The 107,199-nt window shown below is 69.6% G+C and carries 105 protein-coding genes, 5 pseudogenes and 1 riboswitch; of the genes and pseudogenes, 65 read left to right on the top strand and 45 right to left on the bottom strand.

Annotated features, from left to right (window positions below):
• Positions 1-50 precede the first annotated feature (50 nt).
• The 4 genes and pseudogenes from MCHUDSM44219_RS31640 to MCHUDSM44219_RS18705 form a co-directional block, all read right to left on the bottom strand.
• A pseudogene (locus MCHUDSM44219_RS31640) lies at positions 51-866 on the bottom strand (transglycosylase family protein); the annotation flags it as partial.
• 9 nt (positions 867-875) lie between these two features.
• Positions 876-1,053, bottom strand: a riboswitch (cyclic di-AMP (ydaO/yuaA leader).
• A 278-nt stretch (positions 1,054-1,331) separates the two neighbouring features.
• Entirely contained in the window at positions 1,332-1,580 is a 249-nt protein-coding gene (locus MCHUDSM44219_RS18715) for a MoaD/ThiS family protein (RefSeq protein ID WP_048419735.1), read from the bottom strand.
• 3 nt (positions 1,581-1,583) lie between these two features.
• A complete protein-coding gene (gene moaA / locus MCHUDSM44219_RS18710) occupies positions 1,584-2,657 on the bottom strand; it encodes a GTP 3',8-cyclase MoaA (RefSeq protein ID WP_048419734.1) in 1,074 nt (357 codons plus the stop codon).
• Positions 2,654-3,070 (bottom strand): YccF domain-containing protein, encoded by a 417-nt coding sequence (locus MCHUDSM44219_RS18705; protein WP_048419733.1) that lies wholly within the window; start codon positions 3,068-3,070, stop codon positions 2,654-2,656. The genes moaA and MCHUDSM44219_RS18705 overlap by 4 nt, the downstream gene beginning before the upstream one ends.
• A gap of 179 nt (positions 3,071-3,249) precedes the next feature.
• Between MCHUDSM44219_RS18705 and MCHUDSM44219_RS18700 the strand changes: the two genes are divergently transcribed.
• Together MCHUDSM44219_RS18700 and MCHUDSM44219_RS18695 are read left to right on the top strand one after the other, a co-directional pair.
• Positions 3,250-3,660: a cold-shock protein gene (locus MCHUDSM44219_RS18700; protein ID WP_048419732.1), complete on the top strand. Its 411-nt coding sequence runs from the start codon at positions 3,250-3,252 to the stop codon at positions 3,658-3,660.
• 28 nt (positions 3,661-3,688) lie between these two features.
• Entirely contained in the window at positions 3,689-4,705 is a 1,017-nt protein-coding gene (locus MCHUDSM44219_RS18695) for a glutathione S-transferase family protein (RefSeq protein ID WP_048419731.1), read from the top strand.
• On the opposite strand, the gene MCHUDSM44219_RS18690 is transcribed toward MCHUDSM44219_RS18695, so the two are convergent.
• Entirely contained in the window at positions 4,706-5,188 is a 483-nt protein-coding gene (locus MCHUDSM44219_RS18690; protein WP_048419730.1) for a DUF2771 domain-containing protein, read from the bottom strand.
• Entirely contained in the window at positions 5,185-6,861 is a 1,677-nt protein-coding gene (locus tag MCHUDSM44219_RS18685) for an MFS transporter (protein ID WP_413783623.1), read from the bottom strand. Before MCHUDSM44219_RS18685 ends, MCHUDSM44219_RS18690 begins: the two co-directional genes overlap by 4 nt.
• Before the next feature lie 316 nt (positions 6,862-7,177).
• Here MCHUDSM44219_RS18685 and MCHUDSM44219_RS18680 point away from each other — a divergent pair, with 316 nt between their 5' ends.
• Positions 7,178-7,921, top strand: a complete 744-nt coding sequence (locus MCHUDSM44219_RS18680) for a DUF3027 domain-containing protein (RefSeq protein WP_048419762.1) — start codon at positions 7,178-7,180, stop codon at positions 7,919-7,921.
• Here MCHUDSM44219_RS18680 and MCHUDSM44219_RS18675 read toward each other — a convergent pair.
• Together MCHUDSM44219_RS18675 and MCHUDSM44219_RS18670 are read right to left on the bottom strand one after the other, a co-directional pair.
• Entirely contained in the window at positions 7,918-8,370 is a 453-nt protein-coding gene (locus MCHUDSM44219_RS18675) for an SRPBCC family protein (protein ID WP_048419728.1), read from the bottom strand. The genes MCHUDSM44219_RS18680 and MCHUDSM44219_RS18675 overlap by 4 nt on opposite strands.
• A 29-nt stretch (positions 8,371-8,399) precedes the next feature.
• Complete coding sequence (locus MCHUDSM44219_RS18670; RefSeq protein ID WP_048419727.1) at positions 8,400-8,645, bottom strand: DUF2530 domain-containing protein; 246 nt, start codon at positions 8,643-8,645, stop codon at positions 8,400-8,402.
• Between the two features lie 50 nt (positions 8,646-8,695).
• On the opposite strand from MCHUDSM44219_RS18670, the gene MCHUDSM44219_RS18665 reads away from it, so the two are divergent.
• Positions 8,696-9,523: a TrmH family RNA methyltransferase gene (locus MCHUDSM44219_RS18665; protein ID WP_236695511.1), complete on the top strand. Its 828-nt coding sequence runs from the start codon at positions 8,696-8,698 to the stop codon at positions 9,521-9,523.
• A gap of 14 nt (positions 9,524-9,537) precedes the next feature.
• Positions 9,538-9,804 carry a DUF2537 domain-containing protein gene (locus tag MCHUDSM44219_RS18660; protein WP_048419761.1) on the top strand — a complete coding sequence of 89 codons (267 nt, stop codon included), beginning with the start codon at positions 9,538-9,540 and terminating at the stop codon, positions 9,802-9,804.
• Here the strand turns inward: MCHUDSM44219_RS18660 and sepH are convergent.
• Both sepH and serC read right to left on the bottom strand, forming a co-directional pair.
• Positions 9,772-10,578: a septation protein SepH gene (sepH, locus tag MCHUDSM44219_RS18655; protein WP_048419760.1), complete on the bottom strand. Its 807-nt coding sequence runs from the start codon at positions 10,576-10,578 to the stop codon at positions 9,772-9,774. The genes MCHUDSM44219_RS18660 and sepH overlap by 33 nt on opposite strands.
• 87 nt (positions 10,579-10,665) lie before the next feature.
• Entirely contained in the window at positions 10,666-11,781 is a 1,116-nt protein-coding gene (serC, locus tag MCHUDSM44219_RS18650) for a phosphoserine transaminase (RefSeq protein ID WP_048419725.1), read from the bottom strand.
• A gap of 205 nt (positions 11,782-11,986) precedes the next feature.
• Between serC and MCHUDSM44219_RS18645 the strand changes: the two genes are divergently transcribed.
• Together MCHUDSM44219_RS18645 and MCHUDSM44219_RS18640 are read left to right on the top strand one after the other, a co-directional pair.
• The gene (locus MCHUDSM44219_RS18645; protein WP_048419724.1) at positions 11,987-13,015 is read left to right on the top strand and encodes an AurF N-oxygenase family protein; all 1,029 of its coding nucleotides are present in this window, start codon (positions 11,987-11,989) and stop codon (positions 13,013-13,015) included.
• A 4-nt stretch (positions 13,016-13,019) separates the two neighbouring features.
• Positions 13,020-14,693: an FAD-dependent oxidoreductase gene (locus MCHUDSM44219_RS18640; RefSeq protein ID WP_048419723.1), complete on the top strand. Its 1,674-nt coding sequence runs from the start codon at positions 13,020-13,022 to the stop codon at positions 14,691-14,693.
• 6 nt (positions 14,694-14,699) lie between these two features.
• On the opposite strand, the gene MCHUDSM44219_RS18635 is transcribed toward MCHUDSM44219_RS18640, so the two are convergent.
• The 4 genes from MCHUDSM44219_RS18635 to MCHUDSM44219_RS18620 form a co-directional block, all read right to left on the bottom strand.
• Positions 14,700-15,476, bottom strand: coding sequence for a bestrophin-like domain (locus MCHUDSM44219_RS18635; protein ID WP_048419722.1), 777 nt, complete (start codon positions 15,474-15,476; stop codon positions 14,700-14,702).
• 55 nt (positions 15,477-15,531) lie between these two features.
• Positions 15,532-15,984 (bottom strand): VOC family protein, encoded by a 453-nt coding sequence (locus tag MCHUDSM44219_RS18630; protein WP_048419721.1) that lies wholly within the window; start codon positions 15,982-15,984, stop codon positions 15,532-15,534.
• Between the two features lie 75 nt (positions 15,985-16,059).
• Positions 16,060-16,674 carry a maleylpyruvate isomerase family mycothiol-dependent enzyme gene (locus tag MCHUDSM44219_RS18625; protein WP_048419720.1) on the bottom strand — a complete coding sequence of 205 codons (615 nt, stop codon included), beginning with the start codon at positions 16,672-16,674 and terminating at the stop codon, positions 16,060-16,062.
• A complete protein-coding gene (locus MCHUDSM44219_RS18620; RefSeq protein ID WP_048419719.1) occupies positions 16,671-17,789 on the bottom strand; it encodes a citrate synthase 2 in 1,119 nt (372 codons plus the stop codon). Before MCHUDSM44219_RS18620 ends, MCHUDSM44219_RS18625 begins: the two co-directional genes overlap by 4 nt.
• Positions 17,790-17,882: 93 nt before the next feature.
• Here MCHUDSM44219_RS18620 and pdxH point away from each other — a divergent pair, with 93 nt between their 5' ends.
• The 6 genes from pdxH to MCHUDSM44219_RS18590 all read left to right on the top strand — a co-directional run bounded on the left by pdxH (position 17,883) and on the right by MCHUDSM44219_RS18590 (position 23,856).
• Positions 17,883-18,539 carry a pyridoxamine 5'-phosphate oxidase gene (gene pdxH, locus MCHUDSM44219_RS18615; protein WP_269084089.1) on the top strand — a complete coding sequence of 219 codons (657 nt, stop codon included), beginning with the start codon at positions 17,883-17,885 and terminating at the stop codon, positions 18,537-18,539.
• Entirely contained in the window at positions 18,539-19,810 is a 1,272-nt protein-coding gene (locus MCHUDSM44219_RS18610) for an MFS transporter (protein ID WP_048419717.1), read from the top strand. The genes pdxH and MCHUDSM44219_RS18610 overlap by 1 nt, the downstream gene beginning before the upstream one ends.
• A gap of 42 nt (positions 19,811-19,852) precedes the next feature.
• Positions 19,853-20,503 (top strand): TetR family transcriptional regulator, encoded by a 651-nt coding sequence (locus tag MCHUDSM44219_RS18605; RefSeq protein ID WP_048419716.1) that lies wholly within the window; start codon positions 19,853-19,855, stop codon positions 20,501-20,503.
• 102 nt (positions 20,504-20,605) lie between these two features.
• Positions 20,606-21,910 carry a citrate synthase gene (locus MCHUDSM44219_RS18600; RefSeq protein ID WP_082162274.1) on the top strand — a complete coding sequence of 435 codons (1,305 nt, stop codon included), beginning with the start codon at positions 20,606-20,608 and terminating at the stop codon, positions 21,908-21,910.
• A gap of 79 nt (positions 21,911-21,989) precedes the next feature.
• Entirely contained in the window at positions 21,990-23,444 is a 1,455-nt protein-coding gene (locus MCHUDSM44219_RS18595) for an MFS transporter (protein ID WP_109777836.1), read from the top strand.
• Positions 23,434-23,856: a MarR family winged helix-turn-helix transcriptional regulator gene (locus MCHUDSM44219_RS18590; protein WP_048419715.1), complete on the top strand. Its 423-nt coding sequence runs from the start codon at positions 23,434-23,436 to the stop codon at positions 23,854-23,856. Before MCHUDSM44219_RS18595 ends, MCHUDSM44219_RS18590 begins: the two co-directional genes overlap by 11 nt.
• Here MCHUDSM44219_RS18590 and MCHUDSM44219_RS18585 read toward each other — a convergent pair.
• Both MCHUDSM44219_RS18585 and MCHUDSM44219_RS18580 read right to left on the bottom strand, forming a co-directional pair.
• Positions 23,853-25,421 (bottom strand): phytoene desaturase family protein, encoded by a 1,569-nt coding sequence (locus tag MCHUDSM44219_RS18585; protein WP_082162275.1) that lies wholly within the window; start codon positions 25,419-25,421, stop codon positions 23,853-23,855. The genes MCHUDSM44219_RS18590 and MCHUDSM44219_RS18585 overlap by 4 nt on opposite strands.
• Positions 25,418-25,666 carry a DUF2630 family protein gene (locus MCHUDSM44219_RS18580; protein WP_048419714.1) on the bottom strand — a complete coding sequence of 83 codons (249 nt, stop codon included), beginning with the start codon at positions 25,664-25,666 and terminating at the stop codon, positions 25,418-25,420. Before MCHUDSM44219_RS18580 ends, MCHUDSM44219_RS18585 begins: the two co-directional genes overlap by 4 nt.
• Positions 25,667-25,703: 37 nt before the next feature.
• Here MCHUDSM44219_RS18580 and MCHUDSM44219_RS18575 point away from each other — a divergent pair, with 37 nt between their 5' ends.
• Positions 25,704-26,456 (top strand): SDR family oxidoreductase, encoded by a 753-nt coding sequence (locus tag MCHUDSM44219_RS18575; RefSeq protein ID WP_048419713.1) that lies wholly within the window; start codon positions 25,704-25,706, stop codon positions 26,454-26,456.
• 10 nt (positions 26,457-26,466) lie between these two features.
• Positions 26,467-26,829, top strand: coding sequence for an FKBP-type peptidyl-prolyl cis-trans isomerase (locus MCHUDSM44219_RS18570; RefSeq protein ID WP_048419756.1), 363 nt, complete (start codon positions 26,467-26,469; stop codon positions 26,827-26,829).
• Between the two features lie 72 nt (positions 26,830-26,901).
• Here the strand turns inward: MCHUDSM44219_RS18570 and MCHUDSM44219_RS18565 are convergent, their stop codons facing one another.
• The 3 genes from MCHUDSM44219_RS18565 to MCHUDSM44219_RS18555 all read right to left on the bottom strand — a co-directional run bounded on the left by MCHUDSM44219_RS18565 (position 26,902) and on the right by MCHUDSM44219_RS18555 (position 29,861).
• On the bottom strand, positions 26,902-28,245 hold the full coding sequence (locus MCHUDSM44219_RS18565) for a sensor histidine kinase (RefSeq protein WP_048419712.1): 1,344 nt from the start codon (positions 28,243-28,245) through the stop codon (positions 26,902-26,904).
• Positions 28,246-28,342: 97 nt separating this feature from the next.
• Complete coding sequence (gene prrA, locus MCHUDSM44219_RS18560) at positions 28,343-29,053, bottom strand: two-component system response regulator PrrA (RefSeq protein ID WP_197044655.1); 711 nt, start codon at positions 29,051-29,053, stop codon at positions 28,343-28,345.
• Between the two features lie 40 nt (positions 29,054-29,093).
• Positions 29,094-29,861: a potassium channel family protein gene (locus tag MCHUDSM44219_RS18555; protein ID WP_048419755.1), complete on the bottom strand. Its 768-nt coding sequence runs from the start codon at positions 29,859-29,861 to the stop codon at positions 29,094-29,096.
• Positions 29,862-29,951: 90 nt separating this feature from the next.
• Here MCHUDSM44219_RS18555 and MCHUDSM44219_RS18550 point away from each other — a divergent pair, with 90 nt between their 5' ends.
• From MCHUDSM44219_RS18550 to MCHUDSM44219_RS18520, 7 genes are read left to right on the top strand one after another with little or no spacing between them, the layout of a single operon-like run.
• Positions 29,952-31,925: an ABC transporter ATP-binding protein gene (locus MCHUDSM44219_RS18550; protein WP_048419710.1), complete on the top strand. Its 1,974-nt coding sequence runs from the start codon at positions 29,952-29,954 to the stop codon at positions 31,923-31,925.
• Positions 31,918-33,813, top strand: a complete 1,896-nt coding sequence (locus MCHUDSM44219_RS18545) for an ABC transporter ATP-binding protein (RefSeq protein ID WP_048419709.1) — start codon at positions 31,918-31,920, stop codon at positions 33,811-33,813. The genes MCHUDSM44219_RS18550 and MCHUDSM44219_RS18545 overlap by 8 nt, the downstream gene beginning before the upstream one ends.
• Positions 33,810-35,630: an ABC transporter ATP-binding protein gene (locus tag MCHUDSM44219_RS18540; protein ID WP_048419708.1), complete on the top strand. Its 1,821-nt coding sequence runs from the start codon at positions 33,810-33,812 to the stop codon at positions 35,628-35,630. The genes MCHUDSM44219_RS18545 and MCHUDSM44219_RS18540 overlap by 4 nt, the downstream gene beginning before the upstream one ends.
• A gap of 34 nt (positions 35,631-35,664) precedes the next feature.
• Positions 35,665-36,630, top strand: coding sequence for a LysR family transcriptional regulator (locus MCHUDSM44219_RS18535; protein ID WP_048419707.1), 966 nt, complete (start codon positions 35,665-35,667; stop codon positions 36,628-36,630).
• 58 nt (positions 36,631-36,688) lie between these two features.
• Entirely contained in the window at positions 36,689-38,047 is a 1,359-nt protein-coding gene (hisD, locus tag MCHUDSM44219_RS18530; protein WP_048419706.1) for a histidinol dehydrogenase, read from the top strand.
• A gap of 8 nt (positions 38,048-38,055) precedes the next feature.
• Positions 38,056-38,925, top strand: coding sequence for a nitrilase-related carbon-nitrogen hydrolase (locus MCHUDSM44219_RS18525; RefSeq protein WP_048419705.1), 870 nt, complete (start codon positions 38,056-38,058; stop codon positions 38,923-38,925).
• The gene (locus MCHUDSM44219_RS18520) at positions 38,915-40,372 is read left to right on the top strand and encodes a purine-cytosine permease family protein (protein WP_048419704.1); all 1,458 of its coding nucleotides are present in this window, start codon (positions 38,915-38,917) and stop codon (positions 40,370-40,372) included. The genes MCHUDSM44219_RS18525 and MCHUDSM44219_RS18520 overlap by 11 nt, the downstream gene beginning before the upstream one ends.
• Here the strand turns inward: MCHUDSM44219_RS18520 and MCHUDSM44219_RS18515 are convergent.
• Positions 40,369-41,211 carry a LuxR C-terminal-related transcriptional regulator gene (locus tag MCHUDSM44219_RS18515; protein ID WP_048419703.1) on the bottom strand — a complete coding sequence of 281 codons (843 nt, stop codon included), beginning with the start codon at positions 41,209-41,211 and terminating at the stop codon, positions 40,369-40,371. The genes MCHUDSM44219_RS18520 and MCHUDSM44219_RS18515 overlap by 4 nt on opposite strands.
• A 60-nt stretch (positions 41,212-41,271) precedes the next feature.
• On the opposite strand from MCHUDSM44219_RS18515, the gene MCHUDSM44219_RS18510 reads away from it, so the two are divergent.
• The gene (locus MCHUDSM44219_RS18510; RefSeq protein WP_048419702.1) at positions 41,272-42,966 is read left to right on the top strand and encodes an AMP-binding protein; all 1,695 of its coding nucleotides are present in this window, start codon (positions 41,272-41,274) and stop codon (positions 42,964-42,966) included.
• A 5-nt stretch (positions 42,967-42,971) separates the two neighbouring features.
• Positions 42,972-44,591: an AMP-binding protein gene (locus MCHUDSM44219_RS18505; RefSeq protein WP_236695510.1), complete on the top strand. Its 1,620-nt coding sequence runs from the start codon at positions 42,972-42,974 to the stop codon at positions 44,589-44,591.
• A gap of 1 nt (position 44,592) precedes the next feature.
• Here the strand turns inward: MCHUDSM44219_RS18505 and MCHUDSM44219_RS18500 are convergent, their stop codons facing one another.
• Positions 44,593-45,696, bottom strand: a complete 1,104-nt coding sequence (locus tag MCHUDSM44219_RS18500) for an epoxide hydrolase family protein (RefSeq protein WP_048419701.1) — start codon at positions 45,694-45,696, stop codon at positions 44,593-44,595.
• A gap of 33 nt (positions 45,697-45,729) precedes the next feature.
• Between MCHUDSM44219_RS18500 and MCHUDSM44219_RS18495 the strand changes: the two genes are divergently transcribed.
• A complete protein-coding gene (locus MCHUDSM44219_RS18495) occupies positions 45,730-46,176 on the top strand; it encodes a hypothetical protein (RefSeq protein ID WP_048419700.1) in 447 nt (148 codons plus the stop codon).
• A gap of 4 nt (positions 46,177-46,180) precedes the next feature.
• On the opposite strand, the gene MCHUDSM44219_RS18490 is transcribed toward MCHUDSM44219_RS18495, so the two are convergent.
• Both MCHUDSM44219_RS18490 and MCHUDSM44219_RS18485 read right to left on the bottom strand, forming a co-directional pair.
• Entirely contained in the window at positions 46,181-47,059 is an 879-nt protein-coding gene (locus MCHUDSM44219_RS18490; RefSeq protein WP_048419753.1) for a crotonase/enoyl-CoA hydratase family protein, read from the bottom strand.
• Between the two features lie 40 nt (positions 47,060-47,099).
• Positions 47,100-47,792 carry a hypothetical protein gene (locus MCHUDSM44219_RS18485; RefSeq protein ID WP_048419699.1) on the bottom strand — a complete coding sequence of 231 codons (693 nt, stop codon included), beginning with the start codon at positions 47,790-47,792 and terminating at the stop codon, positions 47,100-47,102.
• 91 nt (positions 47,793-47,883) lie between these two features.
• Between MCHUDSM44219_RS18485 and MCHUDSM44219_RS18480 the strand changes: the two genes are divergently transcribed.
• From MCHUDSM44219_RS18480 to MCHUDSM44219_RS18470, 3 genes are all read left to right on the top strand, one after another.
• Entirely contained in the window at positions 47,884-48,534 is a 651-nt protein-coding gene (locus MCHUDSM44219_RS18480) for an ATP-binding cassette domain-containing protein (protein WP_109777838.1), read from the top strand.
• 14 nt (positions 48,535-48,548) lie between these two features.
• Positions 48,549-50,543, top strand: a complete 1,995-nt coding sequence (locus MCHUDSM44219_RS18475; protein ID WP_172506338.1) for a YhgE/Pip domain-containing protein — start codon at positions 48,549-48,551, stop codon at positions 50,541-50,543.
• Between the two features lie 72 nt (positions 50,544-50,615).
• A complete protein-coding gene (locus MCHUDSM44219_RS18470; RefSeq protein ID WP_048419696.1) occupies positions 50,616-50,876 on the top strand; it encodes a hypothetical protein in 261 nt (86 codons plus the stop codon).
• 67 nt (positions 50,877-50,943) lie between these two features.
• On the opposite strand, the pseudogene MCHUDSM44219_RS31190 reads toward MCHUDSM44219_RS18470, so the two are convergent.
• Positions 50,944-51,524: pseudogene (locus tag MCHUDSM44219_RS31190) on the bottom strand (carboxyl transferase domain-containing protein); the annotation flags it as partial.
• A 1-nt stretch (position 51,525) separates the two neighbouring features.
• Positions 51,526-52,513: carboxyl transferase domain-containing protein (locus MCHUDSM44219_RS31185; protein WP_048419751.1), on the bottom strand; the 988-nt coding region annotated here is incomplete at its 3' end.
• Between the two features lie 25 nt (positions 52,514-52,538).
• Here MCHUDSM44219_RS31185 and MCHUDSM44219_RS18455 point away from each other — a divergent pair.
• The 6 genes from MCHUDSM44219_RS18455 to MCHUDSM44219_RS18430 are packed head-to-tail and all read left to right on the top strand — an operon-like array spanning position 52,539 to position 59,126.
• Positions 52,539-53,273, top strand: a complete 735-nt coding sequence (locus MCHUDSM44219_RS18455; protein WP_048419695.1) for an enoyl-CoA hydratase — start codon at positions 52,539-52,541, stop codon at positions 53,271-53,273.
• The gene (locus MCHUDSM44219_RS18450; protein WP_048419694.1) at positions 53,273-54,385 is read left to right on the top strand and encodes an MBL fold metallo-hydrolase; all 1,113 of its coding nucleotides are present in this window, start codon (positions 53,273-53,275) and stop codon (positions 54,383-54,385) included. The genes MCHUDSM44219_RS18455 and MCHUDSM44219_RS18450 overlap by 1 nt, the downstream gene beginning before the upstream one ends.
• Before the next feature lie 27 nt (positions 54,386-54,412).
• Positions 54,413-56,008 carry a serine hydrolase gene (locus MCHUDSM44219_RS18445; protein ID WP_048419693.1) on the top strand — a complete coding sequence of 532 codons (1,596 nt, stop codon included), beginning with the start codon at positions 54,413-54,415 and terminating at the stop codon, positions 56,006-56,008.
• Complete coding sequence (locus tag MCHUDSM44219_RS18440; RefSeq protein ID WP_048419692.1) at positions 56,005-58,392, top strand: cation-translocating P-type ATPase; 2,388 nt, start codon at positions 56,005-56,007, stop codon at positions 58,390-58,392. The genes MCHUDSM44219_RS18445 and MCHUDSM44219_RS18440 overlap by 4 nt, the downstream gene beginning before the upstream one ends.
• A gap of 10 nt (positions 58,393-58,402) precedes the next feature.
• The gene (locus MCHUDSM44219_RS18435; protein ID WP_048419691.1) at positions 58,403-58,675 is read left to right on the top strand and encodes an antitoxin; all 273 of its coding nucleotides are present in this window, start codon (positions 58,403-58,405) and stop codon (positions 58,673-58,675) included.
• 13 nt (positions 58,676-58,688) lie between these two features.
• Positions 58,689-59,126, top strand: coding sequence for a type II toxin-antitoxin system Rv0910 family toxin (locus MCHUDSM44219_RS18430; protein WP_048419690.1), 438 nt, complete (start codon positions 58,689-58,691; stop codon positions 59,124-59,126).
• A 12-nt stretch (positions 59,127-59,138) separates the two neighbouring features.
• Here the strand turns inward: MCHUDSM44219_RS18430 and MCHUDSM44219_RS18425 are convergent, their stop codons facing one another.
• Positions 59,139-59,792 carry an NAD(P)H-binding protein gene (locus MCHUDSM44219_RS18425; RefSeq protein ID WP_048419750.1) on the bottom strand — a complete coding sequence of 218 codons (654 nt, stop codon included), beginning with the start codon at positions 59,790-59,792 and terminating at the stop codon, positions 59,139-59,141.
• Between the two features lie 159 nt (positions 59,793-59,951).
• Here MCHUDSM44219_RS18425 and MCHUDSM44219_RS18420 point away from each other — a divergent pair, with 159 nt between their 5' ends.
• The gene (locus MCHUDSM44219_RS18420) at positions 59,952-60,791 is read left to right on the top strand and encodes a CE1 family esterase (RefSeq protein ID WP_413783624.1); all 840 of its coding nucleotides are present in this window, start codon (positions 59,952-59,954) and stop codon (positions 60,789-60,791) included.
• A gap of 2 nt (positions 60,792-60,793) precedes the next feature.
• On the opposite strand, the gene MCHUDSM44219_RS18415 is transcribed toward MCHUDSM44219_RS18420, so the two are convergent.
• Positions 60,794-61,426 (bottom strand): TetR/AcrR family transcriptional regulator, encoded by a 633-nt coding sequence (locus tag MCHUDSM44219_RS18415; protein WP_082162272.1) that lies wholly within the window; start codon positions 61,424-61,426, stop codon positions 60,794-60,796.
• Between the two features lie 126 nt (positions 61,427-61,552).
• Here MCHUDSM44219_RS18415 and MCHUDSM44219_RS18410 point away from each other — a divergent pair, with 126 nt between their 5' ends.
• From MCHUDSM44219_RS18410 to MCHUDSM44219_RS18370, 10 genes and pseudogenes are all read left to right on the top strand, one after another.
• On the top strand, positions 61,553-61,999 hold the full coding sequence (locus MCHUDSM44219_RS18410) for an MmpS family transport accessory protein (protein WP_048419688.1): 447 nt from the start codon (positions 61,553-61,555) through the stop codon (positions 61,997-61,999).
• The gene (locus tag MCHUDSM44219_RS18405; RefSeq protein WP_048419687.1) at positions 61,996-64,863 is read left to right on the top strand and encodes an MMPL/RND family transporter; all 2,868 of its coding nucleotides are present in this window, start codon (positions 61,996-61,998) and stop codon (positions 64,861-64,863) included. Before MCHUDSM44219_RS18410 ends, MCHUDSM44219_RS18405 begins: the two co-directional genes overlap by 4 nt.
• Positions 64,864-64,971: 108 nt before the next feature.
• Positions 64,972-66,013 (top strand): annotated as a pseudogene (locus MCHUDSM44219_RS18400) (ammonium transporter); the annotation flags it as partial.
• Position 66,014: 1 nt separating this feature from the next.
• A pseudogene (locus MCHUDSM44219_RS31180) lies at positions 66,015-66,278 on the top strand (ammonium transporter); the annotation flags it as partial.
• A gap of 197 nt (positions 66,279-66,475) precedes the next feature.
• Positions 66,476-67,366 carry a thiamine pyrophosphate-dependent dehydrogenase E1 component subunit alpha gene (locus tag MCHUDSM44219_RS18395; protein WP_201778154.1) on the top strand — a complete coding sequence of 297 codons (891 nt, stop codon included), beginning with the start codon at positions 66,476-66,478 and terminating at the stop codon, positions 67,364-67,366.
• On the top strand, positions 67,363-68,340 hold the full coding sequence (locus tag MCHUDSM44219_RS18390; RefSeq protein ID WP_048419686.1) for an alpha-ketoacid dehydrogenase subunit beta: 978 nt from the start codon (positions 67,363-67,365) through the stop codon (positions 68,338-68,340). Before MCHUDSM44219_RS18395 ends, MCHUDSM44219_RS18390 begins: the two co-directional genes overlap by 4 nt.
• Entirely contained in the window at positions 68,337-68,594 is a 258-nt protein-coding gene (locus MCHUDSM44219_RS18385) for a biotin/lipoyl-containing protein (protein WP_048419747.1), read from the top strand. Before MCHUDSM44219_RS18390 ends, MCHUDSM44219_RS18385 begins: the two co-directional genes overlap by 4 nt.
• A gap of 13 nt (positions 68,595-68,607) precedes the next feature.
• On the top strand, positions 68,608-68,856 hold the full coding sequence (locus tag MCHUDSM44219_RS18380) for an acyl carrier protein (RefSeq protein WP_048419685.1): 249 nt from the start codon (positions 68,608-68,610) through the stop codon (positions 68,854-68,856).
• Complete coding sequence (locus MCHUDSM44219_RS18375) at positions 68,853-69,788, top strand: ketoacyl-ACP synthase III (RefSeq protein WP_048419684.1); 936 nt, start codon at positions 68,853-68,855, stop codon at positions 69,786-69,788. Before MCHUDSM44219_RS18380 ends, MCHUDSM44219_RS18375 begins: the two co-directional genes overlap by 4 nt.
• A complete protein-coding gene (locus MCHUDSM44219_RS18370) occupies positions 69,781-70,509 on the top strand; it encodes an SDR family oxidoreductase (RefSeq protein WP_048419683.1) in 729 nt (242 codons plus the stop codon). Before MCHUDSM44219_RS18375 ends, MCHUDSM44219_RS18370 begins: the two co-directional genes overlap by 8 nt.
• Here MCHUDSM44219_RS18370 and MCHUDSM44219_RS18365 read toward each other — a convergent pair.
• The 7 genes from MCHUDSM44219_RS18365 to MCHUDSM44219_RS18340 all read right to left on the bottom strand — a co-directional run bounded on the left by MCHUDSM44219_RS18365 (position 70,497) and on the right by MCHUDSM44219_RS18340 (position 77,297).
• A complete protein-coding gene (locus tag MCHUDSM44219_RS18365; RefSeq protein WP_048419682.1) occupies positions 70,497-70,913 on the bottom strand; it encodes a hypothetical protein in 417 nt (138 codons plus the stop codon). The two genes, MCHUDSM44219_RS18370 and MCHUDSM44219_RS18365, sit on opposite strands and share 13 nt — an antisense overlap.
• A gap of 60 nt (positions 70,914-70,973) precedes the next feature.
• Positions 70,974-71,129 (bottom strand): hypothetical protein, encoded by a 156-nt coding sequence (locus MCHUDSM44219_RS30365; protein ID WP_006241027.1) that lies wholly within the window; start codon positions 71,127-71,129, stop codon positions 70,974-70,976.
• 98 nt (positions 71,130-71,227) lie between these two features.
• Complete coding sequence (locus tag MCHUDSM44219_RS18360; RefSeq protein ID WP_048419746.1) at positions 71,228-72,709, bottom strand: AMP-binding protein; 1,482 nt, start codon at positions 72,707-72,709, stop codon at positions 71,228-71,230.
• Positions 72,706-73,476: an SDR family NAD(P)-dependent oxidoreductase gene (locus MCHUDSM44219_RS18355; RefSeq protein ID WP_048419681.1), complete on the bottom strand. Its 771-nt coding sequence runs from the start codon at positions 73,474-73,476 to the stop codon at positions 72,706-72,708. Before MCHUDSM44219_RS18355 ends, MCHUDSM44219_RS18360 begins: the two co-directional genes overlap by 4 nt.
• Before the next feature lies 1 nt (position 73,477).
• Positions 73,478-74,980, bottom strand: a complete 1,503-nt coding sequence (locus MCHUDSM44219_RS18350) for an AMP-binding protein (protein WP_048419680.1) — start codon at positions 74,978-74,980, stop codon at positions 73,478-73,480.
• Positions 74,977-75,720, bottom strand: a complete 744-nt coding sequence (locus MCHUDSM44219_RS18345) for a GntR family transcriptional regulator (RefSeq protein WP_048419679.1) — start codon at positions 75,718-75,720, stop codon at positions 74,977-74,979. Before MCHUDSM44219_RS18345 ends, MCHUDSM44219_RS18350 begins: the two co-directional genes overlap by 4 nt.
• Positions 75,717-77,297: an SMP-30/gluconolactonase/LRE family protein gene (locus MCHUDSM44219_RS18340; protein WP_048419678.1), complete on the bottom strand. Its 1,581-nt coding sequence runs from the start codon at positions 77,295-77,297 to the stop codon at positions 75,717-75,719. The genes MCHUDSM44219_RS18345 and MCHUDSM44219_RS18340 overlap by 4 nt, the downstream gene beginning before the upstream one ends.
• A 131-nt stretch (positions 77,298-77,428) precedes the next feature.
• Here MCHUDSM44219_RS18340 and MCHUDSM44219_RS18335 point away from each other — a divergent pair, with 131 nt between their 5' ends.
• From MCHUDSM44219_RS18335 to MCHUDSM44219_RS18280, 13 genes and pseudogenes are all read left to right on the top strand, one after another.
• Positions 77,429-78,277: an SDR family NAD(P)-dependent oxidoreductase gene (locus MCHUDSM44219_RS18335; RefSeq protein WP_048419677.1), complete on the top strand. Its 849-nt coding sequence runs from the start codon at positions 77,429-77,431 to the stop codon at positions 78,275-78,277.
• Positions 78,277-79,079, top strand: a pseudogene (locus MCHUDSM44219_RS31175) (aromatic ring-hydroxylating oxygenase subunit alpha); the annotation flags it as partial. The gene MCHUDSM44219_RS18335 and the pseudogene MCHUDSM44219_RS31175, both read left to right, overlap by 1 nt.
• A gap of 1 nt (position 79,080) precedes the next feature.
• Positions 79,081-79,616: SRPBCC family protein (locus tag MCHUDSM44219_RS31170; RefSeq protein WP_330218630.1), on the top strand; the 536-nt coding region annotated here is incomplete at its 5' end.
• Between the two features lie 63 nt (positions 79,617-79,679).
• On the top strand, positions 79,680-81,518 hold the full coding sequence (locus MCHUDSM44219_RS18325) for a flavin-containing monooxygenase (RefSeq protein ID WP_048419676.1): 1,839 nt from the start codon (positions 79,680-79,682) through the stop codon (positions 81,516-81,518).
• Positions 81,511-82,434 carry an SDR family NAD(P)-dependent oxidoreductase gene (locus tag MCHUDSM44219_RS18320; RefSeq protein ID WP_048419745.1) on the top strand — a complete coding sequence of 308 codons (924 nt, stop codon included), beginning with the start codon at positions 81,511-81,513 and terminating at the stop codon, positions 82,432-82,434. The genes MCHUDSM44219_RS18325 and MCHUDSM44219_RS18320 overlap by 8 nt, the downstream gene beginning before the upstream one ends.
• Positions 82,435-82,444: 10 nt before the next feature.
• Positions 82,445-83,584 carry a CaiB/BaiF CoA transferase family protein gene (locus tag MCHUDSM44219_RS18315; protein WP_048419744.1) on the top strand — a complete coding sequence of 380 codons (1,140 nt, stop codon included), beginning with the start codon at positions 82,445-82,447 and terminating at the stop codon, positions 83,582-83,584.
• Positions 83,584-84,762, top strand: coding sequence for an acyl-CoA dehydrogenase family protein (locus MCHUDSM44219_RS18310; protein ID WP_048419675.1), 1,179 nt, complete (start codon positions 83,584-83,586; stop codon positions 84,760-84,762). Before MCHUDSM44219_RS18315 ends, MCHUDSM44219_RS18310 begins: the two co-directional genes overlap by 1 nt.
• Positions 84,759-85,676, top strand: coding sequence for an acyl-CoA dehydrogenase family protein (locus tag MCHUDSM44219_RS18305; protein WP_048419674.1), 918 nt, complete (start codon positions 84,759-84,761; stop codon positions 85,674-85,676). Before MCHUDSM44219_RS18310 ends, MCHUDSM44219_RS18305 begins: the two co-directional genes overlap by 4 nt.
• Positions 85,673-86,827: an acyl-CoA dehydrogenase family protein gene (locus MCHUDSM44219_RS18300; RefSeq protein ID WP_048419673.1), complete on the top strand. Its 1,155-nt coding sequence runs from the start codon at positions 85,673-85,675 to the stop codon at positions 86,825-86,827. Before MCHUDSM44219_RS18305 ends, MCHUDSM44219_RS18300 begins: the two co-directional genes overlap by 4 nt.
• Complete coding sequence (locus MCHUDSM44219_RS18295) at positions 86,824-87,813, top strand: acyl-CoA dehydrogenase family protein (RefSeq protein WP_048419672.1); 990 nt, start codon at positions 86,824-86,826, stop codon at positions 87,811-87,813. Before MCHUDSM44219_RS18300 ends, MCHUDSM44219_RS18295 begins: the two co-directional genes overlap by 4 nt.
• Before the next feature lie 2 nt (positions 87,814-87,815).
• A complete protein-coding gene (locus MCHUDSM44219_RS18290) occupies positions 87,816-89,522 on the top strand; it encodes a thiamine pyrophosphate-binding protein (protein ID WP_048419743.1) in 1,707 nt (568 codons plus the stop codon).
• A 28-nt stretch (positions 89,523-89,550) separates the two neighbouring features.
• The gene (locus MCHUDSM44219_RS18285) at positions 89,551-90,975 is read left to right on the top strand and encodes an aldehyde dehydrogenase family protein (protein WP_048419742.1); all 1,425 of its coding nucleotides are present in this window, start codon (positions 89,551-89,553) and stop codon (positions 90,973-90,975) included.
• 64 nt (positions 90,976-91,039) lie between these two features.
• Positions 91,040-91,936, top strand: coding sequence for an amidohydrolase family protein (locus MCHUDSM44219_RS18280; protein WP_048419671.1), 897 nt, complete (start codon positions 91,040-91,042; stop codon positions 91,934-91,936).
• Between the two features lie 10 nt (positions 91,937-91,946).
• Here MCHUDSM44219_RS18280 and MCHUDSM44219_RS18275 read toward each other — a convergent pair whose 3' ends face one another.
• The 4 genes from MCHUDSM44219_RS18275 to MCHUDSM44219_RS18260 are packed head-to-tail and all read right to left on the bottom strand — an operon-like array spanning position 91,947 to position 94,444.
• Positions 91,947-92,291, bottom strand: a complete 345-nt coding sequence (locus tag MCHUDSM44219_RS18275; RefSeq protein ID WP_048419670.1) for a DUF3140 domain-containing protein — start codon at positions 92,289-92,291, stop codon at positions 91,947-91,949.
• Positions 92,288-92,500, bottom strand: a complete 213-nt coding sequence (locus MCHUDSM44219_RS18270) for a hypervirulence associated TUDOR domain-containing protein (protein WP_048419669.1) — start codon at positions 92,498-92,500, stop codon at positions 92,288-92,290. Before MCHUDSM44219_RS18270 ends, MCHUDSM44219_RS18275 begins: the two co-directional genes overlap by 4 nt.
• Before the next feature lie 52 nt (positions 92,501-92,552).
• Positions 92,553-93,449: a cyclopropane mycolic acid synthase family methyltransferase gene (locus MCHUDSM44219_RS18265; RefSeq protein WP_048419668.1), complete on the bottom strand. Its 897-nt coding sequence runs from the start codon at positions 93,447-93,449 to the stop codon at positions 92,553-92,555.
• A gap of 47 nt (positions 93,450-93,496) precedes the next feature.
• Positions 93,497-94,444, bottom strand: coding sequence for a cyclopropane mycolic acid synthase family methyltransferase (locus tag MCHUDSM44219_RS18260; protein WP_048419667.1), 948 nt, complete (start codon positions 94,442-94,444; stop codon positions 93,497-93,499).
• Positions 94,445-94,655: 211 nt separating this feature from the next.
• Here MCHUDSM44219_RS18260 and MCHUDSM44219_RS18255 point away from each other — a divergent pair, with 211 nt between their 5' ends.
• Positions 94,656-95,381, top strand: a complete 726-nt coding sequence (locus tag MCHUDSM44219_RS18255) for a 3-keto-5-aminohexanoate cleavage protein (protein WP_048419741.1) — start codon at positions 94,656-94,658, stop codon at positions 95,379-95,381.
• On the opposite strand, the gene MCHUDSM44219_RS18250 is transcribed toward MCHUDSM44219_RS18255, so the two are convergent.
• Positions 95,371-95,817: a cupin domain-containing protein gene (locus MCHUDSM44219_RS18250; RefSeq protein ID WP_048419666.1), complete on the bottom strand. Its 447-nt coding sequence runs from the start codon at positions 95,815-95,817 to the stop codon at positions 95,371-95,373. The two genes, MCHUDSM44219_RS18255 and MCHUDSM44219_RS18250, sit on opposite strands and share 11 nt — an antisense overlap.
• Positions 95,818-95,842: 25 nt before the next feature.
• Here MCHUDSM44219_RS18250 and MCHUDSM44219_RS18245 point away from each other — a divergent pair, with 25 nt between their 5' ends.
• Both MCHUDSM44219_RS18245 and MCHUDSM44219_RS18240 read left to right on the top strand, forming a co-directional pair.
• On the top strand, positions 95,843-96,289 hold the full coding sequence (locus MCHUDSM44219_RS18245) for a hypothetical protein (protein ID WP_048419665.1): 447 nt from the start codon (positions 95,843-95,845) through the stop codon (positions 96,287-96,289).
• Complete coding sequence (locus MCHUDSM44219_RS18240) at positions 96,286-96,879, top strand: GNAT family N-acetyltransferase (protein ID WP_048419740.1); 594 nt, start codon at positions 96,286-96,288, stop codon at positions 96,877-96,879. The genes MCHUDSM44219_RS18245 and MCHUDSM44219_RS18240 overlap by 4 nt, the downstream gene beginning before the upstream one ends.
• A 51-nt stretch (positions 96,880-96,930) precedes the next feature.
• On the opposite strand, the gene MCHUDSM44219_RS30505 is transcribed toward MCHUDSM44219_RS18240, so the two are convergent.
• A complete protein-coding gene (locus tag MCHUDSM44219_RS30505; RefSeq protein ID WP_053081296.1) occupies positions 96,931-97,644 on the bottom strand; it encodes a hypothetical protein in 714 nt (237 codons plus the stop codon).
• Between the two features lie 130 nt (positions 97,645-97,774).
• On the opposite strand from MCHUDSM44219_RS30505, the gene MCHUDSM44219_RS18230 reads away from it, so the two are divergent.
• Together MCHUDSM44219_RS18230 and MCHUDSM44219_RS18225 are read left to right on the top strand one after the other, a co-directional pair.
• Positions 97,775-98,473, top strand: coding sequence for a response regulator transcription factor (locus MCHUDSM44219_RS18230; RefSeq protein ID WP_048419664.1), 699 nt, complete (start codon positions 97,775-97,777; stop codon positions 98,471-98,473).
• Entirely contained in the window at positions 98,470-99,930 is a 1,461-nt protein-coding gene (locus MCHUDSM44219_RS18225; RefSeq protein WP_048419663.1) for a sensor histidine kinase, read from the top strand. Before MCHUDSM44219_RS18230 ends, MCHUDSM44219_RS18225 begins: the two co-directional genes overlap by 4 nt.
• A gap of 84 nt (positions 99,931-100,014) precedes the next feature.
• Here MCHUDSM44219_RS18225 and MCHUDSM44219_RS18220 read toward each other — a convergent pair whose 3' ends face one another.
• The gene (locus MCHUDSM44219_RS18220) at positions 100,015-100,464 is read right to left on the bottom strand and encodes an Hsp20/alpha crystallin family protein (RefSeq protein WP_048419662.1); all 450 of its coding nucleotides are present in this window, start codon (positions 100,462-100,464) and stop codon (positions 100,015-100,017) included.
• A 197-nt stretch (positions 100,465-100,661) separates the two neighbouring features.
• Between MCHUDSM44219_RS18220 and MCHUDSM44219_RS18215 the strand changes: the two genes are divergently transcribed.
• Entirely contained in the window at positions 100,662-101,933 is a 1,272-nt protein-coding gene (locus MCHUDSM44219_RS18215) for a diguanylate cyclase domain-containing protein (RefSeq protein ID WP_131722329.1), read from the top strand.
• A 4-nt stretch (positions 101,934-101,937) separates the two neighbouring features.
• On the opposite strand, the gene MCHUDSM44219_RS18210 is transcribed toward MCHUDSM44219_RS18215, so the two are convergent.
• The 4 genes from MCHUDSM44219_RS18210 to MCHUDSM44219_RS18195 are packed head-to-tail and all read right to left on the bottom strand — an operon-like array spanning position 101,938 to position 106,131.
• Positions 101,938-102,498, bottom strand: coding sequence for an isochorismatase family protein (locus MCHUDSM44219_RS18210; protein ID WP_048419660.1), 561 nt, complete (start codon positions 102,496-102,498; stop codon positions 101,938-101,940).
• Positions 102,495-103,349, bottom strand: a complete 855-nt coding sequence (locus MCHUDSM44219_RS18205; RefSeq protein ID WP_048419738.1) for a winged helix-turn-helix transcriptional regulator — start codon at positions 103,347-103,349, stop codon at positions 102,495-102,497. Before MCHUDSM44219_RS18205 ends, MCHUDSM44219_RS18210 begins: the two co-directional genes overlap by 4 nt.
• A gap of 26 nt (positions 103,350-103,375) precedes the next feature.
• The gene (locus MCHUDSM44219_RS18200; RefSeq protein WP_048419659.1) at positions 103,376-104,917 is read right to left on the bottom strand and encodes a carotenoid oxygenase family protein; all 1,542 of its coding nucleotides are present in this window, start codon (positions 104,915-104,917) and stop codon (positions 103,376-103,378) included.
• On the bottom strand, positions 104,914-106,131 hold the full coding sequence (locus MCHUDSM44219_RS18195) for an acetyl-CoA acetyltransferase (protein ID WP_048419737.1): 1,218 nt from the start codon (positions 106,129-106,131) through the stop codon (positions 104,914-104,916). The genes MCHUDSM44219_RS18200 and MCHUDSM44219_RS18195 overlap by 4 nt, the downstream gene beginning before the upstream one ends.
• Positions 106,132-106,325: 194 nt before the next feature.
• Here MCHUDSM44219_RS18195 and MCHUDSM44219_RS18190 point away from each other — a divergent pair, with 194 nt between their 5' ends.
• Positions 106,326-107,012 (top strand): GAF and ANTAR domain-containing protein, encoded by a 687-nt coding sequence (locus tag MCHUDSM44219_RS18190; protein WP_048419736.1) that lies wholly within the window; start codon positions 106,326-106,328, stop codon positions 107,010-107,012.
• Positions 107,013-107,199 lie beyond the last annotated feature (187 nt).

Raw genomic sequence — 107,199 nt, 5'->3', positions numbered from 1 at the left:
TGAGTCCCGCCCGCCGCGGAGACCCATTTTGATCAGGAGTTTGGTGGCGTCGCCGGACCCTGAGCGGGGTCCCAGTCAGCGGCCGCCACGACGGGCTCGGCCGGCGGGGGCGCATCGACGGGCGGCGGCGCATCGGCCGGCGCGATGTTCGCGACGTCGACGACCGGGGGTGCGGCGTCAGGCAGCGGAGCCGGTGCGGGAAGCGGTGCATCCAGCGGCGCGGCGTCGACCGGCGCGGGGGCCGGCGGCAAGGGATCGCCCGGCGGCGGCGGAAGCGGAGCGTCCATCGGCGCAGGAGCCGGGGGAAGCGCCTCCGGAGCCGGCGGCGCGGCGAGCGGGTCGACGGGCGGCGGAGGAAGCGGCGCCTGAGCGGACATCGCATCGAACGGAGCGGGCGGCGGCGGCGCGAGCGGATCGGCCGGCGGGGGAGGAGGCAGCAGACCGTTGAGGCCGAGCGGATCGACCGGGGCCGGCGGAGCCTCGTTCACGACGTTGCGGGGCGTTGCGGCGGAGAGCGGCCCGCCGCACGAGGGCCAGGCGCCCTTGCCCTGAGACGCCAGCACGCGCTCGGCGACGGCGATCTGCTCTTCCTTGGTGGCCAGATGGGCGGCCGGCGCGAACTCTCCACCGCCGTGCCCGGACCAGGTGCTCGGCGAGAACTGCAGGCCACCCTGGTAGCCGTTGCCGGTGTTGATCGCCCAGTTGCCACCGGACTCGCAGCTGGCGACCCTGTCCCATTCGTTGTCGGTCGCGGCGCCGGCGGTACCGGCCAGCGCCAGGCTGCCGCCGCCGATGACCGCGCCGGTGACGGCGATCTTGGCGACGCTTACTGCTGAATTGGTGGGCTTGCGATGCCGTCCACTCATAAGTGCGCGAGGTCCTCTCGTATGCGCCCGCGAGGTCAGCTGTCGGGTTCGGGCTGGAGAGGTCGCCCGGCCGGCGGCGTCGAAACGACGTCGGCTTCACCCCAAGGAACCGAATCGGCTCCTGGTCCTTCTGTTTCGGTGGACCGGTGGGTCCCCCGCCTCCATCCAGGTTGGGTCTCGTTGTCCCCGCGGACCAACGGATGGAGTTCGGCGCAGTTGGCACGCGGCGGGCCGGTCAAAGTGGGGGCGATCGGCCTGGTTCAAGACCGTAACGGCTCGCCAAGGTCCCGTCACCTCGTGTCCACCGTCGTGTCGTTGGCCACGGCAAATACTAAAAAATCTCTAAAATCCCTGCAGGGAGCGTTGTTCCTGCAGGTGCGGCGCGTCTCTACCTCGCCGTAGCCATCTCGTGACCATTCCGTGATGTGACGTAAATCACGGAATACTCCTGGCGCGAACGGTCGTCTACCCCCCGGCGAACGGTGGTAAGACGTCCACCGTCTGCCCGTCGCCGAGCGGAGTGCGCGTGTCGCGCACCGCGACTCCGTCACGGAGATAGGAACACCGGGCGAGCACCGCCGACAGCGCCGAACCGCGCGAACGGAGGGTGTCGACCAGGTCGGCGACCGTCGCGCCCGGGTGCAACTCGACGGTCTCGTGCTCGACGCCCGCAGCGGCGCGCGCCGCGGCGAAGTACCGCACAGTCACGCCCACCCCTCAGCCGCCGATCGCGCTCATCGGACGGTCCGGCTGGACGAAACCGGGATCGTTGATGCCGTGCCCGGCCGCCTTGGCCCACATCGCGGCCCGCCAGGCCGCCTCGAGCGCGTCGTCATCGGCGCCGCTGCGCAGCAGAGCCCGCAGGTCCGTCTCGTCGCGGGCGAACAGGCAGTTGCGGACCTGGCCGTCGGCGGTGAGCCGGGACCGGTCACAGCTGGCGCAGAACGCGTGCGAGACCGACGCGATGATCCCGACATCGCCGAGCACGGCCGCGTCGGCGCCGGTGCCCGACCGCACCTGCCACAACTCGGCGGGGGCGGAGCCGCGCGGTCCCGGATGCGGGGTCAGCGTGAAGTCCCGTCGCAGCGCGGCAAGGATGTCGTCCGCGCTCAGGGTGCGCTCGCGCTGCCAAGAATGGCCCGCGTCCAGCGGCATCTGCTCGATGATGCGCAGTTGGTAGCCGTGTGCCAGACAGAACCGCAGCAAGGCGACCGCGTCGTCGAGCCCGGTGACCGGGTCGAGGACCGCGTTGACCTTCACCGGCGACAGCCCGGCGGCCCGGGCGGCGCGCAGGCCGGCCAGCACCGCGTCCAGGCGGTCGCGGCGCGTGATCGCCGCGAACCGCTGCGGATCGACGGTGTCGAGCGAGACGTTGATGCGGTTCAGGCCGGCGCTCTTCAGCGCGTCCGCGCGCCCGGCGAGCCCGATCCCGTTGGTCGTCAGCGTGATCTCCGGACGCGGCCGCAGCGCCGCCGTCGCCGCGACGACGTCCTCGAGGTGGGGGACCACCAGCGGTTCGCCGCCGGTGAACCGCACACTGGTGATCCCGAGCCGGGTGACTGCGATGCCCAGCAACCGGATCAGCTCGTCGACCCGCAGCTTCTGCTCGGCCGGCATCCAGTCGAGGCCCTCGGCGGGCATGCAGTAGGTGCAGCGCAGGTTGCACAGGTCGGTCAGCGACACCCGCAGATCGGTCGCGACGCGGCCGAACGTGTCGACCAGGGGTCCGTCGGCGGGTGCGCCCGACACCGGCCCGCGCACGGACGGCACCCCGAGGGCGACAACGCTCACCGGGTCACGCCGAACGCAGGTTGGGCGGCGTCGCGGCCGCCGTTGACGGGCACGATCTCCTTGCCCAGCGGCATCAGCGACACCGGAATCAGCTTCAGGTTGGCGAGCGCCAGGGGGATGCCCACGATCGTGATCGCCATCGCGACGGCGGTGATGATGTGCCCGATCGCCAGCCACACTCCCGCGACGATCAGCCAGATGATGTTGCCGACCAGGGCGCCGGGGCGCACCCCGGGCTTGTCGACGATCGTGCGGCCGAACGGCCACAGCGCGTAGAGCGCGATGCGCAGCGCCGCGAAACCGAAGGGGATGGTGATGATGAGCACGAAGCAGATCAGCGCGGCGAGCACATAGCCCAGCGCCAGCCACAGGCCACCGAAGATCAACCAGATGACGTTCAGGATCAGGCGCATCTCTTCCTCCAGCGGTGATTGCAGCCTACCGACATAAGGGGGTGCTGGCTGCGGCGACGTCCGAGTAGGATCTCCCACGACGCGTCCCGACGCAGGCGGGGCGCTTCCTCTATGTGAAGAGTCTGTACCCACTATGGGCGGCAGACATATCGGCTCAGACAGACAAGCAGGTGAGACCAGTGCCGACCGGCCGGGTGAAGTGGTACGACGCGGAGAAGGGCTTCGGGTTCCTCTCGCAGGAAGACGGTGAGGACGTGTACGTGCGTTCCTCGGCGTTGCCCGCCGGTGTCGAGGGTCTCAAGGCGGGCCAGCGCGTCGAGTTCGGTGTCGCCGCCGGACGCCGCGGCCCGCAGGCCCTGAGCCTCAAGCTGATCGACCCGCCGCCGAGCCTGACCCGGACGCGCCGCGAGGCCACGGCCGCCGAGCACAAGCACACCCCTGACGAACTGCACGGCATGGTCGAGGACATGATCACGCTGCTCGAGGGCGCGGTGCAGCCCGAGCTGCGCAAGGGGCGCTACCCGGATCGCAAGGTGGCCCGCCGCGTGTCGGAGGTCGTCAAGGCCGTCGCGCGCGAACTCGACGCCTGAGGGCCGGCCCGGCGGGTATGACTGTGTCATGAGCTACGTCGCCGACCCGTCGTCCTCCGACGGCGATTTCCAGCGTGACACCGACTACATCACGACCCGCATCACCGCCGACGGCCGCGACGGTTACCCCGTCGAACCGGGTCGCTACCGCCTCGTCGTCGCACGCGCGTGTCCGTGGGCGAACCGCACGATCATCGTCCGCCGGCTCCTGGGATTGGAAGACGTTCTCTCCATTGGGTTCTGCGGACCCACCCACGACGAGCGCAGCTGGACGTTCGACCTGGACCCCGACGGCGTCGACCCGGTGCTGGGCATCCACTACCTGCGCGACGCCTACAACAAGCGCATCGCCGACTACCCGAAGGGCATCACCGTGCCCGCGGTCGTCGACGTGCCGACCGGTGAGGTGGTGACCAACGACTTCGCGCAGATCACCCTCGACTTCTCCACCGAGTGGACGGCCCATCACCGCGACGGCGCGCCGCTGCTCTATCCCGAGCCGCTGCGGGCGGAGATCGACGAGGTGGCCCAGCGCATCTACACCGAGGTCAACAACGGCGTGTACCGGTGCGGCTTCGCCGGTTCGCAGCGCGCCTACGAGAAGGCCTATGACCGGCTGTTCACCGCGCTCGACTGGCTCTCCGACCGGCTCGCCGATCAGCGATATCTGGTGGGGGACACCATCACCGAAGCCGATGTGCGGTTGTTCACCACGCTGGCGCGCTTCGACCCCGTCTACCACGGACACTTCAAGACCAACCGCAGCAAGCTCTCCGAGATGCCCGTGCTGTGGGCCTATGCGCGCGACTTGTTCCAGACGCCGGGCTTCGGGGATACCACCGACTTCGTCCAGATCAAGCAGCACTACTACATCGTGCACAGCGATATCAACCCCACCGGCGTCGTGCCCAAGGGGCCCGACCTGTCGAACTGGCTCACCCCGCACGGCCGAGAAGCATTGGGCGGCAGGCCATTCGGGGATGGCACCCCGCCGGGTCCGACCCGCGAGGGCGAGCAGGTGCCCGCCGACCACGGCGCCGGCTGATCAGCTCCAGACCGTGCGTACCGACCATTCGGCGTGCGGCACCGGAAACTCGTTGCCCTCCTCGTCGCGCACCAGGGTGGGCAGCTGCACCGCGAAACCGTTGAGCCGCCCGCGCTGGGGATCGACGGTGGGAATGGTCACCGCGAGACGGGAATCGGGGCGGAACTCCTCGACGACATCGCCGTCCTCGTAGGCGCGCAGCAGCACCCACGGCGCCTTCGCGATCGCGGGGGGCAGCGACAGTTGCACGGGGCGGCGGCCCGTCACCGGCACCTCACCCTGGTCCCCGGGCACCACGCAGTCAGTGGGGTTGAGCACCTGGCAGAACCGATACGGGCCGACACGGGCGAGGTGTCCGGAGGAGTAGGCGGAGATCTCGGGCAGGTCCGGTGCACGATCGCGGGTGAGCCGCCACACCAGCACGCCGGAGCCGATCGAGGCGATCAGGGCGACTGCCGCGAGAACGGCGACAATGCGTTTCACTCGCGGGTCACCGCCGGTTCGGCGCGGACACCCTCGGCGGCGGCGATCACCGGGCGGTTGCCGCCCAGCCCCGGCACCAGCGACTCACCGCGGTAGCTGAACACCGTCTGGGCCAGCCCGAGGATGAGCAGCGCGGTGATGGTGGTGAAGCCGGCGTACAACTCGGTGTAGATCAGCACGCCCGTCGCGCCGCCCACCACCCACGCGAGCTGGAGCAGCGATTCCGACCGCCCGAACGCCGACGCCCGTGACTCCTCGGGCAGATCGTCCTGCAGTGAGGCGTCCAGCGACGCCTTGGCGATCGCGCTCGCACCCGAGGTGATCAGGGTCGTCGCCGCGGCCACCAGCAGATTGCCCGTCAGCGCGGTGGCCAGCGACATCGCCGTCACCGCGACGGCGCAGCGCACCACCAACTGGGCGGGATGGCCCAGCTTGAGCCGCGCGGCGGTGAAGTTCCCGGTGAAGTTGCCGATGGCCGCCGCCGCACCGATGAGCCCGAGGATGCGCAACTGCTCCCAGCCGCTCGCGTCGTGCGCCTTGGCGACGAACGCCGGATACAGGAACAGGAAGCCGACCATCACCTTGACGGTGCAGTTGCCCCACAGCGCGGTGATGATGTTGCGGCCCAATGGTTGTCGCGCCTTCGCGCTGGGCGCGGGCCCGCGACGCAGTCCGGCCGTCTGACCGTGGTAGCTCAGGGTCGCCGGCACCTCGCCCTCGGTGACCTCGACCCACTTCGGGATGCGCATGGCCAGTACCGCGCCCGCGATCGAGACCGCCACCACCACGTAGAGCGCGCCGGGCATCCGGAACAGCTGGAAACCCCACTCCGCCGCGGCCGCGATGCCGCCGCCGATCATGGTGCCGCCGAGCAGGCCGAACATCGTCAACCGCGAGTTCACCCGGACGAGGTCGATCGTCGGGGGCAGCACCCGCGGCGTCACCGCGCTGCGCAGCACCGAGAACGATTTCGACAGCACCATCATCCCCAGGGCGCAGGGATACAGCACCCAGGACGGGAAGCTGCCGGTCGCGCTGTCGAAGTTGGCGATGAGGATGACGGCGAGCGCGGTGCGCAGGGCGAACGATGCGGCCAGCGCCACCCGTCTGCCGTGCTGCAGGCGATCCAGTGCGGGCCCGATCAGCGGGGCGATCACCGCGAACGGGGCGATGGTGATCAGCAGGTAGAGCGCGACGCGGCTCTTGCTCTCCCCGGTCGCGGCGGCGAAGAACAACGTGTTGGCCAGGGCGACCGCCATCGCGGCGTCGACGGCGAAGTTCGCCACCACCGGCCAGGTCAGCGCGGTCAGACCGGACTTGTCGGCGCCGTCGGCGGTGGCCGCCCGGTGCACCAGCCCGTACATCTTCGAGCCCATCTCACGGCTGCGCTGCGCGGCCGCGCGCGTGACGGTCACCTTCTCGCCTCCGGTCGCCCCCGACCTGTCCGCGTCGAAGCGGTCATAGTCGCGGCGACGGGCGTGATCGTCGAGTGGGGGAAGCCACCGGTTGGCGCTCTCGTTGGCCGTCGAAGACCGGCGCCGGCCGGGCGCGGCCACCGGATCACTCGGGTAGTTGGCCATCCCGGGATGCTCCCCGGCGGGTGGGCGCGGAGGGTAGTAGCGTCCGCCGGGCGGACCCTCGGGGTCCGGGTGGTCGCGCCGCGCTCCTGTCACGAGTCGATTCTCCCCCATGGCGGCGACACCGGGCGTGCAGGCAACCGGTGTGGCTAGCTCCGGTCCCTGTCGGGCAAGATGAACACCGATGGACAGCGTGACCGAACCCCCTCCGCACGAGGCCGAACCCGAGGCCGGGCTCGTGCCCGAGCCGACGGCGCCTGACGCCGAGGCGGCGGCGCCCGAGGCCGAGCCGACGTCCGAGCCTGAGCCGGAGGCGACGGATTCCGAGGCTGCGCCGACCGAACCCGAGGTGACCGAACCCGAGGTGACCGAACCCGAGGTGACCGAGCCCGAGGTGATCGAGCCCGAGCCGATGTCCGCCGAGGTGGAGGAGATCCTGCGCGGCGCGGTCGACGTCGCCCGCGCGGCGATCGCGGAGTTCAGCGGCGAGGAGACCGTCGGCGAGTACCTGGGCGCCGGATTCGAAGGCCCCGCATCGGCCACCCACCGGTTCCTCGCGCAGATGCCCGGCTACCGCGGATGGCAATGGGCGGTCGTGGTGGCGGCATCGCCGGGCGCGACACACGCCACGATCAGCGAGGTGGTGCTGGTTCCCGGACCTACCGCGCTGCTGGCGCCCAAGTGGGTGCCCTGGGAGGAGCGCGTCCGGGCCGGCGATCTGAGTCCCGGCGACCTGCTGGCGCCCCCGGCCGACGATCCGCGGCTCGTGCCCGGCTTCATGGCCACCGGCGATCCGCAGATCGACGAGGTGGCGGTCGAGGTCGGGTTGGGCCGGCGCCGGGTGCTGAGCCTGTGGGGCCGCAACGACGCCGCGCAACGCTGGCACGACGGTGACCACGGGCCGGGTTCGGCGATGGCGCGCGCGACGCGCCGGATGTGCCGCGACTGCGGCTTCTACCTGCCGCTCGGCGGAGCGCTGGGCGTGATGTTCGGTGTGTGCGCCAACGAATACGCCGCCGACGGACACGTCGTCGACGCCGAATACGGATGCGGCGCGCACTCCGACACCCCGGCGCCGCAAGGGGCCGGTTCGCCCCTCTACGACCCGTTCGACGACGGCGTGCTGGACCTGGTGGAACGCACCGACCAGGCTTAGTTCTCGGCGGCGGCCTTGATCCGGGCCAGCGATGCGTTCATGCCGTCGACGAGCTCCTGCTCGAAGCTCGGCACGCCGCCCATGAACTTGCCCACCAGGAACGTCGACATCGCCTTCGTGCCGTTCTCGGCGTTGCGGGTCTCGATCAGCCGGGTGCCGGCCTCGGTGGGCTCGAGTTCATAGCTCCACACGGTGTTGTTCTCGTTGACCCGGAAGGCGAGCTTCTGCTCGGGCACCAGTTCGGTGATGCGGCAGGTCGTCGGCCAGAACAGCCGCCCGCGGCGGTTCATGTTGATGGTGCGCGCCCCCGGGCGCAGCTCGCCGAGAGCCTTCATGAACCGGCACTGCGGACTCCACTGCGGCATCCGGTCCAGGTCCGAGACCAGTTTCCACACCGTGGAAACCGGTGCGTTGATGTCGATCTGCGCTTGCAAAATCGGCGCCGCCATGACGTCGTCCCCTTCTCGTGGGTGTCGGGTCAGTCCAAGCCACTCTGCGCGCCGCGGGAGCCGCGGCGCACGGCGTGACGTTGCCACAGAAAGATCGACGTGCCAAGGACGCCGACGCCCAGGCCCGCGATCGTCACCGGCCGCCACCCCTGGAGCGCGTCGACGGTGAAGGCGAGCAATGTGGCGATCAGCCAACCGCAGGTGATCACCACGATCACCGGCCACGGCGCGAGCAGCGCACGCGGCAGCGGGGGCGGTTCGGGCGGCGCGGTCATCGGACCCAACGTAGTCGATCGCCCACCGGGCGTCGGTAGTGTCGAGCGCCGTGGAAACCGGACCGGTCGACGTCGTCGACATCGACGATCCCGCCGATGAGCGCCTCGACGACTTCCGCGATCTCAACAGCGTCGACCGCAGGCCCGACCTGCCCACCGGCAAAGGACTGGTCATCGCCGAGGGGGTGCTGGTGGTGCAGCGCATGCTGGCCTCCCGGTTCCGACCGCGGGCGCTGCTGGGCACCGACCGGCGGCTCGGCGAACTGCGCGCGGATCTGGAGGGCCTCGGCGCGCCGTACTACCGCGTCAGCGCCGAGGTGATGGCCGACGTGGTCGGCTTCCACCTCAACCGCGGCGTGCTCGCGTCGGCGTCGCGGGCCGCCGAGCTGACGGTGCCGCAGGTGATCGAGAACGCCGCGACGATCGCGGTGCTCGAGGGCGTCAACGATCACGAGAACCTCGGCTCCATCTTCCGCAACGCCGCCGGGCTGGGGGTAGGGGCGGTGGTCTTCGGCAGCGGCTGCGCCGACCCGCTCTACCGGCGGGCCGTGCGGGTCTCGATGGGGCATGCGCTGCTGGTGCCCTTCGCCCGGGCCGCGCAGTGGCCGGGGGAGTTGACACTCATGCGGGACAACGGTTTTCAGCTGGTTGCGATGACGCCCGACCCCGGCGCGCAGACGCTCGCCCAGGTGATCGGTGAGTCGGCAGGCCGCCGGGTCGCGATCCTGGTGGGCGCCGAGGGCCCCGGTCTGGCCGAGCACACGATGCGGGCGTGTGATGTCCGGGCCCGCATCCCGATGTCGCGCGGCACGGATTCGCTCAACGTCGCCACGGCTGCGGCTTTGGCGTTCTACGAGCGGGATAGGCTCGCGCCGTGAGTACGGGCGAGCCGATGCCGTGGGGCACCGGCCTGACGGTCGCGGCGTTCGTCGCCGCCGTGCTCGGCGCCGCCATCGTCGTGCTGAGCATCGGGTTGGCGCGGGTGCACCCGCTGCTGGCGGTCGGGCTCAATCTCGTCGCCGTCGGTGGGCTCGCGCCCACGGTGTGGGGGTGGCGCCGGGTTCCGGTGTGGCGGTGGTTCGTGCTCGGTGCCGGCGTCGGCGTGGCCGGCGCGTGGATCGGGCTGCTAGCGCTGGCCGCCGCTGGAGCGCACGCCTAGCAGCACGTCCTCCCAGGCCGGCACCGTCGGCCGCTGCTTGCGGGGACGGGCCGGCTTGGCCGCCGGCACAGGCTGATCGACCTCCACCGCTTCGGCTTCGGCTTCGGCTTCGGGTTCGGGTGCCGGAGCGGGTTCCGGCTCCTCGAGAGCCAGTTGCGCCACCGGTGCCAGGGGCCGCAAGGGCCGCGCGTAGTTCGGGTCGATCAGCTGGCAGGCGGCGTCGTCGAACGCCGTCACGGTGCCGCCGTGCGCGCCCGGCGCGTACCGGAAGTGCGCGACGTTGTCGGACAGTCCCGCCTTCCACGCCATCTGCACGGTCCAGCGGCCGTCCTCGTTGCGCCAGGCGTCCCAGTTCGTCGCCTCCGGATCGAGTCCGCGCGCGATGAGCACGGCGGTCACCGTCTCGAGCAGCGTGAGCACCGACGGTCCGTCGGCCAGCACGGGATGCGCCGCGGTGGCCAGCTCGGCCGCCCGGGAGCGCTCCAGCAACACGGGATGGGCGAAGCGTTCGACCCGCGCGATATCCGCGCCCGCGGCGGCGGCTACCTGCTCGACCGAGGCTCCTGCGCGGATCTTGGCTTGAATATCTTTGGGGCGCAGCATGTTCGGCACCTCGACATCGATCGTGGTCTGGTTCGAGGCGACCCGGTCGCCGCGTACCGCGGCCTTGAGTCGCTCGTCTGAGCGCAGGACGAACTTCTCCGCGGAGTCGTCGGATTCGCAGATGATCCGCTTGCCGTCGACGTCGAGTCCGACGACCTTCAGTTCCCGCATGGCGACCTCCTCCGGGCTGCGCTGAGCCCGATACGCGGTCACCCTACTGCGTTATCTTCCCGTTACCGCGGTGACACGCGGCAGTCGCTACAAGCGCTGCACGACCCAGTCGACGCAGGCCGTCAGCGCGCTGACGTCGTCGGGGTCGACGGCGGGGAACATCCCGACACGCAGCTGGTTGCGCCCGAGCTTGCGGTAGGGCTCGGTGTCGACGATGCCGTTCGCGCGCAGCGTCTTGGCGACGGCCGCGGCGTCCACCTGGTCGGTGAAGTCGACGGTGCCGACCACCGCGGACCGCAGCGCCGGATCGCTGACGAACGGGGTGGCGAACTCCGAGGCGTCGGCCCACGAATACAGCCGCTCCGACGAGTCCGCGGTCCGCTTGGTGGCCCAGTCCAGCCCGCCGTTGCCCAGCAGCCAGTCGATCTGCTCGGCCAGCAGCACCAGCGTGCCGATCGCGGGGGTGTTGTAGGTCTGATTCTTGACGCTGTTCTCGATCGCGATCGGAAGGGACAGGAAGTCGGGCACCCACCGGCCCGCCGCGGCGATGGCCTCGACCCGGGCGAGCGCGGCGGGGGACATCAGCGCGATCCACAGCCCGCCGTCGCCGGCGAAGTTCTTCTGCGGCGCGAAGTAATAGGTGTCGGCGGCGGTGATGTCGACCGGCAGGCCGCCGGCCGCGGACGTCGCGTCGATGACCACCAGCGCGTCGCCGGAGTCGGCGGGCCGCTGCACGGGAACCGCGACGCCCGTCGAGGTCTCGTTGTGCGCCCAGGCGATGACGTCGACCGACGGATCGGACATCGGCGCCGGTGCGCTGCCGGCGTCGGCCTTGATCACCACGGGATCGCCGATGAACGGGTTCTTGGCGACCGCCGAGGCGAACTTCGCGCTGAACTCGCCGTAGGTCAGGTGCAGCGAACGCTTGTCGACGAGGCCGAACGCGGCGGCGTCCCAGAACGCGGTCGAGCCGCCGTTGCCGAGGATCACCTCATACCCCTCGGGCAGGGAGAACAACTCGCGCAAGCCGTCGCGGACCCGGCCGACGAGGTTCTTCACCGGAGCCTGTCGGTGCGAGGTGCCGAAGAGGTGACCGGCCTCGGCCAGTGCCGTCAGTTGCTCGGGTCGGACCTTCGACGGGCCGCACCCGAAGCGGCCGTCGCGCGGCTTGAGGTTGTCAGGGATCGTCAGGTCCTGGGCCATGCCGCCAGCCTAGAACCGGGCCGCGGGATGGACCGAATCCGGCCGCCGGAGGGCCGTCCGACGGTGATCTGGCTCACATGTGACGCGGGTAACGTGGTTGCCGCACACCGCGGAATTGACCCTGGTTAATTCCTGGGACCGCGGGTACTGTCACTGGACAGCGAGCATATGAATGTAAACCTCACTCGAGGCATGGAGGCTCACAATGGCTGTCAAGGAAGCGCGCACCAAGATCGTCCGGCGCTGGCGCAGGAACATGGACGTCTTCGACGACGCGGAGTACGTCAACACGCTGCAGACCCTGTCCGAGGGATCGGTGCGGCGCAATTTCAATCCCTACACCGACATCGACTGGGACTCGCCCGAGTTCGCGGTGACCCCGAACGACGAGCGCTGGATCCTGCCGGCGACCGATCCGATCGGTAAGCACGAGTGGTATCGGTCGCAGTCGAAGGAACGGCAGATCCAGATCGGGATGTGGCGTCAGGCCAATGTCGCGAAGGTCGGTCTGCACTTCGAGTCGATCCTCATCCGTGGCCTGATGGAGTACGCGTTCTGGACGCCCAACGGATCACCGGAATACCGCTACTGCCTGCACGAGGCGGTCGAGGAGTGCAACCACACCCTGATGTTCCAGGAGATGGTGAACCGCATCGGCGCCGATGTGCCCGGCATGCCGAAGTTGCTCAAGTGGGTCCAGCCCGCCATCCCGTTGGTCGCCGGACCGCTACCGATCCCGTTCTGGTTCGGCATCCTCGCCGGCGAGGAGCCCATCGACCACACGCAGAAGAACGTGCTGCGCGAGGGCAAGGCGCTGCACCCGATCATGGAGCGCGTGATGGCGATCCACGTCGCCGAGGAGGCGCGGCACATCTCGTTCGCGCACGAGTACCTGCGCAAGCGCGTCCCGAATCTGCCGCGCCGCAAGCGTTTCTGGCTCTCGCTCTACGTTCCCGTCGTGATGCGGGTGCTGTGCTCGGCGATCATCGTTCCGCCGCGGGCGTTCTGGAAGGAATTCGACATCCCGCGCTCGGTGCGCAAGGAGATCTTCTTCAAGTCACCGGAATCCCGCCAGATGCTGCGCGACATGTTCGGCGACGTGCGGATGCTTGCCCACGACACCGGCCTGATGAACCCGGTGGCCAAGCTGGTGTGGCGGATGTGCCGGATCGGCGGCCGCCCCAGCCGGTACCGCAGCGAGCCCCAGCGCGAGCACCTGGCCTCGGTCGCGTAGGCGCATGCCCCATGTGATCACCCAGTCGTGTTGCAGCGACGGGTCCTGTGTCTTCGCGTGTCCGGTCAACTGCATTCATCCTTCGCCGGATGAGCCGGGCTTCGCCACGGCCGAGATGCTCTACATCGACCCGGTGGCCTGCGTCGACTGCGGCGCGTGCGTGTCGGCCTGCCCCGTCGGGGCGATCGCCCCGGACACCCGGTTGACCGACGAGCAGCTGCCGTTCCTCGAGATCAACGCCGGCTTCTACCCCGAGCGGGAGGGCAAGCTGCCGCCGACGTCGAAGCTGGCGCCGGTGCCGGACGCGCCCGTCGTGGCAGCCCGCGGCGGCGGACCGCTGCGGGTGGCGATCGTCGGCTCCGGGCCCGCGGCGATGTACGCCGCCGACGAACTGCTCACCCAGCGCGGCGTGCAGGTCAACGTCTTCGAGAAGTTGCCCACGCCCTACGGGCTCGCGCGGGCCGGTGTCGCGCCTGATCATCAGGCGACCAAGCGGGTGACGACGTTGTTCGACACGATCGCCGCCCGCCGGGACTTCCGGTTCTACCTCAACGTCGAGGTGGGATCGGACCTCACGCACGACGAGCTGCTCGAGCACCACCACGCGGTGCTGTACGCCGTCGGCGCGCCCACCGACAAGCGCCTCGACATCGACGGCATGGATCTGCCCGGCACCGCGACGGCCACCGAGATCGTGGCCTGGTACAACGGCCACCCCGAGTTCGCGGATCTGTCGGTCGATCTGAACGGCGAGCGGGTGGTCGTCGTCGGCAACGGCAACGTCGCCCTCGATGTCGCCCGCATCCTGACCACCGATCCGGATGCGTTGGCGCGCACCGACATCGCCGATCACGCTCTGGAGGCGCTGCGCGCCTCCCAGGTTCGGGAGGTGGTGATCGCCGCCCGGCGGGGGCCCGCCGCCTCGGCGTTCACCCTGCCCGAGCTGATCGGCCTGACCGCGCGCTGCGACGTCGTGCTCGACCCGGCTGACCACCAGCGCGTGCGTGAGGATCTCGCCGCCGCCACCGATGCGCTGACCCGCAACAAACTGGAGATCCTGGCCAAGCTCGGTGACGCCACCGCGCCGGTCACCCGGCCCCGGATCCGGCTGGCCTACCAGCTCACGCCGCGCCGGGTGCTGGGGCCGACGCGGGTGACGGGCATCGAGTTCGAGGTGACCGGCTCCGATCAGGTGCAGCAGATCCCCGCGGGGTTGGTGCTGACGTCGATCGGCTACCGCGGCATGCCGATCCGCGGACTCCCGTTCGACGAGACCGCCGCCGTGGTGCCCAACGACCGCGGCCGGGTCACCGACGCGGGCACCGCGGTGCCCGGCAGCTACGTCGCCGGCTGGATCAAGCGCGGGCCGACGGGCTTCATCGGCACCAACAAGTCCTGCGCGGCGCAGACGGTGCACACGCTCGTCGACGACTACAACGCAGGGTTGCTCACCGATCCGGTGCACAAACCCTCGGCGCTGCCCCGGTTCGTGCGCGGTAGGCGACCCGCGGTGGTCGACGAGAAGGGCTGGAAGGCGATCGACCGCGCCGAGGTGGCGCGCGGTCACGGCACCCGCCCGCGCGCCAAGTTCACCTCGGTGGACGAGATGGTGCGCGCCGCGGCCGAGGCGCCGGCCGAGCCCGCGCACCGCCGGCTGCTGTCCGGCCTGTTGCGCTGAGACGACCTAGTCGGACCAGTCGGTCAGCACGTTCACGAACGGCGTGGGCTGCACCGACAACGCGCCCACGTAGGGATGTTCGAGCGCGAAGATCAGGTACATGACGAACGCCAGCAACGACGCCGTCAACCCCACCGCCAGCCCGTGCACCAGCAGGTCCCGGGTGCCGAACAGGTAGGTGAACACCATCAGTACGGCGCCGCCGCCGATGAGCAGCACCCACAACTCCCCGGGCACCGAGGCGTCGCCGGTCGACACCCGCAGCTTGCGGTTGGCGCTCAGATCGTTGAGTCGCACGATCGCGTGGTCGAAGAACGCGATCTCGTTGCGGGTCTCGGGCTGGACCTTCAGGTAGGCCTGCCAGACGTTGTTGAGCGCGTCGGACTGCTCGGTGATCGTCTCGCCGTGCCGCATCCGCGGGAACTCATGGTCGATGACGTCGCGGGAGTAGGCGACGAGGTTCTGCTGCACCTCGGTGCGGTATGCGGCGGGCAGCGCGTCGGAGTCCCGCAGCAGGTCGGCGACCGCCGAGGCCTCCATACTGCTGGCGTCCTCCGCGTTGCCGAACTGCTCCCACACCACCACGACGACGAACGCGACGAGCACCGCGTACAGCACCCCGGCGACCTGAAACACCGCCGACGACACCGGATTCGCCGATTCCAGCCGGGTGTGGGACACCACCTTGCGGAACAGCACGAGCCCGCCGACGGAGATCCCGACGACGACAGCAATCCAGATCAGCCCCAGGACGACCGGGGGGAACTGCAGCAGCCAGAGCACAGCCCAGTATCACCGCGCGTGTCGGCCCCGCCCGGCAAACACACCGGCGGGCGGGCTAACTGCCGCTGCTCATCTGCGCGGCGATGTCGTTGACGTCGACGTCGCGCACCGATTCGGCGAGCGCCCAGTGGTGCCCGAACGGATCGCGCACCACGCCGTAGCGGTCTCCCCAGAACTGGTCCTCGAGCGGGTTGACCACGACGGCGCCCGCGTCGAGAGCGCGCTGGAAGCGGCCGTCGACGTCGGCCCCGTGCAGGTGCAGCGTGACCGGCGTGCCGCCGAGCGCATTCGGGGTGGACGATTTCCCGTCGTTGTATTCGGGGAAGTCGTCGTTGACGAACACCATCGAGCCGTTGATCCGCATGCACGCGTGCATCAGCTTGCCGTCAGGACCGGGCAGGCGCACCATCTCCTCGGCGTCGAACGCCCGGGTGTAGAAGTCCAGTGCGGCGGCCGCGTCGTCGACGACGAGGTGCGGAACCAGCATCGGGGTGTTGTCGATGGCCATGGGGTCTCCTTCGCTGCGTGACGGCCGGGTGGCTGTCGATGCTGACCGGGCCGCCACCGGAAACTCATCGGCGCGTCAGACCACCGAGAACCCCGCGGGCAGGCCGGTCCGTCCGGTGAGCGCCATCAGCAGCGCCGGCCCACTACCCAGGTGCACCCCGATGCGCGCGGCCAGCGCCGCGGCCTCCGCCAGCACCTCACGGGGCGGTGTGCGGTCCGTCCCGATCGCCGACGCGATGTCCAGACCGTGCACCGCGATCTCGAAGGTCCGCGTCGGCAGATAGGTGCTCAGGCGCAGACCCAGCCCGGCGATCACCTCGATGAGCGGATCCCCGGCGGTGTCGATGTCCGTCAGCACGCGCTCGACGAGCCCGTCGATCGTCGCGACGGGATCAGGACCGAGGTCCCGACCCGCCTGGCGGCCGCGTTCGACGATCGCGGCCGCGCCCATTCCGGCGGCATAGTCGTTGATGCGGACGTAGTAGTCGGCGGGCTCGGTGACGTCCTCGTGCTGCGCGGGGGCCTGCAGATAGGTGCTCACCGTGATCAGCGACCGAGACGTGTGCCCGACCAGATCGCGGACCGACCACTCGCCGAGCCCCGGACCGTTCCACCGGTCACCGGGCACGTCGCGCGCCAGCGATGCGAAATACCTTGCCGCCGAGGCGAAGACGGCCCGCGGGTCGGTCATTGCCGGTTCAGCTGGTCCCAGCCCTCGACCGCCTCGGGACTGCGCGGAGCGGGCCCGACGTAGATCGCCGACGGCCGAACCAGCTTGCCCAGCCGCTTCTGCTCGAGGATGTGCGCGCACCAGCCGGCCGTGCGGCCACAGGTGAACATCGCGGGCATCATCGTCGGCGGCACCTGGGCGAAGTCGAGGATGACGGCGGCCCAGAACTCGACGTTGGTCTCGATCGCCCGGTCGGGTCGGCGCTCCCGCAGTTCGGCCAGGGCGGCCTGCTCGAGCGCCGCGGCGACCTCGAAGCGCGGAGCTTCGAGCCGCTCGGCCGTCGCGCGCAGCACCCGGGCCCGCGGATCCTCGGCCCGGTAGACCCGGTGCCCGAAGCCCATCAGCTTCTCGTTGCGGTCGAGGATGCCGCGGACCACCGCGCGCGCGTCCCCGGTCCGCTCGGCCTCCTCGATCATCGGGATCACCCGCGCCGGCGCACCGCCGTGCAGCGGGCCGCTCATCGCACCGATCGCGCCCGACAGCGCGGCGGCGACGTCGGCGCCCGTCGACGCGATCACCCGCGCGGTGAACGTCGAGGCGTTCATGCCGTGCTCGGCGGCGCTGACCCAGTACGCGTCGATGGCCTCGATGTGCCGCGGATCGGGGTCGCCCTGCCAGCGGGTCATGAAACGCGCTGTGACCGTGTCACATTCGTCGACCTTGCGCTGCGGAACGGCGGGCTGATAGATGCCGCGGGCGGACTGGGCGACGTAGGACAGCGCCATCACCGACGCCCGGGCCAGCTGGTCGCGCGCGGTCTGGTCGTCGATGTCCAGCAGCGGCGAGTAGCCCCAGATCGGGGCGAGCATCGCCAGCCCGGCCTGGACGTCGACGCGGACGTCGCCGCTGTGGATCGGCAGCGGGAACGGCTCGGCGGGCGGCAGGCCGTGCCCGAAGCGGCCGTCGACCAGCAGCGCCCACACGTCCCCGAAGGTGACCCGGTCGGCGACCAGATCTTCGATGTCCACGCCGCGATAGCGCAGCGCGCCGCCGTCCTTGTCCGGCTCGGCGATCTCGGTCTCGAACGCCACCACGCCCGCCAGTCCGGGAGCGAAATCCTTCGGCACCGCAGTCATGCGGTGATTGTCGCATCACGCCTCGTCGGCGCAGCTGACAGTCGGGCTTCCGTCGGCGCAGCCGACAGACGGGGTTCCGCGTAGCGTGATCGCGTGGGCACATCTGACGACCTCGCCCGGATGCGGGTGGAATACGGCTCGGTGGAGAAAGACGGCAGCTCCGATCTGGACGCGGACTGGCTCGACGTCGGATGGGTGGCGCTGCTGAACAGCTGGTTGGCCGACGCCGGTCAGGCCGGGGTGGCCGAGCCCAACGCGATGGTGGTCGGCACCGTCGACGCCGCGGGAAGACCTGTCACCCGCACCGTGTTGTGCAAGAGCGTGACCGAATCGGGCATCACGTTCTACACCAACTACGAATCCGCCAAGGGCGAGCACCTGGCCGCGCAGCCGTACGCGTCGGCGACGTTCCCGTGGTACGCCCTGGGCCGGCAGGTCCACCTGCGCGGCCCGGTGACCAAGGTTCCCGCCGCGGAGACCGCCGACTACTGGGCCAAGCGGCCGCGCGGCTCGCAGCTGGGGGCGTGGGCGTCGGCGCAGAGCCGGCCCATCGCCTCGCGGGAGGCGCTGCGCGCCCAACTCGCCGAGGTCACCGAACGGTTCGCCGGCAGTGAGACCGTCCCGGTACCGCCGCACTGGGGCGGCTACCTGATCGCACCCGACGAGGTCGAGTTCTGGCAGGGCCGGGAGAACCGGCTGCACAACAGGATTCGGGTTCGGGACGGGTTCGTCGAACGCCTTCAGCCGTAGTGGGCCGGCTCTTCGCCGACACCACACCTCTGCAGGCCCCCGACTTCCGCCGGCTGTGGCTGGCCGGGATCGTCACCGTCATCGGCGCGAACCTGACGATCTTCGCGGTGCCCGTGCAGCTGTACGCGCTCACCCAGAATTCGCTCTACGTCGGGTTGGCCGGACTCTTCGCGCTGGTGCCGCTGGTGGTGTTCGGGCTGTGGGGCGGCGCGTGGGCCGATGCGATGGATCGGCGTCTGCTGCTGGTCATCACCTCCTGCGGGCTGGCGCTGTCGTCGGTACTGCTGTGGCTGCAGTCGGCGCTCGGCTTGAACAACGTGTGGGTGGTGCTCAGCCTGCTCTCGCTCCAGCAGGCCTTCTACGCGGTGAACTCGCCGACCCGCTCCGCGGCCATTCCGCGCATGCTGCCCGGGGGACAGCTCCCCGCCGCGAACACCCTGAACATGACGGTGATGCAGTTCGGCGCGATCGCCGGCCCGCTGTTGGCCGGCGTCATGCTGCACTGGGTGGACCTGTCCGCGCTGTATCTGATCGACGCGATCACCTGCCTCGCGGCCATCTGGGCCACGGTCCGGATGACCCCGATGCCACCCACGGTCACCGGTGACGACGCCCCCGGCTACGGGCTGACCGCGGTGCTCGACGGGTTCCGCTACCTGGCGGGCAACCGGGTGGTGCTGATGTCCTTCGTCGTCGATCTGATCGCGATGATCTTCGGCATGCCGCGCGCGCTGTTCCCTCAGATGGCGCACGAGAGCTTCGGCGGTCCCGTCGAGGGCGGTACGACGATGGCGTTGCTCGCCGCCGCGATGTCGGCGGGAGCGGTGGCCGGCGGCATCTTCAGCGGATGGCTGCCCCGCGTGCAGCGGCAGGGGCTGGCGGTGGTGGTCGCCATCGTGGCGTGGGGTCTCGCGATGGTCGGCTTCGGGGTCGCCAGCGGCGCGGCGCACGGAGCGGCGGGCACCATGCTGTGGATCGCGTTGGCGTGCTTGGCCTTCGGTGGCGCGGCGGACATGGTGTCGGCGGCGTTCCGGTCGACGATCCTGCAGGAGGCCGCGTCCGACGAGCTGCGCGGCCGGCTGCAGGGCGTGTTCACGGTGGTCGTCGCCGGCGGCCCCCGGTTGGCCGATGCGGCGCACGGCGCGGTGGCGGCCGCGGTCGGCACGACGGTCGCCGCGGCGGGCGGGGGCGTGCTCGTGGTCGTGGGTGTGGTGCTCGCCGTCCTCGCGGTGCCCGCGTTCGTCCGCTACCGGGTTGCTCGGGTGCCCTGATCCGCCCTCACCGCACAGCCCGACGGACTAGCATCCACCAGCGTGGATGACGTCGGGGCGGAGCCCATCCTCGGGCTGCGGGAGCGCAAGAAACGCCGCACCCGCGCCACCCTGATGGACGCCGCGGTCGACCTGTGCGCCCGCCAGGGCTACGACAGCACGACCGTCGAACAGATCGCCGCGATCGCCGACGTGTCGCCGCGCACCTTCAGCCGGTACTTCACCACCAAGGACGCCATCGTGCTCGCCCTGGTCGACGAGATTCTCGAGACCGTGGCCCGGGAACTGGCGCGGCAACCGCGGGACATGTGCCACCTCGACGCTGTGCGCCGGGCCTATCTCGCGATGGCCGAGAACAGCAAGCGCGCGGCGCCGGGGGGCCTGTCCTCGGATCGGTTGCTGCTGATCATGCGGATCTTGATCTCGTCGGGCACGCTGCAGCACGCCGCGGTCGAGTACCGTGCACACCGCGTGGACGCCGTGCTGGCCGAGCGGATGGGCACCACCGTCGATGATCGGCGGGTCAAATTGGTGTCCGCCGTGTCCAGCGCGCTGCTGATGACCGCGATGCTCGAGCTCGCCGGCAACTCCGCGACGGCGGCCGAATTCGACGTCGACGACGCGGTGGCGGCCTTCGACGCGATCTACGCCGACTTCATGGTTGAGACGGCGGGGCTCGGGCAACCCGTCTGATGCCGCTGTCAGCGACCCCCGCGGGCGTGCGCACGGGAATGGGACTACCTTCTGTAGTCAGACTCCACGATTCCCGATAGACCCGAGACCGAAGGGATCCCAGTGGCCGATAACGCCGAAGCCGGGAAAGAGCACGCCACCCTGTCCTACCCCGGTGGCGAGTTGGAACTCGACATCGTCAAAGCTTCTGAGGGCGCGGACGGCATCGCGCTGGGTTCGTTGCTGGCAAAGTCCGGCTACACGACGTTCGACGGCGGTTTCGTCAACACGGCGTCCACCAAGAGCGCCATCACCTATATCGACGGCGACGCCGGCATTCTGCGGTACCGCGGCTACCCGATCGAACAGCTCGCGGAGAACTCGAACTTCATCGAGGTCAGCTACCTGCTGATCTACGGCGAGCTGCCGACCGAGGAGCAGCTCGAGAAGTTCACCACCCAGATCCAGCGGCACACGTTGCTGCACGAGGACCTGAAGCGGTTCTTCGACGGCTTCCCGCGCAACGCGCACCCGATGCCGGTGCTGTCCAGCGCGGTGAACGCGCTGAGCGCCTACTACCAGGACTCCCTGGACCCGTTCGACCCGCAACAGGTGGAGCTGTCGACCATCCGCCTGCTGGCAAAGCTGCCGACCATCGCGGCGTATGCCTACAAGAAGTCCGAGGGGCAGCCGTTCCTCTACCCGGACAACTCGCTGACGCTGGTCGAGAACTTCCTGCGGATGACGTTCGGTTTCCCGGCCGAGCCCTACGAGGTCGATCCCGAGATCGTGCGGGCGCTGGACATGCTGTTCATCCTGCACGCCGACCACGAGCAGAACTGCTCGACGTCGACGGTGCGGCTGGTGGGCAGCTCGCAGGCCAACCTGTTCACCTCGATCTCCGGCGGCATCAACGCGCTGTGGGGCCCGCTGCACGGCGGCGCCAACCAGGCCGTGCTCGAGATGCTGTCGAAGATCCGGGACGGCGACGACGACGTGGCGACCTTCGTCAAGAAGGTGAAGAACCGCGAGGACAACGTCAAGCTGATGGGCTTCGGGCACCGCGTCTACAAGAACTACGATCCGCGTGCCCGCATCGTCAAGGAGCAGGCCGACAAGATCCTCGGCAAGATCGGCGTGAAGGACGAGCTGCTCGACATCGCCAAGGAGCTCGAGGAGATCGCGCTGACCGACGACTTCTTCGTCGAGCGCAAGCTCTACCCGAACGTCGACTACTACACCGGCGTGATCTACCGGGCCATGGGCTTCCCGACGCGGATGTTCACTGTGCTGTTCGCGCTGGGCCGGCTGCCGGGGTGGATCGCCCACTGGCGCGAGATGCACGGTGAGCCGAACAAGATCGGCCGTCCGCGGCAGATCTACACCGGCTACACCGAGCGCGACTACGCCGACATCGGCTCCCGCTGATCCCGCCGACGCCGGGGTGCGTCGAGCGTCACAGCGCTGTCACTTGTGATCGTGATAGTTGTAGTTTCACAATAGTTGTGTGAATGAAACCGTCGGCACGCTGACGCCGAGACGCAAGACGATCGTGCTGGTGTCCTGCTGTCTGAGCCTGCTCATCGTGTCGATGGACGCCACGATCGTCAATGTCGCGATCCCCGCCATCCGCACCGACCTGTCGGCCTCGCCGGCGCAGATGCAGTGGGTCGTCGACATCTACACGCTGGTGCTGGCGTCGCTGCTGATGCTGGCCGGCGCGACGGGCGACCGCTTCGGCCGCCGCCGGGTGTTCCAGACCGGACTCGCGCTGTTCGCGGTGGGATCGCTGGCGTGCAGCCTCGCCCCGACGATCGACACGCTCATCGGCGCCCGCCTGCTGCAGGGCATCGGCGGGTCGATGCTCAATCCCGTTGCGCTGTCGATCATCTCGCAGATCTTCGTCGGCCGCGAAGAGCGCGGGCGAGCTCTCGGCGTGTGGGGTGCGGTGGTCGGCATCTCGATGGCGCTCGGCCCGATCGTCGGCGGACTGCTCATCCAGACCGTGGGCTGGCGCTCGGTGTTCTGGATCAACCTGCCCATCTGCGCGGCCGCGCTGCTGCTGACCGCGATCTTCGTCCCCGAGACCAAGTCCGCGACGATGCGCAACGTCGACCCGATCGGTCAGCTGCTCGCCGTGGTCACCCTCTTCGGCGTCGTCTACGCGCTGATCGAGGGCCCGGTCCTCGGCTGGACGCACGCCCGCGTCCTCGGCGTCGCGGCCGTCGCAGTCGTCGCGCTCGCGGCGTTCCTGCGCTACGAGTCCCGCCGCCACGACCCCTTCCTCGATCTGCGCTTCTTCCGCAGCATCCCGTTCACCTCCGCGACCGTATCGGCCGTCAGCGCGTTCGCCGCCTGGGGAGCCTTCCTTTTCATGATGTCGCTGTACCTGCAGGGCGAGCGGGGCTATTCGGCCATGCACACCGGCCTGATCTACCTGCCGATCGCGGTGGGCGCGCTGGTGTTCTCACCGCTCTCGGGCCGGCTGGTGGGCCGCTTCGGGGCCCGCCCGTCGCTGGTGATCGCCGGCGTGCTGATCGCTGCGGCGTCGACGATGCTGACGTTCCTGACGGCCTCGACGCCGGTGTGGTCGCTGCTGGTGGTCTTCGCGGTGTTCGGCATCGGGTTCTCGATGGTCAACGCCCCCATCACGAACGCCGCGGTGGGCGGCATGCCGCTCGACCGGGCCGGGGCCGCGTCGGCCGTGACGTCGACGAGCCGTCAGGTGGGCGTCAGTATCGGTGTGGCGCTGTGCGGTTCGGTCGCCGGGTCCGCGATGACGATGGCGGGCGCGGATTTCGCCGCGGCCGCCCGGCCGCTCTGGTTCGTGTGCATCGCCCTCGGGCTGATCATCCTCGCGCTGGGACTGTTCTCCACATCGGCGCGGGCGATGCGCTCCGCCGAGCGGCTCGCACCGCTGATCGCCGGAACGCCGAACCGGGTGGACGCCCATGTCCGGTGACGACGGCCTCGCGGACACGGTATGGCGCGACCTGTCGTCGCTGGTGATGGATCACCGCGACGGGTGGAAGCGCGCGGTGGTCGAGCAGTCCGGGTTGCCGTTCAGCCGGATCCGAATCCTCAAGCGGCTCAGCCGCGCTCCGATGACCGTCAAGGAACTCGCCGCCGCCGCCACCATCGACGCCCCCGCAGCGACCGTTGCGGTCAACGACCTCGAGGACCGCGGGCTGGTGGTGCGCGAGGTGAACCCGCAGAACCGTCGCTGCAAGGTGGTGTCGCTGACCGACGCGGGCCGCGAGGTGGTGAGCAGAATCGACGCTGTCCGCGACCCGGCTCCCGACGTGCTCACCACGCTGGACGACGCCGACCTGCTGACGCTGCGCGCCCTGCTCGACAAGCTGGCCAACGGCTAAGCCTCCAGCACCGCCATCGCGGCATTGTGCCCACCGATCCCCGACACGGCGCCACCGCGACGAGAGCCCGACCCGCACAGCAGGATTCGGTCATGGGCGGTGGCGACGCCCCACCGCTGCGCCGGCGTTGCGAGGGGTTCGTCGTCCTCGGCGAACGGCCACGACAGCGACCCGTGGAAGATGTTGCCGTTCGTCATGCCCAGCGCGTCCTCGAGATCCGCCGTCGTCTTCGTCTCGATGCACAGCCGGCCCGCCGCGTCCTCCATGAGCACGTCCTGAACGGGTTCGGCCAGAACCGAATTCAGTGACGTCAGCACCGCGGAGGTGAGTGCGTCACGCGTCCGGTCGGGCGCGCCCGACGCGGTCAGCCCATGCGGCGTGTGCAGTCCGAACACGGTGAGCGTCTGCGCACCCGCCTCACGCAACTCGTCGGACAGGATCGTCGGGTCGGCCAGTGAGTGGCAGTAGATCTCGCAGGGAAGAGGTTCGGGCACAGCACCTCCGGCGGCCTGCCGGTAGGCGGAGTCGAGTTGGGCGTAGCTCTCGTTGATGTGGAACGTCCCGCCGAAGGCCTGCTCCGGGGCCACGCTCGCGTCCCGCAGTCGCGGCAGTCGACGCAGCATCAGGTTCACCTTCACCTGGGCCCCGGGCGCCACGTCGGGGGCGGGTTCGCCCAGCAGCCGCGCCAGCACGGCCGGCGTGACATTGGCCAGGACCCGGTCGGCGACCACTCGATGCTCGGCGCCGCCGTGCCGGTAGTGCACCTCACCGTCGGGAGTGATCGACTCCACCTCGGCACCGGTGACGATATCCGCCCCGAAGCCGGCCGCGGCCGCCGCCAGCGCGCCGGTCACCGCACCCATCCCGCCGACCGGCACGTCCCAGTCGCCGCTCCCGCCGCCGACGAGGTGGTAGAGGAAGCACACGTTCTGCCGCAGCGACGCGTCGTCGAGGGCCGCGAACGTGCCGATCAACGCATCGGTGGCCATCACCCCGCGAACGAGGTCGCTTTGCACCGCTGACGTGATCGCCTCGCCGATCGGACGGTCGACGATCGCCCGCCACGCCGTTTGCGCGTCGGCTCCGCCTGCGGCGACGACGGCGTGGCGCATCTCGGAGCGGGTACGCAGCGGCTCGGTCAGGGTCGGCCAGACGTGCGTCGTGACGGCACGGCAGCGCCGGTAGAACTCGTCGAACCCCGCCTCGTCGGTCGCGGCGCCGACCGCACCGAACGTCGACTCCGGTCCCACCAGCAGTCCGGTCCGGCCGCCGGTGCCCGGGTCGGGGGTGTAGGACGAGTACCGTCGGCGCACCAGCCGGATCCGGGCGCCGAGATCGTCGACGATGCGCTGCGGCAGCAGGCTCACCAGGTACGAGTACCGCGACAGCCGGGCGTCGACCCCCTCGAAGGCGTGCGTCGACACGGCCGCACCGCCGACATGATCGAGTCGTTCCAGCACCCGCACCCGACGGCCCGCTCTGGCCAGGTAGCCCGCGGCCACCAGACCGTTGTGTCCGCCGCCGACGATGACGGCGTCGACCCGGGTGTCGGTGCGAGCGCTCAGTTCAGGTAGCCCTCGACCTCGTCGGCGGGCCGCACCTGGGCGGCGCCGGGGTCGCCGCCGGTCTCGCGCAGCGCGCGGCGCTGGCGCAGCAGATCCCAGCACTGGTCGAGTTGGACCTCGACGGCGCGCAGCCGCTGATGCTCTTCGGACTCGTCGATCTCGTGATGTTGCAGCTTGTCGCGGAGTTCCTTCTCCTCCGCGACGAGCTGGTTCACCTGGGCGAGGATGTCTTCGTCGTTGGCCACGCCTACAGTCTGCCCCCCGGCGGGATCTAATGATCGGGTGACTGTGCGTAGTGCCCTGGTGACCGGGGCGTCCGGAGGCATCGGCGTGGCGATCGCGGCGGCTCTGCGGGAGGAAGGCTTCGCGGTGACGATGGTGGGCCGAGACCCCGCCAAGCTCGAAGCCGCGGCGGCATCGGTCGTCGCGGCGAAGGGCCCCGCCGTGCGCACGCTCGCCGGGTCGGTGGCCGAGGAGGCGTTCCTCGACGAGGTCGTCGCGCTCCACACCGCCGAACACGCGTCGTTGGACCTGCTGGTCAACAATGCCGGTATCGCCGGCAACCGGCTGGTCGGCGACATCACCGCCGACTTCCTCGACGCTCAGCTGGCGGTCAACATCCGCGCCGTCGTGCTGCTGACCGCCAAGTGTCAGCCGCTGCTCAAAGAGGCTGTCCGACAACGTGGTCGGGCCCAGATCGTCAACACGGCCTCGAACGCCGGTAAGCGCGGCGAGGCCACGCTGTCGTCGTACTCGGCGACCAAGGCCGCCGTGGTGGGGTTCACCGAGGCGCTGCACGACGAACTCTCGACGTCGGGCATCAAGGCCACCGCGATCTGTCCCGGCCTGGTGGACACCCCGATGGCCGATACCTATCGGGACGCGATCGCGGCCTCGACGATGATCACCCCGCGCGATGTGGCGGAGGTGGTGCGGATGACGACGCGGCTGTCGGCGGCCTGCATCGTGCCCGAGGTGGTGCTGCTGCGCCCGACCGAGTGGTTGCAGCCCGAGGAGGTCCGGTCGGCGGTCTAGGGTGGCCGTCATGGCTACCAAACCCGAGATCGACTTCCCCGAAGGCCCGCCGCCCACCGAGCTGGTGATCGAAGACCTCGTCGTGGGCGACGGTCCGGAGGCGGTGCCGGGCGCCAACGTGGAGGTGCACTACCTCGGCGTGGAGTTCGACACCGGGGAGGAGTTCGACAGCTCCTGGAACCGCGGTGAGTCCATCGAGTTCCCGCTGCGCGGACTCATCCAGGGCTGGCAGGACGGCATCCCCGGGATGAAGGTCGGTGGCCGTCGCAAGCTCACCATCCCACCGGAGCAGGCCTACGGTCCCGCCGGCGGTGGGCACCGGCTGTCGGGCAAGACGCTGATCTTCGTCATCGACCTTCTGGGCACCCGCTGACCCGTCGCCGAAACTGTATTCCGCGCGGCCAGAACGCCGGAAACAGCGCGTGGAATACAGTTTCGGCGGAGATTAGTGCGGGCCGGGCAGGCGCAGCAGCAGCCGCGCCCCGCCGAGTGGGCTCGCCTCCAATGACGCGGTGCCGCCGTGCAATTCGGCCTGCTGCGCCACCAGGGCCAGCCCCAACCCCGATCCCGAGTGTGACGCCGTGGAGCCGCGGGAGAACCGCTCGAACACGACCCGGCGCTCCTCCTCGGGCACCCCGACGCCGTCGTCGTCGATCGCGATCTCGACCCCGGCGCGCGAGCTGACCGCCGAGAGCTGCACACGGGTGGCGCCGCCGTGTTTGACCGCATTGGCGATCGCGTTGTCGACCGCCAGGCGCAGGCCGGCGGGCAGCCCGACGATGATCACCGTCGGCGCCGGCACCAGGGACACCTCGAGGTCGGGGTAGACGCGCATCGCGTCGTGGGCGGCCCGGTCGAGCAGCTCGGTGATGTCGACGGGCACGTGGTCGTCCTCGGTGGACAGTTCCCCTTGGGCGAGCCGCTCCAGCGCGCCGAGTGTCGCCTCGATGCGGGTCTGGGTGCGGATCACGTCGCCGACGACCTCCTTGCGCTGCTCCTCGCCGAGATCCAACGTCGCGAGCACCTCGAGGTTGGTGCGCATCGCGGTCAGCGGGGTGCGCAGCTCGTGCGCCGACACCGACGCGAAGTCGCGTGCCGACGCCAGCGCCGCCTTGGTCCGGCCCTGCTCCTCCCAGACGCGCCCGACGAGGCCCTTGATCGCGTCGGCGATCTCGACGGCCTCGGTGGCGCCGCGGATGTCGATGTCGGGGGCCTCGTCGCCGGCGTCGATCTGCCGGGTCTGCTGGGCCAGCCGTTTGAACGGGCGCACCGCGAACGCCGCGAGCAGCCAGCCGCCGAACGTGGCCGCACCCACGGCCAGCGTGCAGATGATCAGCACCCGCCGGTGCAGGTTGTTGGTGTCGGTGATCGTCGCGTCGTAGGTGGCGCCGACGGCGACGGACATCGGCTCCGGGGTGGACAGCAGCACCGTGCGTACCCGGTAGCGCACCCCGTCGACGTAGGTGTCGGCGTAGCCGGGCTCCAGCTCGGGCAGCACGACCTTGCTGTTGGACGTCACCTGGCCGTCGCCGCGGCGCACGGTGATCACGGCGTCCTGGTCGTTGGGCGAGGGCGGGATCTCGTCGAGGCCGCGCGGCAGGAACGGGATCGCGAAGCCGGCCGCCTCGTCGAGACGGCGGTCGAGGCGTTCCTTGCGGTCCTGGGTGATGCCGACCCATACGACGGTGCCGACGATGCCGACGACGATCGCCGCGGCGATGGCGGTGGCGAACGCGACCCGCGTGCGCAGCGACGGTGTGCGCCGGAAGATGCGGGACAGGGCGATCACGCTACTGCTGCCGGTTCTTCGCGCAAGCGCTCATCACTACCGCCGGTTCTTCGCGCAAGCGCTCATCACTACCGCCGGTTCTTCGCGCAAGCGCTCATCACTGCTGACGCAGGACGAATCCGACGCCGCGGACCGTGTGCAGCAGGCGCGGCGCGCCGTTGGCCTCCAGCTTGCGCCGCAGGTAGCCGATGAAGACGTCGACGACGTTGGTGTCGGCGGCGAAGTCGTAGCCCCAGACCAGCTCGAGCAGCTGCGCGCGGGACAGCACCGCGGTCTTGTGTTCGGCGAGCACCGCCAGCAGATCGAACTCGCGCTTGGTCAGGTCGACGTCGACCCCGTCGACGCGGGCGCGCCGGCCCGGGATGTCGACCTCGAGCGGGCCGACGGTGATGGTCTCCGACGAGAACGTCGCCGTGGATCCGCGCCGCCGCAGCAGCGCCTTCACCCGGGCCACCAGCTCGGCGAGCACGAACGGCTTGACCAGGTAATCGTCCGCGCCGGCCTCCAGCCCCGCGACGCGGTCGTCGACCGACGACCGCGCCGACAGCACACAGACCGGAACGTCGTTGTCCATCGCGCGCAGAGCGGTCACCACGGACACGCCGTCGAGCACCGGCATGTTGATGTCGAGCACGATCGCATCGGGGCGCGTCTCGGTGGCGCTGCGCAGGGCCTCGGCGCCGTCCACGGCGGTGAACACGTCGAAACCGGACAACCGCAGGCCGCGCTCGAGGGAGGCGAGCACGTCGGGATCGTCGTCGACCACGAGCACCCGGGGCGAGCCCACTGCACTGTCCATGCCCGCAATCTTGCCTGATGCGGGCCTCGAGCTGGGGGACCCTGGCCCGTTACCCGTCCAGCCCGTCGCGGGGCCGGGAGCTGCCGCCCAGGCGCCGCACCTCGGCCCGCAGCTCCTGGATCTCGGTCACCAGGACGTCGATGTGCTCGGTGGTCACGACGCGCGCCGCGGTGTCCTCGTCGGCCACGCGCTGCACGATCCACGAGGCGAGCGTCGCGGTGATCGAGCCCAGCAGGCTGATGCCGCCGATCATCAGCAGCACGGCGATCACCCGCCCGGTGGGACTCACCGGCGTCAGGTCGCCGTAGCCGACCGTGGTGATCGTCGTCATCGCCCACCACAGCGCCTCGCCGAAGTGGGTGATCTGGGCGCCGGGGTAGCCGCGCTCGTTCTGCAGGACGGCGAGCGACGCGACGTAGACCAGCAGCACCGCGCCGCCGACCGTGTACATCACCACGCGACCGCGGATGGCGTGCCCGACGGCGCGGTTGAGCACCGTGATCAACGTGACCAGGCGCAGCAGCCGCAGGTGCCGCAGCACGGGCAGGGCGACGATCGCCAGATCGAACAGGTGACGGGAGAACCACCGCCACCGCTGGTCGGCGAGACAGAGACGGACGGCGTAGTCGACGACGAACATCAACCATGACGCGATGCTGACGATTCGGACCGCGACGGCGGCCGCACCGGCGGGCGTCGCGAGTACCTCGACGCTGTAGGCGGCGAGGAACAGCACCGCCGCGAGCGCCAGCGGCCACTCGGCGCGCCGCTCCCAGGCCTGCAGTTTCGTCTCCACCACCGGGACGGGCGTGGTCATCACGGTCACCTCGGACACGGGTCTGAACCCTATCCCGGCCGGCTGGGAAGTCTTTGACCTCACCCATTGTTGAGGTTCTACGGTGATGAGATGAGCTTGGAAACGGTTGCCCGGCAGTCGCTGTACCGGCAGACGCATGCCCGAGGCGGTGATCTGCGGTCGTTGGCGGACCGTCGGCTGTTGGCGCGGATCTGGCGATTCGCCGGTCGGCACCACCGCATGCTGTGGGTGTTCCTCCTGGTCAGCGTCCTGAGTGCCGTGCTGACGGTGGCCACGCCACTGCTGGCCGGCCGCGTGGTCGACGAGATCACCGGTGGCGGCACTGTGGGCGTGGTCGCGCTGTTGGCGACGGTGATCGCCGCGGTGGCGCTCGCCGAGGCGGCGATGTCTTTGCTGACGCGGTGGCTGTCGTCGACGATCGGCGAGGGCCTGATCCTGGATCTGCGCACGGCGGTGTTCGACCACGTGCAGCGGATGCCGGTGGCGTTCTTCACCAGGACCCGCACCGGCGCGCTGGTGAGCCGCCTGGGCAACGACGTGATGGGCGCCCAGCGGGCGTTCTCCGACACGCTTTCCGGGGTGGTCTCCAACATCGTCACGCTGACGCTGACGCTCGCGGTGATGATCAGCATCTCCTGGCAGGTGACCCTGGTGTCGCTGGTGTTGATGCCGCTGTTCCTCCTGCCGGCCCGGCGCATCGGCTCGGCGATGGCCACGCTGTCCCGCGAGGCCGCCGCCCACAACGCCACGATGAACACGCAGATGACCGAGCGGTTCTCGGCGCCCGGCGCCACGCTGGTCAAATTGTTCGGGGACACCGACGTCGAATCCCGCGAGTTCGCCGTGCGGGCGGGCCGGGTGCGCGACATCGGGGTGCGCACCGCGATGCTGCAGGCGACGTTCATGAACTCGCTGACGTTGATGTCGGCGCTGGCGCTCGCGCTGGTCTACGGCCTCGGCGGCGCCCTGGCCCTGGGCGGTCAGATGCAGGCCGGCGCGATCGTGTCGCTGGCGCTGCTGCTGACCCGGCTGTACGCGCCGCTGACCGCGCTCGCCAATGCCCGCGTCGAGATCGCCACGGCGCTCGTCAGTTTCGAGCGTGTCTTCGAGGTGCTCGACCTGGTTCCGCTGATCCGCGAACGGCCCGGCGCCGTCGCGATCCCCGACGGCCCGGTCACCGTGGAGTTCGACGACGTCCACTTCTCCTACCCGGCCGCCGACAAGGTCTCGCTGGCCTCGCTGGAGGAGGTCGCCGAACTCGACGACCGCGGCGCCGACGAAGTGCTGCACGGCATCTCGTTCACTGCGCACCCCGGTCAGATGGTGGCGCTGGTGGGGTCGTCAGGCGCAGGGAAGTCGACGACGGCGTCGTTGTTGGCGCGGCTCTACGATGTCGATTCCGGCGCGATCCGGCTGGGCGGCGTCGACGTGCGCGACGCGACGTTCGCGTCGCTGAAGGACACCGTCGGCATGGTCACCCAGGACGGGCACCTGTTCCACGAATCGATCCGGGCCAACCTCGCGCTCGCCGCCCCGGAGGCGACCGACGCCGAGATCTGGGAGGCGCTGCGTCGCGCCCGGCTCGACGAGGTCGTCGCCGACATGCCCGACGGGCTCGACACCGTGGTCGGCGAGCGTGGATACCGGCTGTCCGGGGGCCAGCGTCAGCGACTGACCATCGCGCGCCTGCTGCTGGCCGCGCCCCGCGTCGTCGTGCTCGACGAGGCCACCGCGTCGCTGGACTCGGAGTCGGAGGCCAAGGTGCAGCAGGCGCTGGCCGAAGCGCTCGCCGGCCGCACGTCGCTGGTGATCGCGCACCGGCTCTCGACCATCCGGGCCGCCGATCTGATCCTGGTCGTCGAGGACGGCCGCATCGTGGAGCGCGGCACGCACACCGAACTGCTGGGCCGCGGCGGCCGCTACGCCGAGCTGTACCGCACCCAGTTCGGCCCCGAGCGGCGCGTCTGCGGTCATACCGGTCCGCACGCACATCTGCCCTGCACCGCACGTTCGGTAGACGAGTTAACCACTTGCCCGCAGTGGGAAGATGTTCTGAGTGGCTGAATTCGGAGACAACGCGTTGCGCGCAGCGCCCGCGATCGCGCCGCCACCCCGACGGGTGAGGCCGAGCTCGGACCTGTGGCGGATGCTGCCCTACCTGCTGCCGTACCGCGGCCGGTGGATCCTGATGTTCACCGTCGCCTTCGCAAGCCTCGCGGCCACTGTGGCGATCCCGCTGATGACCAAGGCCGTCATCGACGGGCCGGTGCGCCATCAGGACCAGCAGGGGCTGTGGACGCTGGGCGCGGCGGCGACGGGGGTCGGCATCGCCGAGGCCGTGCTGTGGTTCATCCGGCGATGGCTGGTGGCCCGCGCGACCATGGGTGTCGAGGCCGACATCCGCAAAGACCTCTACGCGCGGCTGCAGATCCTGCCGATGTCGTTTCACGGCCGCTGGCAGTCGGGCCAGTTGCTGTCGCGAATCATGAACGATCTCAGCACGATTCGGCGCTTCATGTCGTTCGGTTTGACGTTCCTGATCCTCAACGTCCTTCAGATCACCGTCGTCACCGCGATCCTGCTGGCGATGTACTGGCCGCTGGGCGTGGTGGTGCTGGTGTCGATCATCCCGATCACGCTCACCGTGCTGCACTTCCAGCAGGAGTACACCCGGCTGTCGCGACAGGCGCAGGACCAGGCCGGCCACGTCGCCACCCACGTCGAGGAGGCTGCGCTCGGGCTGCGGGTGGTCAAGTCGTTCGGCCGCGAGGACTACGTCTACGACCGGTTCGACGAGCAGCTCACCGATCTTTACGAGACCCAGGTGAACCGGGTGACGGTGTCGGCGAAATTCTGGACGCTGCTGGAGATCATCCCGAACCTGACGCTGATCCTGGTGTTGGGCTTCGGCGCGTACGCCGCCGGGCACGGCTCCGTGACGATGGGGACGCTGGTCGCATTCATCACGATGATGCTGTCGCTGGTCTGGCCGATCGCGTCGCTGGGCTTCCTGCTGTCGATGACCCAGGAGTCGTTCACGGCGGCCAACCGCATCGCCGAGATCTTCGACGCGCCACGCGACATCACCGACGGTCCGCGCGAGCAGAGTCCGCGCGGCGGCCGCCTCGAACTCGTCGACGTCGGCTTCCGGTTCCCGGACTCCGAGGACTGGGCGCTGCGTCACGTCACCGTGACCGTCGAGCCGGGGGAGACGCTCGCGCTGGTCGGCGCGACCGGATCCGGCAAGTCGGTGCTGGTGGGTCTGCTGTCCCGGTTGTACGACGTGACCGAGGGCGAGATCCGCATCGACGCGCAGGACATCCGCGAACTCAGCCTCGACGCGCTGCGGCAGGCGGTCGCGACGGCCTTCGAGGATCCGACGCTGTTCTCGATGTCGGTGGCCGAGAACCTGCGCCTCGGTAAGCCGGACGCATCCGACGACGAGCTGCGCCAGGCCGTCGAGGTGGCCGCCGCGCAGTTCGTCTACGACCTGCCCTACGGCCTGGACACCCGCATCGGCGAGCAGGGCATGAGCCTGTCCGGCGGTCAACGGCAACGTCTTTCGCTGGCGCGCGCGATCCTGGCCGGCCCGCGCATCCTGGTGCTCGACGACACCTTGTCGGCGCTCGACGTGCACACCGAGGCCGTCGTCGAGGAGGCGCTGCGCCGCGTCCTGCACGCGGTCACCGGCGTCGTGGTCGCCCACCGCGCGTCGACCGTGCTGCTCGCCGACCGGGTCGCGCTGCTGCAGAACGGCACCATCACCCACGTCGGCACCCACGCCGAGCTGCTGGCCGACGTGCCCGAGTACCGCTACCTGCTGGCCGCCGACGACGAACTCGACGACGGCTGTGAGCGCGAGACCGACTGGTCGGATGAGCCGTTGGCGCTGCCCGACGACGACGATCGCCGCCCGACGCTGGAGCGCGAGATCCTGGAGCGACGGCCGTGAGCGTGGCACCCGACTGGCGTGGCCGGTTCGACGAACACGACGACCTGCCCATCGACGAATCGGTGCCGCGCCGCCGCGAGGCGCGGGCCCTGCTGGGCTCGCTGCTGCGCCCGTACCGCTGGACGGTGCTGGCGCTGGCGATCGTCGTGGTGGTGGAAAACGTTGCGCGGCTGTCCGTTCCGCTGTTGGTGCAGAAGGGCATCGACAACGGGATCCCCCCGTTGCTCGACGGTGGCTCGGCGCGCACCCTGATGGTGATCGTCGGGGTGCTGTGCGGCGTGGTGGTCGTGCAGGCCAGCGCCCGGATGTTCTTCCTGCGCCGGTCGGGCCGCATCGGCCAGCGGGTGCTTCGCGAACTGCGCAGGCGGGTGTTCCGGCATTTCGGCCGGCTCGACATCGCCTTCCACGACCGCTACACCTCGGGCCGCGTGGTGAGCCGGTCCACCAACGACGTCGAAGCGATCCAGGACATGCTGGAGACGGGTTTCGACTCTCTGATCACCGCGGTCCTCACGCTGTTCGGCACCTCGGTGCTGCTGATCACGCTCGACGCGAAACTCGGGCTGATGTGTCTGGCCGCCTTCCCCGTCCTGGTGGCGCTGGTGGCGTGGTTCCACCGCGAGTCGTCACGGATCTACCGCGAGGTGCGCGAGATCTCCGCGCTGGTGATCGTCCAGTTCGTCGAGACCATGACGGGCATCAAGGCGGTGCAGGCCTACCGCCGCGAGCCGCGCAACCAGCAGATCTTCGAAGACATCGCCGACCGCTACCGGGTGATCAACGAGAAGACCTTCAAACTGCTGGCGATCTTCATGCCGGGGGTGAAGTTCGTCGGCAACATCACCACCGGCATGGTGCTGCTCTACGGCGGATACCGGGTGCTGCACGGGCAGATGACCATCGGCACGCTCGCCGCGTTCCTGTTGTACCTGCGGATGTTCTTCGAACCGATGCAGGAGATCTCGCAGTTCTTCAACACCTTCCAGTCGGCATCGTCGGCGCTGGAGAAGCTCGCCGGGGTGCTCGCCGAGAAACCGGGGATCGCCGATCCGGCCGAGCCGGTCGAACTCGACTCGGTGCGTGGGGAGATCGCCTTCCGCGACGTCCGCTTCGAATACGTCCCCAACAGGCCGGTGCTGCCGGATCTAGACCTGGTGGTGCCTGCGGGTCAGACCGTCGCGCTGGTGGGAACGACGGGCGCGGGTAAGACCACGATCGCCAAACTGGTCACCCGGTTCTACGACCCGGTCGCGGGCAGCGTCTCCCTCGACGGGGTGGACCTGCGCGACCTCAGGCAGGCCGATCTGCGGCGTCACGTCGTGATGGTCACGCAGGAGAACTTCATGTTCGGCGGCACGGTCGCCGACAACATCCGCTTCGGGCGGCCCGGCGCCACCGACGAGGAGGTACGGGCGGCCGCCCAGGCCGTCGGCGCGGACGGGTTCATCGACGCGCTGCCGGAGGGCTATGACACCGATGTCGCCAAGCGCGGCGACCGGCTGTCGGCGGGGCAGCGGCAGCTGGTCGCGTTCGCCCGGGCGTTCCTCGCCGACCCCGCGGTGCTGATCCTCGACGAGGCCACGTCGTCGCTCGACATCCCGAGCGAGCGGATGGTGCAGCGGGCGCTCGAGACGGTGCTCGCCGAGCGGACCGCGATCGTGATCGCGCACCGGCTCTCGACGGTGCAGATCGCCGACCGGGTGCTGGTGCTCGAGCACGGCCGCATCGTCGAGGACGGCTCGCCAGAGGAGTTGACGGCGCGCGCCGACGGTCATTACGCCGCGCTGCACCGGTCGTGGGTTCAGTCCCTGGCCTGACATCAGGCCGGCCCGGCCATAGGGTTGTCCCGGGATGACTCTCAATCAGCTCAGGGCTTTCCTGGAGGCGGAGCGGCTCGGCTCGTTCACCGCGGCGGCCGACGAGTTGGCCATTGCTCAGGCCTCGGTGTCGGAGCTGGTGCGCCGGCTCGAGGACGAGCTCGACATCCAGCTCTTCGTGCGGGGGAGTCGCCGGCTCACGCTCACCGCGGCCGGGCGGGAGCTGCTGCCCTATGCCCAGCAGGTGGTGCAGGCCGTCGACGGCGGTGTGCACGCCGTGCGCGCCCTGGGTTCACTGGGCGGCGGCACGGCCACCTTCGGCATGCCGCGCAACGCGGACTACTACCTGCTGTCCAGCCTGGTCCAGACCTTCCACAAGCGGTATCCCGCGGTACGGGTGCGCCTGGTCGGCCAGAATTCGGCGGAGACCGCGGCCGCGATCCAGGCCGGCGAGATCGAGGCGGGCATCCTCATCCTGCCGATCGACGACGAGGAGCTCACGGTGCGCCCGCTGCTGCGCGACGAGGTGTTCTACGTCAGCGCCGACGCCTCCCACGCCGCCGCGCCGGTGACCATCGAGCAGTTCGCCGCCGCCGATCTCGTCCTCTACGACGCGCACTACGGATGGAAGGATCCCACCCGTCGCCAACTGGCGGAGCGGGCGCAGCTGGCCGGGCTGCGCCTGGAGCCGTTGATCGAGATCGAACACGTCGAGTCGGCGCTGCGACTCGTGGCGGCCGGGATCGGGGACACGATCGCCAGCGGCGCCGTGATCGACAGCGACGCCTTCCCACCGGGTCTGCACACCGTCCCGTTCGCCGAGCCGTTGTTCGACATCATCGCGCTGGCCCGGCACCGGGTCCGTCCGCTGTCCAATGCCACCCGCGAATTCGCGCGCCTCGCCGAGGACACGATCCGCGATCTGCCGGTCGTCGAGTCGGACGACCACTCGTCGGTGCCGCTGATCGCCTCACGACCGAGCCATAGGAAAAACCTGTAGTAAGTCCAGGAAGTGTCCCTCTAGTCCTGTGGGCGAAATCGGCCTAGCGTCATCGGTCATGCAGATCACCACCGAAGAGGCCCGCGCTCTGGGTCCGTTCACCTGGCTCAAGAAACCCGCGGTCGACGGCCCACCGGCGCAGCGCGATCCGAAGGTCGTCGAGCGCGTCTCGCAGATGCTCGCCGACATCGAGCGCACCGGACTGGACGCGGTCTGCCGGTACTCCCGCGATCTCGACGGTTACACCGGCGCCCTCGAAGTGAGCGACGACGAGCTGCGCAAGTCGGGCGACGCCCTGCCGGCCGACGTCCGTGAGGCGCTGGAACTCGGCTACGAGCGCACGAACCGGTTCGCAGCGGCGCAACGGCAGCACCTCAGCGACTTCGAGATCGAGCTGGCACCCGGTGTCACCGGTGGCGTGCAATACATCCCCGTCGCGCGGGTGGGGGCGTACCTGCCCGCCGGCCGCTTCCCCCTGTTGGCGAGCGCCTTCATGACGGTGGGCGTGGCCAAGGCCGCCGGCGTGCCGACGGTGCTGGCGTGCACGCCGCCGTCCGGTGAACACGGAGTGCACCCCGCCGTCCTCTACGGCGCGTATCTGTCCCGCGTGGACCGCATGTTCGCCGTCGGCGGCGTTCAGGCCCTCGGCGCGTTGGCGTTCGGGCTGCTGGGCGACGCGCCGGTCGACATGCTCGTGGGCGCGGGCAACGCGTTCGTGACCGAGGCCAAGCGGCAGCTGTTCGGCCGGGTGGGTATCGATCTGCTGGCCGGCCCCTCGGAGGTGGCGGTACTCGCCGACGAGACCGCCGATCCGGAGTGGGTCGCGGCCGATCTCCTGGGCCAGGCCGAGCACGGGCCGAACTCGCCGGCGGCGTTGATCACCACATCGGAGACTTTGGGGCGCAACGTGATCGACGCCATCGAGCGGCAGCTGCAGACGTTGACCACCCGGGAGATCGCCGGCGCCGCATGGCGTGACTACGGCTCGGTCATCCTGGCCGTCGACCGCGCGCAGGCGGCAGCGATCAGCGACGTCCTCGGTCCCGAACATCTCGAGGTGCAGACCTCCGACGACGACTTCTTCCACAAGGAACTGCGCAACTACGGATCGCTGTTCGTCGGCCCCTGGAGCACGGTCGCATACTCCGACAAGGGCATTGCCGGCACCAACCACGTGCTGCCGACCGGGAAGACATCGCGGTACAACGCCGGGCTGTCGGTGTCGCGGTTCCTCAAGCCGCTGACCTACCAGCGCGCCGGCCGGGAGGCCACCGCGCAGCTGGCACCGGCCGTGGAACGCATCTCCGCGTTCGAGGGCCTCGCCGCCCACGAAGCCACCGCCACCATCCGCATCGAGGAAATCGGCCGCCACTCCGGTGTTTTCGACGGTACCCCCGCGGTCGAGCGCGGGCGGTGAGCTGACCGATGGCTGGGCGGATACGGGTGAGCGCGGTACCCGTCGACGTGACGGTCGGTGACGTCGAGCGCAACCTGGGCGCGATCCGCGATGCCCTCGGGCAGAGCGCGCGTAGCGGCCCGCACCTGATTGTGCTGCCCGAGTTGGCCACCAGCGGATACGTTTTCGCGGATCAGGGCGAGGCGTGGTCGTGCGCGCTGCGCGCCGACGACGAGCGGTTGACGTCGCTGGGGGCCGCACTGCCCATCGAGACGGTGGTGGTACTCGGCTTCTGTGAACGCGACGGGGACACGCTGTTCAACTCTGCGCTCGTCCTCGGCGCTGAAGGGGTCCTCGGCTGCTACCGCAAGTCGCATCTGTGGGGGACCGAGCACCGGATCTTCGACACGGGGCCGCACGCGGGCATGGTCGTCGACACCCCGATCGGCCGCCTCGGCGTGGCGATCTGTTACGACAACGAATTCCCGGAACTGCCACGACGACTCGCGCTGAGCGGCGCGCAGATCCTGGCCCTGCCCGTCAACTGGCCGCTGGTCGATCGGCCGTCCGGCGAGCATGCGCCCGAGATCGTCCAGGCCATGGCGGCCGCGCGGTCGTCACGGCTGCCCACCGTCATCGCCGATCGGCACGGCAGCGAACGCGGGGTGGAGTGGACCGGCGGGACGTGCGTCATCTCGCCCGACGGGTGGTTGTGCGCCACGCCGGCCACCGCGAACACCGCGGCGTCCACCGAGCTCGACCTGACCCTCGACAAATCGATCGGGGAATTCAACGACCTGTTCGCCGATCGCCGGCCCGAACTGTACGGGGACATCGCGGTACCCCGGATCCCTGTCCGCCCGACCTCCCGATCCGAAGCGAGGACCCATGTCCAGTGACTCGTCTGCCATCGAATCCAAATCCATCGACTGGGTGCCGCTACAGGACCGCCGCGGAAAACCCTCGACCCTGTTCCCGCTCTGGTTCATGTCCAACGCGAACCTCACCACGCTGGCCACCGGCATGGTGGGCGCAGCACTCGGGGCGTCGTTCCTCACCTCGCTGGTGGCGATCATCCTGGGTGCGGCCGTCGGCACCGTCTTCACGGCGTTCCATTCCGCGCAGGGGCCGCAGTTGGGTCTGCCGCAGATGATCCAGTCGCGCGCCCAATTCGGCTATCGCGGAGTGGTGGTGATCTGCGCGGTCGTCATCTTCAGCATCGTCGGCTTCAACGTGTTCAACCAGATCCTCGCGGCCGACGTGCTGACGCTGACGACCGGTGCGGACGTCCGAGATCTGTGGTTCGTGTGCATCACCGCACTTGCGTTGGCGCTGGCGATCTACGGCTACCACTGGATCCACCGCGTGCAGACCTGGCTGACGTGGTTGTTCCTCGCGACGTTCGGGGTCTTCACCGTCGTAGCGCTGACCGTCTCCGACCTGCCTGCCGGGCAGTTCGGCTTCGGCGGGTTCAGTTGGGCGGCGTTCCTGGTTCAGTTCGCCGCGGCCGCCGCGTACGCCCTCGGCTGGGCGCCCTACGTGTCGGACTACTCCCGCTATCTGCCCCCGCAGACCAGCCCGCGAAAGGCCCTGTTCCACACCTACACCGGGGTGTTCGTCGGCGCCGCCTGGCTCATGGTGCTCGGCGCGTTCGTCGCCGCGCTGTTCGCCGACCTCTCCCCGCTGGAAGCCGTCCGCCAGACCGCCGACGACATCCTGCCCGGCTCCGGTCTGTGGCTTCTCGCCGCCGCGCTTCCCGGGCTGATCACCGTCATCACGGTGAACATCTACGCCGCGTCGATCGAGCTGATCACCGTGGTCGACTCGTTCCGCGCGGTGCAGCCCACCCGCCGGCTGCGCGTCATCTCCTGCACCGTGATCGCGCTGTGCGGCCTGCTCGGCGCGGTGCTGTCCAGTGGCGAGTTCCTCGCGAACTTCGGCAGCTTCCTGGTCGTGCTGCTCTACCTGCTGGTGCCGTGGACGTCGGTCAACCTGGTCGACTACTACTTCGTCCGCCGCGGCCGGTATGCGGTGCGGGAGATCTTCGTGCCGCGCGGCAGCGTGTACGGGACCTGGGGCTGGCGCGGACTGGCGGCCTACACCATCGGCATCCTCGCGATGATTCCGTTCGTCGTCACCGTCTGGTACACCGGACCGATCGCCGCGGCGATGAACGACGTCGACATGGCGCTGTTCGTCGGTCTGGCCGCCTCGGCGGTGGCCTACATCGTGATGGCGCGCTCCCTGGATCTGGCTGCCGAGCACGCCAAAGCCGAGGCGGACGCCCGGGAGCACGGCGTCGAGGCGGTGACGTTCGCGGGCCGGGTCGCGCCGATCGAAACCTAGGGGATGAGCCCGGCCCGCCGCGCCTTGGAGACCGACTCGTGCCGGGTGTGCGCGCCCAGTTTCGCCGCGGCGCTGCGCAGGTAGCTCTTCACGGTCTCGGGTTTCAGCGAGAGCCGTTGGGCGGCCTCGCTATTGGTGCACCCCAAGGCGACTTGCGCCAACACGTCGAGCTCACGCGGCGACAGCGGCGCGGCGCCGGGCGGTGTGGCGGCGAGCGCTCCGGCCAGCCGGTCGGCCAGCTCGCGCAGCCGATTCTGCAGAGGCAGCGGGGAGGAGGCGGCCAGGCCGCGCAATTCGGCGTGCACCTCGCGGATACGTTCGGTGCCGGCGCCCGCCGCGCCGGCGAGTTGGGTTTCGCGCAGCCGCAGCCGGCGGTCCACCTCGTCGCGGATGCGCAGCTCCTCGGCCAGCGAACGCGCCGAGGAGACCAGCAGGTCGGCGGCTCTGCTGCCGAATGGCGAACCGGATCGGTGCGCGGCATAGAGCATCGCCCTGGTCTGCCCGTCGACCAACACCGGCACCGCGAGCACCGATCTGATGCCCTCCGAGAGCACTGGTGCGTCGTAGTCGTGCGTGATCGTCGCGGCGTTGCGGTAGTCGGCCACCGACATCGGACGGCCTGCCACCATGCTGGCCCCGCCCAGCCCGGACTTCGATTGCACGGCAAGACCCCGCAGATTCCCGGTCCTGGTGCCGACGAACTCGCTGAGCACCAGCGTCTCGCGGTGCACCTCCCCGGCGAACAGCACCGGCGCTGCACCTTCGGCCGCCATCCGGCGCAGCGTGGCGCGCAGTGCGTCGGTGTCGCGAGGGCGCAGCAGCGCCGACGGATCGGGCATCGGGTCGTACCCTCTTTCGGGGGTGGCGGACGGGCAGGTGTGACCTGGATCCTATTGGTCATGACGACGAACACGGAGCGCTACCGCGCGGCGCGGGACCACCTGGTCGAGGTGATCGGCGACTACGACAAGGCCGTCGAGACGTTCGAGTGGCCGCGGCTGACCGGAGGGTTCAACTGGGCGACCGACTGGTTCGACGTGGTCGCCGCGAACCGGCCCGACGACGTCGCGCTGTGGATCGTCGAGCAGGACGGCCGTGAGGTGAAGGTGACCTTCGGACAGATGGCGGCCCGATCGGATCAGGTCGCGACCTGGTTGCGCGGCCTCGGCGTCGGGAAGGGTGACCGGGTCATCCTGATGCTCGGCAACCAGGTCGAGCTGTGGGAGTCGATGCTCGCCGTGGCCAAGCTCGGTGCGGTGATCATGCCGACGACTGCGGCCCTGGGTCCCGACGACGTCGCCGACCGGCTGCGGCGCGGACGCGCCGGGTTCGTCATCGCCAACGCGTCGGACGCGGCGAAGTTCACCGGTGTCGACGAGACCTTCGCCGGGGTCGCCGTCGGCGGCACGGCGCCGGGCTGGCACGCCTACGCCGACGCGGGAGACGTCGCGCCGGCAGGGCCGTTCGATCCGGGCAACGCACCCACGGACCCGCTGTTGATCTACTTCACCTCCGGTACCACCAGCAAGCCCAAGCTCGTGGAGCACTCGCAGGTCAGCTATCCGGTGGGCCACCTGTCGACGATGGCGTGGCTGGGAGTGCGACCGGGTGACGTACACCTGGCGATCAGTTCGCCGGGCTGGGCCAAGCACGCGTGGAGTTGCTTCTTCGCGCCGTGGATCGCCGAGGCGACGATCTTCGTCTACAACTACGCCCGCTTCGACGCGGCCGCCCTGCTCGAGCAACTGCACCGCGGTGAGGTCAGCACCTTCTGTGCGCCACCGACGGTGTGGCGCATGCTGATTCAGGCCGACCTCGGCGAACGGCCACCGCATCTGAGGGAGGTCCTGGGCGCCGGTGAGCCGCTGAATCCGGACGTCATCGCGCAGGTCGAGCGCGCCTGGGGGCTGACGATCCGCGACGGGTTCGGGCAGACCGAGACGACGCTGGCTGTCGGCAACACCCCGGGTCAGCCCGTCAAGTCCGGGTCGATGGGCCGGCCGATGCCCGGCGTTCCGGTCGTACTCGTCGACCCGCTCACCGGCGAACGGGCCGAGGAGGGCGAGATCTGCCTGGACCTGAACGCGAGTCCGCTGAACCTGATGACCGGCTACCTCGACGACGAGAAGCGCAACGCCATGGTGATGCGGGACGGCCTGTATCACACCGGGGACGTCGCCACCCGCGACGACGACGGCTACATCACCTACGTCGGGCGCACCGATGACGTGTTCAAGTCCTCCGACTACAAGGTGTCGCCGTTCGAGCTGGAGAGCGTGCTGATCGAACACCCGGCCGTCGTCGAGGCCGCGGTGGTGCCCGCCCCCGACGACACCCGGTTGGCCGTCCCGAAGGCCTACATCGCCCTCGCCGACGGCTGGACCCCCGACGCCGAAACAGCAAAGCAGATCCTGCAGTACAGCCGCGACCATTTGGCGCCGTACCTGAAAGTCCGCCGTGTCGAATTCGCCGACCTGCCCAAGACGATCTCGGGCAAGATCCGCCGGGTCGACCTGCGCCGCCGCGAGCAGGACGCGCACAGCGCCGGCACGCCGATCGACACGGAGTTCCGCTACGAGGACCTGGTGAGGTGAGCAACGTGACCGAGTTGTCGTACGACGCCGGACCCACCGACGCGCCGATCCTGGAGGAGACGATCGGCGCGAACTTCGAACGCATCGCCGCCACCTTCGCCGACACCGACGCCCTCGTCGACGTCCCCACCGGACGGTCCTGGACCTACGCCGAACTCGACGCCGAGATCAACGTCGTGGCAAGGGGTTTGATGGCCCGCGGCATCAAACCGGGGGACCGGGTCGGGATCTGGGCGCCCAACAGTGCCGAGTGGGTGATCGTGCAGTTCGCCACCGCGAAGATCGGCGCCATCCTGGTCAACGTCAACCCGGCGTATCGCACCCACGAGCTGGCCTATGTGCTCGAGCAGTCCGGGCTGCGCACGCTGTTCGCCGCGACGTCGTTCCGGTCCTCGGATTACGTCGCGATGGTCGCCGAGGTCCGCCCGCAGATGCCGACCGTCGAGGATGTGATCTTCTTCGGCACCGAGGACTGGGTCCGCCTGCGCGAGGACGCCGACTCGGTGGGCGCCGACCAGCTGGCGCACAGGCTCGCCGGGTTGTCCCACCACGATCCGATCAACATCCAGTACACCTCGGGGACAACGGGTTTCCCGAAGGGTGCGACGTTGTCGCACCGCAATATCCTCAACAACGGCTACTTCGTCACCGAGCTGATCCGGCTCGGCGCCGGTGACCGACTGTGCATCCCGGTGCCCTTCTACCACTGCTTCGGCATGGTGATGGGAAACCTCGGCTGCACCACGCACGGCGCCACCATCGTGATCCCCGCCGCCGGTTTCGATCCGGCGGCCACCCTGCGCGCGATCGCCTCCGAGCGCTGCACCGGCGTGTACGGGGTGCCGACCATGTTCATCGCGATGCAGCACCATGCCGACTTCGCCACGACGGATCTGTCGTCGCTGCGCACGGGCATCATGGCAGGCGCCGTCTGCCCCGTCGAGGTGATGAAGCGCTGCGTCGAGGACATGAACATGTCCGAGGTCGCCATCGCCTACGGGATGACCGAGACGTCACCGGTGTCGTGTCAGACCCTCATCGACGACGACCTCGACCGGCGCACGTCGTCCATCGGTCGGGCCCACCCGCACGTCGAGATCAAGATCGTCGACCCCGACACCGGGGAGACGGTGCCGCGCGGGGAACCGGGCGAATTCTGCACCCGCGGTTATTCACTCATGCTCGGCTACTGGCGCGACGACGAGAAGACCAGAGAGGCCATCGATCCCGACGGTTGGATGCACACCGGTGACCTGGCGATCATGCGGGAGGACGGCTACTGCAACGTCGTCGGCCGCATCAAGGACATGGTGATCCGCGGCGGGGAGAACATCTACCCGCGGGAGATCGAGGAGTTCCTGCACACCCATCCCGACGTCGAGGACGCCCAGGTGATCGGGGTGCCGGACGCGACGTACGGCGAGGAGATCTGCGCCTGGATCCGGATGAAGCCGGGCAGGCCGGCACTCGACGCGGCCGCGCTGCGCGAGTTCGCGTCGAACAGGCTGGCGCACTACAAGATTCCCCGCTACGTGCACGTCGTCGACGAGTTCCCGATGACCGTGACCGGCAAGGTGCGCAAGGTCGACATGCGCGAAGACAGCGTGCGCCTGCTCGGACTGTGACTCAGCGGAACTCGTCGAAGAACGCGACGACGTCATCGACGAACAACTCGGGCTGCTCGAAGGCCGCGAAGTGCCCGCCGCGCGGCATGTCCGTCCACCGGGTGATGTTGTAGTGCGGTTCGCACCAGGTGCGCCGGGGCGGCACGATCTCCTTGGGGAACGCCGCGATGCCCGTGGGCAGCGTCACCGGCGCACCGTCGCGGAAGCTGCCGAAGCTCTCCCAGTACAAGCGCGCCGACGAGGCCGCCGAGTTGGTGAGCCAGTAGAGCATCACGTTGCCGAGCATTTCGTCGCGGGTGAGGACGTTCTCGGGGTGGCCGTTGCTGTCGGTCCAGGCCCAGAACTTCTCGACGATCCACGCCATCTGTCCCACGGGGGAGTCCGCCAACCCGTAGCCGAGGGTCTGCGGCCGCGTGGACTGCTGACCGGAATAGCCTGTGCCCCAGCGGCGATGCTCATCGCGGCGTTGCAGCGCGGCTGCCTCCTCGGGGGTGGGGTCCGCGAGGTTCCGGGGCGGACCCGCCGTCGGCATGTTCAGGTGGATGGCCACGCAGCCGCCTCGATGGCGGCCGATCTGCGTCGTCACCGCCCCACCCCAGTCGCCGCCCTGCGCGCCGTAGCGCTCGTAGCCCAGGCGGGTCATCAGCTCGTTCCACGCCGAGGCGATCCGCTCGACCCCCCAGCCGGTCGCGGACGGCTTCCCCGAGAAGCCGTACCCGGGCAGTGACGGGCAGACGACGTCGTACCCGGCGTCGGTGAGCGGTCCGATCACCTTGTGGAATTCGAGCACCGAGCCGGGCCAACCGTGGGTGATCAGCAGTGGGAACGCGTCGGTGCGGCCGCTGCGGACGTGCAGGAAGTGGATGGGCAGCCCGTCGAGCTCGGTGACGAACTGGTCGAATCCGTTGAGCTCGGCTTCGGTTGCGCGCCAGTCGTATTCGTCGCGCCAATAGTCGGCCAGCTCACGAGTGTAGGCCAGCGGGATGCCCTGGCTCCAGTCGTCGACGCATTCGGGCTCCGGCCACCGGGTGCGGCGCAGCCGGTCGGCGAGATCGTCGAGGTCGGTATCGGGCACGGCGATGCGGAACGGCGTGATCTCGGCCATGGCTCATCCTGGCACTTCGCTAATCTGCCAACTGTGTCGACCCCGACGCTCGTCCTGCTCGCCGCCACCACGCTGGCGGCCTGTATCTCGCTCGGCGGCGCCCTCTACGAGGCGCTCGTCGTCGACCCGTACTGGCCCCGCCGGCCGGGCATCATCCAGTCGCGCAACGGCGGCATCGCCCGGGTGCGCTTCTGGCTGCCCGCACCGGTGATCTTCGAGATCCTGCTCGTCGTCACGCTGATCATGACCTGGGGCGACCCCGGCGTTGGGGTGGCACTGCTGGTCGCGTTGGTCAGCCACGCCGCGATGCGGCTGTGGGCGCTGTTCGACCTGATCCCGCAGGCGGCCGAGTTCGAGAGGAAGGACCCGGCCGACGTCGACGAGGCGGCCGCGGTGCGGTGGACGCGGCGCAACCTGCTGCGGGTGCCCCTGTTGCTGGTGACCTCGTGTGCGATGCTCGCCGCGCTGGCGCTGGCCTGAGAGCTCAATCGTCCTCGGGGAAGAGCCGCGGCAACGCGTTGGCACTGCCGGAGAACTCCGGTTGCCGCTTCTCGCGGAACGCCGCGACGCCTTCCTTGCCGTCGCCGATGGAGGTGTAGAACATCGCCAGCGAGTCGCTGAGATGGGCCTGCAGCGGCGAGTCGGCGGCACCGTTGCGGTAGATGAGCCGCTTGGCCAGGGCCAGCGCCACTGGCGAACGCCCCGCGACGTAGCTGCGTGCCAGCTCGAGCGCCTCGGACACCAGGGTGTCCGGACTGTGCACCGAGCGCAGCAGCCCGCCGCGCAGCGCGTCCTCGGCCGAGATGATGTCGGCCGAGTAGACCCAGTCCAAGGCCTGCTGGATGCCGACGAGCCGGGGCAGGAACCACGACGAGCACGCCTCGGGCACGATCCCGAGCCGGCCGAACACGAAACCGATGCGGGCGGCCTCGGACGCCACCCGGATGTCCATGGCCAGCGTCATGGTGGCGCCGATGCCCACCGCGGCGCCGTTGATCGCCGCGATGACGGGCTTGGGTAAGGCGTGGATCGCGAGGGTGACCCGGCCACCGGTGTCGCGGATCCCGCTGTGCAGGGGCTCGCTCGCGTAGTCGGCGCGCATCTGCTCCGGCGTCGGGGCCAGGCTCTCGTCCAAACCGAACACGTTGCCCGGCGCGGACAGGTCCATCCCCGCGCAGAACGCCCGTCCGGCGCCGGTGACCACGACGGCGCGGATCGCGTCGTCGCGGGCGTCGACGGTGAAGAACTGCTCCAGTTCGCGGGCCATCGTCACGCTGAAGGCGTTGAGCTGCTCCGGCCGGGACAGGGTCAGCAGCGCCACGCCGTCGGCGTCCACGGTGCAGTGCAGGGTTTCGTAATCCACGTCGGCGAGGCTACCCACCGCACCGGCGCCGACCTGAGCGTCACGCCTCCAGTTCGCCGAGCACCTTGCTCTCGATCGCGGCGCGGGCGGCGGGCGGCAACACGATCAACCCGGCCAGCTCTTTCTGGGCCCGGCCGTAGGCGTTCTGTCGTTCCTGCGGGGTGGCGGCCTCGTCGCCCGCCAGCCGCAGCAGGTGCTGGGCGCGGGCCAGCCGGCCCTGGTCCTCAGCGGAGAAGTCGCTGCGGCGCCGGCGGATCGCCTCGGACTCGGCGGCGTCGAACGCGGCGACGTACTCGCCGACCGCGTCGCGGTATTCGACCTGGGCGGCCCGGTCGCCGAGGATGTCGTCGAGCTGCGCGGGCCGCAGCAGGTCGGCGCGGCTCTTGGCCTTGTGGAACGCCAGCGTCAGCGGTTCGCGCATGTCGGTCATCACCGGGAAATCCAGCAGCTTGGCGACGTCGATCTCATAGGAGAGCCAGCGCTGGTCGGTGGCGTCGTGCCGCTGCAGCACCTTGGCCATGTCCCGCCGGGTGCCGTCCGCGCGGGTCTGACCGGCCGCCTTCTCCCGCGCCAGCGCGACCTTGGTCTCCTGTTTGATCCGGTAGCGCTCCAGCCGCCGCTGAGCGCGCCGTTCGTTGGCCGCCGAGACACCCCGCACTGCGCCGCCGATCACTCCGCTGAGCGGAAAGATCAGCCACCAGAAGTTCCCGGCGAAATGCAGGAGCGACTCCACATGCCCAGAATGCCACCGCCGGGTGTGGTGGGATTGCCGAGTGCCGGACGCCCCAGCTCCCGAGCCCGCGATCGTCGCCCGCGGACTGACCATGCGCGGCCCGTGGGGGCCGGTGTACGGCCCCGTCGACCTGGAGGTGGAGGCCGGCGGGGTGACCGTGCTGGTGTGCCCCGCGGGGTCGGGGCGCACCGCGCTGTCGATGACGCTGGCCGGCCGGATGCGCCCGAAGTCGGGCACGCTGTCGGTGTTCGGCCGGACCCGGGTGCAGGACATCTTCGCCGCCGCGGCTCTCGCCGGGATCGACGAACTCGACACCGTCTACGAGTCCGTCACGGTCTGCGACCTGATCACCGAGCAACTGCGCTGGGATGCCCGGTGGTACAGGCTGATTCGACGCGCCGACGAGGCCGACCTGGCGCGGGTGTGCGGGCCGGTGTTCGGTGAGCTGCCGCTGCCGCCGCTCTCGGAGTACGTCGAGGAGCTCACCGAACTCGACGGCCTGCTGCTGCGCATCGCGCTGGCCAATACCGCCCGCCCGCCGCTGCTGGTGGTCGGCAACCTCGAGCAGGTGACCAGCGATCACAACCGGGACCTGCTCGTCGGGCGGCTCGTCGACCTCGGCCGCGAGCAGACGGTGCTCACCGCCAGCGTCAACGGCGTCACCGGCCATCCGGTGCGTCAGATCCCGGTCGCCAACGTGTCCCGCGCCGAGCTCGCGGGCCAGCAGAAGGGTGGTGCCTAGTGGTGCTTGCCGGTATGTCGCTGGGCACCGACCTCAAGCGGTATTCGCGCGGTCTGATGCCCCGCATCGCTCTCGTCACGATCATCCTGATGCCGCTGCTGTACGGCGCGATGTATCTGTGGGCGTTCTGGAATCCGTTCGCCGAGGTCAACAAGGTGCCGGTGGCCCTGGTGAACGAGGACCGCGGCGCGCAGGCGCAGGGGCAGCCCGTGCGCGCCGGCGACGAGGTCGCCCGCGCGCTGATCGACTCCGGTCAACTCGACCTGACCGAGGTGTCGGCCGCCGAGGCCGCCGACGGGGTGGCCGGCGGCCGCTACTACTTCTCGATCACATTGCCCGAGGACTTCTCCGAGCGGGTGAGCTCCCCGGCGGGTCCGGACCCGCAGCAGGCGCAGATCCGGTTCACGTTCAACGACGCCAACAACTACCTGGGCACCGTCATCGGGCAGAACGCCTCCCGCGAGATCCTCAACCAGGTGAACGCGACGATCGCCGAGCGCGGCATCGGCACCGTCGTGAACGGGCTGGGCGACGCCGGCCGCGGTCTCGACCAGGCCGCCGACGGCGCACAGCAGCTGGCGGGCGGGATCGTCACCGCCGACGACGGTGCTCGCAAGCTCGCCGGTGGCGCCGACACGCTGGAGTCCGGGTTGCGCAGCGCGCAGTCGGGATCGGCGCAACTGTCCGCGGGCACCCGGCGGCTCGCCGGTGCGGTCGACACCGCCACCGGGCCGCTGCTCGAATTCCTGGACCGGGTGGGTGGTCTCGGGTTGAATCCCGACGAGGTCGCCGGTGCCGCGCAGCACCTGTCCGGCGCGGTGCGCTCCACGACCGACCGGATCGCCGCGCTCAACGTCAACAGCGCCCAGGCCGCGGCGATCGTCGACCAGACCGTCGGGTTCCTGCAGTCCAACCCCGACCCCGCGGTCCGCGACGCGGGCAACGCCCTGGCGGGGGCCCAGCGGCTGCTCCGCGCCCAGGGCATCGACCCGGCGACCGACGATGGTCTGATCAAGTTGCGGGACAGCGCTTCTCGCCTCGAAACCGAGCTCGGTGACCCGAACAGCAAGCTGCGTACGTTCCTGACGCGGTCACTGAACGGCGGGTTGCGCGCCGATGTCGCATCGCTGCGCGACGGTGTCGACCAACTGGATTCCGGCGCGCACCGCCTCGACGCCGGGCTGGTGCAGCTCGCCGCCGGCGGGGAGCAGCTGTCCTCCGGCGCGCATCAACTCGCCGACGGCACCGGCAAGCTCGCCGCAGGCGGCCAGGAGCTGGCCACCAAGCTGCGCGAGGGGGCCACCCAGATCCCGTCGTGGAACCCGCAGCAGCGCACCGCGGTGGCGCGCACGCTGGCCGCGCCGACGGGCCTCGATCTGCGCAACACCCATCCGGCGGCCACCTTCGGCACCGGCTTCGCCCCGTTCTTCATGCCGCTGGCGTTGTTCATCGGCGCGTTGATCGTGTGGATGTTGTTGACGCCGTTGCAGTCCCGGCCCATCGTGAACGGGCTGGGTGCGCTGCGCGTGGTGCTGGCCTCCTACTGGCCCGGACTGCTGATCGTGACCTGCCAGGTGGTGGTGATGTACGCCGTCGTCCACTTCGGCGTCGGGCTGCACGCCGAGTATCCGGTGGCGACCGTGGCATTCCTGGTGCTCGTCGCCGGCGCCTTCCTCGCTCTGATCCAGGCGTTCAACGCGCTGTTCGGCGTCGCGGTCGGCAGGGTGGTGACGCTGGCGTTCCTGATGCTGCAACTCGTGTCGGCCGGAGGCATCTATCCGGTCGAGACCACCGCCAAGCCGTTCCAGATCCTGCATCCCTTCGACCCGATGACTTACGCCGTCAACGGGTTACGGCAGCTGACCGTCGGCGGTGTGGACGCACGCCTGTGGACCGCCATCGCGGTGCTCTCGGCGGTGCTGGCGGCGTCACTGGCGGCCAGTTCGTGGGCGGCGCGGCGCAACCGGCAGTACACGATGGAACAGCTGCACCCGCCGATCGAGGTGTGATTTCGGTGCCGTTGGTCACGCGTACGTTGACCAATGACACCCAAATCACGGGGCAGGGAGAGGTGGTGTGAGGTGAGCGTCGCGGACGATCGGCGGCTCAAGGACTTCGCCGGCACGGTGGTGCTGCTCCTGCTGCAGGGCTTCGTGTGGCGGGCCGCGATGTTCCTCACCCACGGCGGCGGCCCGGTGCTGCGCTACGGCGGGTTCGCGCTGCTGATGCTCACCCTCGCGGTGTGCGTGTGGCGGGTCGCCCGCATGCGCCCGGCCGCGTGGTTCGCTCTCGGCGGCGGCGGGCTGCAGGTGGTGATCGCGGCGCTCACTCTGCTCCTCTGACGCCGAAACTGTATTCCACGTTGACTTTTCGACGACATCGCCGCGCGGAATACCGTTTCGGCAGGTGTCAGGGCAGGCCGATGCGGCGGTAGCGCTCGAACCGGGTGGTGAGCCGCTGTTCGGCGGGCACCGATCTCAGCGCGTGCAATTCCGCGGCGATGGTCGCCGAGAGCCGCTCGATGAAGGCCCGGGGTTCGTCGGCCGCGTCGGGGTGCTCGGGCACGACGACGTCGACGATGCCGTTGGCCAGCAGGTCGACCGATCGAACCCCTTGGGCGGCAGCGAGTTCGGCGGCGTGGTCGACGTCGCGGTAGACGATCGCGCTGGCCCCCTCCGGCGGCAGCGGCGCCAGCCAGCCGTGCAACGCGGCGAGCACCCGGTCGGCGGGCACCATCGCCAGGGCGGGGCCGCCGCTGCCCTGGCCGAGCAGTACCGACACCGTCGGGGTGTCCAGCGTGACGAGATCGGCCAGGCAGCGGGCGATCTCACCGGCCAGCCCGTCCTCCTCGGCCTCGACCGACAGCGCCGGGCCCGCGGTGTCGATGACGAGAACCAGCGGCAACTGCAGACCGGCGGCCAGCGCCATGCCGCGTCGCGCCTCGCGCAGGGCGGCCGGCCCGACCACGCCGCCGACCACCCGCTGCTGGCNCCAGCGGCAACTGCAGACCGGCGGCCAGCGCCATGCCGCGTCGCGCCTCGCGCAGGGCGGCCGGCCCGACCACGCCGCCGACCACCCGCTGCTGGCCCAGCACGACGGCGGGCTGGCCGCCGAACCGGGCCAGCGCCAGCAGCGTCGTCGCCGCCTCGCCCTGCCCCGTCCCGGACAGCAGCACCCGCTCGGTGGAGCCGTGGCGCAGCAGCGCGCCGACCCCGGGCCGGTCCGGCCTGCGGGACACCTCGACCGACTCCCAGGCCGGGATGTCGGGCAGGGATTCGGCCGGGGGCGCGGACGGGGCCTGCCCGGGTGCGTCGGCGACCACCGTGAGCGTGCGGTCCAGGGTGGCGCGAAGGACGTCGAGCGGCACGACCGCGTCGATGACGCCGTGGCGCTGCAGGTTCTCGGCGGTCTGGACACCGGCCGGGAACGGCTCGCCGTAGAGGTGTTCGTACACGCGCGGCCCGAGGAAGCCGATCAGCGCGCCCGGTTCGGCCGCGGTCACATGCCCCAGCGACCCCCACGAGGCGAACACCCCGCCCGTGGTCGGGTGGCGCAGGTACACCAGATAGGGCAGGTGCGCCTGCTTGTGCACCTCGACCGCCGCGGTGATCTTCACCATCTGCAGGAACGCGACCGTGCCCTCCTGCATGCGGGTGCCGCCCGAGCTCGGGGAGGCCAGCAGCGGCAGGCCCTCGGCGGTGGCTCGCCGGACCGCCGCGACGATGCGCTCGGCGGCGGCCACGCCGATCGACCCCGCGAGGAAGTCGAACTCGCACGCCACCAGCGCGACCCTGCGGCCGAACACCCGGCCCTCACCGGTGAGCACCGCTTCGTCCAGGCCGGTCGTGGCGGCGGCGTCGGCCAGTTCGCGGCGGTAGGACTCCGAGGCCACGATCTGCAGGGGCGGATCGTCCCAGCTGACGAACGAACCCTCGTCGAGCAGGGCGTCGCGCAGCTCCAGGGCGCGGATCCGGCTCACAGGAAGAGGCTAATAGTCTGGGGGCATGATTGAAGCCACCCGAGACGGCAACGTGCTGACCCTGGAGATGCAGCGTCCCGAGCGGCGCAACGCGCTGAACGCCGAACTGGTCGACGGCCTGCGCGAGGCGATCGAGAAGGCGGCCGTCGAGGACGTCCGCGCCATCGTGCTCACCGGCCAGGGGCACGTGTTCAGCTCGGGCGCCGACCTGTCCGGCGGTCAGGGCGTCGCCGACGAGCTGCCCGACAAGGCCAGAGCGCTGAACCTGGCGATCGACCGGGCTCCCGTGCCGGTCATCGGCGCGGTCAACGGTCCCGCGATCGGCGCGGGCGTCATCCTGTCGATGATCTGCGATCTGCGCGTGGTGGCGCCCGAGGCGTACTTCCAGTTCCCCGTCGCCAAGTACGGCATCGCGCTGGACAACTGGAGCATCCGCCGGCTGACCTCGCTGGTGGGTGCCGGCCGGGCGCGCGGCATGCTGCTGGGCGCCGAGCGGCTCACCGCCGAGGCGGCCTTGCAGACCGGGATGGCCAACCGGATCGGCACGCCGGCCGACGCGCAGGCGTGGGCCCAGGAGATCGCGGGCTATGCGCCGCTCGCCCTGCAGCACGCCAAGCGGGTGCTCAACGACGACGGCGCCTACGAGGATCCGTGGCCGGCGCACCAGGAGCTGTTCGACCGGGCGTGGAAGAGCCAGGACATCATCGAGGCGCAGGTGGCGCGCATCGAGAAGCGCGCACCGAAGTTCCAGGGCGCCTGATGCTCGGCGCGGCGCTGCGGTTCGGGTTCGGCACGGCGTCCTTGCTGGCCGGGGGCTGGGTGCTGCGGGCACTGCAGGGCACCCCGGAGTCGCTGGGGGCCACCCCGGCCGAGATCGCACCGGTGGCGCGGCGCTCCCCGCAGTACCGCGACGGGAAGTTCGTCAATCTCGAGGCGCCGTCGGGCATGACGGCCGACCGCGAGGCGCAGCGGATGCTGCTGCGCGATCTGGCCAACGCCGGGAACTCGGGCAAGCCGCCGGCCCCGATCCCGCTCGCAGATCCGCCCGTGCCGCATCCGACCGCCGGTCCCGCGGCGGCCAGCTGGTACGGCCACTCCAGCGCGATGATCGAGGTCGACGGCTACCGCGTGCTGGCGGACCCGGTGTGGAGCCGGCGCTGCTCGCCGTCGCGTGCCGTCGGTCCGGCGCGCATGCACGAAGTGCCGCTGCTGATCGAAGCGCTGCCCGCCGTCGATGCCGTGGTGATCAGCCACGATCACTACGACCACCTCGACATCGACACGATCGTCGCGCTGGCGCACAGTCAGCGGGCGCCGTTCCTGGTGCCGCTGGGTATCGGCGCGCACCTGCGCAAGTGGGGCATCCCGGAGAGCCGGATCGTCGAGCTGGACTGGAACGAATCGCACCGGATCGGTGACCTGACGCTGGTGTGCACCCCGGCCCGGCACTTCTCCGGCCGGCTGTTCACCCGTGACACCACGCTGTGGGCGTCGTGGGTGGTGATGGGGCCGTCGCACCGCGCGTTCTTCGGCGGCGACACCGGATACACCAAGAGCTTCGCCGAGATCGGCGCCGAGTTCGGCCCGTTCGACCTGACGCTGCTGCCGATCGGGGCCTACCATCCGGCGTTCTCCGACATCCACATGAATCCCGAGGACGCGGTGCGCGCGCACCTCGACATGACCGACGCCGACGCCGGCCTGATGATGCCGATCCACTGGGCGACGTTCCGGCTGGCGCCGCATCCGTGGGCCGAGCCGGCCGAACGCCTGGTCGCCGCCGCCGACGCCGAAGGGGTGCGGATCGCGGTGCCCATTCCGGGAGGACGGGTGGACGGCGAATCGACATTCGACCCGTGGTGGCGCCTGTAGACGGTGCCGACGGGTTACCGTTCGACCATGAAACCCCGGGTGGCCGCGCTCGCGATGCTCACCGTGCTCGTCGCCGGGTGCGGCGCCGACACGACGCCATCCTCGCCTTCCTCGTCGTCACCGCCGACCGCCGGGCAGGCCGGGGACACCCCGCCCCCGTTGGTGCCCGCGATGCCCCTGCCCGGGAACGCGGTCGACGCCGCGGTGGGCAGACTCGACGAGTTGGCCGGGGACCTGATGCGCAAGTCGGGCATCCCGGGGATGGCGGTGGCCGTCGTCCATGGTGGAAAAACCGTGTACGCCAAGGGTTTCGGGGTCAAGAACGCGACGCTGCCCGACGATCCCGGTAACCGCGTCGATCCCGACACCGTCTTCCAGCTGGCATCGGTGTCCAAGTCGCTGGCGGCCACCGTGGTGGCCCACCAGGTCGGGGTGAAGTCGGTGGACTGGAACACCCCGATCGTGGCGAAACTGCCGTGGTTCGCGCTGTCCGACCCTGCGGTCACCCCGATGGTGACGATCGGCGACATGATGTCGCACCGCTCCGGACTGCCCGACCACGCCGGTGACCAGCTCGAGGACCTCGGTTACGATCGCAGGCAGGTCCTCGAGAAACTGCGCGAGTACCCGCTCGATCCTTTCCGGATCTCCTACGCCTACACCAACTTCGGCTTCACTGCGGGCGCGGAGACGGCCGCGGTGGCGGCGGGCAAGCCGTGGGAGAACCTGGCCGCCGACGTGCTGTTCACCCCGCTGGGCATGACGACGGCCAGTTACCGCTATGCCGATTTCGCGCTGCGGCCCGACCGCGCGGTGGGACACATCCACGTCGACGGCTCCTACCAGCCGCGCTACATCCGCAACGCCGACGCCGAAGGGCCCGCCGGCGGGGCCAGCGCATCGGTCCAGGACATGACCCACTGGCTGGCCATGATGCTGGCCGACGGCAGCTATCAGGGCAAGCAGATCGTCGACCGCGCCGCGCTGCTGCCGGCGGTGACCCCGCAGATCGTGTCGAGCCCCGCCACCGAACCGGCGATGCGTTCGGGCTTCTACGGATTCGGCTTCAACGTCGGCACCACGTCGGCGGCGCGGACCGAAGTGAGTCACTCCGGGGCGTTCGAACTGGGCGCCGGCACGAACGTGCTGATCCTGCCGTCGGCCGACGTGGCGATCGTGGCGCTCACCAACGCCACGCCGATCGGTGTACCGGAGACGCTGACCGCCGAGTTCGCCGACCTCGTCCAGTTCGGCGAGATCCGGCAGGACTGGTACGGCCTCTACCGCAAGGCGTTCGAGGAGATGGACGCCCCGGTCGGGTCGCTGGTCGGCAAGACCCCGCCGTCCGAGCCGGCGCCGCCGGCGCCGCTGCAGACCTACGCCGGCACGTACCGCAACGGCTTCTGGGGTGCGGCGACCGTAAGCGAGGTGAACGGGGCGCTGCGGCTGCGGCTGGGCACCACGCTGGACGTGGAGCTGCGGCACTGGGACGGCAACGTGTTCACGTTCGCGTTCGTCACCGAGAACGCGCCCCCGGGAACGGTGTCCACGGCGACGTTCGACGGCGACAAGCTGACGCTGGAGTACTACGACGAGGACGGCAGGGGAGTGTTCCTTCGATGACGGCTGTGGTCTCCGCGGGTCTCTCCGATGCCGAGGTCGCGCAGCGCGTCGCCGACGGCAAGAGCAACGACGTCCCGACCCGCGCGGCGCGCAGCGTCTCGGAGATCGTCCGCGGCAACGTGTTCACCCGCATCAACGCGATCCTCGGTGTGCTCCTGGTCATCGTGCTGTCCACCGGTTCGCTGATCAACGGTGCGTTCGGCCTGCTGATCATCGCCAACAGCGCGATCGGCATCATCCAGGAGCTGCGCGCCAAACAGACGTTGGACAAGCTCGCGATCGTCGGCCAGGCGAAACCGTTGGTCCGCAGGCAATCCCGCACCGCGCCGCTGCTGCCCAGCGAGGTGGTGCTCGACGACGTCATCGAGCTCGGGCCGGGGGACCAGATCGTCGTCGACGGCGACATCCTCGAGGCGGCCAACCTGGAGGTCGACGAGTCACTGCTGACGGGGGAGGCCGATCCGATCGCGAAAGCCGTGGGCGAGCACGTGATGTCGGGCAGCTTCGTGGTCGCCGGCGGGGGTGCCTACCGGGCCACGAAGGTCGGACGGGAGGCCTACGCCGCCAAGCTGGCCGAGGAAGCCAGCAAGTTCACGCTGGTGAAATCCGAACTGCGCAGCGGCATCAACAAGATCCTGCAATTCATCACCTACCTGCTGGTGCCGGCCGGAGCGTTGATCATCTACACCCAGCTCTTCACCACCGACGCCGGCTGGCAGGAGTCGGTGCTGCGCATGGTCGGCGCGCTGGTGCCGATGGTGCCCGAGGGTCTGGTGCTGATGACCTCGATCGCGTTCGCGGTCGGCGTCGTGCGGCTGGGCCGGCGCCAGTGTCTGGTCAACGAACTGCCCGCCATCGAGGGGCTCGCGCGGGTCGACGTGGTGTGCGCCGACAAGACCGGCACCCTGACCGAGAACGGCATGCGCGTCAGCGAGGTCACCACCTTGGACACGTCGGAGGTGGCCGACGTCCTGGCCCAGCTCGCCGCCGACGATCCCCGTCCCAACGCCAGCATGGCCGCCATCGGTGAGGCCTACCGGATGCCGCCGGGGTGGAGTTCGACGGCGACCGCGCCGTTCAAGTCGGCGACCAAATGGAGCGGCACGTCTTATGGCGAGCACGGCAACTGGGTGATCGGCGCGCCGGACGTCCTGCTCGATCCGGCCTCACCGGCCGCCGAGGAGGCCGAGCGCATCGGCGCCCAGGGTCTGCGGGTGCTGCTGCTGGGCTCCAGCGACCGCCCCGTCGACGATCCCGAAGCGCCCGGCACCGTCACGCCCGCCGCGCTGGTGGTGCTCGAGCAACGCGTCCGCCCCGACGCCCGCGACACCCTCGATTACTTTGCCTCCCAACGCGTTTCGGTGAAGGTGATCTCGGGAGACAACGCGGTTTCGGTCGGTGCGGTCGCCGGGTCGCTCGGCCTCACCGGGGAGACGATGGACGCGCGCCGGTTGCCTGCGGAGCCCGAGCAGCTGGCCGAGACACTCGAGGAGTACACGACGTTCGGACGGGTGCGGCCCGACCAGAAGCGGGCGATGGTGCATGCACTGCAGTCCCGCGGCCACACCGTCGCGATGACCGGCGACGGCGTCAACGACGTGCTGGCCCTCAAGGACGCCGACATCGGCGTCGCCATGGGGTCGGGGAGTTCGGCATCGCGGGCGGTGGCGCAGATCGTGTTGCTGGACAACAGGTTCGCCACGCTGCCCTATGTGGTGGGCGAGGGCAGGCGGGTGATCGGCAACATCGAACGGGTCTCCAACCTGTTCCTGACCAAGACCGTGTACTCGGTGCTGCTCGCGGTGCTCGTCGGGCTGGCGGGTCTGTCGGCGAAGATCTTCGGCACCGATCCGCTGCTGTTCCCGTTCCAGCCGATCCACGTCACCATCGCCGCGTGGTTCACCATCGGCATCCCCGCGTTCATCCTGTCGCTGGCGCCCAACGCCGAACGGGCCCATCCGGGTTTCGTGCGGCGCGTGATGACCTCGGCGCTGCCGTCGGGTCTGGCCGTCGGGATCGCGACGTTCATCTCCTATGTGCTGGCCTACCAGGGGCGGGCGGCGAGTCAGGTGGAACAGACGCAGGCTTCGACCGCGGCGCTGATCACGCTGCTGGTCTCGGCGCTGTGGGTGCTGGCCGTGGTCGCCCGGCCCTACGAGTGGTGGCGGGTGGCGCTCGTCGCGGTGTCCGCAGTCGCGTACGTGGTGATCTTCTCCCTCCCCGTCGCGCGCGATCTGTTCATGCTCGATCCGTCGAACGTCGTGACGACCTCCACCGCGGTGGGCATCGGGGTGCTCGGTGCGGTCGCCGTCGAGGTGATCTGGTGGGTCCAGGGCGCCGTTCTGGGCGAAACCCGCAGGCTGTGGCGCACGCCGGAGCGGTAGAGTCGACCGCATGGGATTTCTGGACAAGGCGAAGGATCTACTCTCCAAGAACGCCGACAAAGTGGACACGGTGATCGGCAAGGCCGGTGATCTCGTGGACAAGAAGACGCAGGGCAAGTACGCGTCGACCGTCGACAAGGTGCAGGACGCCGCCCGCAAGGCCGTCGCCGACCAGACCGCGCCGCAGCAGCCGCAGCAACCGCCGCAGTCGCACCAGACGCCCCCGCAGCCGCCCCCGGTGCCGCCGCAGCAGGAGCCCCCGACGGCTCCTCCGGTGTCGTAGGCCCGCTCGCGGTATGGCCAAGCTGTCGGTCTCGGTCGACGTGCCGCTGCCCCCCGAACGGGCATGGGAGAGCGCGTCGGACCTCTCCCGCTACAAGGAGTGGCTGTCCATTCACCGGGTGTGGCGCTCCCCGCTGCCCGACACCATCGACAAGGGCACCACGCTCGACTCGATCGTCGAGGTCAAGGGCATGCTCAACCGCGTGCGCTGGACCGTCGTGCACTTCAAGCCGCCGGAGGCCATGACGCTCAACGGGGACGGCCGGGGCGGTGTCAAGGTCAAGTTGATCGGCAAGGTCAAGCCGGCCGAGCAGGGTTCGACGGTGCAGTTCGACGTCCACCTCGGCGGCCCCGCGCTGTTCGGGCCGATCGGCATGGTGGTCGCCGGCGCGCTCAAGAGTGACATCCAAGAGTCGCTGAACCGCTTCAAGGCGGTCTTCGCGCCGTCCTGACGCTGCTCGCGGCTAGGACCGCAGCGCATCGGCGATCGGAGTGTCGCCCGAAATCAGGTCGAACGTGCGTCCCGCGGTCTGCGGCGCATCGAGCACACCCACGATCACCGCGGCGACGTCGGCGCGGGGCACTTCACCGCGGTCGGTGCGCTCGGCGATGGTGACCTGCCCGGTCGGCGGGTCGTCGGTGAGCCGGCCCGGCCGCACGATGGTGGCGGAAATTTTTGTACGAGAACGGATCTCGTCATCGGCGGCACCCTTGGCGCGCAGGTAGGCGACGAAGACCTCGTCGGCCGCGTCGTCGGGAGTGTCGGCGTCGGCACCCATGGCCGAGATCATCACGTAGCGACTCACGCCCGCGGCCTCGGCGGCATCGGCGAGCAGGATCGCCGCGTCCCGGTCCACGGTCTGCTTGCGCGCCGCCCCGCTGCCCGGGCCCGCACCCGCGGCGAAGACCACCGCGTCGGCTCCGCGCAGGTGGGTCGCCACCTCGTCGACGCCTGCGTGCTCCAGGTCGATCACGACGGCTTCGGCGCCCGCCACGGTCAGATCGGCAGCGTGCTCGGGGTTGCGGATCAACCCGACGGCCGAGTCGCCCCGGGCGCTCAGCAACGCCTCGGTGAGCAGCGCGATCTTGCCGTGACCCCCCGCGATGACGACGCGCACGCGGACCTCCTTCTCGTCGACAGACACCACCTGCGTGTCTACCACCGTCGGCGCGGGGTGAGTATGGAAGCCGTGTTGTCTCTCACCGGTCGACGTCGCCGCGACGTCTGGCGTTCCGTTTCGGTCCATGTCGTTGTGTCAATACTTGCGCCCGTGCGCCTGACCGCTGCTCGCCTCGTCACCCTGATCGCCACGGTGCTCGGCATCCTCGTCGTCGGAGTCGCCCCGGTGAGCGCGGCGCCGGCCGCTGGCCAGGGATTGCTGTCCATCGGCGGCCTGCAGCGCACCTACCTCGTGCATGCGCCGCCCGGAGCGGCCAACGGTCTGGTGATCAACCTGCACGGGGCGGGGCTGACGGGCCGCGACCAGGCGGTGACGACGAACTACGACGCCATCGCCGACCGATACGGATTCGTGGTCGCCTACCCTGACGGTGTCGACCTGAGCTGGGCCGACGGCCGCGGAGCGTCGGTGCCCGACCGGCAGGGCGTCGACGACGTCGGCTTCCTGTCCACGCTCATCACCGAGCTGACCCGGCAGTACGCCATCAGCCCGGGCCGGGTTTTCGTGACGGGAATGTCGGCCGGTGGGTTCATGGCCCAGCGGCTGGCCTGCGACCGGGCTGATCTGGTCGCCGCGGTGGTGTCGGTCGCCGGGACGCTGGGCGCGACGGTCCCGTGCGCGCCGTCGCGGCCGGTCTCGGTGCTCGCCGTGCACGGGGACGCCGATCCGGTGGTCCCGTTCGGCGGCGGCCCGATGGTGGGCCGCGGCGGACCGAGCGTGATCGTCTCCGCACCCGAACTGGTCAACCGCTGGCGCGCCATCGATCGATGCCCGCCGCCAGTCGATACCCCGGGCCGCTCGTCGTCGACCGGCTGCGCCGACGGCACCGCAGTCGAGTTCGCGATCATCGGCGGCGGCGGTCACGTCTGGCCGACCGGATTCGGGTTCGACGCCTCGCAGGCCGGCGCCGACTTCTTCGCCGCGCACGCGCGCTGACGTCAGGGCCTGGTGCGCTGCAGGGCGGGGAGCACGACGTCGTCGACGAGCGCGCGAACGGTCTCGTCGGTGGGCGGGCGTTCGGACATCAGACTGCGGAACACCAGATAGCCGGGCAGGACGTCCCAGATCTCGGGGTTGATCGCGGCGGTGCTGATCTCGCCGCGCTCGGCGGCCGCCGTCAGCACCTCTTCGATCATCCTGTGCCGGTGCCGGACGAACTTGTCCTGCATCGCGGCCCGCAGGTCCGCGCTGTGGGACATCTCGTTGAGGACCGCCCGCATCGTGCTCGCGTGCTCCCGGGAGTGCGCGGCCACCGACGTGCCGATCGCGATCAGATCCTCGCGCAGGCTGCCGGTGTTGGGGGCGACCGCCGATTCGCGGGTGCCCTCGATGAACGCCGCGAGCACGAGGTCGGCCTTCGAGGGCCACCTGCGGTACATCGTGGCCTTGCTCGCCTTGGCTTCGGTGGCGACGGCGTCGACGGTCAGCCGGTCATAACCGTGTGACTGCAGCAGCCGCAGCGTCACGGTCAGCAGCTCGGCTTCCCGCTCGGTCCAGCCGCACTGGTCGGATCCCGGGTCGGGTGGCACGGCGCCGGACAACGCCGAGTCGGGTACCACGCGCCCCACCATAAGCCTCTCCGCCGTCGCCGCGCCGGAATCGCCAGCGCTTGCAGCGGACAGTACCGTACCGTACCGTTTCGTTCCGGTCACTGGGGTGCGCAGCGGCCGTCGGGGCGATCGGAAGTGGGCTCGCGGATGAGCAGGGTGTCGGTCGGAAGAGTCGTGAGACAACGTTGGACGCTCATCGTCACCGTCGTCGTCGTCGCGATCGTCGGGTTCACTGTCTACCGCCTGCACGGCATCTTCGGCTCCACCAACACCGTGTCACGGCCCAGCGCGGACGCCCTGGAGAACACCGGATACAACCCGAAAAGGGTGCTGTTCGAGGTGTTCGGCTCACCGGGCACCGTCGCGACCGTCAACTACCTCGACGCGAACGCGCAGCCCCAGCGGGCCGACGACGTCACCCTGCCGTGGTCGACGACGTTGACCACCGACGACCCCACGCTGTTCGCCGACCTGCGCGCGCAGGGTGACGGTGCCCAGATCGGTTGTCGGATCACGGTCAACGGCGTCGTCACCGACGAGAGGACCACCGACAACGTGAACGGCTACATCGCCTGCCTGGACAAGTCGGCATGAGCGGGCAGCACGCCGACGGCGGGCAGTCGCGGGTGGCGCACCTGATCCGGGTGCTGTGCGTGCCGATACTCCTGGTGTGGGTCGCCGTCGCTGCGCTGACCAACATCGCCGCCCCGCAGCTCGAGGTCGTCGGCGCGGAACGCTCGGTGTCGATGAACGCCGCGGATTCGCCGTCGATCATGGCGATGCGGCACATCGGCCAGACCTTCCGCGAGTTCGACTCCGACAGCGCGGCGATGATCGTGCTCGAGGGGGACGAGCCGCTCGGCGCCGACGCCCACCGCTACTACGACACCCTGGTCAAGCGGCTGGGCCAGGACACCGTCCACGTTCAGCACATTCAGGACTTCTGGGGCGATCCCCTCACCGCGGGCGGTTCGCAGAGCAAGGACGGCAAGGCCGCGCTGGTGCAGGTCTACCTCGCCGGCAACCAGGGCGAGGCGCTGGCCAACGAGTCCGTCGACGCGGTCCGCCACCTGGTCGCCGAGGTGCCGCCGCCGCCGGGCGTCAAGGCCTACGTCACCGGTGCCGCGCCACTGATCACCGACAACTTCGAGGTGGGCAGCGCGGGCACGCACAAGGTCACCGCCATCACGTTCCTCGTCATCGCGATCATGCTGCTCATCGTCTACCGGTCCGTGGTGACGATGCTGATCGTGCTGGTGGCCGTGGCCATCGAGCTGGCGGCCGCGCGAGGGGTCGTCGCGGTGTTGGCCAACTACGGGTTCATCGGGCTGTCCACCTACTCGACCAATCTGCTGACGCTGCTCGCGATCGCGGCCGGCACCGACTGGGCGATCTTCCTCGTGGGCCGCTACCACGAGGCCCGCGGCGCCGGTGAGGACCGAAAACCCGCGTACTACACCATGTTCCGCGGCACGGTGCACGTCATCGTCGGGTCCGGATTGACGATCGCCGGTGCGGTGGCCTGTCTGTACTTCACCCGGCTGCCCTATTTCCAGACGCTCGGGATACCCGCGGCGATCGGTGTGCTGGTCACACTGGCCGCCGCGCTGACGCTGGGTCCGGCGGTGATCGTGATGGCCGGCCGGTTCGGGCTGATGGAACCCAAGCGGGCGATGCGGACCCGGGGTTGGCGGCGCATCGGCACCGTGATCGTCCGCTGGCCGGGCCCGATCCTGGTGGTGACGTGCGCGATCGCGCTGATCGGGCTGCTGGCGCTGCCCGGGTACAAGACGAGTTACGACGCGCGGCCCTACCTGCCCGACACCGCCCCGGCGGTCGTCGGCTACGCCGCCGCCGAACGGCACTTCTCCGAGGCCCGGCTCAACCCCGAGCTGCTGATGATCGAGACCGACCACGACATGCGCAATCCGGCGGACATGCTGATCCTCGAGCGCGTCGCCAAGGCGGTGCTGCACACCCCGGGAGTGGCGCTCGTACAGTCGATCACGCGGCCGCTCGGCACGCCGATCAGCCACAGCTCCATCCCGTTCCAGATCAGCGCGCAGAGCGCCAGCCAGATCATGAACCTGAGCTACCAGAAGGATCGCGCCGCCGACCTGATGAAGCAGGCGGCGGAGATCAGCAACACGATCGACATCCTCAAGCAGCAGCTCACCCTGCAGCAGGCCAGCGCCGCCGCGACCCACGAGCAGACGGAGGCGTTCCACGACACCGTCACGATCGTGACCGACCTGCGGGACAAGCTCGCGAACTTCGACGACCAGTTCCGGCCGCTGCGCAACTACTTCTATTGGGAGCCGCACTGTTTCGACATCCCGATGTGCGCGGCGCTGCGGTCGGTGTTCGACTCGCTCGACGGCATCAGCGCGCTGTCCGATCAGTTCACCAGCATCACGGCGAGCCTCGACAAGCTCGACGCGCTGCAACCGCAACTGCTGGCGTTGCTGCCGCCGCAGATCGCGATCCAGGAGCGCAACCGCGACCTGACGCTGTCCAACTACGCGACCACCGGCGGCACCAACGCCCAGAGCGAGGAAGCGCTGCGCAACGCCACCGCGATGGGGCAGGCGTTCGACGCCGCCAAGAACGACGACTCGTTCTACCTACCGCCCGAAGCGTTCGACAACCCGGACTTCAAGCGCGGTCTGAAGCTGTTCCTCTCGCCTGACGGCAAGGCGGCCCGGATGATCATCACCCACCAGGGCAACCCGGCCACGCCTGAGGGGATCTCGCACATCGACTCGATCCGCGACTCGGCGTTCGACGCCATCAAGGCCACGCCGCTGTCGGACGCGAAGATCTACGTCGCGGGGGTCGCCGCCACCTACAAGGACGTCCAGGACGGCCCGAAATACGACCTGCTGATCGTCGCGCTCGCGGCGCTCGCGCTGATCCTGCTGATCATGATGTTCATCACCCGTAGTCTCGTCGCGGCCGCCGTCATCGTCGGTACCGTGGTGCTCTCGCTCGGTGCGTCCTTCGGGCTGTCGGTTCTGGTGTGGCAGTACATCTTCGGCATCCAGCTGTACTGGATCGTGCTGGCGCTGGCGGTGATCCTGCTGCTGGCCGTCGGCGCGGACTACAACCTGCTGTTGATCTCCCGGTTCAAGGAGGAGGTCGGGGCGGGTCTGAAAACCGGCAGCATCCGCGCGATGGCCGGCACCGGCGGTGTGGTCACCGCGGCCGGGCTCGTGTTCGCGGCCACGATGTCGTCGTTCGTCTTCAGCGACCTGGTGGTGCTCGGCCAGATCGGCACCACCATCGGTCTGGGTCTGCTGTTCGACACCCTGATCGTGCGGTCCTTCATGACGCCGTCGATCGCGGTGCTGCTCGGCCGGTGGTTCTGGTGGCCGCAGATCGTGCGGACCCGTCCGGCCAGCCAGATGCTGCGGCCCTACGGACCACGGCGGGCGGTGCGCGACCTGCTCGGCGGCTGAGGCGGACGGCGATCAGCGGGACGGCGCGAAACATGGCCGAAACATGATCGCCGCGTGCCCGAAACGCGGAGCCGACATTCTCGGTCGGGACCCGAAGGAGTGTCGACCGTGAACCAGCTCGATCCTGCCGCCACCGCATGGCTGCTGGCCAGCACCGCACTGGTGCTCCTGATGACGCCGGGCCTGGCGATCTTCTACGGCGGCATGGTGCGCACCACCGGCGTGCTGAACATGATCATGATGAGCTTCATCGCGATCCCGCTGGTGACGGTGACGTGGCTGCTCCTCGGGTACAGTCTCGCGTTCTCCGGCACCGGCGCCGGCGGGGTGATCGGCGATCTGGCGCACGCCGGGCTGAGCGGAATCGCCCCCGACACGCTGCACGGGCAGGTGCCGGAGCTGCTGTTCGTGACGTTCCAGCTCAGTTTCGCGATCATCACCGCGGCCCTGGTCAGTGGCGCCATCGCCGACCGGGCCAAGTTCGCGGCGTGGGTGGCGTTCGTCCCCGTCTGGGTGGTCGTGGTGTATGCCGTTGTGGCGCACTGGGTGTGGGCTCCCGGGGGATGGATGTTCCGGTGGGGTGTGCTGGACTACGCCGGCGGGCTCGTGGTCGAAATCGTCTCGGGTTCCTCGGCTTTGGCGCTTGCGCTGGTGCTGGGCCCGCGAATCGGCTTCAAGAAAGACGCGATGCGTCCGCACAATCTGCCGTTCGTGCTGCTCGGTGTCGGGCTGCTGTGGTTCGGTTGGTTCGGGTTCAACGCCGGGTCGGCGCTGGCGGCCAACGGCACAGCCGCCGCGATCTTCCTCAACACCCTGGTGGCCGGCTGTCTGGGCATGCTGGGCTGGCTCACGGTCGAGCAGCTGCGTGACGGGAAGCCGACGACGTTCGGCGCGGCTTCCGGTGTGGTGGCTGGGCTGGTGGCCATCACCCCGGCGTGCGGCACCGTCAACACCCTGGGCGCGGTGGTGGTCGGGTTGGCGGCAGGCGTGGTGTGCGCCTTCGCCATCGGTCTGAAATTCCGGTTCGGCTACGACGATTCGCTCGACGTCGTGGGCGTGCACTTCGTGGGCGGGGTGGTCGGCGTGCTGCTCATCGGGCTGTTGGCCACCGATGCGATGACCGGCGACGGTCTTGGCGCTCGCCCGGACCNCTCGGCAAGCAGGTGGTGGCCGTGCTCGTGGTCGCGGCGTACGCCTTCGCGGCGTCGTTCGTCCTCGCCACGCTGATCGATCGATTGATCGGCTTCCGGATCAGCGCCGAGGACGAGGTGTCGGGCGTCGACTTCTCCCAGCACGCCGAAACCGCTTACGCCGAGGGCGTTCACGGGCACGGCGCGCCCCCGCGGTCCGGTCTGTTCGGTTCCTCCGGGGCCACCGCACCCCGGCCGTCGTCCTCGGAGGACGCCGCCGGCTGAATGCGCCGGGCCGCCGGTCGGCCGTTGCCGGGAGCAACACCAGATTTTCGACGGTGCGGTAAGTTACAGTGCCTAAGAAGTTGAACCAAAGGTCAGCCTCACGGCGCGTCGGGCAGAAGGGCCGGGCGCGGGTGGGCCGGATGTTGGGAGCGGTCCCGAATGCTGACACCGACGGGGACGGTGCTGGATTGACCGATGTGGCAACGTCTGTGGACGTGGAGACCAGCCGTGCCATGCTGCGCCACATGCTCGTGGCCCGCGGCATCGACGACGAAGCCGTCCGGCTGCAGAATCAGGGCAGGGTGGACCTGTGGTTGTCCTGTCGGGGGCAGGAAGCCGCGCAGGTCGCCTCGGCGATGGCCATCGGCGACGCGGCGACGATCTTCCCCAGTTACCGAGACCACGCCGTCGCGGTCGTCCGCGGTATCGACGGCGTGGGGTTGGTCGCGCAGTGGGCCGGGCGCACCTTCTGCGGGTGGAATCCGCGTCGGCACCGGTTCTTCCCCTACACACTGGTGGTCGCGGCGCAGACGCTGCACGCCGTCGGGTACGCGATCGGGCGTCGGCTGCAGGACCGTGCCGAGACGGTCGTCGTCTATCTCGGTGACGGAGCCACCAGCGAGGGCGACGTCTCGGAGGCGATGAACCTGGCCGCGGTCGAGTCCGCGCCGGTGCTGTTCGTGGTGCAGAACAACGGGTGGGCGATCTCCAAGCCCAGCCACGAACAGATGCTGACCTCGATCGCCACCCGCGCGCGCGGCTTCGGTATCACCTCCTGGACGGTGCCCGACGACGATCCCGATGACACCTACCTGCAGTGTCTGCTCGCGAGGCGGCACGTCGAGAGCACCGGCACGCCGGCGCTGATCGAGATCCAGACCACCCGCACCGCCGGGCACAGCAGCTCGGATGCCCACACCGTCTACCGCGACCGCGACGAACTCGCGGCCGCCGCGTCGCGCGATCCGGTGCTGCGCTACCGGCAGCGGCTGCACGACGCCGGTCTGGTCGACGACCCGTGGCTGGACGACGTCGCGCACGACGTCGCGGCGCAGAGCCGGGCCATGGTGGAGGCCTTCGGGCGATGACCAGCGCACGGCCCCACTGCCTGGCCGAATCACTCAACGGCGCTCTGCGCGGACTGATGGACGATGACCCGTCGGTGGTGCTGATCGGGCAGGACATCGGCCGTCTCGGTGGGGTGTTCCGCGTGACCCGGGGCCTGCAGGAGCGCTTCGGTGCGGGCCGCGTGCGCGACGCGGTGCTGGCCGAGTCGTCGATCGTCGGTCAGGCGATCGGCATGTCCATCGCCGGACTCAAACCGATCTGCGAGATCCAGTTCGACGGCTTCGTCTACCTCGCGATGAACCAGATCGTCACCCAGGCGGCCAGGATGCCCGACCGGTGGAACGGGGAGCTCGATCTGCATCTGGTCGTGCGGGTCCCGGTGGGTGGCGGTATCCGCGCGGTGGAGCATCACAGCGAGTCCAACGAGGCGCTGTTCGCCCACACCCCGGGCCTGCACGTCGCCTACCCGTCGGACCCCGAGGACGCGTCCGCCATGCTCGCGCACTCCTGCCGTCTCGGCTCGCCGGTGGTCTTCTTCGAGCCCAAGCGGCTGTACTGGAACCGCCGACGCGCGCAGCGTCTCGAGGAGCCGGTCTCGGCGCTCGGCGCTCGCGTCGTGCGCCGCGGATCCGACATCACCGTCGCCGGATACGGAGCGGTCCTCGAGGACGTGCTCGCCGCTGCCGACGCGCTGGCCGGCACCGTCGACGTCGAGGTGATCGACCTGCGCTGGATCGCACCGATGGACGTCGACGCGGTGCTGACCTCCGTCGCCCGCACCACTCGGCTACTGGTCGTGCACGAGGCGGTCGGATTCTGCGGTGTGGGAGCCGAATTGGCGGCCACCGTCTCCGAACGCGCCTGGCATCAGCTCAGCGCGCCGGTGCGGCGGTTGGCTCCCCCGCGCGCCACTTACCCGCCCGCCGACCGCGAGAACGACCATCTGATCGGGCGGCCGGAGATCACCCACGCGATCGAGGAGATGTGCCGGTGAGCGGCGCCGAGAACACCGTCGACATCCACGTACCCGACTTCGGGCATGGCCTCACCGATGCCCTCGTGGTCGAATGGCTGGTGTCGGTCGGCGATGTGGTCGAGCGGGGGGACGTGGTCGCCGTGCTGGAGACCGACAAGAGCAGCGTCGAGCTGATGGCCGAGAGGGCGGGCACGGTAGTCGAGATCGTCGTCGGTGCACGGTCGATCACGACATCAGGTTCGGTGTTGTACAAACTCGACGAGCGACGGTGAAAGGTCGGAGACGATGGCATCCATCGATGAACGTATGAACACGATCGTGCTCAAGATCGTGCGACGGCGATCTCCCGAGGCCGGCGTCGAGGATCTCGGCACCGCGATCTGGGATCTCGATCTGGACTCCCTCGACGTCGCCGAACTCACCGAACTCCTCGAGCGGGAGTTCGGCGTCGAGGCGGACCTCGAGCGGCTCGACGAATGCGTCAGCCCCGCCGACATCAAGATGTACTTCCTGGGATTGATCGACGCGCCGTGAACGCCGGCATCGTCGACATCGTCACGGAGACAAGCGGAGAACACGTCCCCAACGCGTACTTCGATTCGATCGGACTCACCGACGAGTGGATCCGCCGCCGCACGGGGGTGGGTGCGCGCTGGTGGATGGACGAATCGGAACCGCTCGACGAGGTGGCCGCCCGGGTGTGCGCCCCGCTGGTCGCCCGCCACGGGGAGGGCAGGATCTCCGCGCTGCTGGTGGTGAGCAGCTCCGCCGGTGGTGCCGTGCCCGGCATCGCGCAGCGGGTGGCGACCAAGGCCGGCCTGCCCAACGACATCCTGGCTTTCGACATGTCGGCGGCCTGCAGCGGTTTCGTGTATGGGCTGATCTCGGGGCTGTCACTGTGCGACGCCGGCGACGGCGCCGGGGTGATCGTCTGCTGCGTCGAAGCGATGTCACGGATGCTCGACAAGACCGACCGCAACACCGGACCCCTGTTCGGGGACGGCGCCGCCGCGGTGCTCCTGCAACCGCGGCCGGAGTTCCGCAAGCACCGCTGGCACGCCGGGTCGGACGGCGCCGGCGCCGATCTGATGCGTGGACAGATCGGCAAGGGCATCGCGCTCGACGGCATCCGGGTCTACCACCGTGCCGTGCGGACCATGACCGAGACTGCGAAGATCCTGCGCGAGAACGACGTCGAACCCTCGATCGTGATCGGACACCAGGCCAACTCGCGAATCCTGCAGCGGGTGCGCGACGAGGCAGACATCGGCTCGGCCGTGTTCGTGGACTGTGTCGAGAACTTCGGCAACACCTCGGCGGCCTCGATCCCGCTGGCGCTGGGCGCGTCGCTGGCCGAGGGCACGATCCCGGCGGGCGGCAGGGCATTGCTCGTCGCCTACGGCGCGGGGGAGACGTGGGGCGGCGTGATGGTCGACTACGACCTCACCGGCACCCCGCATGGCTGAACGGCCCCAGGTCGTCCTGATCACCGGCGCGTCCCGTGGTGTCGGCGCGGAGGTCGCCCGCCTGCTCGCCCGTCCCGGGCGGCACCTCGTCATGAACTACCGGGAGAAGGACCGTCGTGCCGCCGAGGTCGTCGACGGTGTGCGTGCCGCGGGTGCCGACGCGACGGCGGTGCGGGCGGATCTGTGCGACGAACGCGCTGTCGCCGCGATGTTCGACGACATCGACGAGCACCTCGGCGGGCTGGATGTCCTGATACTCAACGCGTCCGGAGGGTTGGAGCGCCACGCCGACCCCGGCTACGCGATGCGGCTCAACCGCGACGCACAGCTCGCGGTGGCCCGCCGCGCCGTCGCGTCGATGTCGGGGGAAGGGCTCGTCGTCTTCGTCACGAGCCACCCAGCGCACTTCTTCGGTCAGATGCCGGTTCCGATCGCCGGTTACGCGCCGGTCGCCGAGAGTAAACACGCGGGCGAACACGCGCTGCGTGCCGAACTGGCAGCCGAAGATGTTGAGCTGGTCGTGGTTTCGGGAGATCTGCTGGAGGGGAGCGTCATGCTGCGTCTGCTCGAGCGCGGTGACCGCGACGGGGTCGCGGCGCGGCGGGCGGACGGGCCGTTGCCGAGCGTGGAAGAGTTCGCCGCCGCGATCGCCGCGGCGGTCGACGCGCCACCGCCGGACGGCACCACCGTCTACGTCGGCGGATCCGGCTACGTCGACTGAGGCTTCGGCCGGGATGAGCGTCGCCGGGGCGGCTTCTCCTCCCGGGGAGGTTCTGTCCCGCCGCGGTTGGTGAACCGGCCCAGCGTCGACACGCCCGGCATCGAGGACACCGTGCGGTAGACGTCGTTGCCGGTCGCGACCAGGGCTTCGAGTTGGGGGAGCAGGGCATCCATCGTGCGAAGCATCGGGTCGGCGAGCGCGAGGTAGCGCTCGGCGCGATCGATCACGGCATTGAGTCGCTGCGTCGCGGTCGCGAGATTCTCGATCAGGTCCGGCATCTCGGCTGCGAGTTGGATAGAGGCAGGCGGAATGCGCAGGGCGGTCGATGCCATCGATTCGGCGGCATCGGCCGCTGCCTGCGCAGCCGCTCTGATCTCCTTAGGGCTGGGAACTTTCGGTGTCATAGATCAACGATGCCGCACAACGACGCGGCACCGGGGGCTTTGGCCGAACGTGTCGGCCGGTCAGAACCAGACTTTTCGACCACCGACCGGGCGGCCCACCGCGCCGAGGATCCACAGCACGACTCCGACCACCACCAGGATTGCACCGATCGTGTAGAGGATCGACAAGCTGGTGAAGTAGCCGATCAACAGGAGGATGATACCGAGCACAATCATGATCAAATCCGATCTTCAGATGTAGGAGCGTTCGTCTTCGGTGCAGGAATTACCCATTACGTCAAAACCAAACCGATCAATGTCAAAAATGAGACCGTTCACCGCAGACGGGCCCGCAGATCGCGTTTGAGCACCTTGCCGTAGCTGTTTTTGGGCAACTCGTCCAGATAGAGGTACCGTTTGGGCCGTTTGAACCGCGCGATGCGGTCGAGCAGGAGGGCGTCCAGCTCGGCGGGCGGCGCCTGCCCGACGATGAACGCCACCACGATCTCGCCCCACTCCGAGTCGGGCGCTCCGACGACGCCCGCCTCGACCACGTCCGGGTGCTCGAGCAGGACTTCCTCCACCTCGCGGGGATAGATGTTGCTGCCCCCGCTGATCACCACGTCCTTCGACCGGTCCCGCAGCGTCAGGTGGCCGGCGGCGTCGAAGGAACCCATGTCGCCGGTGCGCAGCCAGCCGTCGCGCAGCGTGGCCTCGGTCGCCCCGGGGTTGTTCCAGTACCCGGCCATCACCACGTCCCCGCGGCAGACGATCTCGCCCACCTCGCCGACGGCGGCGGGTCGCCCGCCGGCGTCGAGTACGGCGACGTCGACGCCTGAGCGGGCGTACCCGACCGACCCCAGCACGGCGTCCGGGGCCCACCCGTGCTCGCCGAGGTGGTCGGCCCGGCGCAGTCCGGTGATCGTCATCGGTGCCTCGCCCTGCCCGTAGAGCTGGACGAAGACGGGCCCGAAGGCGGCCATCGCCTTCTTGAGGTCCTCGACGTACATCGGGCCGCCCCCGTAGACGATCGTGCGGAGGTTGGCCGGCCGGTCCCGGCCGGTCCGCACCAACCGGGCGACCATCGTGGGCGCCAGGAACGCGCTGCAGCCGGGGTGGGTGGCGCACAGGTCGAGGAACTCGGTCGGGTCGAACGCCCCCGACGCGGGCACCACCTGCCGGGCGCCGCGCGCCACGTACGGCGCGACGTACAGACCCGAGCCGTGGGACATCGGTGCTCCGTGGACGAGGCTGCTGTGGTCGTCGGGGGAGTCGAAGTCGGCCAGGTGCGCCACCGTCATGGCCATCAGGTTGCGGTGGGAGAGCATCGCGCCCTTGGACCGTCCGGTGGTGCCGCTGGTGTAGAACAGCCATGCCAGGCAGGTCGGATCGGTGTTCCGGGGTGCGGCGGCCCGCGCCGCGGTGCAGCGCGATCGGTACTCCGGTCCGTCGAGGATCTCGATCGGGACCGGGGTGAAGGGTTCCAGCTGCGTGGCGATCGACGGCGAGGCGAAGACCAGGGCGGCGCCGGCGTCGACGAGGATCTCCTCGATCTCGCGGGGATGCAGCTTGGCGTTGATCGGCACCAGGACCGCTTCGGCGGCCCAGGTCGCGAACATCACCTCGATGATCTCCGATCGGTTCTCGCTGGCCACCGCGATGCGCGCGCCCGGTCCGAGGCCGTGCAGCGTCGTCGCGATCCGCAGCGCACGCTCGCGCAGCTGCGCCCAGGTGTGCACCTGGTGTTCACCGCGATAGACGGCGCCACGGTCGCCGTGCCGCGCCGCGGTCTGATCCAGCAGCGAGAACAGGTTCACGGGGAGATCCACCGCGAGTCGAGCGCCACGTCGGACAGGTACTTCGTCGAGCTCCATCCGCCGTCGACCACGATCGTCTGCCCGTTGATGAAGCTGCCGCCGTCGGAGCACAGGAACGCCACGGTGGCCGCGACGTCTTCCACGCGGCCGAGCCGTTGGTGCGGTGTCATCTCCATGTTGATCTTGCGGAACCGCTCGTCGTCGAGCCGCGCGGCGACCATGGGGGTGAGCGTGACGCCGGGAGCCACGGCGTTGCAACGGATTCCGAGCGCGCCGTACTGGCAGGCGATATGGGTGGTCAGCGCCGTCAGCCCGCCCTTGGCGGCCGAGTAGGCCCCGCCGCGCAGTCCGCCCACCACGGCGAACGTCGAGGTGATGTTGATGATCGCCGAGCCCGGCCCCATGTGCGCGATCGCGTCGCGGGCGAGCCGGAAGGGTGCGCGAAGCATGACGGCCAGGAAGCGGTCCAGCGTCTCGTCGTCGGTCTCGTGCAGCGGCTTCGGGCTGCCGATGCCGGCGTTGTTGATCAGGAAGTCGATGCGGCCCCACCGCTGCAGCGCGGCGCCGACGATCCGCTGCGGCGCGTCGCCCTCGGTCAGATCGACGGCCACGGTGGCGATGTGGTCCGAGCCCACGGTGTTCTCCAACTCGGCGAGCCGGTCCGGATCCCGTCCGGTGCCCAGTACCGCCATGCCCTGCCCGGCAAGCGTTGTCGCACAGGCGAAGCCGATGCCACTGCTGGCGCCGGTGACGATGGCCACCTGCATGTCATGCCTCCTCGGTCAGCGCAGCCCTGATGCGGTGCTTGAGCACCTTGCCCGCGTCGTTTCTCGGCAGCTGCTCGACGAGCACCACCTGTTCGGGCGCCTTGAACGTCGCCACGCCGCGACCGGTCAGGAACTCGCGCAGGGCGCCGACGTCGGGATGGGCGTGGCCCTCCGGCACGATCACCGCGCAGGCGCGTTCACCGGTCCGGTGATCGGGCACCCCCACGACCGCGATCTCGGCGACCTGTGGGTGGGTGATGAGGAGGTCTTCGATCTCCGTGGGTGAGATGTTCTCGCCGTTGCGGATGATGATGTCCTTGCGGCGTCCTGTCACCACCAGGTGGCCGTCCCCGGTCCAGCGGCCGAGGTCACCGGTGCGGAAATAGCCTGCGTCGTCGAAGGATTCGTGGTTGTCCTCGGGGTGAAGGTATCCGGTCAGCATCTGCGGGCCGCGGGCCCGGATCTCACCGTCGACGAGCACGACGTCGGCGATGCCGGGACGGCCGTCGGTGTCGGCGGCGCGGTCGGCGTCGTCGAGGGAACCGACGGTCGTCACCGGCACCTCCGTCGACCCGTACACCCTGCTGACCGCGGCCTGTTCGAAGTATCCGGCCGCGCGGCGGATCAGTGACGGCGGTACGGACGCGCCGCCGCAGATGAACACCTTGAGGTCGGGCAGGCGGGTACCCGCCCGCTCTGCTGCTGCGAGGATCCCGTGGAGGAACGGGGTGGCGCCCGCCATGTGCGTGCACCGGTGTTCGAGCATCAGCGCCACGGCGGCGTCGGCGTCCCAGCGGGCCATGAGCACCGCCTCGGTGCCCAGCAGCAGCGGGCACTCGAAGGCGTAGATCGATCCGCCGATGTGGGCGACCGGGGAGGCCACCAGGAAGGTGTCCCCGGGCTCGATCCGCCAGTGGGTGCCGAGCTGGGTGATCAGCGCGTGGATCGAGTCATGGCTGTGCAGAACACCTTTCGGTCGACCAGTGGTGCCGGAGGTGTACAGGATCATTCGGGTGGCGTGCGGATCCAGCGTCGGCAGCGTGCCGACGGCGGGTTCGTCGAGCAGCTCGGGCAACGCGGTGTGCAAGCCCGGCTCGCCGCGCACCACCACGACCTCCGGCGGCGAGGCCAGCGCAGCGCTGACCCTCTCCAGCATCGCGACGTAGTCGTGCCCCGCGAAGCGATGCGGGACGAACACCGCGCGGCTGTCGCAGTCGGACAGCAGATAGGACAGCTCGTGGTCGCGCAGTGACGGCAGGATCGGATTGGCCACCATGCCCGCCAGCGTGGCGCCGAGGTAGATCACGGCCGCTTCGGGCCAGTTCGGGACCATGGACGACACCACGCTGCCGGCGGGCATGCGGCCGGCCAGCGCATGCGCCAGAGCGGTTGCCTGCTGCAGCAACTCGGCACAGCTGACGGTGCGCCCCTCGCCGCGGATCAGGATGCGGTCCGGCGTGCGGCGTGCCGCGTCGCGCAGACTGTCGGCCAGCGTGGGTCTCACGGGGTGTCCCGCACCCTGCGCATCGTCATCGAGTGCCGGAACCGGGCCGACGGGTGGGTGTTGACGGTGACCTGGGCGGTCTCGCCGTCTGAGGTGGTGTAGGTGCGCTGCATCTGCAGCGCGGCCGAGCCGGCGTCGACCGCGAGTGGTCCGGCCAGGTCGGCGGACAGCACGACCGCGCAGATCTGCTGGTGCACCTCCACCACGCTGACGCCGAACAGGTCCTCGATCAACGGGAAGATGGGGCCGCCGTGGTGCTGTAGCAGCCGGCCCACTGCGGCAAAGCTGCGGTTGATGTAGTACTCGGTGCGGCAGAGGGGCGCGCTGTGCTCGTCGACGCGCCGATATCCGGTCACCACAAGCCATTCCGTGCCGCTCGCCAGCCCGGTCCGGGTGGCGATCTCGTCGTCGACGGTGAGCATGGCGTTGGTCTCGATCGCGAACCGGGCGCCCTGCGCGAAGGCCAGCAGATCGTCGATCGACATCACGTCCTGGGCGTAGGAGCTGGTGCCCGGCCGGGGCACCACGAGCGTGCCCGCCCGGGGCCGCGACGACACCAGGTTGTCCTCGCGCAATCGGCGAAGCGCCTCCCGAACGGTGTAGCGGCTCACCGCGAACCGCTCGCAGAGTTCGTGTTCGGTGGGCAGGTGTGAGCCGACCGGGAACACCCCGTCGACGATCTCCTTGCGCAGTGTGCGCGCCACCTGCAGGTAGCGGTGGTCACCGGCGGTCGTGGTCATGCGTGCATCACCGCCAGCACGCTGCCGTCGCCGTCAGCCGAGACGTAGAGCGTGCCGTCCGGCGCCGCGGCGATCCCCGCGAACGGTCCCTGGGGCCCGGAGAACGGGGGCATGCCCCGCAGCGGTTTGGGCTGGACTCCCTGAGGTGGCCCGACGGGCAGGCCTGTCGCGATCGGTGTGCGCGCCGCGGTGCCGAGATCGACCTCGACGAGCTCTTTGGCGCCGGCGTCGACGACATAGAGCCGGTTGTCCCGCAACGCGATCCCCTGCGGGCGGTGCAGGCCGTCGACGACGACGTCCGCGCCGCCGGAGGTGAGCCGCACGACGCGGCCCGCCCCGGACTCGGCGACCAGAGGTGCGCCGTCGGTGTCGAACGCGATGCCGACCGGATCGCGCAGACCGGTCGCGATCGTCTCGACCGTGTCGCCGTGCAGACGATGCACCCGCCCGGTGCCCAGTTCGGCGACCACGACGCCACCGTGGGTATCGACGGCCAGACCGTAGAGCTGATCGAATCCGGTTGCCAGATAATCGGTCTCACCCGTTGCGGGCCGGTACCGGGCGATCTGTCCGCCGGAAGTCGTGACGATGAATTCGTCGGCGCCGACGGCGGTGACCCCGCGCAGGAAGCCGGGGTACCCGGGGGAGAACAGCATGCCGACCGTCTCCAGCGCCCCCGAGGGGCTCACGGCGTAGAAGTAGGTGCCGTCGGCGACGTGAAGGCGGCCGCCGGCGACGGTGAGGTCGAGCGGCCAGTTCAGCCCGCCCTGCAGCACGGTCGATGTTGTTCCTTCCGGGCCGATCTCGGTGATCTCGCCGGTGAAGTTCGACACCAACAGCCGCCCGTCGACGAAGGTGAGATTGTCGAGGCCCGGCGACAGTTGCGCCAGCACGGTCGTCGCGCCGGTCCGTGGATCGATGCGCAGCACCTCACCGGTGGCCACCTGCGTGGACACCAGGAAGCCCTCGACATCGAACTTCACCGCGTCCGGCACTCCGAGGCCGGCGGCGACGCGCTGCGGCTCACCGCCCTCCGGGTCGACCCGCCAGATCTCGTTGGCGGTCATCAGCGGGTAGTACAGCAAGCCGTCCGGGCCCACCTCCATCGCGTTGGGGGACGGCAGTTCGTCGAGCAGGACCCGGGGCAGGCCGCCGTCGAGGGGGAGTTCCATCAGTCGGCCGCCCTCGCGGCATTCACCGACGAACAACCGGCCCCGGTGCACGGTGATGCCGTTGGCGCACGGCAGATCGTCGCGCAGCACCCGGGTCCGCCCGCCGGGGTCACGGGCGCTGACCCGGCCGTCCATCACCTCGGTCGCGTACAGCGTCCCGTCGTCGCCGAAGGCCACGTCGTCGGGCGCGACGATGTCACCGCCCAGGGGGCTGACGGTGTGCATCGCGCCCGTGGCCACGTCCAGTGCGCTGATCTGACTGCCCGTCACCTGGGCGATGTACACGCGTCCGTCGGGCCCGGTGCGCAGGCCGTTCGCGCCGTAGAGCCGACTGGGTGCGGTGACACGCCGGACCTGCCAGCCGGGCGCAGCAGCCGGCGGCTGCGCGGGGTACCGGGCGTTCATGCGTCCGCACGTTAGCAAGCCGAAGTAGTCCAGACAATAGCGCTCGAGACACCCTTGACGAGCCATATCCGCTGCGGAATAGTGTTCTCCGATATGCAGAGTCATGTTATTTGTCCGGACAAGAGGCGGCGATGAGCGGCGTCGCGCTGCAGCTGTCGGGCCGCGTAGTGGTGGTCTCCGGCGCGGGCGGCGGCGGCATCGGCACGACGGTGACGCGAATGGCGGCCGAGGCGGGCGCCACCGTGGTCGCGGTGAGCCGCTCGCGGACCAATCTCGACGAACACGTCGTCCCGCTCGCGGACGCCGGGCTGGCGGTCCTGCCCGTCGTCGCCGACGCCTCGACCGACGACGGCATCGCGACGGTGCTCGACCATGCGCGCCGCGCGGACGGCACGCTCTACGGACTGGTCAACGTGGCCGGCGGTGCCGCCCCGGGCACGTGGATGCCGTCGCTCCGCGTCACCCGGGAGGACTGGCGCGCCCTGTTCACCGCGAACCTGGAGACGGCGTTCTTCATGAGCCAGGCCATCAGCCGGGAACTGCGCAGCCAGGGGTCTGCCGGGTCGATCGTCTCAGTGTCGTCGATCAGCGGCATGAACACCGCGCCGTTCCACATCGCCTACGGCACCGCCAAGGCGGCGGTCGCGGCGATGACCCGCACGATGGCCGTCGAGCTCGCCGCCGACGGAATCCGCGTCAACGCCGTCGCACCCGGGGTCACCCGCACCGCGGCGTCGGCCACCTACGTCGACGACGATCCCGGACGGGACCGCACCGCGATCGCCATGGGGCGCCGGGGAACACCCGAGGAACAGGCCGGCGCGATCCTCTTCCTGCTGTCGGACCTGTCGAGCTACATCACCGGTCAGACCCTGCTCGTCGACGGCGGACTGAACCTGAAGTGGACCCACCTGGGCGCGGACAACACCTCGCTGTTCCTCAAAGACGAGTCCTTCCGAGACACCATCAGGAGCGTGTGATGACCGACGTGGACGCCGCCGAGGAGCTGTCCGAACCGATGACCATCGGGGTCGAGGCCTACACCTCCGAGGAGTACGCCCGCGCCGAACGCGATCGGTTGTGGCGCAAGGTGTGGCTGCAGGTGGGCCGCGTCGAGGAACTGCCCGAGGTGGGCAGCTACCTGACCTACGACATCCTCGACGACTCGATCATCGTGGTGCGCACGGGTCCTGGGGCGTCATGCTCGTCCTTCTCTGCCCACCACAACGTCTGCATGCACCGCGGCCGCCGGCTGATCGACACCCCCGAGTGCGCCAAGAACGCGGTCGGGCGGGCACGCAAGTCGTTCGTGTGCGGCTTCCACGGTTGGACCTACGGCCTCGACGGCGCCTGCACCCACATTCGCGAGCAGGACGACTGGCAGGGCAAACTCACCGCGCGCAACACCCATCTCGCGCCCGTCCGCGTCGACACCTGGGGCGGTTGGCTGTTCGTCAGCATGGACCCCGACTGCGAACCGCTGGCCGACTACCTGTTCCCGGCCGCCAAGATCCTCGACCCGTTCGGGCTGGAGAACATGCGCTACAAGTGGCGCCGATGGCTGGCCTTCGACTGCAACTGGAAGGTCGCGCTGGAAGCGTTCAACGAGACCTATCACGTGTTCACCACCCACCCGGAGTTCAACAGGTTCGGGGAGTTCAAGGGCTGGGCGAAAGCGCAGGGGCGGCACAGCAACATCGGCTACGACGCACCGAAGGGCATGGACGAGACCAAGTCCAAGATCCGCCTGGCCGCCGAACGCGACTCCGCACAAACCCGACTNACGCGACCACCACACAGACGCTGGTGGATGCCGCCAAACGACTGGTCGAGGAGCTGCCCGAGGGCACACCCGCCGACAAGGTCCTGGAGCACTGGCTCACCTCCGCCCGCCGCGACGACGAGGCCCGCGGCGTCATCTGGCCGACGATTCCGGCCGACATCCTCGGCCAGAGCGGCACGGCGTGGCAGCTGTTTCCGAACTTCCAGATCGGCCAGGGTCTGACCAGCGCCCTGTGCTACAGCGCCCGGCCCGATCCGGGCTACAACCCGAACCGGTGCCTGTTCGAGGTCGCGGTGTTCGAGCTCTACCCGAAAGGGCAGGAACCCGAGACGGAATGGGTGTACACGCCCAAGGATTCGCCGGACTGGCGGTCGGTGTTGCCTCAGGACTTCTCGAACATGGCCGCGGTCCAGCAGGGCATGAAGTCCGCCGGCTTCCCCGGCACGCTGCCCAATCCCTACCGCGAGCGCAGCACCGTCAACCTGCACCACCAGCTGGCCAAGTACATGGGTACCGGAGCGCCCCGCACCCTGTGATTTCGGCGTGCTGCGTCGCGCTGGGCGCGACCAGCCGCGCCGAAATCGCCTGAAAGGAGGAACATGTTGCCCTGCGGGCCCACCGACACCCCGTACGACATCGACATCGACGCGCTGCGGGAGAAGTACGCGCAGGAGCGGGCGAAGCGCCTGCACCCGAAAGGCTCCGGCCAGTATCTGGAATCCACCGACGACTTCGCCGACTTCTCCGAGGTCGATCCCTACACGCCGGTCTTGGAGCGGGATCCCGTGATCGAGACCGCCGACGTCGTGATCCTCGGCGGAGGATTCGCCGGACTCCTGGCCGGGGCGTATCTGAAGAAGGCCGGTGTCGAGGGCGTGCGCGTCGTCGAGATGGCCGGCGACTTCGGCGGCGTGTGGTACTGGAACCGCTTCCCCGGAATCCAGTGTGACAACGACGCGTACTGCTACATCCCCATGCTCGAGGAACTCGGGTTCATGCCGTCGAAGAAGTTCGCCGACGGCGCGGAGATCTTCGGACACTGCCGCAACATCGGCAAGCACTTCGGCCTCTACGACGGTGCGCTGTTCTCCACTCAGGTGCGGGAACTGCAGTGGGAAGACCGATCCGAACGCTGGCTGATCGCCACCGACCGCGGTGACGAGATCCGGGCGAGGTTCGTCGTCATGGCGCAAGGCTCGTACAACCGGCCGAAGCTGCCCGGTGTCCCCGGCATCAAGGACTTCACGGGCCATGTGTTCCACTCCGCCCGTTGGGACTACGACTACACCGGCGGGAACGCCGACGGTGGCCTGCGCAAGCTCGCGGACAAACGCGTGGCGCTGGTCGGCACCGGGGCGACAGGCGTGCAACTGGTTCCCCATCTGGGTCGAGATGCCAAACAGCTGTACGTTTTCCAGCGGACCCCGTCCTCGGTGGACGAGCGGGCGAACACCCCGACGGACCCGGCGTGGGCCGCCTCCCTGCAGCCGGGCTGGCAGCAGGAACGCAAGCGCAACTTCCACAACTGGTCCCCGTTCGTCGGCGTGGTGTTCGGCGAGCCGGATCTGGTGTGCGACTTCTGGACCGAACTGGGCCGCAACATGTCCGCGCGCATCGCAGCCAGCGAGGACCCCGCCTCACTCGGTATCGAACAGATCATGGCGATCCGCGAAGAGGAAGACTTCAAGATCATGGAGCGCCTGCGCCGGCGCATCGACACCCTGGTCTCCGATCCCGGCACCGCCGAGGCGCTCAAGCCCTACTACCGATTCATGTGCAAGCGGCCGTGTTCGAGCGACAGCTATCTGTCGGCGTTCAATCGACCGAACGTCACGCTGGTCGACGTCGCCGAAAGCCGAGGTGTGGAACGACTGACGAAGAACGGGATCGTCGCCAACGGTATCGAATACGAGGTCGACTGCGTCATCTTCGCGAGCGGTTTCGAGATCTCCACCGAGATCAGCCGCCGGTACGCGATCGACAGCATCGCGGGCCGCGACGGACTGTCGCTCTTCGACTACTGGCACGACTCCTACAAGACCCTGCACGGGATGACCAGCCGTGGGTTCCCCAACCTGTTCTTCACCGGCTTCATCCAAGGTGGGGTGTCGGCCAACACCACCGCGATGTTCGAGCAGCAAGCCGAGCACATCGCCTACATCATCGCCGAAGCCCAGAACCGGGGTGCGACCACCGTCGAGCCGAGTCAGGACGGGCAGGACGCCTGGGTCAGGACCGTCCGGGAACTGGCGATCGACAACTCCGCCTTCGAACTCACCTGCACGCCCGGCTATTACAACAACGAGGGCCGCGGCAGCGCAGAAGGCAACGGATCCTTCCTCGGGGACTTCTACTCGCCGGGGTTCTACGCATTCGACGACCTGCTGACCCAGTGGCGGGCCGCCGGCACCCTTGAAGGCCTCGAACTCCGTGGCTGAGATGAGGTTCGACGGGCGCGTCGCAGTCGTGACCGGAGCGGGCCGCGGGCTGGGCCGGTCCTATGCGTTGCTGCTGGCCGCACGCGGAGCCGCGGTCGTGGTCAACGATTCCGGCGCCGGCCTGGACGGCGAGGGCGCTGACGCCGGGCCCGCACACCGGGTGGCCCACGAGATCACCGAGGCGGGCGGGCGCGCCGTCGCGAGCACCGACTCCGTCGCCACCCCCGAGGGCGGCCTGGCCGTCATCGACGCCGCGGTGCAACGCTTCGGCCGCATCGACATCCTGGTGCACAACGCGGGTATCGTGCGACGGGCACCGTTGCGGGACATGAGCTCCGAGGACTTCGACGCCGTGCTCGATGTGCACCTGCGCGGGGCGTTCCACGTGCTGCGACCCGCATTCGGGCCGATGTGCGACGCCGGCTACGGCCGGATCGTGCTGACGTCGTCGATCGGCGGCCTCTACGGCAACCACGACGTCGCCAACTACGCCGCCGCCAAGGCGGGGATGCTCGGGCTGGCCGACGTCGCGGCGATCGAGGGCGCCGCCCACGGCGTCACGGCCAACGTCATCGTCCCGGGCGCCGTCACCCGGATGGCCGAGGGCATCGACACCGCAGCCTATCCACCGATGGGCGCGGACCTGGTGGCCCCCGTCGTCGGCTACCTCGCCCACGAAACCTGCTCTCTCAGTGGGGATATCCTGGTGGCCATCGCCGGCCGGGTCGCGGTGGCCACGATCACCGAATCGCCCGGTGTGCACCGGTCCGCCTGGACGGTTGAGGACGTCGCCGCGCAGTTGCCGCAGATCCGGGACATGTCCGCGCCGGTCCGGTTCCCGGTGCTGCCCGACGGGCACGCCGATCATCTGCGCCACAGTTTCGCGATGGCCGGACACGGAGCCACCCGTGCCTGACACCGGACCGCTGGCCGGGCTGCGCGTCATCGATCTCACGGCGATGGTGATGGGTCCCTACTGCACGCAGATCATGGCCGACATGGGCGCCGAGGTGATCAAAGTCGAACCGCCGCAGGGGGACAACACGCGCTACATCTCCGTCGGCCCGGCACCCGGGATGAGCGGGGTGTTCGTCAACGTCAACCGCGGCAAGCGCAGCGTGGTGCTGGACCTGAGGGGCGACGACGGCCGGGCCGCGCTGAGGGCGCTGATCGAGCGCGCCGACGTGTTCATCCACTCCATGCGCGCCAAGGCGGTCACCGCGCTCGGGTTCGGCTACGACGACGTCGCCGCGATCAACCCCGCGATCGTGTACACCAACTGCTACGGCTACGGCAGGCGCGGCCCGCACCGCGACCGGCCGGCCTACGACGACACCATCCAGGCCGAATGCGGGCTGCCCGCGGTTCAGAAGCAACTCACCGGGGAAGCCGACTACGTCGGCACCATCATCGCCGACAAGGTGGCCGGCCTGACCGCTCTGTACGCGACGACGATGGCGCTGTTCCACCGTGAACGCACCGGGCAGGGACAGGAGGTCGAGGTCGCCATGTACGAGACCATGGCGTCCTTCATGCTCGTGGAGCACGCCAACGGCGCCATGTTCCACCCCCCGCTGGGGCCCGCCGTGTACCCGCGCACCGTCGCACCCAACCGCAGGCCCTACCGCACGAAGGACGGTTACGTCGCGGCGCTGATCTACAACGACAAGCATTGGAACGCCTTCATCGGTGCCGTCCGCCCGGCCTGGGCCTCGGAGCTCTACGCGACACTCGAGACGCGGGCCCACCACATCGACACGGTCTACGGGCTGGTCGCCGAGACCATGGCCGAGCGCACCACCGCGGAGTGGCTCGCGTTGTTCGGTGAGCTGGAAATCCCTGCCGCACCACTGAACTCACCCGATGCCCTGTTCGACGATCCACACCTCAACGCCGTCGGGCTCTTCGAGACCCTCGACACCCCGCACGGTCCGGTGACGTTCCCGGGCGTGCCGACATGGTTCTCCCGCACACCGGGGCGCGTCCGCGGCCCGGCGCCCGAATTGGGCGCCGACACCGCCGACGTGCTCGCCGAACTCGGGCTCACCGCGGGCGGGCCGCGCTGATGGATTTCGACATGGGTCCGCGTGCCGCCGCGCTGCGCGCCGAGTTGCGCGAACTGGTGCGACAGCACATCCCCGAGCACTTCCTCGGCGCGTTCACCGACGATCCCGCCGATCTCGAGACGGCGCAACGGTTCTGCCGGACACTGGCCGACCGCCGCCTGCTCTGCTCGGCCTGGCCGCCGGAGTTCGGCGGCGGGGGAGCGTCGGTCTGGGAGCAGACCGTGGTGCGGGAGGAGATGTGGGCGCACCACGAACCTCGCGGTGCGCAGTACATGGGCGTCAACTGGGTGGGCCCCATCATCATGCGCCACGGCACGCCCGAGCAGCAGCGCCGCCACCTCCCGCCGATCGCGGCGGGCGAGGTGATCTGGTGCCAGGGGTTCTCCGAACCGGAGGCCGGGTCGGATCTGGCGTCGCTGCGCACCACTGCGCGGCGTGCCGAGGACGGGTCAGACGGATGGCTGGTGAACGGCCAGAAGATCTGGACGTCCTACGCCACGATGGCGCAGTGGTGCTTCCTGCTGGCCCGCACCTCGCGGGTCGGAGACGGTGCAACCCAGAAGAAGCAACAGGGCCTGACGATCTTCCTGGTGCCGATGGACGATCCCGCGATCACGGTCCGACCCCTCGACACCATGCTCGGGCCCCACCACCTCAACGAGGTGTTCTTCGACGATCTGCGGGTCACCGACGCCGACGTCCTCGGCGCCGTCGACACCGGCTGGGCGATCGTCGCCGACGTGATGGCGTTCGAACGGGTCGGTATCGCCCGCTACGCCCGATGCGAACGGCTGCTGGCGGCCGCGCCCGGCGTGCTCGGCGACCGCTGGGACGACCTGTCCGCCGAACTGCGCGCGCGATGGGTCCGCATGCTGACCCACTGTCGGCGCGCGCGACTCCTGGCCTACCGGGTGGTCGAGGCGCAGAGCAGCGGCCGCATCACCCCCGCCGATGCTGCGGCCTACCGGATCGCGGTGACGACGCTGGACCAGGACAGCGCCGAGGTGCTGATGGACATCGCCGCGGAGGTGCGCCACGGCGACAGCCGGGCCCGATGGTTCCTCGGCGAGGTCGAGGACCACTGGCGCTACGCCCAGGCGGCTACGGTGTCCTCGGGAAGCATCGAGATGCAACGGATCCTGTTGTCGCGCGCGATGCTTGGCGGTGCCGAGAAGTGATCCTCGATCTCAGCGACGACGCTGTGGAATTCGGCCGGCAGGCGCGGCACGCCTTCGAATCCGCAGGCGGCGACCGGCTGGTCGCGCGAGCGGAGGCCGCGCCGCAGACGCGCGAGGCGCTGGTGGGCCCGGTGCTGGCGGCGCTCGGCGCGTGGGACCTGGACCCCCGCAGCGACGCAGACGATCTCGAGGCCGCAGCAGCGTTGTGTCGCAGCGCCGGCTACTGGGCGCTGCCCTATCCGCTCGCCGAGCGGCTCGCGGCGCCCGCCGATCTCGACGTGGACGGGCTGATCGTCGTGGGGGGTGCGCGCCCCGCCGGGGCGGTGGCGGGCGTCGAATCGCGCTGGGCCGCCGTCACTGTCGACGGTGCCCGGCATCGTGTCACCGTCCTCGGTGACGCGCTGCCGGGTCTGGTCGCCGAACTCCGGCTGTCACCGCTCGACGACGCCGGCGCGGACGACCTGCCCCTGGGTCTGGTGTTGCCGTGCTGGACGCTGCTCGGCATCCTCGACCGCGCGGTCGAGCTGACCGTCGCCCACGTGACACTGCGCACCCAGTTCGGCCGGCCGCTGTCGGCGTTCCAAGGGGTGCAGTTCCAGCTCACCGACGCCGAGGTGGAACGGGCGGGGCTCGAGGTCCTCGCCAAGCACGCGCTGTGGAGCATCGCAACAGGTCAGCCCGGAGCCACCGAAGACGCACTGGCCCTGCGGATGGCGGCGCTGGAGGCCGCCGACGTCGTGTTCCGGGTCTGCCACCAATTGCACGGCGCGGTCGGCTTCTGCGACGAGACCACACTGTCGTGGCTGTCGCGGGTCAGCCTGCCGCTGCGCCGGTTGCCGTTCGGGTTGTCGGGCACCCGTGACCATCTGACCCGGGTGGCCGGCCACCACGGGCTGGCGGGGTTGTTCGCATGAGCGGCCTCGATGACTTCCGCGCCGAGGTGCGCAGCTGGTGCCGTGACCACATCCCGAAGGACTGGCGCACCGACCAGACCAGCGTCGACGACGCCGAATTCGTCCGCTTCCAGAAGGACTGGTTCGCCACGCTGCACCGCGCAGGCTATGCGGTACCGCACTGGCCGGCGCAGTGGGGCGGCGGGATGAGCGTGGCTCGACAGGTCGTGCTGTATCAGGAGCTGGCCGCCCACGATGCGCCGCGGCTGGTGCTCGCCTTCGTCGGCATCCACCACGCCGCGGCCACGCTGCTGGCCGCCGGCACCGAGCAGCAACGCCGACGCCACCTGCCGGCCATCCTCGACGGCGACGTCTGGGTGCAGGGGTTCTCCGAGCCGGAGGCCGGATCCGACCTCGCGGCACTGCGCACCACCGCACGCAAGTGCGGTGGCGAGTTCGTCGTCAGCGGTCAAAAGCTCTGGGCCAGTGGCGGTCTGCACGCCGACTGGTGTCTGCTGCTGGCCCGCACCGACCCGGATGCCCCGAAGCGGCACGGCATCTCGTACTTCCTGCTGGACATGACCAGCCCGGGTGTGGAGGTGCGGCCGATCCGCAACGCGATCGGTGACTCCCACTTCTGCGAGATCTTCCTCGACGACGTGCGGATACCCGCGGCGAACCTGATCGGCGCCGAGAACGCCGGCTGGCAGGTCGCGCAGGCCACGCTGGGCGCCGAGCGCGGGATGACGATGCTCGAGCTGGCCGAGCGACTCGGCAACGCGGGATTCCGGTGGCTGGTCGAATCCGCCCCGGCCGATGATCCGGTGGTCGCCGACCGCCTCGCGGAGTTCGACACCGAGATCACCGGGCTGCGGGCGCTGTGCCGGCGCCTCGTCGAGCACGGCCCGAGCGGGCCCGCCGACGCGTCGATCGTCAAGCTGTACTACAGCGAGCTGCTGCAGCGGCTGACCGGCTTCGGGGCAGAGATCGGCGGTCTTCGGGCCCACACCGTGGTGGCCAAGCCGCTGTCGAGTGGATGGGAATCCCGTTCGTGGGTGCTCGATTTCGTCGGCTCGTGGGAGTGGACCATCCCCGGCGGCACCAGCGAGATCCAGCGCAGCATCATCGCCGAACGCGGTCTCGGTCTGCCTCGAGAGCCGAGCGTGACGTGACGACGTCCTTCGCCGAACACCACGACGAGCTGCGCGCCGTGGCCGGTCGGCTGCTCGCCGGGGATGCGGTACCGGACTGGCCCGCGCTCGTCGACGCCGGCTGGACCGGTCTGGAAGTGCCCGAGCACCTCGGTGGCGCCGGTGCGACGTTCGCCGAAACCGCGATCGTCTGCGAACAGATCGGACGAGCCGCCGCCGCCACCGACTTCCTCGGCGGTGCCGTGCTCGCCGCCGGTGTGCTCACCGCCCTGCCGCCGACCGACATCAGGGACCATCTGCTCGGCACGGTCGCCACCGGGCCGGGCCGTCTCGCCGTCGCAGTCGGCGACTTCCGCCTCGACGACGGCACGGTGTCCGGCCGCGCCGAGTTCGTCTCCGACGCCGTTGGGGCCGAACGGATTCTGATCCCCTTCGCCGGCGGCGTCGTGGTCTTGCGCTCGGCAGACGTCGCCGTCACCGCGCAGCCCGTCGTCGACGAGACCCGACGCCTGGCCACCGTCACGGCCGACGCCGCCCGCCCCGACGCCGTCCTGCCCGGATCTCCTGGCCCGCTCCAGGACCGGGCCGCGGTCGCGGTCGCGTGTGACAGCCTCGGCATCGCCCAGCAGATGCTCGCCCGCACCGTCGAATTCGTGAAGGTGCGCCACCAGTTCGGCCGGCCCGTCGGCTCGTTCCAGGCGGTCAAGCACGCGTGCGCCGACATGCTCGTCGGCATCGAGGTGTCGCGGCAACTCGTGGACGACGCGGTGGCCGCGCTCGCCGACGGCGCCGACGCCGGTGTCGCGGCCGCGATGGCGAAATCCCACGCGTGCTCGACCGCCGTCGACGCCGCGGGCACGACCATGCAGCTGCACGGCGGCATCGGCTACACCTGGGAGGCCGGCATCCACACCTATCTCAAACGCGCTGCACTGAACCGATCTCTGTTCGGATCGACTGCAGCACAACGACATCGCATCGCACAGAGATATTCGAAAGGGACATGACCATGGGCGTACCGGTGTACAAACGCATTCTCGACCTGTTCGAGGCCGAGGGTGTCAACACACTGTTCGGCATTCCCGATCCCAACTTCGTGCACCTGTTCACCGAGGCCGACGCACGCGGTTGGTCGGTCGTCGCGCCGCACCACGAACTGTCCGCCGGCTTCATGGCCGAGGCGGCGTCGCGCATGACCGGCACGCCGGGACTGTGCATCGGCACTCTGGGACCCGGCGTCGCCAACATCGCCGGAGCGATGATGTGCGCACTGGTCGAGAACTCGCCCGTCATCTTCCTCGGCGGCCAGCGGGCCCGCATCACCGAGCGCCGGGTACGCCGCGGCCGGATCCAATTCGTGCAGCAGGAGCGGCTTTTCGCGCCGGCGGTCAAGTTCAGCAGCTCGATCGAGTACGCCGATCAGACCGACGAGATCATCCGCGAAGCCATCCGCCGCTCGCTGTCCGGCACGCCCGGACCGTGCTACATCGAATACCCGTCGCACGTCATCCTCGAGGAACTCGACGTGCCGGACTCGTTGCCGCCGCACCGGTATCGCCTCGTCAACCAGGGGGCGGGCGAACGCGAGGTGGCCCGGGCGGCCACCCTGATCCGCGAGGCCACCAGCCCGATCCTGCTGGTGGGCCACGGCGTACACACCTCACGCACCCAGCGGCAGGTCAAAGAGCTCGCCGACCTGATGAACTGCCCGGTCATCCAGACCTCCGGCGGCACCTCGTTCATCCCCGGACTCGAGGACCGCACGTTCCCCTACCTGTTCTCCCCGGCCGCCAACCAGGCCGTCGAGGACTCCGACCTGTGCGTCGCGCTGGGCACCGAACTCGGCGAACCCATGCATTACGGCCGGACCCAGCACTGGGCCGCCAACGACGCCCACCGCAAATGGGTGTACGTCGAACAGGACCCGGCCGCCATCGGGGTCAACCGCCAGTTCGACGTCCCCCTGGTCGGGGATCTGCGCGGAGTCGTGCCGCAACTCGTCGACGCGCTCGAGGACACGCCGCGCACCCCGTCGGCCACCCTCGAGACGCTGATCCGCGACGACGCCGAAGAGCTCGCCCAGCTCGCCGAGAGCGCGCCCACCGGACGGACGCCGGTGCACCCCGCGCGGTTCGTCGTCGAAGCGACGAAGGCGTTTCCCGACGACGGCATCATGGTCCGCGACGGCGGCGCGACCGTCATATTCGGCTGGACCTACTCGCAGGCCAAACCGCGTGATGTGATCTGGAATCAGAACTTCGGTCACCTCGGCACCGGCCTGCCGTACGCCATCGGCGCCTCGGTGGCCGACGGAGGCAGACGCCCGGTCATGCTGCTGACGAGCGATTCGGCGTTCCTGTTCCACATCGCCGAACTGGAGACCGCCGCCCGGCTGAATCTGCCGCTGGTGTGCGTGGTGGGCGTCGACCACCAGTGGGGGCTCGAGGTCGGCGTGTACAAACGCACCTTCGCGCAGCCGTCACCGCAACCCGGTGTGCACTGGAGCAAGGACGTCCGGATGGACAAGGTCGCGGAAGGCTTCGGCTGCCACGGCGAGTACGTCGAGAAGGAGGACGACATCGGACCGGCGATCGCCCGCGCCTACGCCAGCGGCAAGGTCGGCGTCGTGCACGTGTGCATCGACCCGAAGGCGAACTCCGAGGAGATGCCCAAGTACGACCGATTCCGGACCTGGTACGCCGAAGGCACCCAGTAGACACGGCCCTTGAGGGAGAGTGGAAACCATGCGCGAATATCTCCAGTTCTACATCGATGGGCAGTGGGTGGACCCCATCCGGCCCCACAGCCTCGACGTCGACAATCCGACCACCGAGGAGGTCTCCGGGCGGATCGCCCTGGGGTCCTCGGCCGACGTCGACGTCGCGGTCCAGGCGGCGCGCCGCGCGTTCGCGACGTGGTCGCAGACCACCCGCGAGCAACGGCTCGAGGTGCTGTCGGCCATCATGACCGAATATCAGAAGCGCGCGGGTGACCTCGCCGACGCCGTCCACGAGGAGATGGGTGCGCCCACGTCGCTGGCGGCGGGGCCCCAGGTGAACCTGGGGCTCGGGCATCTGTCCACCGCGATCGACGCGCTGAAGAACTTCGCGTTCGAAGAGCAGCACGGCAGCACGCTGGTGGTGAAGGAACCGATCGGCGTGTGCGGCCTGATCACGCCGTGGAACTGGCCCATCAACCAGATCGCGTGCAAGGTGTTCCCGGCGTTGGCCACCGGCTGCACCATGGTGCTCAAACCGTCCGAGGTCGCGCCCTACTCGGCGCAGATCTTCACCGAGATCCTCGACGCCGCAGGCGTTCCCGCCGGGGTGTACAACCTCGTCTACGGGGACGGCCCGGGTGTCGGCGCGGCGCTGTCCAGCCACCCCGACATCGACATGGTGTCGTTCACCGGTTCGACCCGGGCGGGTGTCGACGTCGCCAAGAACGCCGCGGCCACGGTCAAGCGGGTCACCCAGGAGCTCGGCGGCAAGAGCCCGAACATCGTGCTCGACGACGACGACTTCGCCAAGAGTGTCGCCGCGGGCACGTCGGTGATGATGATGAACAGCGGGCAGAGCTGCAACGCGCCGTCGCGCATGCTGGTGCCCACTGCGCGGATGGACGAGGCGATCGCGGTCGCCCGGGAGACCGCGTCTGCCGTCAAAGTCGGCGATCCGAACGACAAGAAGGCCATCGGGCCGGTCGCGTCGCGGGCACAGTTCGAGAAGATCCAGGGGCTGCTGCAGAAGGGCATCGACGAGGGGGCCACGCTCGTCGTCGGCGGGCCCGGCCGCCCGGACGGGATCGAGACCGGCTACTACGTCAAGCCGACCGTGTTCGCCAACGTCACCAACGACATGACGATCGCGCGCGAGGAGATCTTCGGCCCCGTGCTGTGCATCCTGGGCTACGACGACCTCGACCAGGCGCTCGAGATCGCCAACGACACCGATTACGGTCTGGCGGGCTATGTTTCGGGTGCCGATCTCGAGCAGGCCCGGTCGGTGGCGCGGCGCATCCGCGCCGGCTCGGTCGCGATCAACCACGGGTTCGACATGAACGCCCCGTTCGGCGGCTACAAGCGCAGCGGCAACGGGCGCGAGTGGGGCCAGTTCGGCTTCGACGAATACCTCGAGATCAAGGCCGCGCTGGGGTACGCCCCCGCTTGACACCGAACGTACGGTTTCTGACGATTCTCGGCGGAATTCCGTCAGAAACCGTACGCTCGGCGCGGTGTCGAGCGAAAAGTACACCTACGGAATCGATTTCGACCGCATCGAGGCCGTGGACATCCATACGCACGTGGAGATCGACAGCCACGGGCACCGGGCCTATGACGACGTGCTGGTCGAGGCCACCGCCCGGTACTTCAAGATGCCGGCGGGCATCGTCGCGGCCGTGGACGCCGTCGCGGACGTCTACCGGCGGCACAACACCGCCGCGGTGGTGTTCACCATCGACGCCCGGCACGGTATGCGGCACGCACCCAACTCGATCGAGGATCTGGTCGCGGGCGCGGCCCGCAACAACGACGTGCTGATCCCGTTCGGCAGCGTCGATCCGTGGCAGGGCCGCCACGCCGTGCACCGCGTACACGAACTCGTCCGCGATTTCGGGGTCAAGGGCTTCAAATTCCATCCGAGCATGCAGGCCTTCGAACCCAATGACCGGTCGTACTACCCGATCTACCACGCCATCGCCGAGGCGGGCGTGCCGGCGCTGTTCCACACCGGCCAGACGGGCATGGGGGCGGGCCTGCCCGGCGGGCACGGCATCAAGCTGCGCTACTCCGACCCCATGCTGCTCGACGACGTCGCCGCCGACTTTCCGGAGCTGACGATCGTGATGGCGCACCCCGCCGTGCCGTGGGTGGACGCCCAGATCGCCATCGCCGGCCACAAATCGAACGTCTACATCGACCTGTCCGGGTGGAGCCCCAAGTACTTCCCCCCGCAGCTGGTCCACGCGATGACCCGTCAGCTGCGCACCAAGGTGCTGTTCGGGACCGACTACCCGTACATCCAGATCGACCGGTGGCGCCGCGACTTGGACACCCTCGACGTCGACCCGGCCGTGCTGCCGTTGATCTACAAGCAGAACGCGCTGCGCGTCCTCGGCGTCACTGCCTGACCGCGGGGGACTACTGCTTCTTCTGGGGGTCGTGGCCCCAGTTCATCAGCGAGTACCGCCACTTGCTGTGCTCGACGTCCTTCGACGGCCCCTGCGCGCGGTGCCGCTTGACGTATCCCACGACCTTGCGCATGTGCGCGTAGTCGTCATCGGACAGGTCGGCCTTCTTCGACTCGAGGATCTCGACGATCCGCCGCCCGCTGTGATGCCCGGTGGACTCGCCGCCGTCGGACGATTTCTGGCCGACGGCCTTCGACTCGTCGGTGTCCAGCCACTTGTCGAGTTCCGACGCGGTCATGTTCACCGCGTCGGAGAACTCGTCGTAGGTCTCGGCCGAGTCAGCTGAGCCGCTCATGACTTCTTCTCGAGCGCATCCGGCTTGTGCACCGCGTCGCCGCCGCTCTTGTCGCTGACCACCCGGTACTGCGGCTCGTCCTCCGACGCCCGCACCGTCCGGCCGGCGGCCTCGGTGTCGGAGGTGATCTTCTCTTCGACGGTGCCCTCGGCAGTGCTGCCGTGGCTCTGCCAGGTGACCTTGTCGCCCTTCTTGAATTCCTTGCTCATGGCCGACGAATACCCGGCGGCCCGGCGATGACTCTGACCGAAATCTGACGCGTCAGGCCTTGACGAGGGTGAACTGCCCGAGTTCGCTGACGCCCCGGTTGAAGAAGTCGCTGCAGCCCACCAGGTACTTCATGTACCGCTGGTACACCTCTTCCGACGTGGCGGCCACCGCCTCGTCGTGGTGGGCTTCGAGCGCCTCGGCCCAGGTGTCGAGGGTGCGCACGTAGTCCTTGTTGAGGAACTGCGTCTGCTCCAGCGTGAATCCCGCCTGCGCGGACAGCTCGACGATGTTCTCCTCGCCGGGCACCGATCCGCCCGGGAAGATCTCCTTGGCGATGAACCGCATGAACTTCAGGTCGGTCATCGTGATCGGGATACCCATCTCGGGCCACTTCTTCAACGGGTGGCCGAGAATCGCCTGCAGCAGCATGCGTCCGCCGCTGGGCAGCACGCTGCTGCACATCTTGAAGAACGGCTCGTAGCGCTCCTGCGGGAACGCCTCGATCGCCTCGATGCTGATGATGCGGTCGACCGGCTCGTCGAACTGCTCCCAGCCGCGGAGCAGGATCCGGCGCGAACGCTCGGTGTCCATGCCGTCGAGCAGCTCCTGGGCGAACTTGCGCTGGTTGCGACTGAGGGTCAGCCCGACGACGTTGACGTCGTAGCGCTCGATCGCGCGCTTGAGCACCGACCCCCAGCCGCATCCGATGTCGAGCAGCGTCATCCCCGGCTCGAGGTTCAGCTTGCCGAGCGACAGATCGATCTTGGCCATCTGCGCCTCTTCGAGCGACATGTCGTCACGCTCGTAGTAGGCGCAGCTGTACGTCCGCGACGGGTCCTGGAACAAACCGAAGAAGTCGTCGGAGAGGTCGTAGTGCGCCTGCACCTCCTCGAAGTGGGGCGTCATGTCCTTGCCCGTCCCGGGCGGACCCACCGCACTCTCAGCCATTCCCCGACCGACCTCCATCCGACTCCGTCACGAACGTGCCCAAATTACTACACCGACGTCAATGCCTGCTTCTCACACGTGAACTGTGCGACGTCGGTGTAGCCGTCGCGGAACAGGTTGGCGCAGCCCTGCAAATACTTGAGGAAGCGCTCGTAGATCTCCTCGGACGTGATCTCGATGGCCTCGTCCTTCTTGTTCTCGAGGTTCGACGCCCACGTGTCGAGGGTCTTGACGTAGTGCGGCTGCAGGTGCTGCTCGCGGGTGATCGTGTAGCCGGCCTTCACCGCGTGATCGCGCACCATCGACGCCAGCGGCAAACGGCCACCGGGATAGATGTAATCCATGATGAACTTGATGAAGCGCACATTCGACATGGTCAGGGGCAGTCCCTTGGCCTTGATCTCCTCATCCTCGGGGATGATGATCGTGTGCAGCATCATCACGCCGTCTTCGGGCATCCAGCTGTACGTCTTCTTGAAGTAGTCGTCGTACTTGTTGAAACCGAAGTGCTCGAACGCCCCGATTGACACGATCCGGTCGACCTGACCCTCGAACTCCTCCCACGGCTGCAGCCGGACCTCCATGGACCGCTTGCTGGTGGAGTTGGCGAACCAGTGGTTCTCGATGTGCTCCTTCTGATTCTCCGACAGCGTCAGGCCGATGACGTTCACGTCGTACTTCTCCACGGCCCGCATGATGGTCGCGCCCCAGCCGCAGCCGATGTCGAGCAGCGTCATGCCCGGCTTGAGCCCGAGCTTGCCCAGCGACAGGTCGATCTTCGCCATCTGGGCCTGCTCGAGGGTGTAATCGTCCTTCTCGAAGTAGGCGCAGCTGTAGACCTGGTTCGGGTCCTGCCACAGCTTGAAGAAGTCGTTGGAGATGTCGTAGTGGAACTGCACCTCCTGCTTGTCGGATCCGCGCGTCTCCGCGGCGGACTTCGACAGCCACTTCGACTGGGCCTCGCCCTGCGGGTGCTCGGTTTCCGTGTTCGACATTCGCCCATCCTTCTGCGGTCATCATCGACCTGCCTTCGGGCAGGCCGCCTTTTTCGTATTCACCTGCGGCGCACGGCGCGGGTACGCTGCTGACCCGCCCGGCCACGAGAACTGGCTTCGCCGACCATACCTTTCCTCGCCGCGCGACGGCAGGCGGCGTGCGGAGGAATTCGATCGGCCATCGGACCGAGTTCGGGCGAGGATGGTCGGTATGCCCGGCTCGATGATCTATCTCAAGGCTTGTATCAACGGGGCGCGCACGCCCGACGAGCACCCCGCGCTGCCCGTGAGCCCCGATCAGCTGGCGGCCGAGGCGGTCGCGGCGCACGCCGCCGGCGCCAGGGCGGTGCACCTGCATCCGAAGAACGCCGACGGCGTCGATTCGCTGTCGGCGTCCGACGTCGCGGCCGCGGTGGCCGCGGTGCGGGACGCGGTGCCGGGGTTGCCGCTCGGGGTCACCACCGGCTACTGGGCGCTGCCCGATGCGACGCAGCGACTGCGCGCGATCGACAGCTGGTCCGTGCTGCCCGACTTCGCGTCGGTGAACTGGCACGAACCCGGCTCGCCGGAGCTGGCCGAGCTGCTGCTCAGCCGTGGCATCGGCGTGGAGGCCGGCATCTTCCATGCGGAGGCCGCCCAGTCGTGGGCCGCGTCCGGGGTGGCGGCGCACTGCCTGCGCGTGATGGTCGAACTCGGCGCCGACGGTGACGTGGCCACCGCCGACGAGGTGCTCGCGCTGGTGTCCGCGGCGGACTCGCCGGCGCCGGTACTGCTGCACGGGCTCGATGACAGCTGCTGGCCGCTGCTCCGGCACGCGGGCGTGCGGGGGCTGCAGGCGCGGATCGGGATGGAGGACACGCTGGCGCTGCCCGACGGTTCCCGCGCCGACGGGAATGCGGCCCTGGTGTCGGCCGCGGTCGAGCTGCTCAGTCGGTAGGCGCGCCGAGCGCGAAATCGGCGAAGTCGAAGCCGGGGACGACGACGCAGCTCACGAGACAGGGTTGGTCGTCACGCGGACGGGCGCGCTGCCAGTGACCGGGCGGCACCACGTACTGCGGGGTCTCTCCGGCCATGATGTCGGCGCCCAGCAGATGAGTGGTCGCGGTGTCCTGCTCGGCGCCGACCTCGAGCAGCAGCGGGCCGCCCGAGTGGTACAGCCACAGCTCGGCGCTGCGCACGGTGTGCCACGCCGACTGCTGATCTGGCATGAGCAGGAAGAGGATCGCCGTGCCGGCGTTGCGGCTGCCCGAGTAATCCGGCGGCAGAGCGGACTCCGGCACCGTCAGGTCGCTGCGCCACGTCTCGGTGTACCAGCCCCCCTCGGGGTGCGGGGAAAGCTCCAGCCGACGCGCCCATTCGGGGAGATCGCTCATCGGCCCACCCTAGTAGTCTTTGCCCATGTCTCGCGCCCGTCCCGGCTGGCTGGTGGCGCTGTGTGCGCTGGTCGTGGCCGTGAGCGCCTGGTTGCCCTGGCTCACGTCGTCGGCCGACGGGGGCGGCCGGGCCAACGCGATCGGCGGCGTGGCGGGCGTGATGCCGGTCCCGCCGCCGGGCTTCGGTGTGGGTCAGCTGGTCGTGCTGTTGGCGGCGTCGCTGGTGGTGGCCGGCGCGATGGCAGCACGCGACATCTCGGCCCGGATGGCTTCGACTGTCGCGCTGGCGATTTCGGTGATCCTGGTGGTTCTCGCCTTCTGGTACTACCGGCTCTACGTGTATCCACCGGTGTCGGCGGGCTACGGCCTCTACGTCGCCGGCGGGGTCGCGGTGGCCGCGGCGCTGCTGTCGGTGTGGACGATGCTGGCGGCGTGGACGCGATCGGTGCCGACCACCGGCAGGGTCCGGTGAGCGGCTTCGTCGAACCGGTCACGCTGGCGGGGGAGCGCTGGGTGACGCTGGAACCCCTGCGCGACGATCATCTCGCGGAGATCGAAGCGCTCGCGGCCGATGGCGAACTCGGTCGCCTCTGGTACACCGGTGCGCCGAAAGCCGGTGCGGCCGCGGACTGGCTGCGGACGCGATTGGCGGTGCAGACGCCCGAGACCGGGCTGACGTTCGTGGTGCGCGGCCTCGACGGCGCGATGATCGGCTCGTCGAGCTACATGAACGTCGACGGCCCCAACCGCAGGCTCGAGATCGGGAACACCTGGTACAGCGCCGCGGCTCGGCGCACCGGCGTCAACACCGAGACCAAACTGCTGATGCTGGGCCATGCCTTCGACGTGTTGGGCTGTGTCGCAGTGGAATTCCGTACCCATTTCTTCAATGCGACCAGCCGTGCGGCGATCGAACGGTTGGGCGCAAAGTGCGACGGCATCCTGCGCAGCCATCAGCTGCTGCCCGACGGCTCGCGGCGCGACACGGTGGTGTACTCGATCCTCGACATCGAGTGGCCGGCCGTGCGGTCCAACCTGCGATTCCGGTTGGACCGCACGTAGCGACGGCCCGGCGCTCACGCCGGGGCGATGCGTCACCCGGGTGCGACGACGTCAGGCTTGCGGAGTGGCGCCCCGTTCGGCGGGCAACGGCGCAGTGCTCGGGGCGGGCGCCTGCCCGGATCCGGGTGTCTGGCCGGCGGGGCCGCCCTGGGCCGGCGGTGGCGGAGGGGCCTGCCCACCGGGGCCTGCGGGGCCTCCAGGTCCGCCCGGGGGTGGCGGGGGAGGACCCTGACGATCGGGCCCACCCGGACCGCCGGGGCCGCCATCCGGACCGCGGCCCGGACCACCGGGGCCTTCCGGACCACCGGGACCGCCCGGGCCTTCCGGACCGCCGGGTCCGTGGTGCCGTCCCGGCCCGTCGGGACCCCATCCGCGGCCACCGCCGGGTCCACCGGGGCCGCTCGGCCCGTCGGGACCCCAGCCCGGGCCAGCCGGGAGGGGCGGCGCCGGCTGCGCGACGGACGCGGTGCCGACCGACAGCGACATCGTCGGGTGGGCGTCGAACAACGTGCCGCCGAGGAACCCGATCACCAGACCGGCCGCGGCGGCACCGACGGCCGCACCGACCGGGTGCCGTCGAGCGGGCTCCCGCACGGACGCCCAGCGTCCCTTCTTCTCCTCGGCCGCCACCGGAGTGGCTGCGGGTGCGGCGTACTGGGGTTCCGCAGAGTACGGCTGCGATGCGGAGATGCGGTCGGTCTCGTGGATGTCGTCGGTGTTGTTGTCGTCCGCCGGATCGTGTTGCGGGCGTTCATCGTTGGCCATGAGAACTCTTTCGTCGTCGGAACGTGAACCGATCGCGACGCTAGAGCGCGGTCATGAAGCCAACCTGAAGAACGCCGCCCGCAGCGAAGTCTTCAGATTGGCTTCAGGCGGTCCCGGCCAGAATGGACCCATGGCCGCACCCGCTGACACCGACCGCGCCCCGGCGCGCGTGCTGGTGGTCGAGGATTCCCTCGCCATCCGGGAGATGGTCGTCGACGCCCTCGCGTCCGCCGGGTACGCCGCCGAAGGCCGTGTCGACGGCGAGGCCCTCGAGCAGGCGCTCGACGGCTACCGGCCCGACCTCGTCATCCTGGACATCATGCTGCCCGGCCGCGACGGGTTCGTCCTCGCCGACGTCATCCGGCAGTGGGGGGACGTCGGGCTGATCATGCTGACCGCCCGCGACGGCCTCCCCGACCGGCTGCGCGGCCTCGACGGCGGCGCCGACGACTACGTCGTCAAACCTTTCGAGTTGCCCGAGCTGGTGTCCCGCGTGGGCGCGGTCCTGCGTCGCCGGGGCCGCCTGCCCGCCACCGTGCAGACCGGTGACCTCGTCGTCGACCGCGGCGCCGGCGTCGCGTCGCGCGCCGGCACCCGGCTCGAGTTGACGGCCACCGAGTTCCGGCTTCTCGACTTCCTCCTCGACCAGCGGGGGCGCATCGTCAGCGCCCACCAGATCCTCAACGCGGTGTGGGGGTACGCCTCCTACGACGACAATCTGGTCCACGTCCACATCAGCAGCCTGCGTCGCAAGATGGAAGCGCACGGTCCGCGGATCCTGCACACCGTGCGCGGCATCGGTTACCGACTGCAGGCCCCGGCCCGGTGACCCCGACCACCGCGACGCCGTCGCTGCAGCGCCGAGTGGTGATCGCCGTGCTGGCCTTCCTCGCCGTCCTGCTCGTGGTGCTCGGCGTCGTCATCGACCTGCTGATCGGCGCCCAGGCCCGGCGGGATCTCAACGACCGTCTGCAGGCCGGCGTCAGCCGGGTCGACGCCCTGGCCCGGGCGGGCGCGCCGCCGTGGCAATGGGCCGCCGAAGTCGACGGAGGCGGCATCCGTGCAGCAGTCGTGACCGCCGACGGCGAGCGCTACGGCGACCCGGCGATCAACCCCGACATCGTGATCGGCCAGGACGTCCCCCCGCCGCCTCCGCCCCGCCCGCCGGGCCGCGACCGGGGTCCCGGACGGCCCGACGGACCTCGCCCGCCGCCACCTCCGGACGCCACCGCGACGGCCGTCGACCACGTTCTGCCCGACGGCAGCCGGCTGATCCTGGTGGCCGACACCACCGCGACGTCGGCCCTGCTGCGGCAACTGCGCATCCTCATGGTGGTCGCCGGGATCGCGGTCCTCGTCATCACCGCGGTGGGCGTCGCGCTGATCGCCCGCACCACCATGCTGCCGCTGACCCGGCTGACCGACGTCGCCGAATCGATTGCCGCGGGCGACCGCGGCCGCCGCATGCGCCCCGACCGACCGGGCACCGAACTCGGCCGCGCGGCACAGGCTTTCGACACCATGGTCGACGCACTGGAGTACTCCGAGAACCGGGCGCACACTTCGGCGCAGGCCGCTTCACACGCTGAGGCGTCGACGCGCCGATTCCTCGCCGATGCCGCCCACGAGCTACGCACGCCCATCGCCGGGATCCTCGCCGCGGCAGACCAGATCGTCTCCTCGGCCGTGCAGCGCGACGACCCGGAGTCGGACCGGCAGCGACACCGCGCCGAACTCGTGCTCAGCGAGGCTCGCCGGGCCGGGCGGCTGGTCGCCGACATGCTCGACCTCAGCCGCATCGACGCCGGCTCGCCGCTCGATCTGCAGCCGTGCGACCTGGCGGCTCTCGCCGATGCCGAGCGGGACCGCAGCGCCGTCCTGGCCCCCGGACTGGAGATCCGGCGCAGCGGCGACACCACGCTGCCGGTGCTCGCCGATCCTCTGCGTATCGCGCAGATCCTGGCCAATGTCGTCGACAACGCCCGCCGTCACACACCCCCGGGCGGGACCGTCGCGATCGATGCGCGCGCGGTCGGCGGTCGCGCCGTCCTCACCGTCACGGACACGGGCACCGGGGTGCCCGACGATCAGCGCGACCACATCTTCGAACGGCTCGTCCGCCTCGACGAAGCCCGCGACCGTGATCGTGGCGGCGCCGGACTCGGCCTGCCCATCGCCCGGGCCTTGGCGCGGGCGCACGGCGGCGACCTCGTCAACGTGCCGCACCGGCCTGGGGCACGGTTCGTCCTGACGCTGCCGCTGCGCCAGCCGGCGGGGGGCGGCTGATCTGCTGTGGTTGCCGGCATCGGGTGGCCCGCCGTGCGGTCCAACCGGCGAATCCGGTTGGGCCGCACCGGCGGAGCCGTCGGACTATTCGGCGTCGACCGTGGTCGGCGAGATGGACGCCTGGGAGCCCGCGTGGGTGATCTCCACCTTGCGGGGCTTCGCGCGCTCCGCGACGGGGATGGTCACCGTCAACACGCCGTTCTCGTAGGTCGCCGAGATCGCGCCGGTGTCGATGCCGTCGCCGAGCGAGAGCTGCCTGCGGTAGCCGCCGAAGAAGCGCTCGTTGGCGAGCCACTGGGCCGATTCATCGGACCGCGCCGTGCGGTGGGCCGAGATCGTCAGCGTGCCGTTGTCGACGTTGACGTCGACCGAACCGGGGTCGACGCCGGGCAGATCGGCGGTGAGCACATAGTGGTCGTCGATCTTGCAGAGGTCCATCGGCATGAAACGCGGAACGCGATTTGATCCGGTCTGGCTGCTCAGCAAGCCCCGGGTCAACGCATCAAGGTCACTGAACGGATCAAAGCGGAGCACAGTAATCCACCTCCTACGTCACTCAGGGCCCGCCACCCTGGCGGGCGACTAAATCACTGTGCACCAGCGAGATTAGCACTCGACATCTGAGAGTGCCAAGAACTTTCGGACGAATTTCTCCGGTTTCCACAGAGCCGGCGAGGGATGAGGGTCCAAAGGCCCTCCCTTCGCGCAGCGAACTGCGTTACAGAGGAGTGGTGCAACGAGACGTCGTCGCGGATCCCGCGACCGGGGCGCCGCTCGAGGGATCCGACGAGACGTCTCAGTTGCGCCGCTTCATCGACAGCCTCCCTGCGCTGGTCGGCTACTGGGACCACGAATGCCGCAATGTGATCGCCAACGCCGCGTACGTCGAATACTTCGGGATGACCCCGGATCAGATCCGGGGTCGGCACATCAGAGACGTGCTGGGCGAGGCTGTCTACGCCCTGAATCTGCCCCACATCGACGGCGTGCTGGCCGGCCGGGAGCAACTCTTCGAGCGCACACTGATCGACCAAAACGGCATGACCCGGCACACGCAGGCGTCCTACGTTCCCGACATCGTCGACGACGAGGTTCGCGGCTTCGTCGTCCAGGTCACCGACGTGACGGCCCGGGTGGAGGCGGAACGGACACGCGACGAGGCCGTGCGACTGTTCGAGATCAGCATGGCGCACGCGCCGGTCGGCACCGTGGTGGTCGATACGGCCGGCATTGTGCTGCAGGCCAATCCGGCCTTCTGCGCGCTGATGCGCTGCACCGAGCCGGAACTTGTCGGCGGCGATTTCCGCCGGTTCGTGCATCCCGACAACCTCGAGTCGGGGGAGGCGGAGTTCACCGCGCTGGTGAACGGGACAACGCCGCATCTGTCGTCGGAACGGCGATACCTCAGGGCCGACGGCACAGCGGTGTGGCTGCAGCGGGACCTCGTGCTGGTGCCGGCGGCGCGCAACGGACAGGACGTGGCCGTTGCCCAGTTCCAGGACATCACCGCGCGCAGAGCCGCCGAGGTCGAACTGGCCCGGCTCGCGGTCACCGATCAGCTGACCGGACTGCCGAACCGGCGCGCGCTGGTGGAGCGCCTCGAGTGGCACCACGCGGAGTCCCCGGACGAGCCCATCGGCGTGCTCTTCATCGACCTAGACGGTTTCAAACTCGTCAACGACGTGCACGGTCACGCCGTCGGCGACGCCGTCCTCACCTCCGCCGCACAGCGGCTCGCCTCGCTCGTCGAGCCGCCCAACAGCGCCTACCGCCTCGGCGGCGACGAGTTCGTGGTCGTGATGCCCGTGCCTCCGGGCTCCACCGGCCGGCCTGCGCTCGTCCGCCGCGTCGCGCTCGACCTGTCCGCGCCGTACCAGACCGCGACCACGCCGGTGCGGCTCGCCGCATCGGTGGGCTACGCCCAGGCGGTCACCGACGACGTCGAATCGCTACTGCGGGCCGCCGACGCCGAGATGTACCGGCACAAGAGCCGCCGGCGCTGACTGGTCACTCGCGCCCGCCGAGGTCGACCTCGATCGTCGCGACGACGCCGGCGGTCCGGCCGGGCGCGGCCTGATGGGCCCAGTAGAGGTTGGTGTGGTCGATGACAGCCGGAACCGGGGGCGCGCCCCATGCGGTCTTGTCGCCGGCGGTGTGCGCGTCGGCCACGAGGTCGACGTCGTAGCCGCGCGTGAACGCGCCGTGCAGCGTACTGCGAACGCAGGCATCGGTTTCCGCGCCGGTCACCACGAGGCGGCCGACCCGCCGGTCGGCCAGCGTCTGCTCCAGCGGGGTGTCCTCGAACGCGTCGCCGTAGCTCTTGTCGATGATCGGCTCGCCATCGGCGGGAGACAGCTCGGACACGATGTGCCATCCGTCGCTGCCGTAGGGGAGCCCGTCGTCGTGGTGGCGGACCCACACCACCGGGGTGTCCGCGCGCCGCGCGCGCTCGACGAGATCGGCGATGTTGGCCACCACGGCGTCTCGCCGGTAGGCGCCGTCGACGACGACGTTCTGCACGTCCACGACCAGCAGGGCGGTGGCGGAACGGTTTTCGAGCGTGGTCATGCCGTCATTATCCGGGATCCGCGCAGCCGAACACAGCACTGATCGCACACCAGGGCGGGGTGGAACCGCCGCCCGCACCCGCGGTGGGTCAGCAGCACCGCGGTGCCCTCGGGGTCGGGATACCAGCGCTGCGCCCACTCCAGCGCACACACCAGCACAGGGAAGAACGCGCGGCCCTTCTCGGTCAGCCGGTACCGGCCTCCGGTGCTGTGCAGTATCCCATCGGCGGTGAACGTCGTGAGTCGGTGGGCGATGGTTCCGGGTGGGGCGCCCAGCTCGGTCTGCAGATCGGTGAACCGGTCGATCCCGACGAACGCGGCCACCAGCAGCGCGAAGCCCCACCGGTCGCCGATCACGCTCATCGTCTGCGGGAACACCGCGCCCGCGCCGAGACGGCGCTCACCCGACCTGCGCCGGTGGGTCGTCGACGGCGTGGACCGGGCCCAGGAACCACTCGGACCCCACTGCGCCACAACGTCTTTCTCGGTCGCCTGCGTGTCGCAGGCGCGACAGGTCAGCACAGGAGAGAAGTCGGCGCCGCACGAGGCGTGCCGCATCGCGGGCAGCGACGTCACGTGCTCGGTGACCCAGGTGCGCTCCCACTCCCAGATGGAGGTCAGCATCGGCCACAGCGACCGGCTCCTGGGCGTCACCGGGTACTCGGCACGCGACGGCCTGGTCTGGTACTCGCGGCGGGTCAGCAGATCCTCATCGACCAGGGAACGCAGGCGCGCCGACAGCACGGAATGTGATACCGGGAGCGCGTCGCTGAAATCCCCGTACCGCGTGGCGCCCAGCAGCGCTTGCTGGATGATCAGCAGGGTCCACTCGTCACCGAGTGTTCCGAGCATCCGGGCGACGGCGTTCGGACCGCCCGTCACAGGCCGATCGCGGCGGCCGCGGAGTCGGTCTCGCGCCACCGGGGAAGGTCCGCCCCCGGTGCCCACGTCGAGTGCGTGCCGCTCGAGATCCGTTCCGGCAGTGCGAGGGTGCACACCGGACCATCGCCGACGCGGGCCGCGTCGAACACCAGGCAGTAGGAGGCGTCGGCGTTCATGTCGGTGGTGAGCGTGACGAGGTAGCCGTCGTCCTCGGCGCGATCGCCGGCACCGCCGCCGGTCCGGGGCGCCATCGCGGTCTCGCTGCCGTACACGCCGTCGCCGAACGCGAAGCGCTCCTCGCGGCCGGTGTGCAGATCGTGTTTGAGCAGCCCGTCGAACAGGAACCAGGCCGGCTTGCCCGTCGCGGCGTAGGTGTAGCGGTAGCGCAGGCCGGCGTGGTCGGGATTGATCATGCCGAACTCGCTGATGCTGTCCGACAACTGCTCTTCGCGGACCTCGCCGGTGACGAGGTTGAACCGCCACCGGTGCAGCCGCGCCTGCATCCGGTCCAGCGCCAGGAACCGGAAGGCGCGCTGCCACTTGTTCCCCATGCCGTTGTCGGCCGGCTCGGGATCGCCCTGAAAGAAGCCGTCGACCACGATCTCGTCGCCGTCCTCGTAGGCGTTGGGGAAGTGCAGCACGTAGGTCGGGTCGGCCTCGAACCACCTGATCTGGGAGACGTCGCCCCTGCGCGGGATGACTGCGAACCGCGACGGGGTGTCGCGGTGGAATCGCGGCAGATGCACGTTGTGCTCGAGCAGCGAGGGCTCCCAGAACAGCGGAAAGTCGTTGAGAATCACATAGTTCTCGGTGAACGCCATGTCGTGGGGCAGTCGCGGGCCGGGCAGCTCGACGTCCACGGTGTGCACCACCTGCCCGGAATCGCTCACCACGCCGTAGCGCAGATACGGCGCCTGCTTGCTGTAGGAGAAGTAGAACAGTTCCCCGGTGCGGGCGTCGACCTTCGGGTGCGCCGACACTCCCCAGTCGGACGGGAAGCCGCCGTTCCAGTCCTCCTTGCCCAGCGCGTCGCCGGTGCACGGGTCCATGCGGTAGAGGTCGCCGCACTGGTAGTGGCTGGTCAGCGCGACGCCGCGGTGCACGATCACATCGGTCGACGACGCGTCTTTCATCAAAGTCCTTGCGCCCCAGCCGTAGTCGCGGCGGGACAACTCGATCGGTTCGGCGATGCCGGGCCACAGCGGGCCGTTCGCCGCGTTCTCCTCGCGTAAGCCGTCGGTCTGGACGAACCTGTTGCGGTAGAACGCCTTTCCGTCGCGGAAGCCGACGATGTGCAACATTCCGTCACCGTCGAACGGGTGGTAGTTCTTCAGCGCCGGGTGCAGCGGGTTCTCGGTATTGCGTAGATACACGCCGTCGAGGTCGTCGGGAATGCTGCCCGCGACCACGGTCAGATCGTCGGCGTCCCACTCGGTGGTCTGCGGCCGCCAGGGCCCGGTCCGGTAGGGGTGGTCGTCATCGGCCGGCAGCGTCGACAGGTAGGTGGCGACGATCTCCGGATGGGTACGCAGGCTCATGGGTGACTCCCGACGACGAAGGTGACCGTGGTGGCGGTGCTGCCACCGAAGTTGAGGGTGCCGAACGTCTGTGCCCCGTCGACCTGGTAGGAGCCGGCGGTTCCGCTCACCTGTTTCGCGGCGTCGAGCAGCATCCGGACTCCTGACGCGCCGACGGGATGGCCGCCTCCGATCAGACCGCCGCTGGGGTTGATCGGGCACCTGCCGTCGACGTCGATGTCGCCGCTCTCGATGGCCTTCCACGATTCGCCCGGCGGCGTCAGCCCGATGTGGTCGATGGCGAGGTACTCGCTGGGGGTGAAGCAGTCGTGCACCTCGAACCCGTCGATGTCGTCGAGGCGCACCTGCGCGCGATCGAACGCGTCCTGCACGGCCGAGCGCACATGGGGCAGGACATAGCGCTGACCGGCTGAGCGGTCGAGTTTCTGCTGCAGGCCCAGGCCGACGGTGCGGTGCCCCCAGCCGTCGATGCGGCCCAGCGGTCGCGCGGTCGGATGGTCGCGCAGCCAGTCGTCGGTGACCAGGACCACGCCTGCGCCGCCGTCGGTGAGCTGGCTGCAGTCGAACCGGCGCAGTCTGCCCTCGATGGTGGGGTTGCTGACATCGTCGTCGGTCAGCGGTTCGGGCACGGCCCAGGTGCGGGTCTGCGCGTTCGGGTTGGCGCGCGCGTTGGCGAGATTGCGGGCCGCGATCGCCCGCAGATGGGTGTCGTCGAGGCCGTGGCGCCGGTCGTATTCGGCTGCGACCGTCTCGAACATGTGCGGCCACACGTACTTCGCGTCCGCACCTTCGTGGCCCGTCCACGCCGCGGTGCCCAGGATCGAGGTCGCTGCGTCACCGGGCACCGTCTTCTCCAGCTCCACCCCGATCACCAGGGCGGTGCGGTAGGCGCCCGAGCGCAGGTCGGCCATCGCGGCCAGAGTCGCAACGCTGCCCGAAGCGCACGCCGCCTCGTGCCGGGTCGCAGGCACGTCCCACAGGCCGTCGTGGACGGTGGCCGGCATCGCGCCGAGGTGGCCCTGCCGGGCGAACAGCTCACCGAAGGCGTTGGCCACGTGGACGACACCGATATCGGCGGCGTCCAGCCGGGATGCGGCCAGCGTCGCGTCGACGACCTCGGCCGTCAGGCCCGAGAAGTCCAGCCCCTCCCGATCGAAGTTGCGAGCGAAGTCGCTCTGGTACCCGCCGAGGATCCACACACCGGGTGCGCTCATCTTCGGCACGCTACTACAACTAACGGAGTGACTGGGAGCAAGTGCGGTCTCGTCGGCTGCAGGTCTGAACCGACGAGACCTAACAGGGGCCTTGGTCGACCGAGGCACCTGTCTGCGGGCCTGCATTGCCCGCAAGTCAGCAGGGCAAACCCCGCCCGGTGTACGGTTCCGTCGATGTGGGAATCATCAGGGTCATGACGGGGTCGACCAATCAGGAGCTCGCGCAGCGAATGGCTGAGCTGGCCCGGGCGGTGGCAGCGCCCCGCAGTGTCGACGATGTCTTGAACGACGTCACCCGCGAGGTGATGGAACTCATCCCGAGCGCCGACGCGGCCGGGATCCTCTTCGTGGGCAAGGCGGGCCGCTTCGAGTCGGTTGCCGGCACCTCTGAACTGCCGCATGAGCTCGACCGGCTGCAGATGACGTTCAAGGAAGGGCCCTGCCTGCAGGCCGCCCTCGACGAGTTCATCGTGCGGTCCGACGACTTCGCCGCCGAGAATCGCTGGCCGCGGTATTCCGCCGCGGCCGCCGAGTTGGGTGTGCGTAGCGGCCTGTCGTTCAAGCTGTACACGACCGACCAGACCGCCGGCGCCCTCAACCTGTTCGCGCAAGAACCGAACTCCTTCGGCGCCCCGGACGAGAACATCGGGGCGATTCTGGCCGCCCATGCCGCGGCGGCGATCATGGCGAGCCGGCAGAACGAGCAGCTGCAGTCGGCGCTGTCGACCCGCGACCGCATCGGGCAGGCCAAGGGCATCATCATGGAGCGCTACAACGTCGACGATGTGGCGGCATTCGACATGCTGCGCCGGCTGTCGCAGGACAGCAACACCAAGCTGACCGACATCGCCCAGCGGGTGATCGACACCCGCGGTACCTGACCCGCCGAACGTACGGTTTGTGACGGCGTCACCCGCACGACGCGTCAGAAAGCGGACACTCGACGCGAAAAATCACACAGTGCCCCCGGCAGTGTGGTGTTTCAAGACATCGGAATAGGGTGTCTCAAGACATCGGCATAGGTGATTCGGCCAGTTTCAGCTGGTGTCGAAAGCGCGTTTGGTCATC

Source organism: Mycolicibacterium chubuense (assembly GCF_001044255.1).
In the GTDB taxonomy this organism is placed as follows: Bacteria; Actinomycetota; Actinomycetes; order Mycobacteriales; family Mycobacteriaceae; genus Mycobacterium; species Mycobacterium chubuense.
Note: the sequence above shows the minus strand (reverse complement) of the source record. Positions and strands in the feature narration are given on the sequence as shown.

Excerpts from the sequence above, each read along its gene's own strand:
- MCHUDSM44219_RS18625 (WP_048419720.1), bottom strand. The coding sequence starts at position 16,674 with ATGACCGACCCGCGGGCCGTCTTCGCCTCGGCGGCAAGGTATTTCGCA.
- MCHUDSM44219_RS18440 (WP_048419692.1), top strand. The coding sequence starts at position 56,005 with ATGACGGCTGTGGTCTCCGCGGGTCTCTCCGATGCCGAGGTCGCGCAG.
- MCHUDSM44219_RS18355 (WP_048419681.1), bottom strand. The coding sequence starts at position 73,476 with ATGCAGGTGGCCATCGTCACCGGCGCCAGCAGTGGCATCGGCTTCGCC.
- MCHUDSM44219_RS18695 (WP_048419731.1), top strand. The coding sequence starts at position 3,689 with ATGAGCTACGTCGCCGACCCGTCGTCCTCCGACGGCGATTTCCAGCGT.
- MCHUDSM44219_RS18370 (WP_048419683.1), top strand. The coding sequence starts at position 69,781 with ATGGCTGAACGGCCCCAGGTCGTCCTGATCACCGGCGCGTCCCGTGGT.
- MCHUDSM44219_RS18550 (WP_048419710.1), top strand. The coding sequence starts at position 29,952 with ATGAGCTTGGAAACGGTTGCCCGGCAGTCGCTGTACCGGCAGACGCAT.
- MCHUDSM44219_RS18510 (WP_048419702.1), top strand. The coding sequence starts at position 41,272 with ATGACGACGAACACGGAGCGCTACCGCGCGGCGCGGGACCACCTGGTC.
- sepH (WP_048419760.1), bottom strand. The coding sequence starts at position 10,578 with ATGCGGGAACTGAAGGTCGTCGGACTCGACGTCGACGGCAAGCGGATC.
- MCHUDSM44219_RS18445 (WP_048419693.1), top strand. The coding sequence starts at position 54,413 with ATGAAACCCCGGGTGGCCGCGCTCGCGATGCTCACCGTGCTCGTCGCC.
- MCHUDSM44219_RS18205 (WP_048419738.1), bottom strand. The coding sequence starts at position 103,349 with ATGCTCGGAACACTCGGTGACGAGTGGACCCTGCTGATCATCCAGCAA.
- MCHUDSM44219_RS18270 (WP_048419669.1), bottom strand. The coding sequence starts at position 92,500 with ATGAGCAAGGAATTCAAGAAGGGCGACAAGGTCACCTGGCAGAGCCAC.
- MCHUDSM44219_RS18475 (WP_172506338.1), top strand. The coding sequence starts at position 48,549 with ATGTCGCTGGGCACCGACCTCAAGCGGTATTCGCGCGGTCTGATGCCC.
- MCHUDSM44219_RS18340 (WP_048419678.1), bottom strand. The coding sequence starts at position 77,297 with ATGAACGCCCGGTACCCCGCGCAGCCGCCGGCTGCTGCGCCCGGCTGG.
- MCHUDSM44219_RS18515 (WP_048419703.1), bottom strand. The coding sequence starts at position 41,211 with ATGCCCGATCCGTCGGCGCTGCTGCGCCCTCGCGACACCGACGCACTG.
- MCHUDSM44219_RS18415 (WP_082162272.1), bottom strand. The coding sequence starts at position 61,426 with ATGGTGGGGCGCGTGGTACCCGACTCGGCGTTGTCCGGCGCCGTGCCA.
- MCHUDSM44219_RS18275 (WP_048419670.1), bottom strand. The coding sequence starts at position 92,291 with ATGAGCGGCTCAGCTGACTCGGCCGAGACCTACGACGAGTTCTCCGAC.
- MCHUDSM44219_RS18620 (WP_048419719.1), bottom strand. The coding sequence starts at position 17,789 with ATGACTGCGGTGCCGAAGGATTTCGCTCCCGGACTGGCGGGCGTGGTG.
- MCHUDSM44219_RS30365 (WP_006241027.1), bottom strand. The coding sequence starts at position 71,129 with ATGATTGTGCTCGGTATCATCCTCCTGTTGATCGGCTACTTCACCAGC.
- MCHUDSM44219_RS18325 (WP_048419676.1), top strand. The coding sequence starts at position 79,680 with ATGTTGCCCTGCGGGCCCACCGACACCCCGTACGACATCGACATCGAC.
- MCHUDSM44219_RS18500 (WP_048419701.1), bottom strand. The coding sequence starts at position 45,696 with ATGGCCGAGATCACGCCGTTCCGCATCGCCGTGCCCGATACCGACCTC.
- MCHUDSM44219_RS18435 (WP_048419691.1), top strand. The coding sequence starts at position 58,403 with ATGGGATTTCTGGACAAGGCGAAGGATCTACTCTCCAAGAACGCCGAC.
- MCHUDSM44219_RS30505 (WP_053081296.1), bottom strand. The coding sequence starts at position 97,644 with ATGGCCAACGATGAACGCCCGCAACACGATCCGGCGGACGACAACAAC.
- hisD (WP_048419706.1), top strand. The coding sequence starts at position 36,689 with ATGCAGATCACCACCGAAGAGGCCCGCGCTCTGGGTCCGTTCACCTGG.
- MCHUDSM44219_RS18430 (WP_048419690.1), top strand. The coding sequence starts at position 58,689 with ATGGCCAAGCTGTCGGTCTCGGTCGACGTGCCGCTGCCCCCCGAACGG.
- MCHUDSM44219_RS18630 (WP_048419721.1), bottom strand. The coding sequence starts at position 15,984 with ATGGCCATCGACAACACCCCGATGCTGGTTCCGCACCTCGTCGTCGAC.
- MCHUDSM44219_RS18455 (WP_048419695.1), top strand. The coding sequence starts at position 52,539 with ATGATTGAAGCCACCCGAGACGGCAACGTGCTGACCCTGGAGATGCAG.
- MCHUDSM44219_RS18670 (WP_048419727.1), bottom strand. The coding sequence starts at position 8,645 with ATGACCGCGCCGCCCGAACCGCCCCCGCTGCCGCGTGCGCTGCTCGCG.
- MCHUDSM44219_RS18450 (WP_048419694.1), top strand. The coding sequence starts at position 53,273 with ATGCTCGGCGCGGCGCTGCGGTTCGGGTTCGGCACGGCGTCCTTGCTG.
- MCHUDSM44219_RS18250 (WP_048419666.1), bottom strand. The coding sequence starts at position 95,817 with ATGAGCGATCTCCCCGAATGGGCGCGTCGGCTGGAGCTTTCCCCGCAC.
- MCHUDSM44219_RS18265 (WP_048419668.1), bottom strand. The coding sequence starts at position 93,449 with ATGGCTGAGAGTGCGGTGGGTCCGCCCGGGACGGGCAAGGACATGACG.
- MCHUDSM44219_RS18645 (WP_048419724.1), top strand. The coding sequence starts at position 11,987 with ATGGCTGTCAAGGAAGCGCGCACCAAGATCGTCCGGCGCTGGCGCAGG.
- MCHUDSM44219_RS18570 (WP_048419756.1), top strand. The coding sequence starts at position 26,467 with ATGGCTACCAAACCCGAGATCGACTTCCCCGAAGGCCCGCCGCCCACC.
- MCHUDSM44219_RS18660 (WP_048419761.1), top strand. The coding sequence starts at position 9,538 with ATGCCGTGGGGCACCGGCCTGACGGTCGCGGCGTTCGTCGCCGCCGTG.
- MCHUDSM44219_RS18555 (WP_048419755.1), bottom strand. The coding sequence starts at position 29,861 with ATGACCACGCCCGTCCCGGTGGTGGAGACGAAACTGCAGGCCTGGGAG.
- MCHUDSM44219_RS18675 (WP_048419728.1), bottom strand. The coding sequence starts at position 8,370 with ATGGCGGCGCCGATTTTGCAAGCGCAGATCGACATCAACGCACCGGTT.
- MCHUDSM44219_RS18365 (WP_048419682.1), bottom strand. The coding sequence starts at position 70,913 with ATGACACCGAAAGTTCCCAGCCCTAAGGAGATCAGAGCGGCTGCGCAG.
- MCHUDSM44219_RS18410 (WP_048419688.1), top strand. The coding sequence starts at position 61,553 with ATGAGCAGGGTGTCGGTCGGAAGAGTCGTGAGACAACGTTGGACGCTC.
- MCHUDSM44219_RS18390 (WP_048419686.1), top strand. The coding sequence starts at position 67,363 with ATGACCAGCGCACGGCCCCACTGCCTGGCCGAATCACTCAACGGCGCT.
- MCHUDSM44219_RS18520 (WP_048419704.1), top strand. The coding sequence starts at position 38,915 with ATGTCCAGTGACTCGTCTGCCATCGAATCCAAATCCATCGACTGGGTG.
- MCHUDSM44219_RS18525 (WP_048419705.1), top strand. The coding sequence starts at position 38,056 with ATGGCTGGGCGGATACGGGTGAGCGCGGTACCCGTCGACGTGACGGTC.
- MCHUDSM44219_RS18590 (WP_048419715.1), top strand. The coding sequence starts at position 23,434 with ATGTCCGGTGACGACGGCCTCGCGGACACGGTATGGCGCGACCTGTCG.
- MCHUDSM44219_RS18210 (WP_048419660.1), bottom strand. The coding sequence starts at position 102,498 with ATGACCACGCTCGAAAACCGTTCCGCCACCGCCCTGCTGGTCGTGGAC.
- MCHUDSM44219_RS18255 (WP_048419741.1), top strand. The coding sequence starts at position 94,656 with ATGCCCGGCTCGATGATCTATCTCAAGGCTTGTATCAACGGGGCGCGC.
- MCHUDSM44219_RS18640 (WP_048419723.1), top strand. The coding sequence starts at position 13,020 with ATGCCCCATGTGATCACCCAGTCGTGTTGCAGCGACGGGTCCTGTGTC.
- MCHUDSM44219_RS18345 (WP_048419679.1), bottom strand. The coding sequence starts at position 75,720 with ATGACCACGACCGCCGGTGACCACCGCTACCTGCAGGTGGCGCGCACA.
- MCHUDSM44219_RS18285 (WP_048419742.1), top strand. The coding sequence starts at position 89,551 with ATGCGCGAATATCTCCAGTTCTACATCGATGGGCAGTGGGTGGACCCC.
- MCHUDSM44219_RS18480 (WP_109777838.1), top strand. The coding sequence starts at position 47,884 with ATGCGCGGCCCGTGGGGGCCGGTGTACGGCCCCGTCGACCTGGAGGTG.
- MCHUDSM44219_RS18310 (WP_048419675.1), top strand. The coding sequence starts at position 83,584 with ATGGATTTCGACATGGGTCCGCGTGCCGCCGCGCTGCGCGCCGAGTTG.
- MCHUDSM44219_RS18405 (WP_048419687.1), top strand. The coding sequence starts at position 61,996 with ATGAGCGGGCAGCACGCCGACGGCGGGCAGTCGCGGGTGGCGCACCTG.
- MCHUDSM44219_RS18380 (WP_048419685.1), top strand. The coding sequence starts at position 68,608 with ATGGCATCCATCGATGAACGTATGAACACGATCGTGCTCAAGATCGTG.
- MCHUDSM44219_RS18705 (WP_048419733.1), bottom strand. The coding sequence starts at position 3,070 with ATGCGCCTGATCCTGAACGTCATCTGGTTGATCTTCGGTGGCCTGTGG.
- MCHUDSM44219_RS18190 (WP_048419736.1), top strand. The coding sequence starts at position 106,326 with ATGACGGGGTCGACCAATCAGGAGCTCGCGCAGCGAATGGCTGAGCTG.
- MCHUDSM44219_RS18290 (WP_048419743.1), top strand. The coding sequence starts at position 87,816 with ATGGGCGTACCGGTGTACAAACGCATTCTCGACCTGTTCGAGGCCGAG.
- MCHUDSM44219_RS18245 (WP_048419665.1), top strand. The coding sequence starts at position 95,843 with ATGTCTCGCGCCCGTCCCGGCTGGCTGGTGGCGCTGTGTGCGCTGGTC.
- MCHUDSM44219_RS18195 (WP_048419737.1), bottom strand. The coding sequence starts at position 106,131 with ATGAGCGCACCCGGTGTGTGGATCCTCGGCGGGTACCAGAGCGACTTC.
- MCHUDSM44219_RS18230 (WP_048419664.1), top strand. The coding sequence starts at position 97,775 with ATGGCCGCACCCGCTGACACCGACCGCGCCCCGGCGCGCGTGCTGGTG.
- MCHUDSM44219_RS18535 (WP_048419707.1), top strand. The coding sequence starts at position 35,665 with ATGACTCTCAATCAGCTCAGGGCTTTCCTGGAGGCGGAGCGGCTCGGC.
- MCHUDSM44219_RS18335 (WP_048419677.1), top strand. The coding sequence starts at position 77,429 with ATGAGCGGCGTCGCGCTGCAGCTGTCGGGCCGCGTAGTGGTGGTCTCC.
- MCHUDSM44219_RS18260 (WP_048419667.1), bottom strand. The coding sequence starts at position 94,444 with ATGTCGAACACGGAAACCGAGCACCCGCAGGGCGAGGCCCAGTCGAAG.
- MCHUDSM44219_RS18680 (WP_048419762.1), top strand. The coding sequence starts at position 7,178 with ATGTCCGCCGAGGTGGAGGAGATCCTGCGCGGCGCGGTCGACGTCGCC.
- serC (WP_048419725.1), bottom strand. The coding sequence starts at position 11,781 with ATGGCCCAGGACCTGACGATCCCTGACAACCTCAAGCCGCGCGACGGC.
- MCHUDSM44219_RS18300 (WP_048419673.1), top strand. The coding sequence starts at position 85,673 with ATGAGCGGCCTCGATGACTTCCGCGCCGAGGTGCGCAGCTGGTGCCGT.
- MCHUDSM44219_RS18200 (WP_048419659.1), bottom strand. The coding sequence starts at position 104,917 with ATGAGCCTGCGTACCCATCCGGAGATCGTCGCCACCTACCTGTCGACG.